Below are 115343 nucleotides of genomic sequence, written 5' to 3'. Positions count from 1 at the left end.
ACAATTTCTTGGAATACCATTATTTCACTATCTAGACTCTTTATTATTTCGACTAAGTTATCTACATCTGTAGAAAAAGGAGAGTTACTATCGAAATTTCTGATATTGTATGTAGAAATACTTATTGCAAAAACAGATTTTGACACAAGTAAAAGAGAAAGAAATTTTAAAGCCTTCATTAGCAACATTTAATTTCCTTTACAGATATTCTAAAGAAGCTTTACAGGGGTTAGCAAGGAAAAATTATAAGTAATCGATAATAATAGTCTTATTCTGCCATTGTTTAATTTCACTCATTTTTAGCTCACAACTAACAATATCAGTGTTTACAAGACACTTTTTACATACACCCTCTCCATTGCAGCTGCTGGCAACAGGTATAGAGTTATTTCTCAAAAAAGTGAGCAGAGTAAGTGAATAATCTAACTTCTGAACTGTAAGTTTTTTTACTGTTGACTGAGAGGCATTACCGAATATTTCAATTATAAACATGACAGTGAGCTCTTGCGCCTACCATCTAAAATTAAGCCACTCTTACCATCTATTTGGTAGCTGACCCAAATATTTCCTAGATTTTGATAGTGATAAATTGGAAACCCGGTGTCTAAGAAACTTTGAATTTGCGAGCTGCTAGACCTACTAGATTCATAAATCATTCTTTTAGGGTTTAACAGAAATAAGTAGCGTGGGAAATTAAGGATTTCAATCAATTCATCTCTATTCTTTGAACTTGAAATTTTATAATCGAGTAAATTAAATAAGTGTTGACCGGAATCTCTACCACTTGAAGATATCATAGTGATCTGTTTATTTCCTCTGGTGACTTTACATATAGCTTTATGTGTCTGAGTTGAAGTTGAATTAAAATTATAGGTGTTCTTATGTAGCTTTTTAGGGTCTGTAAGTTGCGACGTCATCGCCATGAAGGTTTGACCAGCATAGGTTATAGCAAATGGATGAGAGTTTTCTCCATCATTATCTTCAATTAAGTAAATACCTTTTCTATAGATATTAAGATCAAAGTTACACTTGACGTAGGTGTCATTTCCTATTTTTTCTGTAAAAAGAAAGTTATTTGCTTTTCTCTTTTTTAATTTTACATTTTTGAGAAGATTTTCCATTGAGTAACTTCTAAGGGCCTCACCTTCTCGTAAAACTTGATGGCCTTTAAAATAGATACTCTTCGATGAATTGTTTTCAGATATACTTTGACGATTCTTATATAAGAAGTTCGAGAGCTGTTTATCGATTACTTGAAATGGTGAAATCACTTTGTCTACAATTAGTGCAATTTCTTTTAACGATCTCTTAGAATTATACTTCTTAAGAAGTGATTGTAGGGATTCAAAGTAAAGACGGCCATTATACTTCTTTTCATTGAAAGAAAAATAATCAAAATCATCTTTATTGGTATCAATGAACTGAAGTGATGAGCTAGGTGATACTTGATCTGGCCTAAGATAGAGTTGAATTAGGGCCCAACTTGTAAAAACCTCTATAGGTGAAAGTTTATACTTATTAGCATATGAAAGAAGTTGATCTTTAACTTCTTTCATTTCTGAACCAGACTGCGATGCTAATACGAGTGAGTCTTTCTTTTTGCAATACTTTTGATTATTTAAATTGTTGAATACAATTTTTTCTTTTGGTTGATCGAGCTCTATAAAAAGTGAACAACTAGAAAGAAGTAATAAGATAAATCCAAATATAAAATTTTTGCTAAATAAAGTCATTATTATCATTAATTTGATATAGACCCTCTATAACTTCTTTTTCGTAGTCATCTCCAAGCTCAATGTCATCATCAAGATCAAGGGCTGCTGTACTACCTGTTGTAGAGCGGACAATAAAAATTACCCACATACCCGAGTGGGATGTTCCGGAATTATTCTGAGTCTTAAAGTTAAGTATCTCGTAACCATTATTGATGAAATTATAAAATAACTTATCAAACTCTTTCTCTCTGTAACCAACCTTTCTTGGAGGTGGAGATGGTATATAAAACGTGAATGATTGTATTTTATATAAGTTAGGACGAAATACACGTCTAATAGAATGATATATTTTATTGAATGGGCTCATCGTGACACTACTTAGGTATAAAAAATTGTATATATTAAGCATAGGTGTATTTATATTTTTGTCAACTAAACTCTATAAAGTTGCTCTAATTTTTGGAAAGAATTGCCTAGAAAAGATTTTTGTTATTTTTTTGAATTTTCGGGTTATAATTTATTTGTAACTGACAGGAAGTCAATTACGTAGAGGCAGGAAGCCGAAAGAAAGGGGGCAATTTTGCAGGGGCCCCCTTTTTTATTTCTCTTCGTACAAATCTAATTCTTTCAAATCTTCTTTTTCAATACCACTGGCCAATTTAATAATTTCAAACTTATTTCCATTTGGTTTAAAAACACCGTAATCTGTTACAACAATATCAACTACAGCAAGTCCTGTTAAAGGAAGTTCGCATACTTTCTTAAGTTTTGATTCGCCTGATTTATTAAAGTGGCCCATCATGATAATGACACACTTTGAACCGTTCACTAAATCCATCGCGCCACCCATTCCTGTGACTTTCTTACCTGGAATCATCCAATTGGCCAATGAACGCTCGGTATCGACTTCCATACCTCCAAGTACACAGTAATCTATATGACCACCTCGAATCATTCCAAAGCTAAGAGAACTATCAAAGAAGCTAGCTGAATCATTTATAGAGATAGTCTCTTTACCAGCATTTATTAATGTTGCAGACACTTCGCTGTTCTTAGGCCTACCCTTTACTCCCAGTACACCATTTTCAGAGTGAATCATTATATTCATACTTTCAGGAATATGTTCGGCAACAAGAGTAGGAAGACCAATTCCTAGATTCACCGATGAGTCTTTCTTAAAAAGCTCAATTACTTCTTTTGCCATTTCTATTTTTGACCAACTCATATTTAATCCTGTGTTTTAAGAAATTCTATATCGTTTTTATAGTTAGTTCCTTGGAATATTCTTTGAACGAATATTCCAGGTAAGTGTATATCCTCAGCACGAAGTTCTCCTAGGCCAACTAATTGTTCAACTTCTACAATAGTAACTTTCGCGGCCATGGCCATTAGAGGTGAAAAATTTCTCGCAGTTTCTTTAAACCATAAATTGCCATACGGATCTGCTTTTTGCGCCTTTATGATAGCGTAATCAGCATGAAGGGCCTCTTCTAGAATACATGGTCTATCAAATTCCTTAACGTCTTTTCCTTCAGCTATTAAAGTTCCATACCCTGTAGGTGTATAGAATGCCCTTATTCCAAGTCCAGCTGCTCTTATTCTTTCGCTGAATGTACCTTGGGGAATAAGTTCAACCTTAACTGAACCATCCAGCATTTGCTTTTCTAGGTCAGGGTTTCCACCAACATAAGAACAATATGCATTTGAAATTTTATTTTGAACTAAAATTTTAACTAATCCACGACCAGAGTTACCAATATTGTTAGAAATAATAGATAGATTATTGATGTCCATTTTAGAAAGTGCATCGATACAATTTTCAGCAATACCACATAGGCCGAAACCTCCACTCATTATACTAGAACCAGACGATATATCCGCACATGCACTCATAGCGTCTTTATAAACTTTACTTGTCATTTTTACCTTCTATAACTTCTTTAACTGCTGTTAATGCTTTTTTAAGTTGTGAACTTTTCGTTACGTAATTTGGAGCAATAATTAAATTATTTCCAACACTGGCCAATAGAATAGATTTATCCAGGAATGACTTTGTTGGAATGGGAGTCTTTAACTCTATTGCCATCAAAAGTCCTATGTGACGAACTTCTTTAACTTGGTCAAGATTAGAGAAAATTGAAGACCATGTCTCTAATTCATCATGAAGTAAAGAAAATCTTCTATTATGCTCAGGTGATTGAATTTTATCGATGACAATATTCATCGCAGCGAGACCCAGTGGGTGTGCATAACTAGTTAGTCCACAGCTTAGAATCTGTTTATCATAAAACTTCGCAATTTTACTATTTGTCCAAACGGCTCCAAATGGTATGTACCCACCTGTTATTATTTTTGCCATACAGACAATATCTGGTTTGATAGGAAATTGTTGGAATCCAAAAGCAGTACCCAGTCTTCCAAAACCACAGACAACTTCATCAAGAATTATTAGAATTCCATACTCTTTTTTAAATCTTGCTACGGCCTTCCACCAGGTTTTAGGAGCTACTATTACGCCATTGCCTCCGGTCACGGTTTCCAAGCAAATTGCTGCAATATTATGAGCACCTACTTTTTTGATAAGCTTTTCAAATTCAACTGCGTGTGGATCATTCTTAGGTTCAGGTATTCTCTTAGTCCACTTACTTAATGTTAAATGATCTTTAGCTCTCCAATCACCTGTTAAACTTAAGGCGCCAAGGCTAGCTCCATGATAAGAGTTCTTTCTTGCTAGAATGTATTTTTTTCCACTAAATTGTCGTGAAATCTTTATCGCGTTCTCGACAGATTCTGCTCCAGAAACAGTGTAGAAAATTTTCCCTTTTAACTTTAAGAGTTGTAACAGTTTTTGGGTAACTTTTTGCTTTAAATCAAATACCAACTTAGGGGATGCAATTGGAAGGACTTTTAGTTGGTCTGTGATCGCTTTGATTATTTCTTTATCAGAATGACCAAAAGCTGCTTGATAGCTTGTTGAACTTAGGTCTAAAATTTTTTTCCCATTTCTTGTAATATAGTGAGGGCCTTTGGCCGAGGCGATATCTAAAGTTAATGCTCCTGTTTGGTTAGTCCAGGTTACATAAAAAGGAATTTCTTTCACTTTAAACTCTTTTAAAGGACTTAGTCGCTAAGTCAAATTGATATGAATATTCAATATAGTTTTGGTCATACTCTGGACATCCTCTCCAGAATACTACTTTTCCGTCTTTCATGTTTACAATACCACCTCCACATGTTGCTGATGGATCATCGGCACCTGTTTCAAGATGTGTGCATATAGAGACGGGGTATTGTTCATGAGACTGAAGTAGTGACTTCATATCGTCAAAACTCTGAAGCTCTTTTACAGAGTGATCCAAAATTTCATAACGCTTATGCGTAGTCTTACTTACATTATTCTTGTCTTCTTCTAGGTGAACATTCTCTCCTAAACAATGATTGGTATGAAAACTAAATCCTTTTTGGTTCTCATCTAGCTTTGCTACAAGGTCTTTGTTATTGGGGGTGATTTCCCAGTGTTCGCTTCCTTTAGTGGTACTTATTAGATAGTTATGACCTGAGGTGACAGGAGCACTGGTTAATGTGTCACGCATCCCTTCAATAGAATTGTTCATCATTAGCTTTCTAACTAAGTTTGGCCAAATAAGTCCTACTCTTGCATTAAGGGTGTTTATATTATTAACACCAACGAAGCACTGCTCAGAATTGATTGCCATGAGCCCTGTACAACCTACAAGAGAAAGGACTAGAGTTTCTGGATTGCTTTTAGTTTTTGGTACTTCTATTAGACATAGAAATCTCTTTGCTGAGCGATGCATATCCCATGTTTGACCGCTTAAGAGAGATTCATCATTTTGTACTTGTATTGTTGAGCAGCCTTCTTCAGGAAGGTGGATATCTCTAAAGTCAGTATAGTTATTCAAAATAACGATATCTTCTAGAGAGAGTTCAGCGCCATCTGCTATTCCTTCAAGTTCACTCGATAGGTTAATATCGAACTCTTTAGTCACAGTAAACTGTTCCTGTGCAAGTTCTGAGATATGCTCCTCTAAAGACGGATTTCTTTTAAGCATTAACTTTCGTCTAATCGTAACGAGCTCTTTAATTCCCTCACTAAAGGCCTTACCATGCTTAAAACCCCATTGATAATAAGAATCTTTAGGGTCATAGCTTATGATAGGGAAGTTGTAGTCAATCATGAGACGGTCTCAGTTAGAAATTTCTTCATTTGCCCATAGCTAGGACACACAATATATCGCTCTTTGGACTTTTTAAAAAACTTTTGTAAAGATTTTGAAATATTACCTATAAAGTATCCAACGCCATTTTCTAGTTCCATTTCTTCAATATCATATGAAGAAAGAATTTCTGTTAACTTATTTGTAAAATCTATTTTCACTTGTGTGAAATTTTCAAGATCACTATTAATTAAGCCTGTAGCATAATTGAAGTTCGATAGAGAGAATTCATCACCATCCCAAGTACTAATTAGCATTAGAGGCTTATCTATGAAGATATCTTTGTTAGTAAAGCAAAGACCTGCTTGGCCACCTAGAAAACATATTGCTGCATTAGGAGCAAGCTCTTCGATGTTTGAAGTAAAGAAGTTTGAGTTATCATAGCGATAGCATGCAGATGCTGTTTCATTATATATAAGTTTAGTTTTATATTTTTCGCATAATACTTTTAGTTTTTTTAGAAATTCTCTTGGAGTTCTCTTCATTGTCTTTTGTTGAATTGGCTCAATCCAAACACCACCTTTTGCTCCTTGCTTTAGCTTCTCTTCGACTTCGTCAAGAACGTCCTGAATAGTGTCTTCTGTTGGATTTGCTAAATGAGAAACATTAAAGAACTTATCCTTTTGATAGCTCAAAGATCTAGCTAAAAAGCTTCCATTTCCAAAAAAATGATCCGCAAAAGTTATCATATGATTGTCTTTGTTTTCAGCACAATACCAAATTGTTTTGGCCACTTTATCTACACATTCAGACTGACCTGAAGTCGTATATGCATGCTGCATAGTCTTTGGCAGCAAAGATGTAAGTGATCTTAACTGATCTAAAAATCTCTGGGAAACAAAGTTAGATAGACATACTTTGTTAACGAGAAATGATAGCTGCTCCTCAATATATGAATCTGTTAAGTCACTCGAACAAAGAGGTGATTGTATAGCATTACTTAGATTTAGTGGCAGCTCTTTCCATTTCGTAGTAGATGTATAGTAGAAAACATCTCTGTATTCTTCAAAATCAGGGTAATCCTCTTTCATATACATCAGTTCATATGCGCCGAGGGATAAGTTGATATTTAACATACTTGCGGCCATGCGGTCACGGTTTCTTCCATGTATCCTTTGAGTTTCCTTAGTCATCGCGATAGCGGTAAGAGCGTACTTTAAAACTCTTCCAAGGCCTCTACCTTGTAACGCTTCGGTAACAGTTGAGTCGATCATGTAGAGAACATTATCATTATCAATATATGGATCTTTTCTTACACCTCTTTCTAGTGGATTGATTGCTAGGGGCGAGCTAAAGGCAATAGCTAGTAGTTTGTCATCTTCCTTCACACCAATCGCAACTGAGTTCTTATGTTGAGCACTTTTTTCGAAAACACCTATATCAGTCTGTCGAGTTGGCTCGTAGATATCTTTTTGAATCTGTTCTATCTGTGTACGCCAGTCTTCAAAATTTGAGCTATCAATTATAAATAATTCTTTGTCACAAGATTTGCTAAATAGTTTTAGAATAGAGTCTAGATTCTCAGAGCTTTTTAAATCACTCTTCTTTAGTGCATTTAACTTAAGCTTTGTAAGAAGCTTTTGCCACTCATAAATTATTTCAGAATCTCTAGATTTAGTTTCAATATGAGTTACAAATGTCTCTTGTTCATTATTGAAAATACTCTTTGCCATTACTTCAATTCGTTCAAAAAGAAATTTAATATCTTCTTTTGTGAAGCTAGTATTTAATCTGAAACGAAGTGTTTTTTCTCCGGCAGGATAGTATAAAAGGCCATGATCGAATCTTTTAGAAATAAACTCTAGTGAGTCTTGTGCGCTAGGAACTTCAAAAGCAAAAGCCATTCCATTCGCTCTTGGTCTTGTTATTTTTTCTGGAAATTTCTTAACGAGCTTTTCAAGTTCCGTCCTAGCTGTATTTTCTAGTTCAACAATTTTGTCTTGAGATTGATCAAGTGCAATCGCGTGGAGGTATCCTCTCACAACTGAGGCAACTTGAAATTCTTCATACTTATTTCTTCCCCATATATTTTCATGGGAAAGAACTAGTCCTACTTGTGCTTTTTTTGCGCAAACTACGTAGTCTGGCGATAATAACTCTGATTTAGAGTTTTTCATATTTAATTCACGATGCCAGAAGAACTCCTTTCCTAGGTGGAAACCTGTTTGGACTTCATCGTGAACAACTTTCACATGATAGCTATGAGCAAGCGATATTAATGCCTCGTTGAATCTACCGCTTGCATAGCAATCTCCACCTTCACACTGCATAGGCTCAACAATAATTGCAAATATTTTATTAGTTCTAAGTTGTTCTTTTACGCTTAATAGTGAGGCAACTTCCTTTGCTACCTGTGGATCTTGTAACCAATGGACAGGTACTTCAAGTTCATTAGAGCTTGAGTTTTCCCAGAACTCTTGCCATCCATCAGGAGAAGGAACAAGGATTTCATCTGTGTCAAGGCCTGGAAATGGACAGTAAATAGTTTCATGCTCTGGCCACTCAAATGGAATTCTCTTGGTCTTATTCCATGTACTAGAGAGTGTTACCATCATCCTCCCATGAAAACTTCCTTCGAAGGCAAGCACCTTGTTGGCGCCTAAGTTATGTCTTGAACGGTAACAGTAACCAAGTGCTATTTCATTTGCTTCAGCTCCAGAGTTGCAAATAGTTAAATCTAAATTTTTGAATCCTGATTTTCTTTTTAAGAAAGATTCAAACGCAGCACGAATGCTCTTAAATTCTTTACCATCTTTGTTATTTAACCAGGTTTCTAAGTAGTGGGCCGTTCCAAAGAAAACACTAGGAGAAAAACCAAGTCCTAATGTTGCGATTTGTGAAGCGGCGTCCATCATATATTGAGTTGTGCCATTTGAACCTTCTATCGCCAAGAATGGTCCAGTTGAAGATTCTAGGTTAGTTAAGTAGTTTTTCTTTTCAGGTGGTATGAGATTGTTTTTGTAATAGCTTTGAAGAATTTCTTTTGAGTGAGTTTCGCTTGATTTGTTTATGAGTTCTAATTTCATTGTCGCCTCGTCTATGTCGAAGATTGAATTATATTATTTAAGTACGTTTTAAATTTGTGACCATTGTTTTCCATCATTTTTGGAAACATTGAAATCGGAGTCATTCCTGGGAATGTATTGATCTCGTTTATAAATACTTTCCCATCGTCAGTTAAAAAGAAGTCAACTCTAGATAAGTGTTTAAGTTTAAGACCTCTAAATGCTTTTATGGCCATATCTTTCATTTCGTCAGAAATTTTTTGGGGAATATTCTTGGCCACTATATCTGTGTGAGTTTTACTTTCTTTTGAATACTTTTGTTCAAAAGTATAAAACCCATCAGGACATATTATCTCACCAGGTAGTGAAGCATGAATTTGCCCTTCATATTCGTAAACTGAAATTTCTAATTCTCTGGCCTTTTGAGTTTTTTCAATGAGGACAAAATCAGAGAATTTAAACGCTTCTGTTAAGGATTTTTCTAAGTACTCTTCTTTATTGACATGATAGCAGCCTACGGATGAACCTTGACTTGCTGCTTTTATGTAGATGTCTTTATGTTGATCGAAAAAGACTTGTGCTCTATGTTTATTGACTTCGTTGAATTCACCAAGAAAAATATACTCAGTATTTGGAATTTGAAGAGCATCTAGCCATAATTTAGTTGAAACTTTATTGAAGCAAATCTGGCTCGCTTCAGGTCCGACACCAAGATAGGGAAGACCCATTAGTTCAAAAATAGACTGAATGATGCCATTTTCACCAGGTGGTCCATGAATGCATGGAATGGCGAAGTCTAGTTTGTGAATTTCTTCACTGTGTGGATAAAAAATTTCACCGGCCTTTCTAAGTTCACAAAGATAACCGTCTTGATCGATCCTATCTCCATTTCGAAGAATCTCTACTTTGAATACTTTATAATCGTCACAAGTTGCTAACGTATCAAAAATATATTTAGCAGAAAGAAGCGAGATTTCGTGCTCGCTTCCACCACCACCACATAGTAAGAGAATATTCTTCACTATTTTGATCTCAACTTTTCAGGCATGAATTGATTATTCAACTCAACGAAGTGTTCAGTCAATTTTTCAATAGACATAGATTCGGACTTCTTTTCACCATATTTTCTAATATTTACTGAGTTTGACTCCATTTCTCTATCACCAATTACTAACATATAAGGTGCTTTAGATTGTTGAATCTGTCTCGTCTTGTAGCCCATTGACTCATTTCTATCATCGATCTTAATTCTTAGACCTTTGTTGAATAGATCTCTTTGAAGTTGTTGTGCAAACTCTAGATGAGCATCATTGTTAACCGGTACGATTATCGCTTGTTCTGGCGCGAGCCAAAAAGGAAATACTCCGGCAACGTGCTCTAGGTATACTCCGAAGAATCTCTCTAATGAACCGAGTAGGGCACGGTGGATGACAACAGGTTTTTCTTCATTACCTTCAGTATTTGTGTACGTTAGCCCAAATCTCTCTGGAAGTTGGAAATCTAGCTGAATTGTTCCAAGTTGATAATATCTACCAATTGCATCACTTATTTCAACATCAATCTTTGGTCCGTAGAAAGCACCATCACCTTCTTTTATAAAGTATTTATGACCACTTTTTTTAAGGGCTTCTTCTAGAGCTGATTCTGCCTTATCCCAAGTAGCATCATCACCAGATTTCTTCTCAGGTCTTGTTGATAGGTTTACTTTTATTCCAGTAAATCCGAAGTGCTCATAACAAGTAAAGAACATATCCATAAGCATTGAAATTTCGCCTTGAATTCTCTCCATATCTATAAAGATATGTGCATCATCTTGGCAAAAAGTTCTTACTCTAGTTAATCCCGTAACGGCCCCTGCTTTTTCATAGCGATGAAGTCTTCCAAAGTCAGCATATCTCATTGGTAAATCTCTATAAGAATACTTATAGTGTTTGAACATGAGCATGTGACAAGGACAGTTCATAGGTTTAACTGCGTACTCTCTTTCATCGATATTTGAGAAGTACATATTGTCTTTATAATGTTCGTAGTGACCTGAAGTGTGCCATAGTTCGGAGTCTAGAATTTGCGGCGTTATGACTTCTTGATAATCATAAATTCTATAAATTTCGCGCATAAATTCAATTAGCTTATTATAAACAAAGGCTCCCTTTGGCATAAAGAATGGAGAGGCTGGAGCTACTGAGTTAAAGTGAAAAAGCTCTAGCTCTTTACCAAGTTTTCTATGGTCTCTTTTCTTGGCCTCTTCAAGATAAGTTAAATGCTTTTTAAGCTCTTTTCTATCTGCAAAACAAGCTGCATAAACTCTTTGAAGCATTTTATTCTTTTCATCACCACGCCAATAAGCTCCAGCAATACTTAAGAGTTTGAAGTGTTGTGGGATTTGCTTTGTGTTCTCAACGTGTGGCCCTCGGCAAAGGTCGATAAACTCACCTTGCTGATAGCAGCTTATTTCTTCATCTTCTGGTAAGCTAGATATTAGATCTATCTTAAGAGCATCATTTTTGCTTTCGAAGAAATCTAAGGCTTCTTGTCTAGACATAACCTTTCTTTCAATCTCTAGCCCTTCTGAGATGATCTTTGCCATTTCTTTTTCAATTTTCTCTAGATCTTCCTCAACTAGGCGATGATCCATATCTATATCATAGTAGAACCCATGCTCAATAACTGGACCAATACCAAACTGAATATGGGTATTTGGAAAGACTCTCGATATGGCCTGGGCCATTAAATGTGCGCTTGAGTGTCTTATTGTATCGAGTTTGAAATTGGCCATGGAATAAAGCTCCGAAATTACGTTAGTTATCTTATTATAATAATTTCACACTTTATCAACGTAGATTCCATTAATCAATGAGTTAGAATTAGAAAAATTACAATCTCTATATGTTTTTTTGACTTGTGGCGCTATTTTATGATATCAACTTGCAGACCTATTTTATAAGTGCTTGAATAGGTGAGCTATTTAATAGCGGTTTTTCATACTACCTTAGGGGACGAATTATGATGAATGAAAATTTGGAAATGGGTCGAATCGCTGAAGCGGAAACATCTATTGCTTTCTACAATTTTAATGAAGACTTTATTCCAAATGAAGAATCTTTATCTAAAAGAGAAATAGGTCGTTCCTTTTATCAACTTGGTAAGCTTCATTACGATAAATCTGATTTAGAGGCAGCTGAAGAAAACTTCATTAAGTCACTTAATTGCGCTGAAAGACCACGTGATACATTCTCTATTTTTAAAATTTTAGGCTTTTTAATTAGAATATCTTCTGAAAAATTAGAAGATGAAAAGGCCACTAAATATATTTCACTTGCTGAAGAGCTGGTTGATGACTTAACTCAAGTTCTAGGTTCTTTAAATTCTGAATATTTTTATAATGTTGGAATTGTAAAGAACTATGGTGGAAACTTTCAAGAAGCGTTTGATAACTTCCAATTGGCCTATAAAAAATCAAAAGAAGAAAATGAGCCTGATATTCTTGCTAAAACTCTTCTTGCCTTAGCTAATAATTGTTACGTTAGAAAGAATTATGAAGGTGCGCTAGATTATCTAGGGCAACTAAATCAGTTAATGGCCATATTAAAGAAAGACTATCTAAGTGGAGCAATGTTCTTATTCTCTGCTAAGGTTTATCTTGAACTAGAAGACTTTGATAATTCTCTTAAGTTTTTCAAACTTGCGAATCAGACATTGCAAAGTAAGAAGTGTTGGAACCTATTTGGTTACATTCTTCTTGGTAAAGGTAATGTTTATAAGAATATGGGGGACTTTGATAAGGCCCTTGAGTATTTCAATTTAGCTAATGAGTCCATTGATCCGACTGTCTTTAAGAGACTTTCAAACCTTCTTTCTTCTGAGATAGAAGAGGTTAACGACTCGAGTGTTGATCTCTATTTAGATCGTAACAACAGAAAAGTTAAAGAGAGAAACTTAGGAACAATTGATTTTAAACATAGATTTGTATTACTTGAGATCTTGTTCTTATTAGCTAAGAATTCTGGCTCTTACTATGATAAAGAACAACTGGCTAAATCAATTTGGAAAGATGAGTATAATCCACTTATTCACGATAAATTGATCTACACAAGTGTTTCTAGACTTAGAAAACTGATAGAACCTAAGAATGTTAAGGGTGAAAAGAGAAAGTATATCATCAGAGGTAAGGATGGATATACATTTAACCCTCTTACAAAAATTAGATTCCATATGGAGACAAAAAACGTTGATGATAAAACTATCGCTAACGTTGAGTTGAGTTCTCCTGTATAGTTAGATCTATGAAGTATCTACTGATAATTATTTTTATCTTTTTTGAGGCCAGTGTTCTGGCCTCAACTATTTTATCTACAACTGACAAATCAAAAGATATGGCGATATTTAAGATAGAAGAGCAGGTCTACTATCTTAGCGATATAAATGAATCTCTAAAAGATTTATCTGTCTTTAGATGCTTAGACCAAAAAAGTCTTCTCTTAACCAGTTTGAAAATCTCAAAACGTGAATATGAAGAGTTTAACTCTTTCTTGCCGGACTATAGTGCTCTTGGAAGAAGACAGGAGCAATTAGAGAAGTTAATGATACTTCATAAAATGCTTCTCTATTCTGTACCCATATCTATAAATGTCTCGCAAGATAATTTAAACTCTATCGGTTTTAGCAAATGCAATAAGTCGACAAAATTATCTAATACCATGAAGTTAATGATCAAATCAGAGTTTCATTTAAGGGATAGGTTTATAAGAAATAGAGATTCTTTTACTATTGATGAGAATCTTCTCGAGAAATTGCGCATATTTTATTCTGGTATTGACCGAAAGCTGCGTGGACAAGTTTATTTCCAATGATTTTTTTTGATTCCAGCTTACAAGCTATATGTTCTAGTAAATTTAAAAAAATTGTAGCACTTGATCGTGATTACTTTCCTTTTCCATGGACTGAAAGAAAATGGGACGGCCTAACTGATTTCAACTATTTTCATTTATTTTATGATGATGAGGTTGGATGCTTTGCGTTGTTTCAACTCTTTTCTGAAGATCGCTATGCCCATTTATTGAAAATTATTGTTGGTCCTGAGTTAAGACGAGGAGGCGTTGCGTCTCATTTGCTTGGTTATTGTTGTGATCGATTGCTAGCAATGGGTCTAGACCGTTGCGTTCTTGAGGTTGAGGAAGGTAATGAAGCCGCCAGTGCACTTTACATTAAGGATGGATTTAAGCTTATTCATAAGCAAAAGAGCTTCTACTCAAATGGTGCAGCTGCCCATATCATGGAAAAGTCTTTTATTTAAAGTAAAGTTGCCAAATAATTGAAATCCTGATATTAATAGATTGAGATAACAAATGATTACTTCAGGTACTCGTTTGATTATCGAGTTTCAAATTTTTAAAATGAAACTAGGGAAGATTTAATCTTCCCTTTTTTATTATTTAGAGTAGAAAAAATGGTTTTAAAAGAAGAACGAGTTGGGATTGAAAAGAAGTTTTACGAAGTATGTGCTCCGTTATGTACAGAGTTAGGCTATGAAGTCTACGACCTTGAATACATAAAAGGCTCTTTCGTGTTGAGAATTTTTATTCTTAATCCTGAAACAGGTACTGCTCTAATAGAGGACTGTTCGAAAGTTGATAAGGCGATGACTCCGATTGTTGAGCAGGCCGATTGGATGCCAAATGAATTAGTCTTAGAGGTTTCTTCTCCGGGTATGTTTAGACACCTTAATACTGTTGACCATTTTCAGATGTCTCTAGATAAAGAAATTCTTGTTGCGACTAAGAAGCGTTTGACTCTGGAGAATTACCCTGGTCTGCCTAAGAAGCTACAGGGTGAGAGAAAGATTGTTGGTAAGCTATTACTTGCTAGTGAAGTAGGAATTACTATTGAGTCTTTAGATTATAAAATTGAACTTAATTACGAAGATATTAAAAAAGCGAATTTAGAACCTGCTCTTGATTTACAAGAATAGAGCAAAAGGAAGGATGAATATGTTTTCTGAACTTGGAAGAGTTATAGAGACCCTTGGAAAGGAAAGAGGTATCGAAAAAGATATCGTTATTAAAGCTGTTGAGCAGGCATTTTTAGTTACGGCTAGAAAGAAGTTTGGACTACAAGGTGAATATGAAACTCGTTATAACGACGGTGATGATGATATTGAGATTTTTCAATATAAGAATGTTGTTGATGAAGTAAGAGATACAATTGTTGAAATTACTTTAGCTGACGCTCAAGAGTTAGATGAAGATGTTGAAATTGGTGATCAAATTGGTATCAAGATTGAGAATCCAAACTTCTCAAGAGTTGATGTTCAAACTGCAAGACAAATTATTTTTCAAAAAGTAAGAGACGCTGAAAGAGAGATTCTATTTGCTGAATATAAGCATAAAGAAGGCGAATTAATTACTGGTATCGCTAGAAGATATGAAAGAGGAAATATTGTTGTAGATCTTGGAAAGGCGGACGCTGTTCTATCTAGAAGAGAAGTTATTCCTGGGGAAAACTTCAAGCCAGGTGATAGAATTCAAGCTTTCTTGACTGAAGTTGTTATGACTAATAGAGGTCCTGAGATTCGTCTATCTAGAACGACTCCTTTGTTTCTTGTAAAGTTATTTGAAATTGAAGTTCCTGAGATTCAAGATGGAACTATTGAGATTAAATCTGCAGCACGTGAGCCAGGTCAAAGAGCAAAGATCGCTGTTATTTCAGTGGATAAGGATATTGATCCTGTAGGTGCTTGTGTTGGTATGAAAGGATCTAGAGTTCAAAACGTTGTAAATGAACTTCAGGGTGAAAAAATAGATATCGTAAAGTGGTCTGATGATGTTGATACATTTGCGAGAGCGGCTTTAGCGCCATCTGAAATTACTAATATTCAAATTGATCACGAAGATCACACAATGGATGTTGTTGTTGAGGAAGATCAATTATCTCTTGCAATTGGTAGAAGAGGTCAGAACGTTAGATTAGCGGCGATGCTAAGCGGATATAAAATTAATATTATCTCTAAATCTAAGCTTCAAGAGAAAATTCAAAAATCTGTTGAGAATCTTCTACAAGTACCTTCTATTACGGATACGTATGCACAAGTACTTGTTCAAAGTGGATTCATGGCCGTTGGTGATGTTGCGGCAGCTGATGCTGAGCAACTTGTTGATCTTCTAGAAATCACTGAAGAGCAGGCTAATGAGATGATTTCTGCGACTACTGAAGCTATCAGTGGTGGTGAAATTCAGCTTCAGGCTGAAGATGAAGAAGAGCTTGTATCTGCATCTGCAGTTCCTGCTTATCACGGATTAATAAATAAGAATGAATCAGATGATGATTCTCAAGATAAATTCTCTGATGCTGAAAGAAGACTAAGAGAAGAACTTGCAGCTTTTAAGCTGAAGTAGATAAGGATAGGGAGTCCATATAATGCCTATGAAAATCTTTGAATTGGCAAAAGAATTGAACAAAGGTCCTCTTGATTTAGTTGAAGAACTAAAGAATAAGGGTCTTGCCGTTCGTAACCACATGACAGCTTTATCTGATGATGAGGTTGCAAGTATTAGAGCAGACTATGCTGCTACTTCTGAGAAGAAAGATGTTTCTACTAAGAAGAAGGTCGTTAGAAAGAAAGCTTCTACAAAGAAAGCAACGAAGAAAGTTGCTGCTAAATCTGCTGGTGATGAAGCTGGAACTGATGATGCTACTAAGAAAAAGACTGTGGTTAGACGCAAGACTGTTGTTAGAAAGAAAGCAGATGATACGGTTAAAGAAGAGCCAAAAGTTGAAGAGCAAATTGTTGAAGCCGTTGCTGCTCCTGAAGAATCAGTTTCGCAAGTAAAGGATACAGTAGAGGCAAGCGGCTCGAAAGAAGCTGTTGAGACACCTACTTCTGAAGCCGACGAGACAAGCGTTGAAGCGAAGACTGAAAAACCTGCTGAAGATGATTCTTCTTTTGGTTTAAGAGTTGTTTCGAGACCAGCAGCTAAGAAGGCCGAAGAAAAGCCTGCTTCAGCTCCGAGTAAGGCAAAGAAAGATGAGTCTACTGGTGATAAGCCACATCGCTTCACTCCAGTTTATATCCCACCTGCAAAGAAAGAAGAATCTGGTGCGGCAGGGGAGACTGAAGAAGAAAAGAAAGTTTCTAAAGGAAGAATGGGGGCACTCGCTTCTATGATGTCTGGAAAGAAATCGACTATTAATAAAGCACAGGCCCTTGTAAAAGAAAAGGCCGACCTTGAACTTAAGAGCTATGGAGTTGGTGGCGTTGGTCGTCCTCTCTACACTCAAGTTAAGAGAAAGAGAACTTATTCAGGACCTTCTAAAAGTACAGAAATAACTGAAGTAAAAGAAGCGAAGCGTGTTGTTAAGATTCATGGCTTTGCAACCTCTGACACACTGGCAAGAAAGCTTAAAGTTAAATTGAAAGATATGATCGATGGTTGTCTTGAAATGAACTTACTTGTTAAGTCTGGAGACTATATTGGTCTTCAATTAGCTAATGAGATTGCAGCTTTATATGACTATAAAGTTGAGGATGATTCATTTGATGAAGATAAAGTAATTGGAAAAGAAAGCCTATCGGAAGAAGAATTAAGTAAACTTCCTACTCGTAATCCAATTATTACAATAATGGGTCACGTTGATCATGGTAAAACGACTCTTCTTGATTATATTAGAAATGAGAAAGTTGCTGCTGGTGAAGCTGGTGGTATTACTCAACATATTGGAGCTTATTCGGTAGATGTTAAAGATTCGACTTTAACTTTCCTAGATACTCCTGGTCACGCTGCTTTTGCTTCTATGAGACAGCGTGGAGCTGATATTACTGACTTAGTTGTTCTAGTAGTAGCTGCTGATGATGGTGTAATGCCTCAAACTCGTGAATCTGTTAAGTATTGTCAAAATGCTGATAGACCTATGATTGTTGCAGTAAACAAGATGGATAAAGAAGGAATTAATGTAGATAGGATTAAGTCAGAGCTCGCTGAGCTTGGGATTAACCCTGAAGAATGGGGAGGGGAAACTCAATTCGTACCTATTTCTGCATTAAATGGTGACGGTGTTGATAATCTACTTGAGTCGATTGCCCTTCAAACAGAAATGTTGGAGCTAAGAGCAAGTGATGAAGGTGGCGCTGAAGGTGTTTGTATAGAATCTAAGATTGAGCAAGGTCGTGGACCAGTTGCTACAATGCTTATTCAAAAAGGTACTCTTAAAAAAGGTGATTCAATTGTTGTTGGAGAAACTTTTGGTAGAGCTAGAAGTCTAACAGATCATCTTGGTAATCAGCTTAACTCTGCTGGTCCATCGACTCCTGTTCAGGTTCTAGGTCTGGCTAAAGCACCTAGTCCAGGTGATCAGTTAGATGTCGTAAAAAATGAAAGAGAAGCTAAGAAGATATGCGAAAACAGAGCAATTGAGAGAAAGAAGCTTGCTGAAAAGCCTAAAGCAAAAGTTTCTCTTGAGGACTTCTTTGCTACGGCCGCTGTTGAAGGTAGCGAGACTAAGCAATTGAACTTAATTATAAGATCAGATGTTCAAGGATCATTTGAAGCAATTAAGCAGGCCGTACTTGCACTTTCTAATACGGAAGTTGAAGTTAAAGTTATCGCCGGTGGAGTTGGAGCTATTAATGATAATGATGTAATGCTGGCCGATTCTTCAGGGGCTTTCATCTTAGGATTTAATATGAGACCAAATACTACTGCAAGAAGACTTGCTGAAGAGAAGAATCTTGATATTAAAACTTACTCGATCATCTATGAATTAATAAATGATGTTACTCTTGCTATTGAAGGGATGCTTGATCCTGACACAATCGAAGAGTTCATCGGTAGAGCTGAAGTTAAGGATACATTCTCTGTTCCTAAGATTGGTTTAATTGCTGGTTCTTCAGTAATTGACGGTAAGATTAAAGTTGGATGTAATATCCGCTTACTTAGAAACGGTAAGATCATGTTTGATGGGAAAATGTCGTCTCTTAAGAGATTTAAAGATGATGTTAAAGAAGTTAAAAATGGTTTTGAGTGTGGTATCGGACTTGAAGACTTTACTGATGTTAGAGTTAATGATCAATTCGAAGCATATATGCTGGTTGAGAAGAAGAGAACTCTTGAAGATGTAGCTAAAGAAGAGAAGATTGCTGCTGAAGCAAAAGAGCTAGCGGCTCTTGAGGCCCAAGAAGCTATGTCTGAGATGCAGGAGTAGAGCTTGTCTTCTAAGAAAAGTATTCTTCTAGAAAAAATATTAAACGCTTCTAATACTTTTATTAGAAGCGAAGTTTCTGATACGAGATTAACTTTTGTTAGTTTTTCTCGTGTAGAGCTCTCTGATGATAACTCTCATGCGACCCTTTATTGGGATACTTTTGATCCTACTAAAAGAGGGGATATAAAAAAGGCGATGGATGGTTTATCTGGAAAGCTTAGAACTTATTTGTCTAAATTTCTAAAAATGAGACATACCCCAACTGTTACTTTTATTTACGACTCTCAGTTTGAAGATGAAAAGAAGATTGATGATCTTCTAAAGCAAGAAAGTGAAGAAGGTAAGGGGATTTCGTGAGTCGATCTCGAAATAGAAATAAGTATAACGAGGGGCCTTTATTTGGCCCTTTAGTTTTTAATGTCTACAAGCCTGTAGGAATGACAAGCTCTGATGTAGTAAGGCACTTTAAATATCATCTTCCAAAAGGATTTGGGAAAATAGGTCATTTTGGAACCCTTGATCCTTTCGCTGAAGGGGTTCTATTAATAGCCATTGGTCTTGGGCCAAGGTTCAATGATTATGTTCATGCTCACTATCCTAAGACATATATCGCTACTGGTGTTCTTGGTGTTGAATCACCAACAGGGGACTTTACTGGTGATCAAGAACAAGTAGTTCACCACGAAGTTAGGACTTACTCTCAAGAAGAGTTAGGCTCTATTATTAGCTCGTTTAAAGGTAAGTATATGCAAAGCCCTGCTGCTTTTTCAGCAACTAAGCATGAGGGCAAGTCACTATATGAATGGGCCCGTGAAGGGGTCATTATTGAGAAGCCTCCAGTTGAGCGTGAAATTTATAATATTAAATTGCTCAGTGTCGTAGATAATATTGTTCGCTTCGAAGTTACGGCCAGTTCTGGAACATATATTCGAGTACTCTTTGACGATATTGCCCAAAAACTTGGTACTAGAGGAACTCTCAAAGAGCTAGTTCGCTCCTCAATTGGTCCCGCTCGATGTGAAAATGCATTAAATAAAGATAACTGGCCATTAAGGGATACTGAGTTTGAAATATTTGAAAAGTCTACATCCATTGATGATTTTCTAGATTTTGACAAAATATCTCTAGATTTAGATGAAGGGGTCAAATTCACCAATGGAATGGTGCTACGCAAAGAAAAGACCAATGGTCTTTATTGGGTTTACCACAATGACAAGCTACTAGGGCTATGTGAGGTTGAGGACGAACTCTTGAGGGTTAGAGTTGGTCTTTCTGTTAAGCTTGTGTAAAAAAACTCTGCCAAGATTTCTAAAACTGGTTGGCTAACCCTCATAAAGTGTTTATATTATAAGGTAAATACTGATTAATGAAATTGTTCTAATGAACAAGATGTACTGATATAGGGAGATTTTAGTGAATACAACCTTCATTGCTATGGGGATTGCTCTTCTTGCTGGCGTAGGACTAGTAGTAACTATTGGTGTAGTAAGTTTACTTTCTGGTGGTCTACATTTTCTTTTTGCGAGACCGAAGCTTTCAATTTTAAAGACTGCTAATGGTGAGTCAGGATTTGCATTTTCATTTAAGTGGAATAGCTCACGTGAGCCAGCGAAATTCGACAATATCAGAATTAGACTATTTAACCCTTTTGGAAGTCCGACTCAAGTAGACTTAACAAGATCATATGATACTGCGACTTCAACATTCGCAAGAGACCTAGACTTTGGTGAAGATCTCAAGAACTTAATGAATGCTGAGGGAATTGCTAATGCATCTGTTGAAGTTGAGGTTATGTCTTCTAAGGAAGGTATTGCACATCACTTTATGTTTAAAGGTCAAAAGTTCTTAGATCTTTATAAAAGTGCAACTGTTTTAGCTGAGACTTTCAATGAAGAAAATGCATTAAATTATCCAAAACCAGTTTTCACTAACCCTAAGAGAAGCTTTATTGCTGATGCACTTCCTGTTTCAAATAAAGCGTTAAAAATTTCTTCTAATCCGGAGTTTGCTGGAGAGTTTGCTGGAGCTGGTGGTAGTGGTGAAGCTGCTAAAGAGAACTTTGCTGTTTCAAAAGTATGGATTGAAGATGGGTGTATTGTCTGTGATGCTTGTGAAGCTATCTTTCCAGAAGTTTTCGAAGTTACTGACGATACTTGTATTATCAGACCAGGTGCTCCTTTAGATAACGGATTATTGGTTGAAGAAGCAGCTGATGCTTGTCCAGTTGAAGTTATCAAGTTCGCAAAAGCATAATTAAAATTTTACTTTCAAATAGAAAAGGCCTCGCACTAAGCGAGGCCTTTTTTTATACCAGGATAGAGAATCACCTTAGGCAGCTAAAGTGTTCCTATTTCGTTCATAGTCCTCTTGGGCCTCTATTGAAAGTCTAACCCAAGGTATTTTTTGTAGTCTCTTCTCACCAATAGGTTCTCCTGTTTCTTCACAGAGCCCATATTGGCCTTCTTCGAGCTTGTAGAGTGCTTCATCTATCTCATGGAGCCTTTTTAGCTCTCTCTCTCTTAGCTCCATACTCATGCGCTGAGAGGTATAGACCTGGCTCTTATCTACTTCTTCGACCACTTGATCTGGATCTGGACTAATATCTTCAATTTCATGTGTTCTCATATGATTTAGTATGTCACTTTTTAATTTTAGTAGCATAGCTCTTTGGTCATCTAAGAATTCTTCACTAAAGTATTCGTTCTTCATTTATTCCTCCCATTCATGGGCCATGATTAACAAGCATAGTAACGGCTTTAAGATGAACAATATTAACACCAAAAGATGAATAAATTCTGGAGAGTTTATTAAAACAATAATATTAGATGTTTAGAGTTTTCTCGGGAAGAAAACTCTTCCTATAAATGATAAAAATTGACGAGAATTATGGGCACAAAAAAGGCCTCCCGAAGGAGGCCCATTCATTAAAGCGTGTTTAATTATTTGTTTGCATGAAGTATAGCTGCTCTAAGAACTTAGCATTATTTACAAGCTCTTTGTAAGTACTACCAATCGATACGCCAGTATTTAAACTAAGCTTCGAGTTTGGTGTAACGCTTGAGATATGTGCTCTAACGTTCGGATTAGTTACTTCAATTTCTGAATCTGCATTTGCAAAGATCGCCGCATCAATAGGGTTGGCCTTCGCAATTGTTGTTAAGATTCCTTTTACTTTTTCAAAACCATTTACCATTTGTTGAGTAAGTGCTTTTGCTTGAGCTTGTTGAGGATCACATCCTTCAACACATTCTCTTTTAATTACGGCCATAATCTCTGCTCTTAATTGAGCTTCTGTATCACCAATTTGGCTCACTGGTACAAATGGACGCTCTAGCTTATCTGTTGCAATTGCTTTAACAAAGTCAAACAACTGAAGCTTACCATTTACATACTCCATATTAAGAGGAGCATTCACTGGAGGCATTCCTGGCACTGGTGCTGGAACTGGAACAGTTACTTGTGCTAACTCCATTTCAAAGTCAAATAGGGCCTCATGTGTCTTAGTATATGGAGCTACAAACTCTTCTTGCGCTCTTTCTAATCTTTCAGCGATTGTACCTTCACTTGTCATTAAAGCTTTGTTGATAGCAATGATTGTAAATAGGTTGTACTGACCTTTTAATTGCTCAAGAGCTGCTTTGTCATAAGAAACTTCTTCAGTTGTTTCTTCTGTCTCAGCACTTGCCACAACTTCTGTTTCTTCTGAAACTTCTTCTTCAGTTTCAGCAGTCGCTGGTTGCTCAACAACTTCACTCTTTCCTATCATAGCAAGAATCTGTGCTTTAATTTGTGCAATTTGTGCTAGCTGCTCTTCTTTTGCTGTATTGTAGAATCCTGCAAAGTTAGGGTTACCAACGATCACACTGTTAATCTCTTTTACCGTACCAACTTCAGAAGTCGCATAAAGAGTCTCTTTCCCTTTGTTTTGGTTAAGAGAAACAACTTGCTTAATTCCTTCTTCAACACCTGAGTCAATTAAGTGCTTAAGGGCCACTGCATTGACTAAGATCTCTTTTGCAGTATTAGCATCATCAGCAGAAGGGAAGTAAATCTTCTCTCCGGCAATTTCTTGAAGTCCAATTTGACCAACTTGATTTACATCTCTTGTAGAAAGAACTCTAAAGCTTCTTCCTGGGTTCTCAAGGCCAAGATCATCTACATTCATATATAGTGCACTAGTGATTGCAGCATACTGTCTTAAGAAATCAGTTGTTCTTGTTGTAAATGGTGCATCTAACTCAGTTACTTTTCCGTCGATAAGAGCAGCTGGAGTCAATGAATCAGTTAAGATTTCTGACTGTAGCTTTTGAATTCTCTCAGTTAAGCTGTCACTTAATAAGTAGTATGGAAATTCCAGACTATTATAAGAGTGCTTGTATGAGTTAGAACCTTTCTCAGTTAAGAATAGTAGTGCATATACACGCTCAATATCACTTCCTTTAACCTTTCTTCTTGAATCTGTGTACCAAGAAGTCGCAGAGTCATTTGAGATAACTCCTTCATTATCAAAGTTAATACTTTCGATGGCCTTAGTTTCAATCAGCTTTGTAACTTGTACTTTGTTACCAGTAGGAAGACCTTCTGCATTTAATTCATCTTCAAGTCTAACAAATGGTACAAATCTCTGTAGTGAACTTGCATCATTTGTTACTGTAGTAACACCTGGTTGTCTAACTTTAGATTCTAAGTACTCAAATGACTTAAAGATAGCACTGATGAAGCTCTTATCTCTTTCGATAAATGCTCTTGTTTCATCATCAAACTTACTTAGGTCTTCTTCATTTAACATTGCGTAGTCAAAGAACATTGGTTGATTGTGAATTCTTTGGAATAAGAACTCTTCGTTCATTGATCTTAGCTTTCCGAAGTAGTGAGCAGCAGCTCCTCCACGGCTTCTTGAGAAAGTTTTACTATCTCCTGCAATATTAGAAATAGCATATGTTCCTTCCATTGACATGATTACATGGTCAACGATTTCTTCTGGTGAAGTTCCCCAGTCGTGTCTTGCACACATAGGAGTGCTTCCAACAGATGCCTCTAAGTCTGAACAGAATTCATATTTCTTGATTCCAATTTTCTTTACGTCTTTAGTATCAAGATTTTTCCATACATCAAGACCTAGAATTTTCTTGATATCATTGATCTTAACAAATTTCTTTCCATCTACTTCTACTTTTGCAGCAGCAGCAATTGGACTTGTTGGGTTAAGTTCTAGTAAACCAGCATATCCTGCTCTGATTGCGTGTACATCATATGGCCCAAGACCGTCGTAAGTTACATGATCATCAAGCATATAATCCATAACTGATGAGTATCTTCTCTTAGAAGTATCAGCAGCATTGAACTTATGGTTATACTTATCATACGAAGCGATAAAGTTATGTCTAAGACCGATATTATGTCCAATTTCATGAGCAAGAGTTGGTCTCCAAGTATCGATAAGAATCTTGTTAAATCCATTTGCAGACTTTGAGATTTTATCGATATTGTAGTCATCGTGAAGCTTGCTAATTACACTTGATACAATTGATGCATCTCTTGTGTGAAGACAGATATCTTTTTTAACTTTTTTACCGTTAACAGTTTTCCAGCTTAAAGACTCAATCATCTCGTGCTTAGCGTGAGCAATTGGGTTTTCGTGCTTAAGAAGAACCTTGTTGATTTCTTCTGGAGTATTTTTCGCATTCATAATATCTTGCATAAGCATTGCTTGCTTATAAAGATTAATATTGTTTGCAGTTCTTTTTTCTAGAAGAGACTTGTACTTTTCAGATAATTTTACTTCACCAGCTGGAGCAATTCTGTCTTTAAAATCAAGAATTCTTCTGTCTCTTAAGTTAATAGAAGCAGTTCTATTAAGAGTTCTTTCTGTATTAATTCTATTGATTAATCTCTCAGCACTTTCTGAAGCACTAGCGTGTGTCTCTGCTGCAGTACTTGTAGATGGCTCTACATCTGCAATTTCAGCGTTAGCTTCAGCAACATCAGCTTCAGTTGCTTGTTGCGCGATGACTTGTCTAGTCTCTTCAGTCAGCTTTTGCCATTTCTTTAATGCATTGTAAGACTCAATCATCCACTCAATACCGTTTTTCATATTTCCACCATACTGATAAACAGATGCTGAAATAACTTCTCCAGTAAGAGGGTTTTTATGTGCTCCACCAAGTCCCAAGATTGGGTATGAAGTTGCCTTTTGCATATAGTAAACATAGTTCTTATCAAGGTCACCCATGACAGCTCTTTCTACAACAGGTAGAACGATCTTCTCACAACCTGCTTTATTTCCGTTCGTTTCATAGTCTTTACAAACTTTTACTTTGTTTCCAGAAATATTAGCGTCTCTTTCGATTGATAGAGTTAGTACAGGCTTGTTAGAACCATCTGTAGTACAGTTTGCTCTATCAAGTGCCGTTCCTTTTAATGCTTTGTAGAAACCTTCATTTAGATCGTTAATCACTTTATGCGTAGAAGTGATAAGTCTATTTCTTAGGTCTGTTGTACCATTATTCTTACCACCATCCTTTAATGGGATACCAGTTAGTACGTACTCAACTTGCTTACAGTTTTTAATATCAAATCTACTTGGAAGATAAGTATTTGACTTTTCCGAGTCAGTATCTTGAGAGTAACCTTGTCCAGTAACTTTCATTCCTGTGAAGAATCCAAAACCTAATTTCTTTTGAGCGTCAAAAGGAATATTTAGATCTGTTGTTTCTGCACGGTCTTTCTTATACTCCATCATTGAAACTCTTTCTTTGAATTTCAAGTTTGCTTGAGCTCCTGCGTCTGATTCACCACCACATCTGTGAGTATTTACTCCTCTTGAAGTATCAAGAGTGAAGTTGATCATGTGCTTACCAGATCTTTTTCCTGCGAATAGGTCATTGATCTCTGTTTCAGTTGTTCCTACAAAACATGCAGCAAGATCAGAATCTAGAACTGAGTTTAGATCATTGATTTCCATGTTGTTAGAGAAGTCTACAGCAGCGATAGCGCCTTCTTCTGTATGAGTTGCTTCAATATGCTTTGGAGAAACTAGTCTTCTTCCATTTATTTCATTTACAAGTCTATAGTACTTAACTGGGAAAGAAAGTAGTGCTTCTTCATCAACTTCAGTTTCACCATCTTTTCCAAGAATAGATCTTGCTCTTTTGATAGACATTTTGTCTTCTTCAAACGAAATTTTAACTAATGTTACGTCAGTTGCAGTACCAGCAAATGTAACTTCAAAAGTGTTTGGCGCATCGATAAGAACCTTACGATAGAAGTATTCTTTCTTTTCAAGTTCACTTACTTTAAGTAGAGTTTTTCCGTCAAAATTTGTGAATTCTTCTTTAAGGTCTACAAGTGAGTATTCTTTTAACTCATCGTCTTGACTCATCTTAACTAAAAGAACTTTTGCATCTTCAAGAGCATCCTCTAAAGAGATAGTAGCAAGCTTTTCCTTTGTATCTGCTTCCTGGTCTCTTTTTTGAGTCTTTAATGTAAGTGACTTAGATAATACTGCCTTTGTTACACAGTCTTCTAGGTTTCCTTCAAACTTAAGTAACTCTAAGTCCTTTTGAGTACAGGCCTTTAGTACTGTATTATGTAGTCCTTGCTTAAGCTTTCTAAGCTCTTCTTTATCAAGGTCTTTTTTATTGATTGCTGTGTGGAAGAAAATAGTTTCACTATTTAAAAATGATTTTAAAAGAGTCGCATCTGTAAAGCTTTTAAACTTTTCTGAGTTAAAGATATTGTGCTTTGGAGAAATCGCTTTGATATCTTTAACTGTAAAGTATTTTGCTTGAAGAGAGTCTTTTAAGAAAATCTCTTTTTGCTCTTCTTTTGATAGGCCTCTAATACCGGCATATTCTAAGTTTGAATCAAGTGAGTTGATTGAAACGTGAGTGGCCTGTGATCTTATAGTTTCTTTAATAGTAACAGTTCTTGTTTCTTCACCAAGTGAGTTTGTTACTTTTTCAAGAATACCCCAAGAACCAATTGAGTATTGGAATACAGGAGTTCCTTTTTCTTCACCTGCCGAAAGCTCTTGAAGGTGTGGAGAAGTAGAGCTTGCATGTGACTTGTCAACAAAAGCAACTAAGTGACCTTTTGTTAGGTTGAAGTTAATCTTGATTTTTTCTCCAGGAGTTGAAGACTCAAGTTCAACATTTTTGAAAAACCTTTTTAGGAGTTCGTCACCTTCGACATTTACTACCTTTCTATATTTCTTAGCATTCAGCGCCCATACACCTTGAATTTCCTCATCGGCTTCAACGGCTAGAATACCATTTTCTTCTCCCTCAACTGTAACGACTACAGATTGATCGAATAGACTTGCAGGATATACATTATCCTTTACGTGATCAGTTGGATCATCTGGTAGTTCTTTAGCACATGACGCTGATAGCACCGCTGCTAAAGTTAGGTTAAGTAGTAAGTTTTTCTTGTTTTTCATCGATTTCTCCTTTCGATTTTTTCTTTTCTTTTTCTTCTTTATATTTAAATTATTTTTTAAAACGTTAATCCTGCACTCAAGTACCAAGTACTAAGATTTTCATCATAGAACTGGATATTATTACTCTGTCCATTAGGACCAATTGCTGAACCACCGATACTATGTCCTACGGAAGTCCAAAATTTTGAGCTTAGGCTATATGTAACACTTTGATCAAAGGCAAAGCTGTCACTTCTTTGTCCCTTATGAGTCCAAGATCTAATATAAATGCTTGTAAAGTTAGCTGATAATTTGTCAGTAAAGCTATAATCTACAGATAGTGTGTGGTTCGTTTTAAATTGGTTATTTGAAGAACCATAAACATTTGTCTCATGCTCATAGAAGTATGTAGTGAACTTTGGAATATAGGCCAATGAAAGACCTTTTGCTCCAACTTGTGAAGCATCCCAAGAAACTACAGGCTGAATACCAATTAATCCATTAAGCTCAGAATATGCTTTTGTCGATTTCGCAAGTGGGATAATTGTTGAAACTTTCCCTGAAATATTCCAAAACTCATTTGGTCTTGCAAGACCTCTTGAAACAGAAACTGAACCATCACCCCAATCTAATTTTCTTTCACCAGTCAGATTCTTATTGAAGCCAACACCAAAGGCCCATCTATAAGTTTTGTTCGACTTTAGCGATAAACCAAAGTTTGTTGAATTATAGAAGACAGCATCTGGGTCTTTATTAATATCTCTTCTATTACTTACAAGAGTTGAAGATAGGGACAATCTGGGACTAAGCTTAGTGCCATTTGTGTCTACTTTTTCAACACTTGTTGTATTTGATGACGCTTCTTGTTCAGCCGCTGCCATCTGAGATAATAATAAAATCAATAGTGTAGAGGTAATTCTCTTCATTAACACTTCCTTGCTAACTAGTATTTGAGTAATTTAGTGCAATACTAGTGCCAGCAGAAACAGTGTCAAAGTGGCCTTGATAAGAAATCAATCACTTAGCATCAATTCATTAGACATATAAGAATTCAGCTCAATATTATTGTTTTACATTTTGTAGTCGGCTACCTTTATAATGATAATTTTAACCAAAAGGAAAATATGAAAACTTTAGCTTATGCCGCTCCTTCAGCAACCGAAAACCTAGCTCCTCTTGAAATAGACAGAAGAGAATTGCTTGCGAGTGATGTAGCAATAAAGATTGAATACTGTGGAGTTTGTCACAGCGATATCCACTCCGCTAGAAGTGAGTGGGGACCAGCAGTTTATCCCGTCGTTCCTGGCCATGAAATAGTAGGTCGCGTAACAGCGATCGGTAGTGATGTTAAGCAATTTAGTGTTGGTGATCTCGTTGGTGTGGGCTGTATGGTTGATTCTTGTCAAACATGCTCGTCATGCGCAGAAGGGCTTGAACAATATTGTGAAACTGGAGCAACACTAACGTACGGCTCAAAAGATGTCGTTCTTGGAGGACAAACTTATGGAGGTTACTCTCAAAGTATTATCGTAGATAAAGCGTTCGTCTTAAAGGTTTCAGAAAAGTTGGATACTAAAGCTGTGGCACCACTTCTATGTGCTGGGATCACTACTTATTCCCCTTTAAAGCATTGGGGAATTAAGAAAGGTGATAGAGTTGGTGTTATTGGGCTTGGCGGACTTGGACATATGGGAATTAAGTTTGCAGTCGCCATGGGAGCAGAGGTTGTCATGATCACTCGTTCGAAGTCAAAAGGTGATGATGCGAAGAGATTAGGAGCTCATGAAGTTCTATTGTCTACTGATGAAGCTTCCATGAAAGAAAGCTCTAATAGTTTTGATTTCCTTTTAAATACTATACCAGTGAGACATGACGTTAACCCTTATGTTGGCCTTCTTAAAAGAGATGCAACGATGGTTATAGTTGGCGCGATTGAGCCTGTTGATCCAGTAAATGGTGGACCATTAATTTTTGGTAGAAAGAGAATTGCTGGCTCATTAATTGGTGGAATAAAAGAAACCCAAGAGATGCTAGATTTTTGCGCTGAACACGATATTGTTAGTGATGTTGAAATGATTAAGATGGACGAGATTAATACTGCATTTGAAAGAATAATAAAGTCAGATGTTAGATATAGATTTGTTGTTGATATGAGTTCGCTGTAATTAAGATATTTCCCCTCTAGTAAGAGGGGAAAACTTTTTATAGAAGATCTGTTTTAAATAATTCTTTTAAGCCTTCTTCACTCTCTTGCCAGATGGCCTTAAGACCTTTTTCATCACTTAGAACTGGACATTCAAAAGTAATAACAGGACTGTTATATTTCTTAGGGCCTAGATCTCCAAGTGAACCAGGTGTTGGATGTCCTTCGATATCGTCACAAGTTATATAGTTATTGTACTTTGCTATAAATTCTGCAACTTCTTTACAGTCACCATTATAATTAATCATTGGTTTCCATGAATGAAAACTTAAAATTATTCTTGGAGGAAACTTCTCGAATAAACTAATCAGAAAAATATTTTCCGGCTCACTTAAAGGTGCTTTTCCAGGGTAATACTTTGCTTCACGTGCTTCACTAGACCATGTCCCACTATCATAGTTTCTATTTAAGTCTACACCATTAGCGTTAACTCTCGTTGCATTTCTGTATCCATCAGGATTGAGGATCGGGATTACAACCATATCAAGCTCAATATCACTTTGCTCAATTAACCACTTATACAGCTTCTCAACTACGTAAACACCTTCGACTTCATCACCATGAGTTCCGGCCATAAGGTAGACATAGCTCTTGGCCTTTCCTTCAGTCTTAAAGGCCTTGATTTCTTCTCCTTCAACCGAGGAGCCCGACTTTAATTCAATAAAGTTCATTCTTTTATTCCTTATCTCTAAAGAGGCGGTATATTACAGATTGCCCCTTGGATTCTTCAACTTCTACTTCCAAAATATCAAATTGGAAATTAAAAAGCTTTTGTAATTGTATCTCTATTTCTTTAGCAATAAAACCTGCTAATCTCTCAACACTAGAATTTTTTATTGGAATGACTAAAACATCACTTTTTGGAAAACTAAAAAAGCTATTATCTGGAGTTTTTACTTCAATTTGCTTTTCAGTTTCATTAATTTCGAGTAAAGCACATTCACTAGGTAGAATTAATTTATGGTCAATCTCGTCACAGATTTTTTTAACAATTGGTTTTAAGTCTAGAAAGTCTATAACCATATCTCCATTAAGTGAATCGTGATGTCCATTTACGCTTACTCGGTAATTGTGACCATGTAGAGGTTCTCTTGAACCATCTTTGAAAATCATAAAATGGGCACAAGCAAAGTTAAAATATTCTTTAAATACTTTTAATGTATAATTAGATTTCAAGATATCTCCAGTAGAGCGTCTATTTAACATGAAATGAGCAGATTTTGAATCGACTAATTGTGGTATTGCGTTGTGTAATATAATCCAACTAATCTATATTTGCTAGTTGATATCAATAAGGTAGAATTGTCTTTTAATAAATCCAAATTGTTATCTAAGGTTTAAAAGTGAAAAAGAAGACTATTAATTTCTTCAATAAGTTAAAGACGAAATTCCCTGATAATAATCAAGCGCTAGAAGCTATAGATTATTTAAAATCCCAGATTGAAAATTGGGAAGACGAAGATAGTGCTCATAGTTCAAGCAATGATGAATATCCCGTACCAACTGAGCTTAAAAGTGAATTTGATGTGGCCTTATTTAGTGATGGGGCATGTCGAGGAAACCCAGGTCCTGGTTCGTGGGGTTGTGTAGGTCAACTATCTACTGGGGAAATTTTATTTAAGGCCTCTGGTGTAGAGACTCGCACCACAAATAACAGAATGGAGATGAAGGGTGCGGTTGACGCAATGGAGACGCTTATTAGAGAAAGAGCAGATTTTAAAGATTTGAATATCTATCTCTATTCTGATTCAAAATATGTTGTTGATGGAATGAAGAGCTGGATTCATTCTTGGAAATCTAGAGGCTGGAAAAAAGCAGATAAGAAGCCACCTGAAAATGTAGACCTTTGGAAAGATTTAGATGAAGTATCCCAGTCTTTTACCAAGATAGAATATATATGGGTTAAGGGGCACGCAGGTCATCCACAAAATGAACTATGCGACCAATTAGCGAATGAAGCACTCGATGAGAGTGGTTTTTAAGGAGAGTTTATGAAGTTTGTATACATGTTTTTATTAACCATTATCATTACAGGTTGTAGCACCAATTCAAATAATAATCCCGCTCTTTACACCGAACAGGGAACCCTTTGGATTCAAAACGCTGCCGAAGTCAGGGCCTTAACTTACCAAGCTTTTAATAGTGCAAGAAACCACCTTGATGATGTACTAAGAAAGAGAATGTATCGCAAAAAGCCGGCCATTGTTTTTGATATTGATGAAACTCTTTTAGATAATAGTCCATATCAGGCGAAAAATATCATTGATAAGCATACTTACGAGCCTGTTAGCTGGTTTAAGTGGATTGACTTGGCCCAAGCGAAGGCCTTACCAGGCTCTGTGGATTTTTTGAATTATGTTCATAAAAAAGGTGTCAAAATAATCTATATCTCAAATAGAAAAATTAGAGGACTAGAAGCAACTTACAAGAATATGCTAGACGTAGGCTTTCCGGTTAAAAGACAGGATATATTCTTAAGAACGACTACTTCAAATAAAGAAGAAAGAAGGCAAGATGTTTTAAAGAATTACGATATCGTGATGCTAGTAGGAGATACATTAGCTGATTTCTCAGAAGTCTTTCATAAGAAAGGGACTAATGAGAGAAATATTCTTGCAGATAAGCACCGAGGCGACTTTGGTCGTAAATATATAATACTCCCAAACCCTATGTACGGAGATTGGGAAGGAGCATTATACAATTATGAATACTCCAAGAGTGAGTCAGATAAAGAAAAACTTAGAAAGAGGCACCTTTATCCGCATAACTAAGCTTGATTATATCGGTATGGCCGTGTAAAATTATAAAGATTTAAAGTTAAATGGAAGTTTAATATTACAAAGGAAGTAATCATGAAGAAGAGCCTATTAGTAGGTGTTTTTGCTGCGACGGCCCTTATGACAGGGTGTAATAAGCAACAAGATGTTAAAGTAACTGCTGAGAACGATAAAGTATTCTACTCGGTTGGTTATATGTTTGGTCAAAGAATGAAAGATCTTAAGCTTAGCGATGCTGAACTTATGGCAATGACTCAAGGTCTTAAAGACGCTGCAAGAGGAACTAAAGAGCAAGTTGATCTAAAAGTTTATCAGCCAAAAATTCGTGAAGAATTCCAAAAAAGAGTTGAAGCTCATTCTCAAGGTGTAAAAGTTGAAGGTGAGAAGTTCTTAGAAAAATTCGTATCTAGCGAAGGTGCAACTAAGACAGCATCAGGTCTTGCTTATAAGATTATCAAGGCCGGAGACGGTGCTAAGCCAAAGGCAACTGATACGGTTAAAGTTCACTATCACGGAACTCTAATTGATGGGACAGTTTTTGACTCTTCTGTTGATAGAGGAAAAGAAGTAAGCTTCCCACTTAATAGAGTGATTAAAGGTTGGACTGAAGGTCTTCAATTAGTTGGTAAAGGTGGGAAAATTAAATTAGTTATTCCTTCTGGTCTGGCCTATGGTGACCACGGTGCACCTCCAAAAATACCTGGTGGAGCAACTTTAGTATTTGAAGTTGAACTATTTGATATCCAGGCCGGTGAAGCGCACAGTCCAGATGATGGTCATGGGCATGGACACGGTAAGTAGAAAATATTCTTAAAGATATTTCAAGATATAGAAAGGGGCTTTTGGGCCCCTTTTTTTGATAGTAATTATTACACTGTGCGTAATTGTTGTTGACTAGTTGCGTAATGTTTTACATTATCCCTCGCGACACACAATTAGGGGGATTTATGAAATTAGCGACAAGGTTCGCTGCTTTTGCTCTTGTTCTTGGAACAATAGCAGGGCCAGTATCATCAGTAGTTATAACTGATGCAAATGCATCTATTTTTTCATCTAGAAGTGATTGGGGTTGGAAATCTTTACAATTACCTAAGAGCGCTGAAAATAAAGTTATTGGAGTTAGGGTAGAGGATGTTGTTAAGCATCTACCGACGATTGCACCAGGTTTAGATTATATCTATGAAAAACTAGAAAAAGGAAAGAAAGAATACTTCTCAGACAAAGGAAAAGTTGATGAAGTTCTGAATCTCTTTTTCAACGACACTCCAAAATGGAAAAACGGAGTTGTTAGATTAGATATGACTGCTCTAATTAAGTATAGTGAAGATGATATTGCGTTTAAAAATATCATTGTAGAGTACAAGAATGATGATGTTAAAAACTTCACAGTTTCACCAAAGAAATTTACAGAGCTTTCTAGTACAAAGCTGACTTTTGATGTTGCTCTTAAATCTAGAAAAATCATAGTTAAAGATCTTTATAGTAATATCAAAATGATCTTCCCTTTAGGTGTTGGAAGTTTTGATGAAGCCGTATTAAATGACGAGTTCTCATTATTAACACCTAGATTTAAGGATGGTTACTTAGATAAGTCGACTACAATTAAAAATAGAAAAAAGCCTAGATACTTTGCAGGTCTTCCATTTATCAGAATTCTAAAAGGTAAATCAACATCAAATGATTACACTGGTATTGGTTTTCACGCACAACCATTCCCAGATAAGAATGATTTTATAAGAGCATTTGATAGTCATGGTTGTATGAGAATGCAAACTCCAGACTTGTGGTCATTATACTACTTAGTTTCTGCTGGACCAACTCAACAGTTACCGATTACAGTAAATTATAGTTCTGAAGATAAGAGTGAGCATCCATTTCCTAAGAGAAATAAGCCATATAAGAGAGTTGCTAATTACGGAAGTGTATCAGCTCCAGATTTTACTATAGACAGAGATAATTTAGTACTAGTTCATAATAACTGGGAAGACTCAGCACCAGTTGAAAAATTATATGATAGTTCTGATGACAATTATCATGATGTTTTTAACTATAGCACTTCTGAGCATTTAGCTGCCAAAAGAGAGAGAGTAGAAAAAGAATGTAAGGCCATTTCATATGATAATGATTCTTACAAAGTTCTTTGGGAAGATTATGCTCCTGACTATGACGAAGATGACTCTGAGAGACAAAGAGAAAGAAAGCTAAAGAGAGCGAAGAAGAAGTTTGATAAAGCTAAAGAGAAGATGGATGAGAAAGTTGCTGGAATCTACTCTGAATGTATGTCACAACTTCAAAGAGATAGAAGTGTAGGTGATCGTCTTTATAGATGGTGGGTACATTAAAAAAGAATAAAGCAAAAAAAAAGGCCCACATTAAGTGGGCCTTTTTATTATTTTATGACTTTAGCATTCTCAAGAAGAATAGGATATTTGTAGCCGTGACCGAAGTCTTTATCTAAAGCAACTGTCGCTTTCAATTCAACAATTTGTCCTTCTTTTACGACGTCATTTGTTGTGATAACAAGATCGAACTTTCCTTCGTAATCAGTACCATCTTGCACATGAAGCCAGTTTTTCTTCATTATTCCCGGTAGGTACTTAACAACTTTAGCTCTGATAACAACATTTTTCTTATCTAGAGATTTAGCATTTTTAAAGATATCAGAAATAGTGTGTTTAGATTTCTTAACAGAACCTTTTTTTACAGCACTTTTCTCTGAAATCTTTCTATCTAGAACCTTTATATAGCTTGTAAAGTAGATGCTTGGAAATTTTCTATCTAAGGCCTTGCTATGAAAGTCCTTCATCTCTTGACCCTTGAGAAACTCTACCTTGTCACCTTTTAAAACTTTAGTAGGTGAGGTTGCTACCCAAGCAGAAGAGTTCTTATTCTTTACTTGTACATAAGTATAGGTCTTAGTCATCTTAACTTCTTGTACTGTACCGCTAAAAAGGGCCTTAGGGTCGTCCTTAATCTTAGCTACCTGTGTTGCATAGCCTGGAGGAAATCCCAGTGCTGATAATGATAATAGAAATAAGAGAGCTGTAATTGTTCTTTTCATATTTACTCCGTATGTTAGTTCATTTCTTTAATAAATTTGTGCATATCTTTATTGGTCCAGTGATAGCTTCCTATCACTTTACGAATAATATTCATTTGTGAATCTATAATAAATGTCTCAGGTAGTCTTAGTACATTAAATAATTCTGACGAAATCTCTTTATTCGGATCGAATCCAATAAAGACGCGTTCGCTCTCTAGATCAATTGCTTCTGTTTTAAGTTTTTTTATAAACTTTTGAACTTCAATTTTGTTTGCATCGTTAGAAATTGCTACTAGAACTGTGTTGTTATCCTCTTTTAAGATTTCTAGCATCTCTGGAAACTCTTCTTTACAAGGTCCACACCATGTTGCCCAGAAATTTAAAATAATCTTCTTTCCCTGGAATTTTGTAATATCTTGTTGAGTCCCTTCAAGATCATTGAATTTAAACTGTGGAAGAGCAATTTTAGTATTAATTATTTCATCATGCTCTTGTTCTATACTGACTTGAGTCGGAATAGAGGATGAGTCCAAAAAATACCCCAGTCCAAATATAGTAATAGTGACAGTAATTATAATTAGTATCTGCTTCATATTAATTTCCGCTTAATTCCTTTTTTTGAAACTTTAAAACCCCGTAAATCCCACCACAAACTACTAACTCAATAATTGTAAAAAGAGCAATATTTGTTGCGATACTCTCAGTGAATCCATAGGAGTGAAGACCTACGTTTAAGAGATTTACACCAAACCAAGCTAGTACAACTATAATGCTAGTTAGAGCTGTTAAAAATGCATATTCAATATCTTTAAAATACTTTGTCAGGTTCCCATGCACAACCCAAAGAAGCCACATACAAATAAGCATTGCTCCATTTTCTTTTGGATCCCAGCCCCAGAACCTTCCCCATGACTGATCTGCCCAGATACCGCCTAAAATTGTCCCTAAGACTGTAAAGAAAAGAGCAAATAGAACAGAGCCATGCATATTCTTTAATGTGTCTTTAATATCAAAGGACACATCAGATCTTTGATATTTGATGTACTTTTGAAATAGATAGACATGAGCAAGTATGCTTGAAACAAATGCGCAACCGTATCCAATGGTGATTGTTACTACGTGAGTTGCTAACCAAAAGTTAGTGTCTAAAACAGCGGCCAGCATTCCCATACTATCGCCGTCTTTTTCATAACCAAAGCTAACAAATAGTAAAATCGTTCCGAGTGTTGTACCAACAAATGTTCCAAGTCCATCTTTTCTCTTTCTTTCTATTAAAATAGCGCCAAAGATACATATAAAGGCAACAAAGATGATAGATTCATAGAGGGTTGTTACAGGTGGACGATCCATTATGATACATCTTAAAGTTAGATTTAACCCATGAAGAACGCCGCCAAAACTCATTAGTGCGAAAGAAACTTTTTCTAAGATCTTTTTCCAAAATAACCAGCTAAAACAAAGAAGTAGGAAGGCCAGGATGTATAATGTTACTGATTTTGTAAAAAGATCCCATTTGCTGTAGTTAAACTCCCAGTCAAGCTTTTTAGAGTTAACGACTTGCTTGCTAAGCTCTTTTGAGCTCTCATATACTGATAAACTGAACTCTTCAAACGCATCAATATCTTTTGCCATATAGGCCGTGTACATTTTCGCCCACTTCTCGAAGTATTTTGCTGTCAAAGGATTGCCGTGTCCTCCTTGTACTGTTTGCCAAGGAGAATGCCATTCACTATCAATTTTATTTCCCACTTGTGGAGGTACGATTCTAAATATCTTAGTGTAAGTATCAGATGCAACAACTTCTAGGCTACGACCAAGAGCTAAAAGCGCATGTTCTTGTGGTGCGAATCCATTTGTGTTTTCATAAATTTTTCCAGCAAGTTTTTCAAAAATTGCTTTTCTTTTTAAAACTTGTAAGTAAGTCAATGAAGTACCAAAAGGAAGATCAAGCTTCTGAGCATAATCTTTTGAAGGGATTTTAAACTGTGGAATTATTAGTGAAACTGAACGTGAAATTTCAAATATTGTCGAAACTTTATAATAAAGTTCAAAAATTTGTTGTTGTGTAGGGGATCTCAGTTTCTTTTCTATGTTTGAGATTTCTGAGATAAGTTTACTTTCATTATTAATGGCAGTAGAGACTTCAATGAAAGTGTAATTATGAGTTTTATCTGCAGTAAGACTTAGGGCCTTTACAGTATCTGAGTTTCTAATCTTGAATATTCTTCTTTTGTAAGCGACATTTGGATCAAAAATAAGTTCGGCCAACCACTCGATAGCACTAAGCTCTTTTAGCTTAGATTTTTCATAAACCATCAGAAGGTTAGTCCTTGCAAATGTGTCTAGAGGCTTAACTCTTCCTTCATGTAAAATCGGTATTTTTCCAAAGCTCTCCATTGCTAGATTTACTTTTGAAAAACTATTGAAAGATAATAATAGAAGTATAGCTGCTGTTATATATTTCATTCTGTTCTCTTAGTGAAAAGTTTCTTAGAGTTTAAAAGCAGGTGAATGAGCAGTCCTATACAAATAATGATACTTGAAATATACGGAAACATTCTTCCTATATTTTTAACTGTTGCAAGTATAGTTGTTTGTGAACCGTCCTGTTCGATGAATGAGGATTGATAAAAAGTGTAACCTTTATATCTTAGAGGCTCATTCATTTGAATCACTGTTCTTTGTTTTAACTTTCCATCTTTTAATCTGACTACAGACTTATAGCTCTTGGCCATAGAGGTTGCTGCGTACATTTGTTTATCAAAATCAATAAGCTCAATTTCAAAAGGAAGTCTATAGCGTTTATGTCTAAGTTCTATTTTGTAAATCTTATTATTTGCCTTAATTGTTTGAGCGACAGGCATGTACTCTACATTTAAATATTTTCCGTCGTTATCTGAGCCGTCAATTTGTATAAGCATTCCCGCTCTATTGTCACCATCTTCTATTTCTAATTCTTTTTCAGAAAGTTCGAATCTCTTTGCAAAGCCTTGAAAACTCTCGTCAACTTCTTTAGTGATTGGAAGAATGTTACAATTTCTACAGTAATCTAATATAGTTATTTTAAATGGAATTTCATCTATAGAAATACTATTACCTTTTTTTAAATACCCTTGAGAAAAAGCATAGGTGATATCTTCATCTTTTGGGCTTGTATCAATAATCGCAACTTCTAATTTATGATAGTCTTTGAAAAAATTAACAGATTGACCTTCAGGGATTACCATATTTCCTTCAAAACTAAATAGACCAGTTAAAAGTCCTCCAGTTAGTAAAAGAAAAGAACCGAGGTGAGTGATGGCAATTCCTGAATTTTTGATTGTCAGAGGGGTTTTATAGATAAGTTTTGATAATAATCCTACAAAGATTACACCCATTGTAATCGCACCACCTGGCATTGGTAGAAAGCCTCCAAGTAGAATAATAAATGATGAAAAATATCTTTCTTGTGCTTGGTAAAGACCAATATCTTTTTGAGCAATAGTCCCTACGAAGAGAAGAACTATTAGCCATAGTGTCGCCCAGAAAAAAATCCTAGTATCTGATAAAGATTTTAAAAACTTATTTACTTTCATAAATCCCTTTTATGAATTCGAGAAAAAGATCTCTCTGATTATCTAGAACATCTTTATGTCCCGTGGCCTTTACGTAAATAGTTTTTCCCTTATTCATAATAAAAGCTGCAAGAATTGATTTATCTTGATTAGTGATTTGTGTGAATTGAAAAATACCTAATTTTCCTGTGATCTTCTCGAGAGTGCTTTCGATTGTTTTTTTGTCACTTTGTTCAAGTCCAATCTGACCTCTCCATCTATTTAGGTTTGGTGTTATACCACCACCGTCACCTGCGAGAATGATGATAGAAAGCTCCGCTTTTTTATCACCAATGCTCGGGAGGTCATAACTTCCTATTCTTATACTATTCGTTTCTTTTTCTTTCCACTGTTGTGGTGCGCTCCATTTTAGAGAGCTGTCATTTTCTTTTTGAATTCCTTCTGCATTGGCACTCATTTGTGTAGTTGATGATATTTCTTTTTTACTCCTATAGACTTCATAACTTAAATCTTCCTTAAGGCAAGATGAAGTAAAGATAGTAGTAATTATTAAAATGAATATTTTCACAAGAAATCCTATAAAAGTTCTGATTTTTGAACTATGTTTTTTTCGATTTTGACATTATGACCAATATTTTCAGTTAAAGTATGAGCTACATCATGAAATGAAAAACATTTTGAAATTTAGCTGATATATATCATATATTTATATGGCTTCTACATTTCCATGACAATTACTTTTAGACTATTATGGACCGATAAAATAGTAAAATTATAATAGTTTAATAGATATTTAAAAAGGGATGTTTATGAAAAGAATCTTCTATTTCGTAGCAGTGATGCTGCTCACACTACAGGTCCAGGCATCTGGAAAATTAGACAAACTTTCAAACAAATCAAAGAAATGTATGGAATGTCACCAAAAGACATCGCCTGCTATTGTTGAGATGTGGGGTGCTTCAAAGCACTTTAGAGGAAAGGTTGGATGTTATGAATGTCACCAAGCACAAGCGACCGATAAAGATCAGTTTATGCATCATGGTGAACGTATTTCAATCATCGTTTCTCCTAAAGACTGTTCGAAATGTCACTCACATGAAGTTAAGGAGTTCTCTGAGTCACATCACGCACAAGCTGCGAAGATCTTAGGTTCTCTTGATAATGTTCTTGCTGAAGTTGTTGAAGGTAATAGTGGATTTGTAACACCTGCATTCCCTGAAGGTAACTCTGCAGCAGCTGTAAATGGTTGTTGGCAATGTCATGGTTCTGAGGTGAAGGTTCTTAAAGGCGGAAAGCTTGACCCTGCAACTTGGCCAAATACAGGTATTGGACGACTAAACCCAGATGGTTCACGTGGTTCATGTTCAGCTTGTCACTCAAGACATAAGTTCTCTGTTGAGCAGGCCAGAAACCCTGAAAACTGTGGTAAATGTCACATGGGACCAGATCATCCTCAAATGGAAATCTATAAAGAGTCTAAGCACGGTATTGCTTACTACGCTAATAAAGACAAGATGAATATGGACAATGGTAAATGGATTCCTGGGCAAGATTACAATGCCGCACCAACTTGTGCTACTTGTCACATGTCTGCAACTAAAGATATGCCTGTTACTCACGATGTTGGTTTAAGAATTTCATGGAATAATAGACCAGCGGTTTCAATTAGACCTGAAGTTTCAGATAAGAAGCTAGGTCTTCCTGGACAGCATATTAACTGGAAAACTAGAAGAAAGAACATGAAAAATGTTTGTCTCAGTTGTCACAATGGTAGCTATGTAGACAACTTCTACACTCAGTATGATGCCTTAGTTGAACTTTATAATGAAAAATTTGCTAAGCCAGGTTTAAAGCTTATGGCAGCAGCTCAACCACTTCTTAACCCAGTTAAGTTCTCTAATGAGTTAGACTTTATTTGGTTCGAGATCTGGCACCACGAAGGAAGAAGAGCACGTCATGGTGCGGCCATGATGGGGCCTGACTATACTCACTGGCATGGTACTTATGAAGTTGCAAAGCATTTCTATGCAAAGCTAATTCCTAAGCTTAAGAAACTTGCTAAAGAAGCAATGGCAGACTCTGATGCTAAAGTTCAAAAAGATGGTAAGAATCTTAAGAAAGTAATTGATGAAGTTCTTAATCAAGAAAATCACAAGTGGTTCTTAGGTAAAATGTCTGACAAAGAAAGAGCTAAGAGAAAGAAGAATGCTGAAGACTTTAAGAAAAGGTACGAGAAATAATGAGTGAAGAACATCTCGTTTTAGATGAGCAAATTACTATTACTGATATCTCTCAAGCGGTTAAGGATATGCCCGAAAACAAGGGCTTTATCCTCGCCGATGAAGACAAGGGTGTAAAACCTCAATTCGCAAAAGAGATATCAGCAATCTACCTACTTATGCACTGGCCTTTTATCAATATTGATGGGCCAGTGAATATTGATGAGGAACAAGGGCTCACTACTTCAGGTGTTAGCTTATACGCAGCACTTCTTCCACACGGAAAGAAGTTTGTGGCCGAAATCTTTATGGCCAGTGAAGAAACTCAAAAGTATATGGGGTCTGTAAAGGCCTATTCTGTAGAGTTTCCCCAGAACCATTATCAAGAAGATTATGATGAATGGTTAATGGAAGAGCTTGCCAAAAAAGTTTTAGGCGTTAATCGTGAAAAAGTCTTGGGACATAACTTAGGATAATAATGAAAATAATAAAGAGAATCACTATTGCATTTGTACTCTTGTCCAGTGTTGTTATTGCTGATGATCTTGTTGAGATAGAAAGTAGGGGACTGTCTATAAAGAACTTTCCATGTATGAAATGTCATGGAGATTTCACTCATGATAAGATTAATGAATTACCTCTAGCTACTCCACATGAAAGATTAGAATTTAAGCACCATGATAATATTAAGAATTGTTATTCTTGCCATGATAAAGGTGATCGAAATCAATTAGTTCTTCATACTGGGGAGAAAATTGGATTTGATCAAAGTTATCGCCAGTGCTTCCAGTGTCATGGTGAAAAAAAGCGTGATTGGGAACTTGGGATTCATGGGAAAATGGTAGGGAGTTGGAGCGGTAAAAAGTATAAGTCTACTTGTACAAGTTGTCATAACCCACACAAACCAAAATTTAGACTCATGAAGGCTGATCCTGGACCAGTTCATCCGCAGGGAAAGAAGCATAATGGGGGAGGTCACTAATGAGTGATGACAAGAAAAGTGATAATAGAATTGAGCATATTTTTACTAATGCTTTAAATAAAAAGATTAAGAGAAGATCTTTTATAACTACGGCCCTTGGTACCTCTGCAATAACTGTTGCACCTGTTAAGAGTGTCAACGCTTTCTCTTTTGAGAAGTTCTTTCAAAAGCATTATAAAGAACTCACTCCTAAGCAAAAAGAGAAAGCATTTAAAAGAATTGCTAAAGAAACTAAGGCCAAGTATGGAGTTGATGTCAATGTCGGTGATCACTTACCGCTAGATGGTGTTAAGTATGCATACTGTCTAAACCTCTCTACATGTAATGGAAGTAGAAAATGTGTAACAGCTTGTGCTGAAGAAAACAATATTCCAAAAGAGATTGGAAGTTATATACGTGTTTTAGAGATGCCTATTGGAACAATGAACCCTGAAAAAGGTTCTCTATTCTATGAAGGTGAATCTGTTCCAAAAGATGGGAAATACTATTTACCTGTTCAATGTAATCACTGTGATAATTCTCCATGTACTAAAGTTTGTCCAGTTGAAGCAACTTGGAAAGAGAAAGATGGAATTGTTGTTGTTGATTACGATTGGTGTATTGGCTGTAGATACTGTCAGACAGCTTGTCCGTATGAAGCGAGACACTTTAATTTCAAAGAACCTACAATTGATAGAGCTAAGATTAATACAGAGCAATCATATCTAAGTAATAGAATAAGACCAAAAGGTGTTATGGAAAAATGTACTTTCTGTTTACATCGCTCAAGAAGTGGACAATATCCTGCTTGTTTAGAGGCATGTCCAACAGGAGCACGTAAGTTTGGTAATATCTTAGACCCTGAAAGTGAAGTTAATCAAATCTTTAAGAATAAGAGAGTCTTTGTTCTAAAAGAAGAGCTTAATACACTTCCTCAGTTTTTCTACTACTTTGATTAAAGGGAAAGTTATGATTGAGTATTTAAATTTTTGGAAACGAATGTTAATAGCTGCCTTTAGTGGTGGCAAGATTTTTAAAATATGGATTGGTAGTTTATTTGTTACTTGTTTAATAGGTCTATTTTTCTATATTCGACAACTTGAGTATGGACTCGTTGTGACAAATTTATCTGATGAAGTTAGTTGGGGTGCATATATAGCAAACTTTACTTTCTTGGTTGGTGTTGCTGCTGCTGCTGTTCTTCTAGTTGTTCCGGCCTATGTTTTTAAAGTTAAGGCAGTAAAAGAAGTTGTTATAATTGGAGAGCTTCTCGCTCTATCTGCAATTATCATGTGTATGATGTTTATTATGGTTGATATGGGCAGACCTGATCGTTTCTGGCATGTTATTCCATTCATAGGACGACTCAATTTCCCGCAGTCTATTCTGGCATGGGATGTTATAGTTCTTAATGGTTACCTCGTTCTTAATATGCACATACCTGGTTATCTTCTTTATAAATACTATAAGAATCAGAAACCAACTGAGAATTATTACAAGCCCTTTGTTTTTATCTCAATCTTTTGGGCCGTATCTATCCATACAGTAACCGCATTTCTATATAGTGGACTTGGTGGACGAGCATTTTGGAACACAGCGATTTTAGCTCCTCGTTTTTTGATTAGTGCCTTTGCTGGAGGTCCAGCTCTTCTTATTCTCGTCTTCTTTGCGATTAATAAGTACTATGACCATATGAAGGTTAAGGAATCTGTATTTGAATTATTAAAGAATATTGCACGTGTTGCGTATCCGCTAAATTTATTTCTTCTTTTTTGTGAAGTATTTAAAGAATTCTATACTGACAGTGCTCACGTTGCATCTGCTCAGTATCTCTTTACTGGTCTTCACGGACATAATCTATTGGTTCCTTATATCTGGTCGGCGATAGCTTTTGGAGTTTGGACAACTTATGTGTTCCTAAGTCCAAAGCACTCTAATAACTATAAGGTACTTATTCCTACATGTGCTATCGGTTTTGTTGGGATTTGGATTGAAAAAGGAATGGGACTTATTATACCTGGTTTTGTTCCTTCACCACTTGGAACTATTGTTGAATACACTCCATCAGTGGGAGAGTTCTTCGTTTGCCTAGGAATATGGGCCACAGGAGCTTTAGTATTCACACTTATGGCCAAAGCTGCCCTAGATATTTTGTCTGGACAACTTAGAATTAATTCTTAGTTTTATGGATAGGGTTTATTTACTATAGGTATCAACTTGTTATATATCTATAAGATATAAATTATAAAAGGAGTTAATATGTTTGGTTTAGGTACAGGTGAGATGTTTATTATAGGCCTTGCTGTTTTACTCTTATTTGGTGGTAAGAAGATTCCTGAGCTTGCTAAGGGCCTAGGACAAGGAGTGAATAGCTTCAAAAAAGGTCTGAATGATACTGAAAAAAATGACGACAATAAATTAAGCTAGTCTTTATTCATTTGATAAGGTCAAAATGTACTGACCTTATCAAAATTCCTCTTAGGCCTTTTTAAGTAACCCAAATGGCCTAATCGTACTTATTCCTTTAGAGATCCAATCAAGAATTCTAAACATGAACATTGGCTTGCCGTAACACTCTGGTGGAATATCTGCTTTGAGCTTTTCGTGCAGCATAGGTGTTTTAGACCAATGAAGACCGAATTTAATATGGTGGGCAGTGTGATAACCTAAGTTTCCTGTAAGTCTATTATACCAAACAGAATCCACAATATTTCGGCTTGCTTTAACAGGGTCTTGAGTATCTAGACCAGTATGGTGAGAGTAAGTTGCATCGGCCGTTAAAATAAGCGATACAATCATTGGTATCCAAAAAACGAGTAGAGCAGGAATAGGTCTGTAGAAAGTAAGAGCTGTAACTAGAGTAAGTGTAGTTGCTGCCATCCATATGAACTTCTTTAAAATCTTTGGATGCTTCTTACCAACCTTGTAGGCCCTCGCGTAACTTGTAACAGATACTTCTGCCGTATATCTAAGCCTTCCCATTGTTTGGCCTTTTAGATCTTTCCATCTCGACTCATCTTTATGTTGGTCAAGGTAATTTAAGTGATGGCCTAGGTTATGGTGAAGAACCCATGTAAAGCCAAATACACCTGTCTGAAGTCCGTACATAAGTTCTAAAATTCTATTTAAAAGTGGTATCTTAAACGTCTGACAGTGCTGATGATGATGATTCCACGAGCATATATTTCCCTTTGGCCATATACCTAGAAAGAACCAAAATACGAGAAAGCCAATGCTTTGCACATTTAGATAAATGAGAATATCTATTAAAAAGTATGTTGAGATTATTAAAACAGGTAGGCGATCTTCTTTATAATTAAAAACTGTCATATATTTCCATAAATTATTGGGTTGAATAATACTACCTTTAGGATTTCAAAATTCAATGTTTTTTTATATTTAGTAGTTGCTGCTTTAGGACAAAATAATATTAATTTTATGAAAGTTGTAAAATTAATAAAAAAAAGGCCTACATTTCTGTAGGCCTTCTTTGATATTATATATCACACGCGTTTAGCTTCTCGGTGGTTTGAACCAACAAGTTGGTCTTACACCTGAATCATAACCATCAACTCTTGCACAAGTTCCAACTGCGAAGTCAGCATCGCTTACGTCAGTATATGCATCTTTATCACAAATTGCACCACTCCAGTAAGTATCTAGACGACACTGAGGAGCTGGGTGATTGTGGTTTGTAGTTGATACAGTTGAAGTATCAGGTGTATCAAACTTTAATTCAGTAGTTAAATTTCTAAGAGCTCTGAAAAGGTTACCAAGTGAAAGACCTGCCATACCACCTCTTTGACAGATTAGTACTTCAGCTTCACTAGTAAATTTCTCGTTACAAGTCTTAGTTACGATTTCTGGAATGTCCATATTAGCAACGATAGTTGCGTTATCATCATTTTCCATGAACTTTCTTAAACATTTAGATGTTGCGAAATAATCAGACTGACCTTCGTTTGATGCCCATGAAGAACCAAACCATGACTTCTTCTTAGGTTGTCCACCAATGTGGTGACCAATTTCGTGACAGATTACTGTTGCAAATCCATCAACAGTGATTGTTTCGTGTCTTGCTAGACCACCAAACATTGACACTTTCCAAGTATTACCAGTCTGTTGAGCGTAAGCGTTAACAGTTCCGTCTTCCCACTTTCTTTCAACTAGAAGTCTTTTTCCTCTTTCAGCAAAAATTGGTGCATAGATAGCAGATACTTTGTCGATTGTTGAGTTGAACTCTTCTTTCGTCATTCCATTAACATTTTTTGCATCAGCTGGGATATGAAGAGAGTTCTCTTCAACAATTCCACCTTGACCATGTTGATCACAAGCTATTGTTTGTCCACTGAATGCTAGCATAGCAACTAGAGTCGCCAGAATTCCTTTTCTCATTATGTTCCTCCATGAAAACATGATATTTTTTTTCCTGTTCTATTAGTGTTAAGAATTCGTCTAGATTTGTAAAATATTTTTTGCTTATACTTGGCCAATGTAAGAAACTGTTAGGTATTTCACAAGATTACACTTAACTAATTTTTAGTAAGCATTTGTTTTTATTACTATATAAATTAATTTCTTGTGAATTTAGTTCATTGCTAAGTTTCTGTTTTTTTGTTTCCTGGCCTTGTTTTAAAGATAGATCCTGCTGTAAGATATTACTTATTAGGAGCTTTTATGAAGAAAATTATTGTTTTTGTACCGATCGATCATAAAGAAATATTAAAAGAATCTATGTTCAAAGCAGGTGCGGGAAGAATAGGAAATTATGATAGCTGCTGTTTTGAAACTGTGGGTGTAGGCCAGTTTCGTCCCTTAAAAGGGAGCGATGCCTTCATTGGAAGCGTTGGTCTATTAGAGTCAGTCCAGGAAGTTAAGCTTGAAATGGTTTGTCAGGATGAGATTATTAGCTCAGTCATTGGGGCTATGAAACAGTCTCACCCTTATGAAACAATTGCCTATGAAGTCTATTCGATTGAGCAATATTAACTGGTTATGGGTGTGTTTGCGTAAGTTTTGCGTAAGTTGTCCTCTTGTGATATCCTCATTTCATGAAGGATATACCTAGGTTTTACTCTCTTTTGGATTTAGAGACTCCCTTGTTTACAAAGTTGTTTGGAACTCATGTTTCATGTGGATTTCCTAGTCCGGCCGATGATTACTTAGAAGGTAAACTCTCGTTAGACTCTCTGCTTGTTCAAAGACCAAATTCTACATTCTTTGTTAAGGCCGAGGGCCAAAGTATGGAGCCTCTCATTCTTAGTGGCGATCTACTTATTATCGACCGTTCTGTCATGGTTAGAAATGGTGATATTATTCTTGGCATAGTCGATGGAGAGTTTAGTATTAAAAGATTTTTTCGTGACCATGAGAAAGTTATCCTTACTCCTGAAAATGAAAAGTTCAATCCAATTGTAATTAAAGATGAACTACGTTTTGAAGTATGGGGTGTTGTTATTCATATTATTCACTCATTAGTAAGACGTAGCCTGTGAAGAAAGTATTTGCTCTTGTTGATTGTAATAGCTTCTATGTTTCGTGCGAGAGGCTTTTTAATCCCTTGCTTAAAAATCGTCCAGTTGTTGTTCTCTCTAATAACGATGGTTGCGCCGTGGCCCTGTGCCAGAAGGCCAAGGATATTGGAATAAAGAGAGGGGAGCCTTTTTTCAAGTTACAGGACAAGCTCGAAAAGCATAAGGGTGTTGCCTTTTCTTCTAACTATTCTCTATATGGTGATATTTCAAATAGAATTATGAATGTTTTAGGAGGACTTTGTCCTGAGATGGAGATCTATTCAATCGATGAGGCCTTCTTGAATTTATCGGGAATGGAGCACTTGGGTCTAGATGAATATGGTAGAGTATTAAAAACGAAAGTCTTTGAGCAAATCGGCATTCCTGTTAGCGTAGGCATCGCCCATACAAAAGTTCTAGCTAAGGTTGCCAATCATCATGCTAAAAAATCTGCCAAGGCACAGGGAGTGTTGGATCTTACTTGTGAAGAGTATATCGATGAGGCATTAAGGAGAATATCTATTGATGATATTTGGGGCATTGGAAGGCGTTCGGCCGAGAAGTTAAAGCATCTTGGAATCTATACAGGTCTTGATTTTAAAAACTATTCTAATGAAAGAAAGATTCTAAAGCTACTTACCAAAGTTGGTAGACAAGTTCAGGACGAATTACGAGGTATCAATTGCTTTGACTTAGAGTTGTCATTGAAAAAGAAAGAGCAAATTATTTCGTCAAAGTCTTTTGGACACGGAGTAATTTGTAAGCACGAGTTGCGAGAGGCCCTTGCTAATTATATTTCAAGAGCAAGTGAGAAAATGCGAAATCAAAATAGTAGAACGAGGACGCTTACTATATGGCTTACGACAAACCCCTTTTCCGATACTCCTCAGTACTTTAATAAGGCGAGCATGAGTTTTATGGCGCCTACTGGAGATTCAATTTTCTTGATTAGAAAATCCTACGAACTTTTAGATCGAATTTATAAGCCTGGCTTTATCTATAAAAAAGCAGGGGTCTCTCTTAGTTCTCTCGTTGAAAAAGATATGTGCCAGTTAAGCTTTTTTGAGAGAAGTGATAACCTTAAAACAGACGCTCTGATGTCAGTATTAGACCAGATTAATCAAAGAGAAGGTAGAGGAACTATCAAGTCTTTAGCGTGTGGAATCGATCCTCTTTGGACAACTCTATGTAAGAAAAAAAGCTCCCACTACACAACAAGATGGGGCGAGCTTTTAAAGGTTGATTTGGATAAATATAGTAGCTAGAAAGAATTTAGTATCTTCTTTCTTGCATTAGAATCTAGTTTTCCAACTTCTCCTATCCGATTAACGTTTTTTACTTTGATTCCACAAAAACCTAAAATATCTCTTTTAAGTATTTTTGTAGCAGGGTCTCTTTGCAGAAACACTCGATACCAATTAGGAGCATCACTTAGAAGTATTAAATCTGCCGTTTTATTGACTAGAAGTTTTTGTTGTAATGCTTTGCCCTTATGATATTTAAAAGCGAAGTCGGGAAGTAAAACCTTATCAAAGAATCCCTTTAGAAGTGCAGGATAAGTGGACCACCAAATTGGAGAAGTTATAATAATATGATCGGCCCAAAGTATTTTATTTTGAGCATCTTGCAAGTCCTTCTCTAGTGGTGTCTTGTCAGAAAAACCTTTAAAAATTGGATTAAATTCTAGACTCGCTAGATTTATAATCTCGCAGTTCTTTGACGAGCTAAGGTTTGTTTGATGAATTTTATTGGCAATCTGAGAAGTAAAACTTTCTAAGTCTGGATGGCCATTGATGATTAAAGTATTCATATATTCTCCTTTTACTATTTGATTTTAGTGTAAAAAGATATATAAATAAAATGAATATATTTTATATGGAGTATAAAACTTATGAATATAAGAAACTTTGATTTGAACCTACTGGTAGTACTAAATGACTTTAATAAAACTAATAGTATGAGTAAAACAGCAGTGAATCTTGGACTTTCGCAACCTGCTGTAAGCCATGCTTTAAAGAGACTAAGAGAGAGTCTTGGAGATGACTTATTTGTAAGAACAGGAAAGCATTACTCACCGACTGAAAAAGGTAAGGAGTTGTCGGCCTTCGTTGAGTCTCATTTAAGGGATCTAGAGCAAACTCTGTTTAAGAGTTCTGAGTGGAGCCCTCATGAGTCAGATAAGCACTTTACTTTATCAGGAACGTCATATGATTCATTTACTTGGTTTCCAAGTTTAATGCAGTCGCTAAAGCTTGATGCACCAAAAGTAAACATGACTTTTAGAGGTATAGTTATTGAAGAGTTTCTTGAGAGAATGATAAGCTCAGAAGTGGATTTAAGCTTTGCTGGAAATTTGGAAATGATTAATAACTTTACAATCGAAACTCTAGGGGAGAGACACTTTAGTCTCATAGCGAGTAATTCTTCGAGAAGGTATACCAAGAATATTTCATTAAAAACTTACCTCGAAGCTCAGCATGTACTCTATACTCCAACTGAAAAACCCGGAAGTGATGTAGATAAACTATTAAAGAAAATGGGACATAGGCGTAATATAACAATTCGAACAAGCTATTTGAACTCAATTCCAATGTTAGTAAGCCAAAGAGATTTTCTCTCTATTGTACCAACATTCTTTGCAAAGAAAGTTGCAAAGCTCTATGGGTTAAAGGTTTTAAATGTACCTTTTGAGATACCGGCCTTTAGGCATCAAATGATTTGGCACAAGAGTAAAGATAACTCATCATCACATCTGTGGCTTAGAAATTATATCAAAGATAATTATAAAGATTTTATGCAATAGATTTAAAAGAAAGTGAGAAAAGGAATTCCGACACTCAGTCCCCACATTGTTGCACGAGAGTCATTGTGTTTCCAGTTAATATAGTTGAGCTCTAAAAACCATCCCTTTCCCATTCTTATCCATATATTTTCGTAATCAGTCTTACTAGAAGTTGAAAGAAACATTCCATAAGATGCCGTATAGTTTTCTAGGCCAAAAGCATGCCTGTAAACGACTTCGAAACCTTGCGGAAAGATGAATTGATGCTCTAGGTCATTAAACGAGTCATACTTAAAGGAAAGACCTTGGGCCCCTAATAGAGGAATGAGTTCAACTCGAGAGTCAAAGGCAGTGGCCAGTGTATAAGCAAAGTATATACCTGAATTATTGAATAAAGTTTTGTTGTAAACGAGGGCATCAAAAAAGCGTAAGCTAGAGCTTTCATATAAGTCATACTTTCCATAAATCATTAGTGATGGTGCTAAGGTTCCTTTCTTAGCAGAGTGGGTTTTTGAAGCATCAAGTGAGTATGGACCAAATCCTAGAGCGGTTTTAAGTCGAGGGATTTTCTTAGGTAGTTTTGCGCTTAAAGATACCTTTAAGCTTGATCCAGATTTAGAAAGAAGAGGAATCGATACTTTTGAATTGTCTTGGAGAAAAACTTTTATTGGAGAGTCTGATCCATCTGCAAGTAAGTAATTGGTAGTAACTAAACTTACTACAAGTCTTGGTCTTTCATTGCCAAATCGACCTGTCTTTTCGAGACGACAACCAACACTAAAGTATTCTCCATCAAGCCCAGTAATATTTAAATGAAAAGGTACACATGAATAATCTATATTAGAAGTCGACGTTGAATTTGTCGCTTTCTTTTTCTTGGCAAACATACTGATTCTTTCAATAAGTGCTGCTCCATTATAGATCTCAATATCTTTTGGATAGAAAAGATTTACATAGACTTCGCTGTAGAGGTGATCATTTTTAGATACTGGGATAATATTATGACCTTCATATTTGATGAAGATATCTCCTGACTCTTTTAATCTAAGGCCAATTCGTGCACGAGGAGTAAGAAGATTCTCCTTATCTCTGACCCATTGAACTGAGTCTTTTACGAAGTTGGCCCTGACAAGCTTATTGTGCTTCGATTTCTTTAGCTTAAAATCTCTAAGATTAACTGATGAGCGTCCTTGAGCAATTTCAACAGGACCAATAGTGAAGGAGAAGCTATTGGCGTGTCCTATGGCCGGAATAAAAAAAAGAAAAATTAATAAGAAATATTTCATCTGACAATTATAACAATAGGGCCGATATCTACAGAATAAGGAAAAAAACCATAATTGTCGCAATTACACGACTCTTTTACTAAATATCAATGGTAGCAGTGGGTTTAACCAAACATAGTTTTTAGACTCTACCTTAATTTATTCTCTATTTTGAATACAATCCTATTTTGTGTCCATTTTGTAGGTATATTTACTATTTAAATCGTAATTTGAATGATTTGTATCATGTTTAAGTACATGACAATGCATTAATATATCTCACATAAACGTAAGAAATGGAGACTGATATGCCTATATCTGGTGTTGTTTTAGAAGTTGGTGCTGGCACCGAAAGAGAAGTTGCGAACTCATTCATCGATGTTCGAGGAATTGAAGTTCAACAAATTGGAATAAATCACCTCATTCTAACCACAGATACTGCTAGAGCAGAAGAAGATAGGGCCTTAACTGAGGCCTTAGAGAGATGGCCTGGGGTATTAAGTGCCAAAGTTGTTTTTACTAATATGGAAGACTGTATAGATTAATAAGGATAGTTATGACTTTATCAAGAAGAGATTTTTTAAAAGATATAGCAACAAAGTATGCTATTGCAATGGCCGGAATTAGTTTCTTTCCAGGTCTTATAGCCGCAGATACACATGGCGAAGATATTCTAAATGACCCTACAATGAAATGGGAGAAGGCCCCATGTCGTTTTTGTGGAACTGGCTGTGGAACAATGGTTGGTGTTAAAGACGGTAAGGTCGTTGCAGTTGCAGGGGATAAGCAATCTCCAGTAAATAAAGGCTTTCTATGTGTAAAAGGCTATCACTTGCCTGCAGTTCTCTATGCAAAAGATAGACTAACGAAACCACTTATTAAGAAAAATGGAAAGTTTGAAACTGCGAGTTGGGATGAGGCACTAGATCTTATTGCAAAGAAGTTTAAAGCAGCTGGTCCAAAAAAGAGTGCTATGTACGGTTCTGGACAATGGACTTTACAAGATGGTTATGCCGCTATGAAATTTATGAAAGGTGGAATGGGTTCCAATAACCTTGAAGCAAATGCAAGACTTTGTATGGCCTCAGCAGTTGTTGGTTTCATTACTTCATTTGGTAAAGATGAGCCGATGGGTTGCTATGATGATTTCGAAACAAGTGACAATTATGTTATGTGGGGAAATAATATGGCGGAAATGCACCCCGTTTTATTTTCGAGAATCACAGACTATAAAAGAAATAATCCAAAGGTTAAGATTATTGATTTAGGAACTAGAAGAACTAGAACAACTCAGATGTCTGATATGTATCTTGAGTTCAAGCCTCAATCAGATCTTGCAATTGGAAATGCCATTTGTAATGAAATTATAAAGAATGGTTGGGTTAATGAGAATTTTGTAAAAAAACACACTCTCTTCAAAGAGGGGACTACTAACATTGGTCATGGTCTTGAAGGTGTTAAACCTCCTAAGATAACTGGGACAGTTATCAGCTTCGACAAATTTAAAAGTTATATAAGTAAGTATACTCCTGAATACGCATCAAAAATATCTGGTGTTCCAGCATCTCAAATTAGAGAGTTGGCCAAGATTTATGGCGATAAGAAACAAAAAGTTATGAGTCTATGGTGTATGGGTGTGAATCAACACTCAAGAGGAACGTGGATGAATAATATAATTTATAATATTCATTTGCTTACAGGGAAAATTTCACAGCCAGGTAATAGTCCATTCTCTTTGACTGGACAGCCGTCGGCCTGTGGAACTGTTAGAGAAGTTGGTACCCTTACTCATGGTCTTCCTGGTGGAAGGATTGTAAAAAAAGCTAAACACAGAGCATTTGCTGAAAAAATTTGGGGAGTTCCAGCTGGAACAATTCCAGAGAAACCATCAATGCACACTATGGCCATGTTTAGAAAGTTAAAAGATGGAGATGTTACGGCAATGTGGATTCAAGTTACAAATCCAATGCATACAATTCCTGATAGACAGAAATTTTTGGAAGGAATAAAAAAGAATAAACCATTTATTGTTGTTTCTGATATCTATCCTACAGCAACTACTGAAATCGCTGACGTTATACTTCCTTCAGCGATGTGGGTAGAAAGAGAAGGTTGCTTTGGTAATAGTGAAAGAAGAACGCAGCAATGGAACCAGCTTGTAGAAGCTCCAGGTAAAGCGAGACCTGATTCTTGGCAAATTATTGAAGTGGCAAGAAGAATGGGATATGGAAAACTCTTTCCATGGAAATCTGATAAGGAGCAAGCAGAAGGACTTTATTCAGAGTATAGAAAGTTTACAGTTGGTGTAGGTAAAGATCTTGCTGAGTATTCTCATCTTAAAGAAGCTCGTGGATTGCGATGGCCTGTTGTTGATAAGAAAGAGACAAGGTGGCGCTATAGTGAAGGACATGATCCATACGTTAAAGCGGGAGAAGAGTACTCATTCTACGGTAACAAGAAACATGATAACAAAGCAGTTATTTGGTTTAGACCATTCGAGCCTGCCGCAGAGATACCAACTAATAAATTTCCATTTTGGCTATGTACAGGACGTGTCCTTGAGCACTGGCACTCTGGAACAATGACTAGAAGAGTGAAAGAACTTCATCAGGCAATGCCAGAAGCCTATGTTGAGCTGCACCCAGAAGATGCTAGAGAGTTGGGTATTTCAAATGGTAACGACGTCAGAGTAACTTCTAAAAGAGGTAGCATTGTTTTAAAAGCATCGATTAACGAAAGAGCTGTTCCGCAAAGAGGGTCAGTATTCGTTCCTTTCTTTGATGAAAATAAGATGATCAATAACGTGACTCTAGATAATTATTGTCCTTTATCATTTGAGCCAGATTATAAGAAATGTGCTGTAAGTGTAGAGAAGGCCTAAGCATGAAGATTGCATGGTCGTTTCTCTTTATTTTTTTACTACTAAGCTGCCAAAAGAAAGATACTTCTGAGGCAGCTTCTAACTCTGATGGATTGGTTAAGGCCTCTGATATAAGAATTAGTGGTAAGAATAGGAAGCTTAAAGATAGAAAAGAATATCTGAAAAAAAGACAGCTTAATAGGCTCTATGATGGTGCTCCTCCAACAATACCGCATAGACTTGAGGATGGCTTCAATGACAGAACAAGTTGTATGAATTGTCATCAAATTGGTAAGATGCACGGGCCAAATGTGCTGCATGAAGAGCAAATGAACTGTACACAGTGTCACGTAAGAGCTACAGTTGATACCGTGTTTAGGCCAAGTAACTTTAAAAAGTACTTCGCTCACCCTGAGATAGACAGAGCGAACCCTATCGGGCCTCCGTATATTCCGCACAGAATACAAGATCGTAAAAACTGTGCTATTTGTCATATAGATAATGGGGCAAGGGAAGAGTTGGTGCCAAGGCATGGAAATTTGATGAATTGTACACAATGTCATGTGCAACTTCAGCAAAAGCGCAACGATTTTATTTACGATAAAAAGAGAGCTTCAACTCTCGATTAAAATTTAGTTATTTCTTATCTTGAGAAACCTACGGAAACTTCTAAGGACTTAAGACGATACGGCACATTTGGAAACGAATGTGTCTCCCACTTGGAGAGAAATATGATTAGTGTTAAAGCTGCTGACCAAATGGTTAGAGAGCATGCGTTTAAATTATCAACTGAACTGGTTTCCGTTAATGAGCTTCATGGCCGTATTCTGGCCCAAGACCTCTATGCAACAAGAGAACAGCCGCCATTTGATAGGGTCGCAATGGATGGAATTGCGATATCTTTTTCATCTAACTCAAAGCGAAGTTATAAACTAAATGGAATTCAAAAGGCCGGAATGAAGGCCCTTCGTTTAGAGTCTGAAGATGATGCAATAGAAGTTATGACTGGAGCAGTTTTACCTGAAAACTGTAATTGTGTAATTCCATATGAGAATTGTGACTTACAAAATGGTAAAGTCACGATTAAAGATGGAATGAATTTTTCTCTAAATGACAATATTCATGGACGTGGTAGCGATTACCAAAAAGGATCATTACTTCTTACAAGTGGAGTTATCCTTAATAGTCCTAAAATAGCTATAATAGCATCACAGGGACTTAGTGAAGTCGCCGTTAAGAAGTTTCCTAAAGTTGCAATTGTAAGTACAGGAGATGAACTTATTGAACCAGGTCTTACTTGTGAACCTTGGCAAATATGGAAATCAAATCCATATGGAATTGAGAGCTCGCTAAATGAGCAAGGAATTCCTAGTAGTCAAATATCTAAGTTTCATCTCTTAGACGATGAAGTTGAAGTTTTCTCTAAGCTGAAGAGTATTATTGATAATCATGAAATTATTATTCTCTCAGGTGGCGTTTCAATGGGTAAGTTTGATTTTGTTCATACTGTAATGAATGATCTCGCTGCAGAGGTCGTTTTTCATAAAATTAAGCAAAAACCTGGTAAGCCACTTCTATTTGCAAAAGGTAGTGCAGGGCAATGTATTTTCGGATTGCCCGGTAATCCTGTTTCAGCTTTAGTTTGTATGCGAAGGTATGTTGTTCCTTCACTGGAGAGCTCTTTTGGAATAAGTTCTAAGAAATTATACGCTAAGTTAGCAGTTGATATTACTTTTAAAAAAGACTTTGCACTCTTTAGTGCTGTAGATATTGAGATCTCAAATTCTGGACAACTGATTGCTACACCTGTGCGCTCAAATGGATCTGGGGATTTCGCGAGTCTCGCAACAAGTGATGGCTTTTTGGAATTGCCCGAAGATGCTCAAACTTATTTAAATGGTGAGGTCTTTGCCTTTCACCCTTGGACTAGATACTAATGAAACAATCAAGAACTAAGCTTGTAGATCAGCATGGCCGTCATATACATAAACTAAGACTTGCTCTTTTAGATGCTTGCAACTTTAGATGTATTTACTGTATGCCAGATGATCCTAAGTTTATGCATAAGAAAAATCTTCTTAGCTCCCAGGAGCTCATTTCTCTAGCAACTCACTTAGTTGATCTAGGGATTGATGAAATTCGTCTTACTGGTGGAGAGCCGACTCTAAGGTCTGATCTATTAGAAATTATAAGAGGTTTAGATAAATTAAACCTCTCAAAACTCGGGCTAACGACAAATGGTCAACACATGGCCAAGTTACTTCCTGAACTTAAAAATACTACCTGTAAGCACCTTAACTTTAGTTTAGACAGTTTAAATAAAGTGGGCTTTCAAAAGATGACTGGATCTCCCCACCTAGAAAAAGTTTTAGAATCTATTTTTATGGCCAAGGAGCTTGGTTTTAATGTGAAGATTAATGCTGTTTTAATGAAAGGTTTTAATGACAAAGAAATTGAAGACTTTATTGATTTTTCTGGACGCTACGATATTGAAGTTAGATTTTTGGAACTGATGAGAATTGGTGAAGCAAGAGAGAGCTTTGAGAAGAAGTTTGTAAGTGCAGATGAAATAATCGAAAGATTGAAGAAATTCTCAAGTATAACTCCAATATCTCTTCCGATTGACTCTACTTCTTTTAATTTCACTCTAAGTAATGGTGCAAATATCGGAATTATTGCTTCTGAGTCGAAACCTTTCTGTACAGGTTGTTCAAGACTTAGACTTTCTGCTGATGCCATTTTACGACCTTGTTTAATGATGAATGAGGGATATTCTTTAAGAGGTAAAGATAGAAATGAGATCAGTGATCTTCTTCATAAGACTATGTCTTTAAAACCAATAGAGAGAATTTATGATGTCTCTCAACCAATGAATCAAATTGGAGGATAGTGATGTCTCATTTTACTCATATAAATGAAGCAGGGGAACCTTGTATGGTTGATGTTTCAGACAAAACGATAACAAGTAGAACTGCTGTTGCTCGTAGCGAAGTTTGGCTTCCAAAAGTTATTCGTGATCAGTTTTGTGATGGCGATATCATTTCCAAAAAAGGACCAGTATTTCAAACGGCGATCATCGCCGCCACTATGGGACTGAAGAAAACGAGTGAACTCATTCCTTTTTGTCATCAGATTAATATTGAAGGTTCTAAAGTAGATATAGAACTAGTCGGAGAGTGTGCGGTTATTGAGTGTCTTTGTAAAACATCCGGTAAGACTGGAGTTGAAATGGAGGCCCTTATGGGAGCGCAAATTGCTGCACTCACTATATATGATATGTGTAAGGCCTTTGGACATGAGATGAAAATTCAAAATTGTCATTTAGTAAAGAAAACAGGTGGTAAGAGTGACTTTCAAAAATAACTATCTGATTCATCCTTTTGAAATTTGTGTTTGTGGATACTCTGGAAGTGGAAAGACTACACTTATCTCAAAAATGATTACTGAATTATCAAAATCTAGGAGAGTCGGCTATATTAAGCATGATGCTCATCGCTTTGAGATGGATAAAGAGGGAAAAGACACCTACATTGCCAAGAAGTCGGGAGCGTTCCAAGTATCAATTAACTCAGATACAGAATTTGCCTTCATTAGTAACCCTATTGAAGATAGATTCTTTTTGAAAAACCTATATCTTGATTGCGATACAGTTATTATTGAAGGCCATAAGTTGAGCTTACTGAGAAAAGTTTTCATTTACACAGGCAGTGATGAAGATAGAGCTCTTTTACAAGAATATCGCTCAAATGAATCTCTGTCATTGCTTGCAGTTGTAGGATTAAGTAATGATAGACCTATTGAAATAGGTGATCTTCCTTATTTTCACCGGGATGACCTATCTGGAATATTAAATTTCTTATCAAACTTCTTTGCAGAAATTATTGAAAATACACCAGTGTATGGACTTGTTCTTGGGGGAGGAAAATCAACTCGTATGGGTAGCGATAAGGGCAAGTTGGTTTATCATGGAAAATCTCAAGTTGAGTACCTCTATGAGTTACTCGACTCTAAACTTCAAAAAACCTATATTTCATGTCGAGATAGTCAAAGCGAATATGACTTTAATTTTGAGACGATCAAAGATAAGTTTCTTGATTATGGGCCAACTGGCGGTTTACTAAGTGCCTTTGAATTTAATTCGGATGTAGCATGGCTAGTCGTTGCTTGTGATATGCCTTTCATTAATGATCAGACCATTAATGATCTATTAAAGAGAAGAAACCCTTTTAGGCTTGCTAGCTGTTTTCATAACGACGAAAGAAAATGGCCAGAACCTCTTTGCAGTATCTATGAGCCAAAGGCCAAGGTTCGATTAGGAAATTACCTTCTGCAAGGTAAGCCTTGTCCAAGAAAAGTTTTAATGAACTCTCATATTGAATTACTTACCCCTTTAAATAAGAAATCACTTAATAATATAAATACCCCTAAAGAATATCAGGTAGCATTATCTGAACTTGCAGGAGATTCAAATTGAAATTACAGATGAAATACTTTGCGGCCATTAGAGAGGCCTGTGGCAAGAGTGAAGAGCTTCTTGAGACTAACTCTACTAATACTCACGAACTTTTTGAGGAGCTGACGAATCTCTATGGGCTACAGATAGATAAGAAAAATCTTAAAGTCGCAATCAATGAAGAATATTCCTCTTTTGATGCGAAGTTTAATGAACTTGATATAGTCGCCTTAATTCCACCAGTGGCGGGAGGTTAAAATGTTTGAAATGACCAGTAGAAAAATTACTCATGATGAACTTATTTCTAAAGTTGAAGATGATAAGGCCGGAGCAATTGTATTCTTTGATGGACGTGTAAGAAATCATAACGAAGGACATAAGGTCTCTTCTCTTGAGTATCAAAGTTATGAAGCCATGGCGATTAAAGAAGGACAGAAGATTATTGATGAAGCAAAGGAGCTCTTTGATTTTCATCATGCTTACTGTGTTCATAGAGTTGGGCATTTGCAAATTGGTGATGTAGCAGTTTGGGTTGCTGTAAGTACAAGTCACCGAGAGCTAGCATTTAAGGCCTGTCAATTTATTATTGATGAAGTTAAGGCCAGAGTACCTATTTGGAAAAAAGAGCACTATATCGATAAGTCGCCAGAGTGGGTGGCCTGTCACCAATGTGCTAAACATTCACATGGTAGTGAAACTCATTCCCATCATCATATGGAAGCATAATTTATTATGACTGAAGATCAGCTCTATAGTAGGCAGATATATTTAAAAGAAATTGGAAATAAGGGACAAGACCTTTTAAAGAATAGTCGTGTTCTTATTGTAGGGGCCGGAGGGCTTGGACATCCTGTTGGAACTTATCTTGCTGCTGGCGGAGTTGGGCAGATTACAATTTGTGACTTTGATAAGGTTGAATATAGCAATCTTAATAGACAGGTCTGCTTTACTTGTGAAGATGTCGGAAAGTTTAAATCTTCAGTTTTACAAGAAGCCCTTGTAGCTCAAAATCCTTTCATTCGAGTTGATTCTCTTCGAGAGAAGATTACTCCAGACAATGCCAAGGAGATTTTAGCTGAATTCGATATTGTTGTTGATTGTTGTGACAATTTTTCTACTAAATTTCTTTTGCACGACTGTTGTTGGCTATTAAATAAAGCACTGGTTCAAGCTTCTGTTTACCAATATGAAGGACAATTGCAAGTTTTTGACTATAGAAGTTTAAAACAAGCAAGGGCCTGTCTTCGGTGTTTATGGCCTAAGACTCCTGATAATAACTGTGTCTCTAATTGTCAGCAGTCGGGGATCGTTGGTGCTGTGGTAGGGGTTTTTGGCTCTATGCAGGCCATGGAAGTTATTAAGCTTATTACATCTATTGGCGAGTGCTCAACCAATGGATTTACTCATACAATAAATTTACTTAATCTCGACATGCAAAGAGTTAGATGGTCTAAAAATTCTGACTGCCCACTTTGCAGTGACCATGCACATATCACTTCTATTGATTATGAAAACTATCATGAGCTTAGTCAGTTTGAAGTTCTTAGTCTAAATAGTAAAAACTCAAATATTATTGATATTAGAGAATTAGATGAGTGTAAAACCAAAGATTTTGGCCTTAAAAATTACCCACTTTCAGAATTTGACCAATGGGTCAGTGATCTATCTAAGCAGGAAAGTTATACCTTTGTGTGTGCTAAGGGAAAGAGAAGTCTAGAGTTAGTAAAGAAGTTAACTGCTCAGGGTTATACGTGTAAGTCACTTTACGGTGGTCTTGACGAAAATTAAAACTCATTTTATGCTATAATGAACTATGACTGAATTACATAATAAACAGTGTATTCCTTGTAGTGGCACTGTTGCTCCCTTAAATAAAAATGAAAAAGAAAGATTGAAGTCGCTCATTCATGGGAGTTGGTATTTCTCTAATCAATTTACTCATTTAAAAAGGGAAATTGAGACGAAGGATTTTAATTCTAGCATGGAGATTGCAAAAGCAATCGCACAGCTAGCACATGAACAGTGGCATCATCCTGTACTGACCATAGGCTTTGGTAAGCTAGATGTAGAAATATGGACTCATAAGATTTCTGAACTAGTTGAAAGCGATTTTGTTTTCGCCTCTAAGGTAGATAAAATTGTTGAGGGGTTTAATGAAGTATAGCTTTATTTTTCTTGTCATTTTTTTATTCAATAGTAACTTGTTAGCGCAAGATGATCTGCTCTCACCACAAGATATGATTAAAAAATATGAAAGAATGTTTGAGAAGATGCTTGATGATGTTAATGATTTTGACCATGATCAATTTGGAGAGTACGAAAGACTCTTTGAGAAGAATTTCTTTAATCAGTTGAGACAGCTCGACCAGATGCATCTTTCAAGTTCACTCTATGAATGGAAAGAACTAGATGATAGTAGAGAACTTGTTATAAATGGAGTTTTTGCCGATGATGGCAAAACTAATTTCGAAGTTAAAAACAAGCAGTTGATGATCAAGGGGTCCTTAGAGTCTAAGAAGAGTTCACAGTACACTAAACGCTACATTCAGTTGAGTATTCCTACTCCTAGTGATTGTGATGAGACAAAAATAAGTTTTAAGACGCGTGATGGTAAAACGATTCTCTCATTTCCAAAAATTGGAAAAAAGTTAGTTCCTCTCAAAAAATCGCCATCAGTTCCTGTCATTTGATATAAATTTTGACACCTCATGTGCTGAGTACCTGTAACTTCCTTTTTGTTGAACTTTAGTAGTATTTCTCATACTATCAGACTAACCACTTATATCATTAATTGGAGTTTCAATGAAATACTTGTTTTTTATAGCACTTTTAATTATCACAAGCTGTGGTCCAAACGAAATTTTCGCACCGTCGCAACCTGTGGCCGAGGTTTCTAAGACTGCGCCAACTGATACATCTTATAAAGCGCCTTCATCTCTCGTTATTGATTCTCATACAATTACCAATGAATTTGAGCTTAATGAGATTCCTTTTAGTTCATCCCTTATTCAAGATATGTCTAAAGTGCAAGTAGATGAGAATAGTTATTATATGCAAAAAAGAAATACCTTATTTCAATTTAGCTACGTTAAGGACTTTAGAATAAAGATGTCTGGTGGAAAAATAGTACAAGATACTAGCAATAGCACTAATAATCTAGTTCTAGGGAACTCTATCTTTAAAGTTCAGTCAATTGATTTGACAACAGGTAAAGTTACACACTCTCAGATTTTTGATAATCACTTCAATGGGAATAGCTTCTTACCAACTAAAGATGGTGAGTACTGGACAATCATTAGTATGGATCTTGATGAACATATTTCAATCATAGTTTATAAGAAAATGTCTGTGTCAACAAATTGTCCATTTAAGAAAACTACTTGTTCTTCTGAAACTGGTGATTATGCAATTGGTGTTCTCAATGCAAATGTAAGAGACTTGTCTTACTTTGCCAGCTTTAAAGGTTCATTTAATAGGGCCTTTTATAATAGGGCATCAGTTTATTTACATAGTGTTAAAAATAATAGCCTAAATCTTTCAAAGTTTGGTTTAGCGTCTAAGCTTTTGACTAGTCAGAGCGTTCCTCTTCATGCAAATGCAAAAGATCGACTGGGTAAGGTTCTTTTTCATAAAGATAGTTTTTATGTAAGTGGTTTATGGTCTGATAATAAATCTGAAAACCTATTAGAACTTATGAAGTTTGACCTTGATCTTAGCGAAAACCCTTCAATTGCATTTGATAATGCAACTTCTGGCCCTGATGGAAATATTGATGTTGTTGGTGGTGATAAGTATGTAATGTCTATTGCGAGGTTGAGTTCAATGAATGATGATCTTCTTTTTGTAACTAGCGAGTACTCTATGAGCGAAAATAAGAGATTCTATGACACTTATTTAGTTGATAGTAATAGTGGTGAGCTTGCGAGTTACTTTAATGGTAAAAAGCCTCTGCAGCGACCATTTGTTGAAAATGAGCTATTCTTCAACGACGATAATCATATTTACTATCTTAGTAATGATAATAATGGTCTTTCTTTAGAGAGCGTTAATAAGGGCGGAGTTTCATCTCTAGTTAATGGTGCGCAAACGGCTAGAATTAACTTTGATAGAAAGTTTGTAAAACCTAAAATTAAATTTTTTAATATTGTGAATGGAGTTGCAAGTATCATTATTCATGATGAGGGGAAGAATTATCTTAAGAGATTTAATATCCACTAATTTTTCTATCAACTCTTAACCTGCAACAATAATGCTCATATATGTGGAATCCACACTAAGTGGATTCTGATATGAGTGGTGAACATCTCCTGGAAATGCTAGTAGGTCATTCTTCTTTAAATGATACTTCTCTCCATTAAATCTTACGATAACTTCTCCTGAAATAACCGTCATATATTCTCTTGTACCATTTAGGTGAGGGGTACCTTTAAAAGTTTCATTTCTCTTTAAACTAACTCGATCTATATCTAAATCTTTAATAGTATCTGGAAGTATCTTAGTAATAAATGCTGGGCCTTTAATTTCTTTTGGCAGGTCATCTTCTTTTATAAGTACAGTTGAGGGCCTTGGGGCCGAGACAAGTAAATCGATACTGACATTTAGAGAGTTTGCTAGTTTAATTATATTGGACAGGGAAGGATTCCCTTCGCCCGATTCTATATTAGTAAGGGTCGTTCTTGGCAGTCCTGCAAGCTTAGCAAGTTGGGCCTGAGTATAGTTACGCTTTGCACGAAGTGCTTTTACATTTCTTGAAATATACGAGATTGAAGAGTTTAACTCAGGTAATTTCTTCTTCATAAATATCCTTTTGTCGATATATGGGCAATATTGAGAATAAATTTGGCCCTATAATGACCTAATGTCAATATATGGACAATCTAACCAGATTCGCTTGGTCTTGGGCACGTTTAAAGCTATAGTAGTGATACTTATAAAAACTGATAATAAGAAAGGAGTCTACAATGGCACATGAATTACCAAAACTTCCTTGGGCAGATAATGCTCTTGAGCCACACATTACAGCTGAAACAATTAGTTTTCACTATGGAAAGCATCACAATGCTTACGTAACTAAGCTAAACGCTGCAATCCCTGGTACAGAGTATGAATCAATGTCTCTAGAAGATATCATTATGAAGTCTGAGGGTGGACTTTTTAATAATGCAGCTCAAGTTTGGAATCACACTTTTTACTGGAATTGTCTTGCTCCAAATGCAGGTGGTGCAGCGACAGGTGCAATTGCTGATAAGATCAATGCAAAATGGGGATCTTTTGAAAAATTTCAAGAAGACTTCACAAATGCAGCAGCAACAAACTTTGGTTCAGGTTGGACTTGGTTAGTTGAAGATGGTGGAAACCTAGAGATCTTTAACACAGCTAATGCTGATATTCCAATGAAGCACGGTAAGAAAGCACTTCTTACTATTGATGTTTGGGAGCACGCTTACTATGTTGATTATAGAAATGCACGTCCTAACTACATCACAGCATTTTGGAATCTTGTAAACTGGGATTTCGTAAACTCAAATCTTTAAGTTTTATTTTTGATCGGGGCCAAAGCAATTGCTTTGGCCCTTTTTTTTTGAAGGAAGATATGAAATCAACATACTTTAACAGACCTCTTGAATTTGCAATTGATATTGAAGGTGATGAATGGTCACAAGGTGATTCCTTAAAAGGAAGTGTCAAAGTTAAAAATCACTCTGACGAAAACTTTGACCTTTCTAGTTATGGCATTTTCCTATGTAAAGGAAATGCAAAGAAAATAAAGCTTGCAGATCCTAAAGGCCTTGAAGTTGTTAGTCATCTTCTTTTTACAAATTATGAAAATAACCAATTTGATTTTGAGCTTGATCAGAATTGTCTTATTACAGAAAAGTCCACTGGAATGTACTTAGTTTGTGCACCTAAGGATGATTTATTATCAGGACAGCATCTTATCTTACAAGTGCGACCATCCCAGAAGTTTTCTAAAATAGTTGAGATTTTAGAGAACTTTCTTAGATTTCAAACTAAATCTATAAAGTCTAAAAAAGATACACTAGAATACACTTTAAATATCCCCGCTAATAAAGAATATAGCTCTATTTCGTCTTTTAAATTAAGCATGAGCTTATCTGCAAATGATCTTCAACTTAATTATCAATTTAAAATTAAGAAGCTTGTTTATGAAAATTCTATGACTACAACTAAGGATGAAGTAAAGAAGTTTGATTTTACTTTGTTGCCTTCACAGTACTTAATCTATGGAGAGTCAATCGATCAAGATAAGCTCCTAACTCACTTTAACTCTGTTTTAGATGAAGTTAAACTAAGACCAGTAGTCTAATGTTCAAAGTATTTGCTTCTATCTATTCATTTTTGATCCTCTTTTATTTTATGAGTGCGGATTTCTATTCTCATTCCGAAAGGAGAGTATTGCTAGGATTTATGGTTATTGGAGCTGTTGTGGCCCTCTTTATTGGGCCATCTATTTCTAAGAAAAAAAGCAAGCAACAAAAGGTACAAGTTGATATAGAGCCGTGGAAAATAGGTGACGAATTTCATAATGACTTTTCTAAAGTAGGTTCAGCTGAGGACTATAAAGATCTAGAAAGACGAAATATTGTCCCCTTAGATCTTGGAGCAGATCCAATTAAAAGTGCTAACGCACAATTAGACAAAGATCTTCGTGCTATTGGTTTAGATGAACAAAATTCGAAACTCCCTAAGAAAGAGGACTAACTCTCTTAGGGATAAATTAGTTTAGACATGTGCTTCAGCTGCATTTTGAGTGTGGCTTCTAATTTTTCTAAGGGCCACAATCATATCTGAATAAGTCAAAGCAGAAAGAGCGTCATATGTACCAGAGGATACTCTTTTTAAATGATTTGTTCTTATGACTTCCGCTCTAAGTCGTAACTCTTCAGAAGTTCTCTGAATGACGGCCTTATCAACAGTATTAGAAAGGATTTGTTTTGAAACTAAGTCATAGTAAGATTTGACACTATTGAAGAAGTCTTCAAAATCTACCTTTGCATCGTCTTTTAAAATATCTTTAATAGGTGTTCTTTCCGTGTAACTTACAAGTCTATCAATATAATCAGAGATACTCTCAAGCTCATCGGCCTCTTTAAGAACTGATCTTGCTAATTCTGATTCATGCTCACTTAGAGGACTTACCATAAGTTTTACGATAAACACGGTTATCTCTTTTTGCATATTATCAGTTATATCTTCGTAGTGCTTACACTTGATAATATGTTCTGACATATTTTCACTAGTTGAATTTAAGAAAATTTCCTCGGCCAGTTTATACTGTCTTCCTACGACGTCTCTCATTTTCATGATCTCGGCCTGTGCTTGGGCAAGGGCAGTCGCAGGAATCATTGTGCTTGGATCACCTAGCATGACAAGGTGATGCTGTTCTTTTTGTCCATGATCTGGTGTTATCTTGGTTACAACATTTGCTAGAACATTTAATAGAGGAATGAATAAAATTGTAGCAGTCACATTGAAAATTGTATGACCAGTAGCTATATGAACAGCAATATTTACATATTCACCGGCCTCATTTGTTAAGTTACTTGCTCCCGGAACTACCCAGTCAATAAATGTGACGTAAAGAGGGAAGAAGGCAAAGACGACTATTACACCGAACATATTGAAAATAGCATGGGCCCTTGCCGCTCTTTTGGCCGTGATATTTGCCCCAACACTAGCTAATAAGGCGGTAATTGTTGTTCCGATATTTTCACCGAGAACTAGAGCTGCTGCTGTATGAAATTGTATAACGCCAGTACTTGCTAGAGCGATTGTTATTCCCAGCATTGCAGATGATGACTGAATAACCATTGTTAAAATACAACCAACTACAATACAAGCAAAGTATGAACCGTAGTTCTGCTCTGAAAAGTAGGAGATCATATCTAAAAATTCAGGCATTGACCTAAGAGGCTTAAATGAATCAGACATGATTTTTAGTCCAAAGAAGATCATACCTATTGCAAAGAACATGCGGCCAATTTGTCTGGTCTTATTCGTTTTTCCAAATAAGAGCGGAAAGATACCCATTCCGATGAGAAGTAATCCGTACTTTCCAATCTTTATTGAAATGATCCAGCCTGTGATAGTTGTTCCAATATTTGCACCAAAGATCACACCTATGGCCTGGGCAAGATTCATAAGACCTGCGTTAACAAAGCCAACTACCATAACGGTTGTAACTGAAGAGCTTTGCACGAGCATCGTAACGATAATCCCAACTCCTACTGCAGAAATTCTATTTGTCGTTATTTTACTAATAGTATTTTTAACAACATCTCCTGCAACAGACTGTAGTGATTCAGACATATTCTTCATTCCGTAGAAAAATATTCCAAGCCCGCCTAGAACTGAGTAGATAATCTTAAATGCTTCCATGGTTCTTCCTAATCTTAAATTTTTTGTAGCTTAAACATCATTGGTACATTTGTCAGCAATTTGATGAGATTAATTGCACCAATTTTGAGTGTTTTTATATTTTCTGTTCTGTAATTTAAGAAATCATCGGATAGCAACGCACAAATATTTACCTTAAATTATACTTGCTCTATTAAGGTTATTACTCATTGGACGAAAAGCAGTAAATAAAAGTATATAATGGAGTATTTTATGAGAAGAGAGTTTATCTTCGTATCCCTAGTTGTGGCCTTACTTGAGGTGGCAGCTTTTATTTACTTTAGAAGTCTCTTCTATATTTCTATTGTCTTTGTAGCACCCATTTTATTTATTGGTTACGCTGATATACTGCAAAAGAAGCAATCTATAAGAAGAAACTATCCACTATTTGGAAGAATGAGATATTGGATGGAAGAGCTTAGACCCAAGATTTATCAATACTTCATTGAATCAGATATTGATGGAACTCCTATTAATCGTGTAAAACGCTCCGTTGTTTATCAAAGGGCCAAGAATTCATTGGCAACAAAACCGTATGGAACTCAAGACGATGTATATGCTGAAGGGCATGAGTGGATTAATCATAGTATGTACCCACTAGGACTTGATGAGATTTCTCATGAAGATTTAAGAGTTAATATTGGTGGAAAAGATTGTAAAAGGCCCTACTCCCTAAGTTTACTAAATGTTTCGGCCATGAGTTTTGGAGCTTTGAGCAATACGGCCATCGAGGCCCTAAATAAAGGGGCCAAGCTAGGAAACTTTGCCCATAATACAGGAGAGGGTTCAATTAGTCCGTATCATTTGAAGCATGGTGGAGATCTCATATGGCAAATTGGAACTGGATACTTTGGCTGTAGAACTGAAGATGGAAATTTTGACTCTGAAAAATTCAAAATAAGATCTAGTAGAGAAGAAGTAAAAATGATTGAAATCAAACTGTCTCAAGGTGCGAAGCCAGGTCATGGGGGAATACTTCCAGGTGGTAAGAATACTGAAGAAATTGCTGCTATTCGTGACGTTACTCCGTGGACTACTGTCGAATCTCCGGCCTGTCATAAAGCATTTAAAAATAACTTCGAGCTACTTCACTTTATTAAAAAGCTTCGTAGTCTTTCTGGAGGAAAGCCTATTGGAATTAAGCTGTGCTTTGGTTCTAGACTAGAATTTCACGATCTCTGTCAGCAAATGGTGGAGACAGGAATTAAGCCAGACTTTATCACTATTGATGGTTCTGAAGGTGGAACAGGAGCTGCGCCTGTTGAGTTTTCGGACTCAGTTGGTACTCCTCTTAAAGAAGGACTTATCAAAGTTAATAATATTCTCAGGGGATATGATCTAAGAGATGATTTAAAGATTTTAGCTAGTGGTAAAATTCTAACTGGTTTTGATATTATTAAGGCCATAGCACTTGGTGCTGATGCTTGTTATAGTGCTCGTGGCATGATGCTTGCCCTGGGATGCATTCAGGCCCTGCTATGTAATAATAATAAATGTCCAACAGGTGTTGCTACTCAAGACCCTTCATTGGCCAAAGGGCTTGATCCTGACGATAAGGGTGTACGTGTTGCAAATTATCACAAGAGTACAATTGATAGTGTTCATGAATTACTATGTGCTTCAAAGACACCACATCCAAGTAAACTTAATCGCTCTCATCTGTATCGTAGAATTAGCCCTGTGGAAGTAAAAAGTTATAATGAAATATTTCCAGTTAGAAAGGTTGGTAGTCTACTTAAGAATATGAAAAACAAAGAAAGTGCATGAAAAATATAAAACATAGAGAAGATGAAAAAAAATTTGTTCTTGAAGTAGGTGATGGAGAGTGTGAGCTCTTATATGAATTTAGTTTGGATGGAAAGATGGATATTCAAAGAACCTACACTCCTGACAATTTAAGAGGTCAGGGATTGGCGAAAGTTCTGACAGTGTTTGTTCTAGATTTTGCTCTTGAAAATGGTCTCAAGGTTATTCCAACTTGTTGGTATACGGCCAAGGTTATAGATGAAACACCAAAATACGGGGCACTTCTCTAATGCATAAGTATTTGAATATAGGCATAGGCCACTTAAATTAAAGTATTTAACCTTTTTAGTCGATAATAAACTAAACGAGGGTCGTATTTTGAACAAAATTTTACTAATTGCTCTTATATTTTCGATTAATGTTTTTTCTATTGAAGATACCTATCTTCAAGGGGAAAAATATCAAAATCCTGTAAGACAGCAGTCAATCATTGTCTCTGACTCTGGATATTATCCAAACGTTATTCACGCTTTTAGTGGCGAAAAGATAAAGCTCTTTATTACATCCACTACCACTAAGCCTAGCTGTTTTACTATGCCAGATAAGAATATATTTTTGCCTGTTAATCAAGGTGAAATTTCTGAAAGTGTTGTGTTCTTTACTAAGCCAGGGGTTCACGAGTTTAACTGTCCTGCCGGTGGAGTGAAGGGAAGAATCGTTGTTCGGGAACATCCTGTAGAGCGACGTGAAAGAATAAAAAGAGAGATCGCTTCAGAGAAGCGTATAAAAATATGGCGTCCTAGAGACGAGTAATTTAAAAGGGTAACAATGTCTTCATCAGTATTTAATGATGCTATTTCTTCTTTTCTTGCTCCGATTGCTGATTTGCTTTCGGATGAGTCTGTTTCTGAGGTTATGATCAATGGGCCACAAGAAATCTTTGTGGAACAAAAAGGGCTTGTTTTCAAAGTTCCAAATACTTTTCACAATGAAGATGCACTTATTTCAGCAATGAGAGCAATTGCTCAATCTGTTGGAAGAGTATTTGATGACGACAATCCGAGACTGGATGCGAGACTTCCAGACGGTTCTAGGATTCATGCAGTTCTACCTCCAATGTCAAAGAATGGTACAACTGTGGCCATTAGAAAATTTTCTCAAGAAAAGTTAACGATTACTGATCTTGTTAAATTTGGTTCTCTTTCAAAAGATGCAGCTAGATTTCTAGATATTTGTATCTATCTTGGTAAGAACTTAATTGTTTCCGGGGGGACAGGTTCTGGTAAAACAACAATGCTTAATGTTCTAGGATCAAGAATTCCAAAAACACAGAGACTTATTATTATTGAAGATGCGGCAGAGCTACAAGTTAAGGCCGAACATGTTGTTAACTTCGAAACAAGAAAAGCAGATCCAACTAAAGGGACAACTGAAGTAACGATTAGAGATCTTGTCATTAGTTCAATGAGACTTAGACCAGATAGAATAATTGTTGGTGAAGTTAGGGGTGAAGAGGCCCTAGATCTTATTCAGGTTATGAATACTGGTCACGATGGAAGTATGGGAACTGTTCATGCTAATAATCCAGAAGATGCTTGTACTAGACTTGAGACACTATGTTTGATGGGAGATACAAAAATACCTCCAGACGCTGTTAGAAAAATGGTTGGTTCAGCAATGCAGATAGTTGTTCAATGTAGTAGATATCATGATGGTGGACGTAGAACCTCCCATATCTCTGAGATAATTGGGCTTGATAATAATGGTAATTATATAAGTAAAGATATTTTCCGTTGGGTACAAACAGGAAAAGATCCTGAAACAGGAAAGTATATTGGTGAGATGGTTCCTTGTAACTACGTTCCAACTTTCTTTGAAGATATAGTTGTTAATAAACTACCATTTCCAAAGAGTAATTTCTTAGCACCTGATTGGCTTAAAGAGTTAAAAAAGGCAGCGGCCTAGAATCAAAGTAAAACAGGGATATATTATCCCTGTTTATTCTAATCTTAAAATTTGTATTGGGTTCTATATATCTACTTCGATTCCATCTTCGTTAATTTCAAAGGTGAAGAAGTCTTTTTCTAACTCAATTGTTTTTTCAACAATTTCTCGCATGTCATTATTATCTAATTCAGGATCGAGATCATAGTCATTTGAGAAACAAGTTACAATTGTAACTGCCATCTTGTAGTCTTCCGGCTTTTGAAAGTCTTCTACTTTGTACTTCAAAAGATAGGACATGCTGAATTTATCTATATCAATATCTACTAACATAAAATTATTATACTCAACTTTTTAAAGAAGAAAATACTTATTTTAAATTTTTATAAAGAATCAACTAATTCTTTACCAAGTAAGAACTCTTGGGCATCTCTACCTGTTAAGTAAGTTTCAGCGTCAAGTCTAATTGTTAGGTAATCAATTTTCCAAAGTAGATTCTCTTTTACGAAATCTCTGTACTCTTTTTGCATCCATTCGTACTTTAAAAAGCTTCTTACCTTACGATGTAGATTTATATCTTTGTACTCATTTAAGTGAACTCTTACAGGATGTACGGTTGTAAGTGTATATTTCTTAACTTGAAATTTTATAGAGAAAATAAGAAGTTCCGCATAAGCTCTTTCTAAATCATCAAGTGAGCTATATTCGATACTACTAAGAAGTCTTGTTTCTAACTCTTTTTCAAGAGTTGAATCTGAATCTGATTTTAGTAAGTCTTGTTTAAATGCTCTTGTTGTTGTCAGTAAATTCTCTAATAATGTGTCATGAAGATTAGTGTTTAACTCATTATTTGAAATTTTTGAAGCCAGCTTAAATAGTAAACTTAACATGTAGCTGGTATGATCATTCTTGTTTTGAATGAATTTAGCTAAGTAGTCTTTTGATTTCTTCTCTAGAATAGATAGATCTTGGTATTTCTTTTTTAGCTGAAGCGCTTTAGCACTATAGCTTCTAATATCGTCTTCTTTAGAAAGGGCAAAGTCAATCGCCTCAATTGCACTATTAGTTAGCAACTTATCTTGCGAAAGCTCTTTTACAGTAGAATGACTTAATTGAGAGTTAGTTACACTTTTGATTAGTATCGACCACTTTTTGTTGTTTGACATTAGTTTATATAACTGAGCATTATCTAGTTTCTTTGTGGCCAAATTCTGTTCTATATCTTCTTTTACTTCATTATAGAAATCGTGAACTGCAACAGGGGACTCAAAGTAGTATCTCTCATTCTTTAATGAAACGTATGCTTCATAATTTTTGACTTCTCTTAAGTAGAACTCAGTCTTGATTCGACTTTTTTGATCTTCATACCAGCGCCAATACACTTCAGAGGCACTTTCTGATGATTTGTGAGGGTAGTTCTGTGATATTAGAAATTGACCATACTTTTGTCTTGCTTTTACAATACCAATTCTCGTATCTAAGAGCTCTTTTAAAACCTTATCTTCAGTTTGCTCTACTTTGTCGTAGAATTCACGCTCACTTGTTTTAAATGCAACTCTCTTCTTTGAATGATTTGCATTATGTTGCCTCTCCATTAGCTTCGCATAGATTAATTGAGAGGCGCCTTTTTTAAAATATTTTTGAATGACTTGAGACTTAAGGTCTGAATACTTTTGAAAATCACCTTCGGCCTGTTTGTATAGTGCCGCTTTCATGGCATCACTTATTTGAGTCTGTTCAACGTATTTTTCAACATCAAAGTTAGTGATGGCTTCTCTTCCAAAGCTCGCGACTGTCCAGGCGACAAGTCTTTTTTGGGACGCCACTGCCGTGGCGCTACAAAAGCTAAGAAGGACTATAAGGATTGTGGCGATTTTCTTCATACTCTTCTCCTCAATGGCCCAGCCTGAAGCTGGGCAAGGTTTAATTATTCTTCACTACCAAAGAGGTAATTTTCATTTTCACTATATCCTGTGTTACCAAACTTATAAGTGAAAACGATTCCAAAAAGGACATCGTTATCTCTGTCTGTTACATAATCTCTATAACGAACTTCTGCTCCAACTGATAGGTTTCTTGTTAGTTCAGTTTTAACTCCTGCTCCAATTTCATGCATCTCATCTTGTATGTAGTTATACTCAACAACCACTGCCGTTGACTCTGATACTTGATATTGTCCACCAACAGTTATTGCAAATTTTGAATTTGGATACTCTGGGTTATTTGAAAAAAGGATTCCTTCAACCCATCCGACAAGACTTCCATCTTCCGTCTCACCAATTAGACCAACACTTGTTCTTCTTTCTTCACCACTATTTAAGTGATTATTTCCTAGTTCGGCATGTGAAAGAGTTAAGAGCCACTGCTCAGTTAACATCTTACTCATTCTGATAGACATCCCATCAATTCTACCAATTTCAAGATCACCGGCCCTTGTCTCAAAAGTCGAGAGCTCTACTTGATCAAATAATCCTAATAGACCTTCTGTAAGATCTACTGTTAGACCAAAGACTTCATCAATTTCTTGTAGATTCGCAAGAGGATTGCTCGCAAACATAGGCATGGCCTGAACATTTTGACCAAATGGGATTGGTTGCTTACCAACAATTATTGCGATTGGAGTTCCACCAACTTCTCTGATTTCGATATAGGCCTCTTCAACAAATTTTTCAACATCGAAATCATCATTGAATTCTACTTTATTATTTTGAAAAAGTTCTTCTAGTTTTCCGGTAAGAACCATTCTTATTTTTTCTTTCCATTCAACTGAAAGAGAAACGTATGATCCATTTAGATTTACACCCGAAGAATCATGCTTTGAATCAACAACATTGGTGTTTATTTCAGCATCATATTCAATTTTAAAATCCTCTCCTAATAGGCCAGCATCATCTTCTTGAGCAAAACTCTGTGCACTTAATGTTAATCCACCTAGCAATAATGGAATGAGTAATTTCTTCTTCACGATGTTCTCCAATCTATAAATTCTAATAAAAATTGTTTGACTGATTTTATCTAAATTAGTGACGCGATGCATTCCGATTGTATTATTTACATACTCTGTTAGCTATAAAGTAATACCTAAGTGTCTAATAATACGTATTAGTGAACTTTTTTACTCAATTAAAATCCTCGGATACCGATAGGTTGAAATAGGTAGAGAGGTCAAAATTGAAATTTTTAAAGTTAATCTTAGTTTTAATACTATGTCAGTCCGTCGCAGCTGAAGATATCGTTTTCAGTGTTAGGTCTCAGCAGTTGAAGGTTGCACCTATTGATGGTCGTGGACACAATGTCTATCTAAACGACAAATTAGTTCACTTCATTCCAGTAACGAGTAGATCTGATATTCGTAGCGCCGCTATGGCCATTTCGGACTATGGCCTAGATGATAAACAAAAGACTAAGTTATTTAATTACCTTAATTCTGATTTTGATAACTCACTAAAAGGGGCTTCAGAAGAAGACCTTCTTAAGGCCTCACTTGAAATAGGTAGAACAGCTCAGAAAATTATTAGCGAAGAGATTAAAGAAGATTGCTTAAAGAATTCTAAAGATATTTCTCAAAAGAAAAAAGCAGCTCCTGCAAAAAAGACCCAAGAAATTTACTGCGAATGTGAGCTTCCTAATAATATGAAGCTTTCAGATGAGGATATATTTAAACTTACTCCAAGTAATGAAGATAAGTATTGGAATGACTTTAGTCTCTTAGGAGAGATTGAAGAGATTTCTTTTGGATTAGATACAACTAATGACAATCACTTACATGGTCTTTGGAGAAATATAGCTTCGCCTGAATTAGATGGAAACGATCGTGGTAGAACTTTTGGAATTAATCTAGACTTTAAGGCAGTAGGCTCTAAAGGTGAGTTGCAAATTTCTTACGAGTCTGAAATTTTCACTCAGATGAGAGAAACTAGTCCAGGTTCGGGTTATTTCTATATTGATGGCGACAATAAGTTCTTGCAAGACCAATTAGAGAGAAATCGTCTAGATTTAAAGTTACTAAGAAATATTGAAGGTACTAATACATACGTTATCTCTGGATTTGAGCTTCAGCAATTAACTGATGATGGTTCTGTAGCAGGTCCTCTTCAAGATGCTTGGCACGGATTATATGAAAATAATAATGTTATTCAATACACTAACCAAGATTTCATGAAAAATGATGTCGATTTAACTCTATATGGTGGAGTGGGTAAGGAATGGTTAAGTGATCTTGGTAATTGGAAGTGTCGTACCAGAGCTGAATTTACTGCGGGAGTTAACGTATTAGACATGGAAGATTCCTTTGTTAAGGCAAGAGGTGAGATTGACTTAAATAGCAATAAGCTCTTTGACGGTGATGAAGACAACCCTTGGTTTATTGTATCAATGTGGGCAGAGGCCTCAGTTGAAAATCAAGGAACTAATCAGCATGGAACGGGAGTAAATGTTAAATTTCCTATAGAGGTTAGTTCTTGGAGAATTGAGCCTTCAATTGGTATGTCTTTAGAGTATGAAAAAGAAGATGCGTACTTTACTCAAAGCCAGTCTCGTAAAATTGAACCTCAAAGTCATATTGGACTCACGATTACGAAAAAATTCTAAACTCTGACTTCTTTATAAGTTCGCTTATGACTTGCAGTAACTCATCGAGAAGTATGTGTCTATTATTTCGAAATTCACCAATATATGATGCTTCTTTCGATGAACCTCTTTGCTTATTCTTATCATCGTAAATATGTATATTGAGAAGTCCACTATCTTTAAAGATATAGTTATAATCTAAGTTATATGATTGAAAACGTATAGAGAACTCACTGCTATTAATCATTCCAATAAATACTGACCCTTCAACTATAAGATTATCTTCTTTACTGGCCTTTAAGTAGGACTCTTTAAGAACTTTACTAGTGACCTTTATCCACTCTTCTCCTTTTAGCTCTCCTTCTTGAGGTGTTGTAATATTTGGAAAGCGGTGAATTTGCTCCTTAGAGCTTTCAAACTGATAGAGCAGGGATTGTTGAATGAGTAGTAGGACCTTTTGCTTAAACTCATCAATTGGAGTTGTAAAAGTATTTCTATCACCCTGTGTGAATGTTATTTTGTTCTCTTTAATTTCTAGAGCTAACTTAGTGTCCGGGAAGTCCCACATTGCACTCATTGTATTAGAAATATTTAAAGCAAAGCATTTGAGATCTTTTAATTGGATGTCGTTTACAAATTGATTAAATTTATCTTCTTTGGATTTAAAGAACTTAAACATTTCTACTTCCTAAATATGTCGAAAAACTCTCACTCATACTTGCTATTTTCCTTGTTTGATAATCGAAAAAGAGCAGGCCTGTTTTAACTCTGGCAACTTCTTGGTTATCAGAAATTCTTGTCAATTGGCAGTATAGATCCATTGCTTTTGAGTTAAAATCTCCAAGATATAAATCCATTCTAATTTCATCTGCTAGATGGGCTTCTGATTTATATATAACCATAGCATCTGTTTGAATTAGACCAATACCATCAACATCAAGCTCACTATGACCAAGGGAGTTTAGCCAGTTCACCCTAAGCTCTTGGGCCAGGCTAAGAACACTATCATTACCTAGATGATTCCCATAGTTCATATGCATTACCATCAATTTAATTGATGTCGTGTATAGATGGGTTTGGGGTAATTTGAACTTAACTCTTTCCATTAATAGAAACCTTGTTGAAATAATCCACCATATTAGGCTATATTAATTCAATGGGCCAAAAAAAAGAACAACGTATAGGTATTTTTGATTCGGGAATAGGAGGATTTTCTATTCTCAAAGAAATTCATAAAAGTGCTCCTCATCTAAAGGCCTACTATATTGCTGACGACGCTTTTGCACCATATGGTAGCAAATCAGCTGATGAGATTATCCAAAGAAGTAAGTATATTGTTGAAGAACTCTTGAAGTTTGACGTAGAGCTCATCGTTGTTGCTTGTAACACTGCTACAGCTTTTGCAATCGATTACTTACGAGATCACTATAGTGTTAGCTTTGTAGGAGTTGAGCCGTTTTTAAATGCTATTGATAAATTTAATTGGACTAGAGAGGATAAATCTTGCGTTATTACTACTGAGTTAATGTCAAAAAGCGTTAGGTTTAATGATTTAAAGCTCAGGTATGATAAATTTAATCAACTGGATTACTTTGTTACTAAGAACCTAGCAACAATAATAGAAAAGTATTTTTCACAGCTTGATAAGCAAGAGCTTATGGCCTCACTCGAAGATGAGTTTTCAATTTTTGATAAATCGGCCTATAAGTATATTATTTTGGGATGTACTCATTATCCACTCATCGGGCGTGAAATCGAGGCCATAACAGGCCTTGCGGTAATCTCTCCATGTCCATATGTGGCCCGTAGGGTCGTTTCCCTCATTGGATTGGACGGCAATGAGACTGCTGAGAGTTCAAGCTTCGAGTTTACTACTACTAAAGCTTCATCTCCTCTGCGCTTTGTGTCCAAAGATTTCTCAAGTTTACCCTAGCAATACTGCTAGGGACTCGTTAAAATTCCTTAAATTTTCTTTAAATTTGGGGGCAATATGTCAAAGATTACAAATATTCATGCAAGACAAATTCTTGATTCAAGAGGAAACCCTACTGTTGAGGTAGACGTATTTACTGAAAAAGGAAATATGGGAAGAGCAGCTGTTCCAAGTGGAGCTTCAACTGGCTCTAGAGAGGCCTTAGAGCTTCGAGATGGAGATAAGAGCTACTTTGTCGGTAAGTCTGTTAGAAATGCCGTTAAAAATGTTAATGAACTCATTAAAACAGTAATTGTTGGAAAAGAGGTTACAGACCAAAGAGGATTAGACCTCGCTATGCTAGAGCTCGATGGAACTGAGAATAAGGCCAAGCTTGGGGCCAATGCAATTTTAGCTGTTTCAATGGCGGCCTGTAGAGCAGCAGCATTAGATGAAGGAAAAGAGTTATACTTATACTTAAGAGAAAACCTCACTATTCCAAATCCTATAAATAAGATGAGTCTTCCAACTCCACTGATGAATATTATCAATGGAGGAGAGCACGCTTCAAATAATTTAGATATTCAAGAGTTCATGATCGTTCCACACTTAAAAAGTAGTTTTGCAGAAAACTTTAGAGCGGGCGTAGAAACATTCCATGCTCTAAAATCAGTACTTAGCTCTAAGAACTACTCTACAAATGTTGGTGATGAAGGTGGATTTGCACCTAACTTAAAAAGTCATGAAGAGGCCATTGATTGCATTCTTACTGCCATAAAAAATGCTGGATATAAGCCTGGTGAAGAGATCTCAATTTCATTAGATGCTGCAGCTAGTGAGTTCTATAAGGATGGAACTTATAAGATGCAAAATAAGGAATATTCTAGCGAAGAAATGGTTAATTACTACTCAGATTTATGTCAAAAGTATCCGATATATTCTATAGAAGATGGTTTAGATGAATCCGACTATAATGGTTGGATACTGATGAATAAAGCTTTAGGTGATAAAATCGCTATTATTGGAGATGACTTATTTGTAACGAATAAAGTGATCTTAAAAGAAGGTATAGAAAAGTCTTGGGCCAACGCAATTTTAGTTAAAGTAAACCAAATTGGATCTTTAACTGAAACTTTTGAGGCAATTGGACTAGCTTTCGAAAATAATTACAAAGCGGTTATTTCTCATCGCTCAGGTGAAACTGGAGATGCATTCATTGCTGATCTCGCTGTAGCTTGTGGGTGTGGACATATAAAGACTGGTTCAGCTTCTAGATCAGATCGTATGGAAAAATACAATCAACTTCTAAGAATTGAAGAGGCCCTTGGCGATAAAGCCATTTATGACTGCGTAAAGTAATCACAAATTAAAGGCCTCAATATAGAGGCCTTTTTTTTAATGAATTACTTTAGAAGAGACTTACAAAGAACATTTAAATTAATTGATCTGTACTTAGTGCAGTCTTTCTTTGTCAGTCTTGCTCTTTGGATTGGACTTCACTATCGTGGTCTCGATCAGGGCATAGAATTCTTTTCAAGCTGTCTTCTTGCTGTTCATTACTTATTTTTCACCAATGCCGCTGGCCAACTTGAAAAAGTAGCATGGAGTTGGCATTTACCAATCCTATTTGTATTTCAAATTGCTTCCTTTATGGGACTGGCCCATAATTTAGGTCTTAACGGACCACTCTTTGTGTCAGTTATGCCTTGTGTGGCAGGAATGTATTACTTCCTTTATCAAGATGGGAGAACCCCGGAAAGAGGTGAGAGAAAGTCTTGGGCCCTGATGGCCATTGGAATGAGCCTCTTTATTATCTCTCAAACTGTTAGCAGTTCTCATTCTTTGAGCATTCAAGAAGGAATGTTCCTGGCCATATTTACAATCTGGTCATTGACCACGGTTTTCTTTGGAAATGAATTCTTTCTTACAGAGAGAAAGAATCTATTTAAAAGAATTAAGTCTGGTCATCAAGAATTTCAAGAAAGTTTTGCTAATAAGGAGAGATACTTCTTTCATGATATTATTAACCAAACTCATGGGATAAATCTCTTTCTCTCATCAAAAATCTCAGATGGAGTTGGTATTAGTGCTCTAGACACAACTCGAATTCATAGTGAAGTTAAGCTGCTACAAAGCTTGATCAAAGATCACTTTGGTTATGGTCATAAAGATCTGCAAGATAGTTATGAATATGTAAAATTTGATTTTGCAAAGATGGGTCTTTTCAATCTAGTTGAAAATTTCTTAGATGCGGATGATATTGTTTGTCACTTTGTTTTCAAAGGAGATATCGCTAGTGATATCTCATTTGAAAGTAGAAATAGAGCTCTCGTTCATTACCCAACTTTTTATCGAGTATTAAATAACCTCATAAAGAATATTTCTGAGCAAAATTCTAAACTCATTGAATTCACTTTCTCCTATGAAGAAGATGGTCTCCATGTAAATATAAAAAATAAGATACTCTCTCTAAAAGATAATCGTGATGAAGTTGAAAAAGATCTTAGTAAGATCATTTTAGAATCAAATGTTTTAGAATTTAAAGAAAGAGGCTCAGGAGTTGGGCTAGAGAGTATTTCAAGTCTTATCCAGCACATAGATGGAGAGTTCAGGTTCTCAATTGAAGGTGAGTTCTGGGTTTCTGAAATCTATTTTCCTAGACCTAATGGGGAAAGCAAATCCATTGCTATATAATCTTGTTTAAAATGGACTAAGAAGTTATCCTATTAGCAAACTAACTTGTGAGCTAATTAATGAAATGGATTTCATCTACAATTATCATACTCGTGTCTGGGCAAAGTTTTGCTAATGACCTAATCTCAAAATCTAATGCAGAAGTTCTAAATAAGAAGAGTTATCAAATTGAACTAGAGGCAGGTTCATGGGCATCTTCGTCGACGGTAGATGTAGATGGTAATGCCGTTGAGTTCTCAGATAATGAAGGTTTTTCAAAGCTAGAGGGAGACTTAAATTTTCGGTATGGTTATTCAAAAAAGCTGGAGCTTAATTTAGGAGCACTTTTTAGACAAGTTAAGTCAACGTCATTAGAAGCAAGCAAGTCAGGTGGTGAGAGTTTTAGATTGGGAGCAAAGTATCAATTCGATTCTCGCACTAGATGGAAGTATTCAGTTGACGTTGGTTACAAATCTACACTTTATACAAATACAGATTACACAACAACTTCTGAGATTCCTGATGGGGAAATGGTTCTGGGTGACTCAGGAAGTGGATATCATGCTAGAGGAACGCTTTCTTATAAGTCATTGTCTGGTAATCACATTAATGGCTCTCTTGCCTATGTTGGAATGCCGAATAATCTTAGTAGTGAGCTAGTCTACGATATAAATGGGCATTTAGTATGGGAGAGTTTTGCTCTCTATGCAGGCGTTGAGGGCGTGAACTCCATGGGGACTGATCCATATACATCTGAGCCCACAACAAAGCCTCCTCAAGGTAGAGGTGAAACAGCTTTATACAATTCAATTAATAGATCTTATATGAAACCGTATATTGGTCTGTATAAAACATTTGGTAAAACACGTTGGGGATTAAAGTATGCTCAGGTTATGAGTGGTGTTTCTACGGATCTTGGTTCGGAGATTTTAGTTAATCTTGCTTGGAATTCACGTGGCGAAACTGTAGTAGATAGAAAACTTTCTAAATTTAAAGAATATGACATTGAAGCTTCTGTTATAAAGGTTTCTCCAAGAGGGAAATTTCTAAAGATAGATAAAGGCCTATCTCAGGATGTCGAAAAAGGTCAAAGATTCGATATCTATCAGACAGATTATTTTGGCGGTAACACATTGGTGGCACAAGGATTCGTTCAGGAATTGGCCGCAGATTGGGCGATAGTTAAGTTATCAAAAAAATTCAAGAAAATTGCAATAAAGTCTGGTTTTACCGCCAGAGGGCTTGAGAAATAACGAAGGGAATTATTTTCTTTTTTGTAATTTCAGCTAGCTAGGTTAAAATATATATAGTTTAACTATATTTCTTAATAAGGACGACGCACATGATTTTTCTGAAAAAATCAGTACAATTGCTCATGCTATTTGCTCTAAGTACAAACCTGTCATGGGGTAAAGCATTTTCAAATCAGTACTCTCAATTTGAACTACCTCCTGGATGGGATTGTTACTTAGAAGGAACTGAGTGGGTATGTCAGTCTTCTAATAAAGATAGAAAACGTGAAGCGATTATCATTCTTGCTGCAAAGATTAGAGGCAATCAAGATTCTCTAGAACAATATCAGGCCTATTTAAAGAAAACTAAAACATTTACTCTACCAGGTGGAAAGACTCAGGTTTCAGAATCTGTGTACGCTAAGAAGAAAAATGTTAATAATCAACAATGGATTGAGGCCTTACATATGGCCTCAGAAGTTCCTGGATTCTATACAAGATATATGGCAACTGTTAAGGCCGACTTAGGTATTGCCGTTACTTTCTCGGTTGCTAAAGATCACTACGCATCTTATAAGCCAGTCTTTGATAAAATTATCGAGACTCTTAAAGTGTTTAGACAGAAGAAAGATTCTGGTACTTGGAAGCAAGCTTCTAAGGGTGGTTCTGCTCTAGATAATGCAAGTGCACTTATTGAGGGACCTGACTCAGACTTCGATATATCAGCGAATAAGAGACAAGGAAGAAAAGGTGCTGGTGGTGGAGCTGCTGATTATCTGATCTACATAGTCGTTGCAGGAGCTGTTGGCTTTGGATTATATAAGCTTAAGGCCGGTAAGAAAAAGAAAAAGAAAAAGAAGAAAACTAAGAAATCATAATAGTAAAAAGGCCTCTTAAGAGGCCTTTTTTTTATATTAATTTGTAAATCAATATTTAAATCTTCTTAGATAATATTAAGCTTATTTTTAAGATCTTGAATATACTCTTCTTTTTGCGCTGCTGTTTCTGTATCGACCTTCTTTAAGTCCGCTTCTCTTGAGATACTAACTTTCTTCCACTCTTTTTCTCTTTCTGTACCGAAAATTTGTGTTGGATTATGTGAAGGGCGATCAGTAGGATAGGGAGAATTATTTTCGGCAGTCTGTGCCCTTCGCTTATCTCTATTGTATTGGTTAAGTTCTGCCAACTCGCTAGACACTTGAGATAACTCACTCACAACATCTTTTTGAATAGAGCTTCCTTTGGCGACATTTTGTGATGAATTTATAGAAGGTATTTTCATAATTCAACTCATCGGTTGACGAAGTATATTTCTTGAGGAAAATACTCCGCCAGTCGTCTAAGTTGTTGATATTATAATGAAGATTTTGAGTCTGTCTTATTAATAATATGCATTTCTCTTTGAGGGAAAGGAATTGATATTCCTTTTTCATCGAAGGCCAGCTTAACCTTTTCTTGCATATCAAAGTAAACATCCCAATAATGAACTGATTTAACGTAAGGGCGAACATTAAAATTAACTGAGCTATCAGCAAGGGCCCCAACATTTACTGATAATGCTGGACTCTCTAGAACTCGCTCATCACTTTTCAGTAGAGCAATAAGAACTTCTTTGGCAAGTTTGATGTCGTCGCCATATCCAATACCAAAGACCATATCTACTCTTCTAATTGGTTCTTTAGAATAATTCACAATACTATTTGAAGACAATGGACTATTTGGAAGAATAATTGTCTTCAAGTCGGGAGTTAAAAGAACTGTGCAGAATATTTGAATTTCTTTAACTGTTCCAATATGACCTTGGGCCTCGATAACATCTCCAACTTTAAAAGGTCTAAATAGAAGGATCATCACACCACCTGCAAGATTCCCTAAGGCACCTTGTAAGCTCATACCAATGGCAAGGCCAGCAGCACCTAAGATTGCTACAAAGCTTGTTGTCTTAACTCCTACCATTTCTATGACAGAGACAAAGAGCGCCGCCTTAAGAGCTATTCTTAGAAGTGAGCCAAGAAATGATCGCAAAGAGTTATCAAGATCACTCTTAGTTAGTAGTCGATCGACAAGCTTAGCAATCATGCTAATTACTTTCAAACCAATAATCAGAACAATGATTGCCTTGAGTGCAAGGATTCCATATTCCGTAGATACTTCTTTAATTTGTTCTATAAGTTTAGTGTAGTCTTGCATTTGTAAGTCCTAGAAGTTTGCCAATAGGCCAGTTGTATATTTGTAATCTGTTTTTGAATTTCCAGTTGGTGGAGCGTTGTTGTAATTCCATTGGTAGGCAAGTTTAAGTGAAAATACCTTTGTCATACTTACAGCTAATGAAGGCTCAATATTTGCTAAGTACTTCTCGGACTCGCTAAAGTTTGGAATATATTCAATCCACAGTTTGCCACTTACAGAATCATTGAACTTCTGCTTAGTTTCTACATAAACTCGTCCTTTAAAGTCCTTAGTGTCTGCAATACTGTCATTAACATCTTCTTCGATAGAGTATCTTAGACCTAATTCAGAGAAAGTTTCGTTCTTAGTTGTTTTTAAATAAGTATACTTAACACCAAGGTCACTATTATATCTTCTAGAGAAACCAGAGAAACGATTTGATTCAACTCCTTGGCCAAGGAACCCTTCAATTGTTTCTGTCAAGGCCCTGTCAAAGCGTAATGTAAGATCCCAGTTCTCAGCGTTAGTTACAGTTTCTGACTCACTGAAAGTATAGTGACCTTTCATTCTAAATGAGTTCTTGTCTAAGATATATTTATTATCTGATTGAATATCATAGGTCTTAACGTCGGTATTTCCACCAGTTGTGAGTAATGAAACTTCATCTTCTGAAGTAAATTGTGCAAAAGAGTTCGCTGATAATAGTAATGAGACTAATAAAAATAGATTTTTCATTGGTTGATCCCTTAGTAAAGTTTTTGGGAACACTACAACGAAAATTTGAGTTTGTCTTGCTATTGAAACTTACTTTTTATAGGAAATTGTTGAACTTAGAAAAATTTTTAGAGCATTTGAGAATTGTTCAGTTCTTTGCAGATGGGTATTGTGGGAAGCATCAGTGATTGGAGTGAAAGCAAAGCCAAACTTTGTTTCTAACTCTTTGGATTGAGCGTAGTACTTATGATCATGAACTCCTGTGATAGTGAGTCGTGGCATAGATAAATTCTTCATCTTATCCCTAAAATCAGCTTGGTTCCCGACGCTGAACACATTCAAAGCATCTTGCCAGTATTTAGGGTTATGCTTGAGCTTATTCTTTAGCATTGAAATAAAATCTGGATGAGACTTTATTGTGCCAAAAATAGGATTAGAATACCAATAATCTAAGAAGTCATAGAGTTGCTCTTTGGTTTTAATATTCTTAAACATCGATTGATCACTCGCTAGGCGCTTTTTTCTCTCATCTTCGTCGACTATTCCGATACTACCGCTTTCTAAAACAAGTGAAGATAAATTAAGTCCTTTTAAAGCACAACTTAGAGCGAGCCTAGCTCCTTGAGAGTATCCTACCAGATGTATGGGTCTTTTCAGTTCACGAATAAAATTGCAAAAATTTGAGATAAAATCTTGAATATAGTCTTGATCGTCCTGCAAGTAGTCACCATGACCTGGGCAATCTAGTGCAATAAGAAAGAAATCATCTTTTAAAAATTCAAACGTCCCTAACCAATCTTCTTTTTGACCCATAAAACCATGAAGAAAAATTATCCAATCTTTTTCAGGGTCTCCAGCTGTTATAAAGGGAATACTCTTTGCTTTTTGTTTTATAAGTATGAGTGCCTGGGCCATTTTATGAAGGTTGGACTTCTTGACTTTAATTCCCTGTGTACACCTTTCTAGCTTGAAGAAGTGTCTTGGTACTTTATGAGGGTGAAGTGTCTTTTTACAAAGAGAAATAATTTCTGATTCGCTAAAGGAATCATCGTAGAATAGAACGCTTACATGTTGAAATTTTTCATCTTCAACACCTATGATATAAGCTTCTTTAACTCCATTGTTAAAAAGAGTTTCTTCTATTTCATGAGGATTTATATTTTCTCCTCCACTGATAAATACATCATCGGCCCTACCTTGAATATGATAGTTTCCATGTTCATCGATGCGTACTAGGTCTTTGGTCTGAATTTTGCCATTAGGAAAGAGTGATGAAATACATTTTCCAGAAAGTACTAGAGTCCCATTTTTAGATATTGAACAAGTTGTTTCTCTTAAAGGTTTTCCGACAGACTCAAGAACTTCTGGAGAGCTTGTTACTTCAGTTGCAAAACACATTGCACTTGTTTCAGTCATTCCATACGTACTCGATGCTAAGAAGTTATTCTTTTGAATTTCTTCTAAGATTTTCATCTTAGTTTTGGCACCACCAAGAATAAAGATAGTATCTTTAAAAAAAAACTTTTCAGTTGAATTTAATATTCGATCTAATTGTAGGGGAACCACTGATAGAAAGCTTGGTCTTCGAGAAAATTCGGCCTCTTTCATATTCGAAGCTTGGCACAGATCCAAAGATGCTTTGGCCCTAACTACTCTCATGGCTATCATAAGGCCACCAATATGATAAAGGGGCAAAGTAATTGGAAGATAATGTCCATGTTCTACATGGTAGAAATCATTAAATTGATCAGCACTTGAAAAAAGGTTTTCAAAGCTTAGAGGTATGGCAACAGGTCTAGAAGTAGAACCTGAAGTAAAAATATAACAGGCCGTATCTAATAGTGAATTCGTTGATTCAAGTGTATTATTAAAATGGTTTCCATTTTTTTCAATAGGAGTAGCACCAAGTTCTTTATTATACTTTAATAGTGAACTTTGAGGCTCTTGTGCCGAGTAGAGTATAATCTCTTTACCAATAATCCATAGTGAAAATATGTCTATAAGTGATTGTAAGTCATTTGTAACTTGTATCGAAACTAACTTACTCCTATTAGAAATTGTATGGGCATTTTCTAGGCACAATTTGTAGAAATCTCGATAGGAGAGTTTTTCTTTTTCTATAAATAGGTGATCGCTATCAAGTAAATCTTTTATCATTATATTAGTTTTAGCTGCATATCATGTTGTGGGACAATATTATCAAGTCTTAAGCCTACACCAAGTAACCTGACCGGTCTATTGCCTCTTTGATATGCAATTTTTGTGAGCTCTTCAAGGTGCACTGAGAATTCTGTTCCCATCTCATGATGATTCCAGATATCCTCATAGAACTCTATCTCTCTTTTCTTTTCAACTGTAACAGTTTGAAAATCGTGAAATTTCATTTTAATAAATGCTTTGCAGATACGTTTGTCATTTCCATACTTTTGTTGATAGCGAGCAAGTCTCGTTATAAGTTCGGTAGAAATTCGTGGGATTTGATCAATACATGTCTGTATTTCCAAAAGGTCGCTGGAGAAAGTATGTTCAACAGATATTGATTTCCTATCGTGATCAATATTAACTGGTCTTTCATCAATGCCACGGCTTTTTTGGTACAAAGATCTTCCAAGTTTCCCAAAACACATCTCTAGCTTCTCGAAGCTCCATTGTCTCGCGTCTGCACATGTATGTATTCCATGATCGTAGAGCTTTTGAGCACTTACTTTTCCAATCCCAGGAATTTTCTTAACATCTAGTTGAAGAACAAATTGTTCTACTTCATTAGGAGTGACAACAAATTGTCCATTTGGCTTTTTCCAATCACTGGCAACTTTAGCGATAAATTTATTTGGAGCAATTCCGGCTGAAGCTGTAAGTTGTGTTCTTTGAAAAATCTTTTCTCGAATTTCTTTGGCGATTAAAGTGGCGCTGCCATAGCACTTCTTGCAGTCCGTTACATCAAGATAGGCTTCGTCTAAGCTAAGAGGCTCAATCAGCTCAGTATATTCTCTAAAAATATTTTGAACTATCTCAGATGCTTCTTTATATTTCTTCATGTTGGGATGGATAATAGTAAGATCAGGACATAGTTTGATTGCAAGAGCTGCTGGCATTGCTGAACGAACACCGAACTTACGGGCAAGGTAGTTACTTGTGCAAAGAACACTGCGCTCACCAGGCTTTCCACCCACAGCAATAGGCTTGTTTTTAAGCTGAGGGTTATCTCTCATCTCTACAGCAGCATAGAAACAATCCATATCTATGTGAATTATTTTTCTACTGCTCATTTGTTACTCGTAAGATCTCATTAGGCCAACAAGTACGCCTGCTATTGAAAACTGCGAAAGACGTGGGTCTACTACAATTGGAGACATGCTACTGTTAGCAGGGATGAGTTCAATTTTTCCATCTCTTGGTTGGTAGCGTTTTACTGTTGCCTCTCCGTCAACAAGGGCGATAATTGTTTGACCTCTATTGGCCGTAGTTTGATGCTTGCAGATGATGATATCTCTTTCAAAAATCCCATCTTCAATCATCGAGTCACCTTTAACATTTAAAGCGTAGAATTTATGATTTCCATGAATCATATGACTCGGCACTTGGATAGTATTGTCTGGGTTCTCAATGGCCTCAATAGGAATTCCTGCCGCCACATCACCAAGAAGAGGAATTTCAATACCTGCTTCAGTCTGTAGGGCCTTTTCATTTTCATCTACAGGCTTTAAACCTCGTCTAGCATTCCAGTCATTTTCGATATGACCACTATCTTTCAAATATTTTAAATATCTTTGAACAGATCCATAGGACTTCAGTTGAAAGGCCTCTTTGATTTCTTTTTGGGTAGGAGCGACTTCATGCTCTTTCCAGTAATTAGTGATAAAATCTAGTACTTCTTTTTGTTTCTTAGTTATTCCCATATATCTATATTAGCGTAAGTTTTGCGTAAGTCAACAATAGCGGAAAATGTTTTCTCTTTTTAATTATTCTATAGTGTTAGAGAATGGATCATGGACTTAAGAAACTTACTTTTTGACGATTTAACATTAAATAAACTCACTTTGAGCATCTTTTTTATAGTTTGCATTTTTGTTTTGCGAGCAGTTTTGTCGTCAATTCTAAATAACTCTAAAAGTATGAGTGTAGATAGAAAGCGTAAGTATTTCGTTAATGTAAACTCAGCAACAACTTTTCTGATTGTCTTTACGGCCTTATTCATTTGGAATGAAGAAATTCGTTCCTTGGCATTTTCTTTGGCAGCAATTCTTGTTGCGATTGTCCTTGCTTGTAAGGAGCTTATCTTAAACTTTATGGGTGGGATCTTTAAACTTACTCAGAATTCTTTTCATGTTGGAGATCGAATTGAGGTGGCCGGAATAAGAGGGGATGTCATCGATAGGACTTTATTTTCTACAACTTTATTAGAAGTAGGTCCTGGAATGGAAACACATCAATTGACTGGTAGGTCTGTTATTGTTCCAAATAGTATCTTTCTTACTAATACACTAATTAATGAGTCTTATTCCAAAAACTATGTTCTTCACACGTTTAAAATTCCTTTGCAGATGAAAGCTGATTGGGCCAGAAGTGAAAAGAAATTATTAGAGCTTTGTGAGATACACTGTAGTGACTATTTCGAACAAGCTCAAGAGCACTTCAATGCACTTCATAGGAGATCTCATCTTGAATTGCCTATTTTGAAGCCAAGAGTTCACATCAATATTATAACTCCAAAGAGGATTGATCTCATTGTAAGAATTACAGCTCCTGCAGCTATGAAGGGAAGAGTTGAGCAAAGAATTCTCAAAGACTTTCTTACATCTGACGCCTATATAACACAAATTTCAAATGGTTAAATGATTAGTTATTAGCCATTCTAATACAATCTATTAGGTGTAAGTATTTTTTAAGTTGACTTTGTTAGACAGCCTTTGTATCTATCACCTATAAAAATTACCTAACTTTATGGAGCGGTTATGAAAAATTTACTATTAGTATCTTTGTTCACTTTTATTACTCTTTCAGTTCAAGGAGCAACAAGAGAGCTTTCTTTCTCTCAAACTGTTCTTGAAAATGTTGACGATTCAAAAAGTTATGATGAAGACTATTTCACAATTTCGAAAATTACAGTAACTGAAATTGAAATCAATGATGAACTTGTTTGGGCCCCACAATACTTAGGTTTTGATAAAAACCTTGGAGAAGTGATTATGGTTGTAGATAAGCTCATTGCTCTTGGTAAGAAGATTTGGACAATTGTTGAGGCCGGAAAGCCAGTAGTAAATGTAAATATGGGAGCACCAATCAGTGTCCTTCCAAAAACTGAAGACGGTGATGCTGTTGCTTTCTACGATATGGACTCTTGGAATATGCCAATGGCAAAGACTTATAAAGTTGAGTATAAGAATGGTTTTGGAATGAATGTTATTTCCTTTGATTACACTGTTAATTTTCAATACGGTGGAAAGTACAATGATAAAGGTGCTTACATCACTGGTCTAAATGTTCAAGCTAGCAATACTTCTGTAAGCTGGGGATTTAACTTTGATGCTAAGTCTCAATTAATGTCCATTGTAAACCATGGAACTAAAGATAGCCCAGTGGCCGGTGCAATGGTTAGAATTGAATATACTGCTAAGAGTGTGTTGAGACAGATTTCAACTTCTGAGTCATTTCATGTAAATGGTCTCGGAAGAATTCAAGCAATGCAATAAGATATTGTTTCTATAGTAAGGCCACTGATAGTGGCCTTTTTTTTTGTATAAAATCACAACTTTTTCCTTGTATATCGCTTCTTCTATCGAGACAATGACGCCAATTTTTATTCAAGGACCATCATGAAATATATATTTATTTTCTTACTTTGTTTTAATATTTATTCAATGGGTGAGGGATTCGAATCTCCTTATATAGAATCTAAACCAGCAATAAATGATCTTCTTGAAAAGACGGATCTACCAAAGCAATCAGATGTGCTGAGTGTAATAGACTTGCAGACATCAGTGAAGTCTCAGAAATCTCGTGGAACATGTACAATGTTTACGACTATTGGTTTATTAGAACACTACTTAGTTAAATATAGAGGCCTTTCAAAAGAAATTGATCTATCAGAGGAGTGGATGGAGTATGTCATAATGACTAAGAAAACTTCTGAAGGATCTTCTACGTCAAAAAACTTCAAGGCCTTAATAGAGAATGCTTATGTTAGCGAAGCCGAGTGGCCATATCTTGGTAAAAAATGGACTTCTATAGAAGAGTCTCCTTTAGCAGCATCTAGGTGTTCTCATCTAAGGGGGAATCAATTACAAAGCTGTTTTTTAGGGCATAGAGATCCTCGTTTATTAACTGCTAGTGAAGAGCTTGTTAATGATGTAGACCCAGAGTTTCTACCTATCTTGAAAGCTGCGAAGGATAATCGTCCTCAAATTAGAGATCTTCTTGTTAAGAAGAGCTCTTATCGCCTAAAAACACTTTCAAAGGTAAAGGAGCTTCTTGTTAAGGGCTCTCCAGTCATTATGGGAGCAAAGCTCTATTACGGATCGTGGAATCATAGTAAAACTGATAAGCTTGATATTCAACCTAGAGATAAGTCTAAATGGTATGAAGGTATCGTGACTTATCCTGAGCGAGGATCAAGAGATAGAAGAATATCTTCTGAGCTTGGTGGAGGACATTCTCTTATTATCGTTGGTTATGATGACGAAAAAGAAGTGACAAGTAGAATGTTGATGGAAGATGGTACTTGGAAAGACTTTACTTATAAAGGCGTCTATTACTTTAAAAACTCATGGGGTGTTAGAGGTTCTGGTAAGAGATTTGAATTAGATGGTGTTAGTTATCCTGGATATGGAATGATTACGCAGAAGTATGCTCATGATTTTGGGACGTTCTTTCATATTCCAGTGAAGCTTTAGAACTTCTCTCGCCGAAGCTTCTTAGTCAGTCCCTTCATCTTCTTTGTTTTTATGCGACGATTTACAGAATTCTTTGTAGGTTTTGTTGCACGTCTTTGCTTAGGTGCAAATCTTGTACTCTCAAGCATTTGTTTTAGCTTCTTAATACAATCTTCTCGATTTAGTGTTTGAGTTCGAAACTCTTGAGAGAAAATTTGAAATTCTCCATTAGCATTTATGAAGTTTGAATACTTTTCGATAAATCTCTTCTTATGATTTGGATAGATACATTGCGTATTAGTAATATCCCAAGAAAGGTAGGCCTTCGTATTTGTCTTGTTCACATTTTGACCACCTTTTCCAGATGATCTTGCGTAATTAAAATTTAATTCTGATAAGTCTAATGTGCTCATAAATATCCTATAGAGACATTTTATCACATCTTAGTTATCGAGGGATAATTTTAAATTATTTCTAAAGCTTCTAAGCACTTCTTTGTGATAAGTAACTTCTCCGTGACCACTGTCGCTTAGCCCTTTTATGAGTTCATTAGAATCGGCCCCATGTATTGGACTTCCATAGATTCCGAATTTAAGAGCGTCGCCTCCAATTTTCAAACCTAAGTTATCACTTTGTTGATAGAAGTTTATTAATTTTAATACATTTGAAGATTTATATAACTTAGTTGGATACGACCTAGACCAAACTCTTGAATAGGGATAATTTGGATTCTTTCCTAAAAGTCTATCAAGTTTGTATTGCGCCCATCTTGCAGGTTCTCCTAGCTTTTGAGGGAGAACTTCCTTAAGTGTTTCATGGGCCTCAATAACGGGGTCAATCGTAAAGGCCAGCTCTACTTTGAAATTGAGCTGCTTCATCTTCTGCGAAAATTTAACAAGGGATCTCGCCCCTGAGCTATGAGATGTCAGAATTATTTTAGGAGTTATGTTTAACTGTTTGGCCTTGTGAAAATAATTTATTAAACAGATCGTAGCATTACTAATTCCCTTAGGATTTCCATTTACTGAGTTTTGCACATCTTCAATGAGCTGTTCTAAATTGTAATTCTTTAATAACTTAATATCTGCTAAGGCCTCTGACTCTTCTGAAGGAAAACTATACCAGTCTACATCTTTAAAACTTTCATGTTTAAAAAGCTCTAATTGTACTCCTGTATTAAGACCTGACCAAAGTAGGTCTTCTTTAGATTCATTCTTTGCAACAACTTCTTTGGTTATATTATAAATTGAATTAATGAGAGAAGGGTGAACTTTTGAGGCCAAGCACTTTATAGCTATGGCCTGTGTCGTCGCGACTTTTGGTTCAAATGCTCCAGTTCCTTCAAATGCAATCATGAGTGCCTTTGAGTTCTTGTTTGGGGTGCAAGAATTGAGTGATCTGCTCAAAGAGTGACGATCATTACTTTGATACTTTGAAAGCTCGAGTGAAATTTGGTCTAATAGATCGTAAAGCCTTTCTTTAGTTTTAACTTCTGTAATCGAGTCACACTTAAGTCGCTCTATAATCTCATTTGTTGAGACTTTTACTTCATCTGCATGAGCAAATGAATAAAGGCCGCTAAGCAGTATAGATATGGTCAATAGATACTTTACTTTCATAGAGTAAAGTATAGTTTTTAACTGTAAACTAAACAGAAAAAGTGTAATATTTTCTCATGGTGTTTCGAACCTATACAGAGACAAATCCGTATAAATTCAGATGATTATGAGTATTAGTGACCTTTTTTATAATCAGATGTACTGAAGAATTCAACGTCTTCATTCTTTTCCATGACTAGCTTTAAGTCCCACTCAGATCTAACTGCAAAGCAAGTTCTATCTTTATTATCATAGACAATATTATTACCATTCTTTTGTATAAAGAGCTCTCTTTGATGATCATTTTTAAACTTAAGCCATCTTACTCCAACAAAACCATAGCCTTCATATTCCCCTCGAACGCCGTATTCCGTCTCAAGTCTGTGCTTAACAACTTCAAATTGAAGAACTCCAACAGCTCCAAGAATTTTCTCAGGAGTAGTGTGACGCTTAAATAATTGAACTGTTCCTTCTTCAGATAATTGCTGAAGTCCCTTATCAAGCTGCTTTGCCTTCATAGGATCTTTTAGAATCACTTTTCTAAAGATTTCTGGCGCAAAGTTAGGAATACCTGTGAATTCGATTTTCTCTCCATCTGAGAATGTATCTCCAATTTGAAACTTACCTGTGTCGTGAAGACCGATAATATCTCCAGCATAGGCAGTTTCAGTTATCTCTCTATCTTGAGCTTGGAAAATAAGTGGAGAAGGTATTTTAATATCTTTTCCAGTTCTAACATGATGTATCTTTGTATTTCTTGTAAAGACTCCTGAACAAACTCTCATGAAAGCAACTCTATCTCTGTGCTTCTTGTCCATATTTGCTTGAATTTTAAAAATAAAACCTGAGAACGTTTTCTCTTTTGGATCAAGAGTTCTTACTTTTGCATTTTCATCAAAAGGAGAAAGTTTAACTTCTCTTGGCCCTGGTCCAGGTGATTTCGTTGAGATCATATCTAATGTTTCTTTTACACCAAAGTTATGAAGGGCAGTACCAAAGAAAACTGGAGTCATGATTCCTGCAAGAAACTCTTCTTCATCAAATGTTGGCATCATGGCCGCAATCATCTCTAGGTCTTCTTCAAGTTGATCGATGAGAGCATTTCCTACATAGTCGACAACTTCGGCTGATCTTAGATCACTTGCATCGATAACCCTTGCCTTGTCTGGATCATTTCCTTCTGAGAAACTTCTAATGGTCTTAGATTTAATATCGTAAACACCCTTGAAGTCCACACCACTTCCAACTGGCCATGTCATTGGCACGCATTGAATAGAACAAATTTCTTCAACATTATCGATCAATTCAAATGGGTTAATAGCATCACGGTCGAACTTATTCATAAACGTCACAATAGGGGTATCACGTAGGCGACAAACTTCCATAAGCTTCTTAGTTTGCTCTTCCACACCCTTTGCAGAATCGATCATCATAAGAACGGACTCTACTGCAGTTAAAGTCCTGTAGGTATCTTCAGAGAAGTCTTTATGTCCTGGCGTATCTAGTAAGTGCATGGCACGATCATTATAAGGAAAAGACATAACGGAAGAAGTAATTGAAATCCCTCTTTCTTTTTCCATTTCCATCCAATCTGACTTTGCGTAGTTTCCATGCTTTGATTTAACCATACCTGCATCTCTAACAACGCGTCCGAACCACAGAAGTTTCTCCGTCATTGTTGTTTTACCTGCATCGGGGTGAGAAATGATGGCGAAGGTACATCGTGGCTGTATTTGATTCATCTATATATCCAGTATAATTGTTTTATTTTAAGTATTTATAACTTAAAACTCATTGAGCGTAAATGAAGGATTTATACTAATTCAATAATTTATGTCGTGTTATTCCTTAGAGCAGTACGAGAAATCAATATCTTTTAATTGAATATAGGCATTTGGGTTAAAAAAGCTATCCCACATCTCAAAACCAATCATTCTATTAATTGCACTCTCAACGAGATCAAGATTTCTATGGTAAGTAGGGCTATTGGCTATTGCTCCAAAGAGACTCGCTGTATTTCCCTTCGCTTTATAGCAATCCATCTCATCTTTCATATAATCATAGAGTTTACCAATTTTTTCAGCACCCATTGATTCTTTAGAGTAGTAAACTAATCTTCCATTTTGAATCTCAGAAAACATAGAGAGGTAATTATCTATTGTTTCTTGAGAAAGATGATCACACATTCGTTTTTTTTCACTTTTTATGTCACTTTTTTGGATCTCTTGAATGATTTCATTAGACGCTTTGACAAAACATTCAACGAACTCTTTTGAATTTACTGACGCATTTGAAGAGAATGTTAGTAACATAAATAGTATTGAAATAGTGGATTTCATAATTTACTCCTAAATTTAATAATACGAAGATAGTAATTGTATTTGAGGATTAACGAGTGTCAGCTGAATATTCTATATAGGCCGTATAGAATATAGACAGGTTGTAAGTTGTTGAAATTTTCATAAATCAACTTAATACGTTATTTAAAAAAGTACCTCGTTGTTCTAATAACGAAGGCTTGAGTTATTAAGGTCCATAGTTTTGAAGTGGTATAGCGAGTAACTTAATAAGTAGTAAACTTTTTTCATTATACACCTAAATATATTGAAAAATGATCCACAAAAGGTATTGTTTCGCTAAATATTATTTTATAAGGAATATTGATGAGATACGTTCTAACCCTGGCACTATTAATCACCACTACTACATCTTTTGCAAAATGGGACTTCACAGACCTAGACGAGGCCTTTGACGTTTTCTACAGAGCGCTTGGCGACAGTCGATTTGATGCTGACCCAGAGTTTCTAGAAAAGTATCTAACATACTCTAATCGTTCGGAAGGGCGTGTCGGAGGATTGAACCCAGACTTTAATTATGGAGACGAGGAGAGAATGACTCTCTTAGGAGAGGCCCTCAAAGCTCCAATCACTAAGAAGAGATCTCAGGTTATAGATCTACTCATTAAGTATGGCGCTGATCTCGATTGGCTACTTGAGGGAAAGGTTTCTCAAAAAGGTAAGAAATGGGCCTTTACAAGTGATTTTGAGTTCTGTCAGCAATTGATTTACCGTATAGATGGTTATAATAATAAAGAGTACCGCTCAATTGAATTAATTAAAAAGATCACTTCTTACTCTTCAAGAAAATTAGGCATCAAAGGGGGATTGCATCCTCAGTATAGTTGCCTGGGCGGAGAGTTTGATGAGTACAATAGCACCTTCTTGCATTGGATGGCAGGGGGTTATGAAAATGACTATGAAGCGACAAAGGTCTTAATTAGAAATTTTGGAATTAAGACTGATCACGTCAATAATTTTGGCTACACTCCTCTCTATATGCAAGTCTCTAAGAATAATTTTGGAGCTGTTAGGGCCCTTGTTGAAGGTGGAGCTGACGTAAATTTTGTTCAAAAAGTGCCAAATAAAGTTGTGACTCCCATATTAGAGGTGACTAGTCTGACTGATCAGAATAAATTAGATATTTTTCTTTACTTGGTAAAAAATGGAGCAAAACTACATATGGATTGGAGTAGCGCTTATGGAAAGTGTACTCTATTCTATCGCCTGATTCACACTGTCTACCATAGCCCAGAGGAGGAAGATCGCGTGATTTCAATAGCTTTTAGAGCAATGAAAGAAAGAAATTATAAATTCAAGATGTGCGATGATGAATCAGATTACGACTATTCTCGCTACTATAGAGATCTCTAGAGTATAAATTAAAAGAGTAAATTTTATTGAATTATCTACCTAAGAAGATTGGAGAGTTCTTCACCGTTTAAATTATTTTAACATGAATTTGATTTATATTTTTAAAAAGAGAGTTGTCTGTAGGGGAGATTGATACTTTAGATTTCTTGAATAAGTTGCTTAATTTGTCCTATCCTTTTTCCACTTTCAATGATCATCTTTTTAACCATAGGATCGTACTTCCCATACGCCATAGGGTCCTCCTTCTTTGTTAATTTTAATGGTCTTATACTGACGAAAATTCGTCACTCGGCTTCCGAATTCTCGGTTTTTCCACGATTAATTGATATGTTTTAGTGTTTTTTTGGTTTTTTGGGGTTCTTTCGGGTTCAGCACTTGATAATGAGGTAGGCCTTAAAAGACTTATCACTTTTTACTAATTCATTGGCGAGTGGTTAATAGCTATAGCTCATGTAAGAGTAAATACTATAATTTAAATTAGCTACATTTTGGCTATCACCAACTTTATACACGTTAGAAAAAAGATATCCTTTTAGACCAACATTTAAACCATCGCCTTGAGTACCTAAGTTTACTTTCAGGCTCCAGTGACTTAGTGCTGCTTTTTTCACTTCTCTGTTATTAATCATTTCATCAAGACGATTCTCTTGATAACCGACACCTAAGTTTCCAGATAATCCTAAATAAAAGGTACTGAAAGGATAGAGAAAGGCATACCCAAGTCCTACCCCAAATTGTTGAGCTTCAATTGTTTGTAAGGTGCTAAAAAATGTAAACTTATTTTGCGAGTCTTCTTGGATTAGACCACCTGAATCGTGGACTCTAAATCTGTCGTAAAAACCTAAAAACAACCATGAAGATGAAGGTTTAACACCTCTTGATCCATCAGAGTTAAGTGCTCTCATATCAAAGTCTGAATTTAAAGCGTACGTGAGATTTATACTACTTTCTCTACTTGTCAGTCTTTCTCTTTCTAAGCAGTATTCACAAGAAGACTCATCTCTTTCATCACTACTAAAACCTATCCACTCTTGATAATAAAGCCTTATAAAAAAATTCTTTATTGGCAGCCCAATCCTAAAACTCTTATATGAGTTGTTGCCTACGTCACTATTTCCATAGTTTGTATCTTTAATTTTCCCTCCGTACTCAAAATAAAAGTAGTCAGTAGAATACTTTACTCCCCAATGAAGACTGGCGTTAGGCCTAAACTCTAATACGTTTTTATTAGATCGTAATAAAATCGAATGATTTGGTTTTTTTATCTGAAGAGTCACCGTTGATAGTGCAAGGACACTACTAGAGTTTAAGAAGATTATTAATAGTAAAAATATTTTCATAAACCAAACTGTGCCATTGCCTTATTTGATAAATGAGATGTCCCACTAGAGTCTATAAGAACTCCAAAAATATTTTGTTCATTGAGCGACTTCAAACTATCTGCTATTCCTTGGGCCATAGAAATTGTTGCCCAAACATCTGTATCCATACAAGTATCAGCAACAACTGTAACACTTACTGGAATTGTTTCGTCATATTGTTTTGCTACGATATGGTGATCTCTTAAATTATCATTTTTATTCTGAATATATGAACCTGACGTAGAAACGCTCCCATTAGCAATTTGAACTATACCTGCGGACTTACTGCTATCCATTGAAAAAGGGTTTCTAATTCCAACTTTCCACTTTCTTGGTGCGTTTTCAGATGAGTGAACCCTCATATCTCCAGATCCGTTAACTGAGAAGTTTCTAAACCCATTTTCTTTTAAAAAATTAAATGCTCTATCAACAGCATATCCTTTACCAATACCACCTAATCCAATTTTTTGATCTTTAAAAGGCAGATAAATAGTTTTGTCATCCAAATTAATTTGAACTCTAGAAAAATCAACGAGAGCTTTAAGTCTGTGCTTCTCTAATAATCCAAGTTTTTCTTTTTGTCGCCATACACTCAAGTAACTAGCGTAAGTTGGATCAAATAGACCTTTAGACTTCTTAAAGTAATCTCCACTTTTTTCAAGAAGGTAGATGAGTTCATCATCAATTGAAACTTTATCACATCCAGCCGAGTCATTTATCTTTGTAATCAAAGAAGGAGCAAACTCAGTAAACTTTTTTTCAATTCTTAAAACTTCATTGTGAGCATCTTTAAAAAGAGCTATCGCCTTTTCTTTTGACATACTACTTTCAAGATAGCCTTTATAAGTAAAAGTCCCGCCCATAGCCTTAAAAGAGAGTTCACATAAATTATTCATAGTGACTCTGGAGGGATATTCTCATGAAAAAAAATGTTGCCGTTTTCATCAACAACAATTGTCTGAGGAAGGCTTAAAATCCCCATCTCTTTTGAGACCTTCTTAGATTTATCCATCAAAACGGTGTAAGAGAACCCTGTTTTTTTAAGAAATTTTTTAATCTTCTTCTGACTATCTCCTGCATTAATCGCGATAAAAGTGACATTTGGATTCTTTCTTTTAAGCTCTTCTAAAATAGGTATCTCTTGGATGCAACTTGTACACCAACTGGCCCAAAAATTAATAAGGGTCTTTTTTCCTGCTTTGTACGTAAAAGATTTTTCTTGTTTATAAACTGGTAATGAAAAGCTTTGAAGAGTTTTTGCACTGAGTTCAAGACTGAATACTAAAACTAATAAAACTATTAAAAGTACTTTATTCATGATTATTCCTAAAAACTGTAATTTAATCCCATTTGATAGTAACCATAGCGCATACCGTTTGTACGATAACCACCAACAATACTATGCGAGATGTTTACATCTTCAAGATCAAAACCAAATACTTTTCGATCTTCAAGTGATGATTCGTAAAAGATCCCCGTTTCATAACTTGTAAATTCTTGTAGGTCTGAGTCACTTGTCATATTAGTTTGAGCCTGACTAAAATTATCGGCATAGAATTCAACAGAGCTCTGATCGTGAACACGCCCAAAGATTTCTATATAAGACTCATCCTCTTCGATATCAAATAAGTAAGCACCTCTAAATGTATGAGACGTTAAATCCCACTGATCCCAATAGTAGCGATAACTTAAATTAATAGAACTTGTTTGGCTTAGTCCATGCACCCACTTAGAGGAAAGTGCATAACGACTTCTTGTATCTGGTAAGCTCTCAACTGCTCTAACTCCTGAGATATCAACAGTACTTGCTGTAGACTCAAGAACTCCCGAAGCTCGCGCAAAAGTAACTCCAAATTGAACAATATCTCTTATCGTTAGGATTTGACTTGCAGTTAGGCTTGTAGCAAATATCTTACGCTCAAGCCCTGTCGATATCACAGCGTTTTGTGGGTTTGATAAATCTTGAAATAGGTCCACTTCGTCTAAGAAATATTGAACACTAACTCCGAGAGTAAAATTATCTTTGGCAAACGACCTTGAAATATTCAAACTTCCATTTAATGATCGATAATCATACTCACTAGAAAATCCAAGATTAGCACCATAAGTCCATCTATTTGCTAAAACCTTTTTCTCACTTTGAACACCTACGTTAGCTGCGACTCTCGTTTGGCCCATAATTGGTGTTCCACTTGCACCAGTATAGTTATCAAGTTTCGTATCACTTGCAGCAGTCCAGGCATCAAAGACAACTCTTCCATTAATTGCAGTATCTTCTGTAATTTGATGTTCGATAAAGACCATAGGTTCAATTACATTAGCTTCTTCACGACCTGTACCATCTATGACCTGTCTTCCATCATTACTATTTTGGTGATAAAGATTGAAAACCTTCTTAACTCTTGTTTTCCCCTTCTCCATCATTTCAGCAAAAGCGTTCTGTAGTGTTAAAAAAGCTAGAAATATTTCTTTCCAGTTATTTTTTAAAAACTTAATTACAACCACAACCACCACCAACGGCTTCACTTCCACCAATTGCACCTTCTCTAAAACTTCTCACTTCATTCCTGAAAACAGACTCTTCAGGGTGGGGGTCAAGTTGCATAATTTTTTTCGACAATAGACCTCTATCAATTTGTTCTACATTCGCACATGACGACACTGAGATAAACAAGATGCAAAATATCAACTTCATAAACAACCTCTTTATTATATTTTGTAATAAAATTATAAACCTAGGCTGTTATTTACACAAAACAAATAAAACATTTGTTATAATTAGGTAATCTTAAAAAACCGAGTTATTCAGTTTTAAAAACCTTTTATAATGGCGAAGTATAAGGATAGGACAAATTAAACACCTTCTTCAAGAAATCTAAAGCTTCAATCTCCACTACAGACAACTCTCTTTTTAAGAATATAAATCAAATTCATGCCATATTTATAGGTTATCTTTATAAAATTACGACTAAAAGAGAGAGGAAGGATGATATTGTAATCAATCCTAATCATGATAAAGAACCAGAAGTGAACACAGTGGATGATACTAGTCACTTTAAAGATAAGAAAGATTTTGAACAGTCAAATTCAGTTATTGAACGCTTTTTTAAACTTTTTGGGCTGCTGTCTTTTCTAGGCTTCCTTTAAAATTTTTCTTCATGACTATAAGTTCTTCGTCTGTTTTAGAAATTAAAATTTGGCTAATCAATTGATTGTTATTTAGTTCGTTGGAGAGCTTGTTATATAAACTGCTGTGGTACTGTAGATTAGGATTAACATATTTGTAGTCTAAGCTAGCTAATTCCATATCAATTATATATAACTCACTCTTGGCGAGTATTCTTAGGTCATTAGATATTTCTGAGTTCTCTTTTATTTTACATAGTTCCAGATAGTTTTTGTACCCTTCTGTTGACCTCGACTTTGATGAATAGCTCTTTATTTTAGAGAAAATCTTATTAAAACTCAGTGTATATTTAATGTTTCTCTTTCCTTCTTCCTTTAGGTCTACAATTTCTTGTTGTAACCCAAGTCGTTGTGTATAAATTCTTTGTGAAATTTCTTTGGAAACCTCGTCTACTTTTATATCAATTTTATGTTCAACTTTTGTCTTAACGTATTTATCAAGTGCATCTTGTATTTTTTTTTAATATTTTTTTCATTTAAGCTTTTAGATATAATCTGCTTTGATCTTTCTTCTATATGTTTAATCGCAAAGTTATAAGTGTAAAGTAAGGTTGTGATAATGGTGATGATTCCACCGGCCATAAAATAATATACCCCGTTTCTTATTCTTTTATCTTCTGAATAGATACTTGCTTACCTAAGAAGATTGGAGAGTTCTTCACCGTTTAAATTATTTTAACATGAATTTGATTTATATGCTTAAAAAGAGAGTTCTCTGTAGGGGAGATTGATACTGTAAATTTCTTGAATAAGGTGCTTAATTTGTCCTATCCTTTTTACGATTTATTGTTCATTGTATAAGACGTTACACTTCTTCTTTGACCTTTTCGTATCTAAACTATTCTAAATCTTTAATATATTTATAGATCAAAGTCACTTCATCCTTCGTTAGGGGTGGACCACCGAAGGGCATCGTTCCATCATTCGTTCTTCTATATAACATTGAACTCTCTGGCTCACCTGCGACAACTCGACTTAATATCTTTGAATCGTCACTTATCCAGCCATGGCAACTGATACACTTTGGCATAAGTATCTTTTCTTTTATAAAAGAAAGCTCTATTTTCTCAATCTCTTCCAGATTAATTCTGACAAACTGAGCAGCTTCATTTGTCCCTTGTTCAGAACATGATATAAATAAAGAGCTTAAAATTATGAAAATATTCTTTTTCATTTTATCCCCATATGTTTAAAAATAGTTGCGCTATTGAAATATTTTCCTCGACACTATTTCGTTCAATTTTCTTCAGATCATATTGAAAAGAAATCCATTTCCAGATCTTTAATCTCGTTCCAAATCCAACTCTTGTTTCTTCTAGCTCAAAGTTTTTGTTACGATTTGCAAATTCATAATTTATAAATATTAACGTACTCATATAAGGAAAAAAACTTAGTCTTATTAAACTTGAGTTCTGATCTAAACTGCTTCCTTTTTTAAACTCTCGTCTGCTATAAACACCTTCATAAAATAGTGCCCATTTCGAAATAGTTGCTTTGAAGTTAAGGCCTATGCTACCTCTGTCAATTGTCTCTCCTAAGCTGTAGTAAGAGAAGCCACCTACGTTAAGATTCTTAGATATATACTTTCTGTAATCAACTGCGATACCAGTCTCCTTATTAATCCGGTTTTCTTGAAAACTTGGTCCAAAGAGAAATACTTTTTTACTAGAGTCTTTAGTCACTTTCAATAAGCCTATAGTTGATGCAAGATCACTAACATTCATTCTATTTAGTGATTTATTTAGAGTTGTGTGATCGACAAGGTTTAATCCAAGATTAAATCTCTGTCTCCCTATGAAGAAGTTTTTATAATGATATATTGCTTTTCTAAAGAACCATAAATCTGATTGTTTAGGCTCCTCTATACCAGATGCAATAGCTTGAGACTCTGGTGCTCTCGCAATATCAATAAAGACTTCACCAGCTTCTTTGAAGTTTATATTTGTTAAAATATCAGATTGCATTGGAAAACTTCTCTTTGAACCATTTGCATCAATCTTTGCATATCTAAACTGAAGTGCGTAATTGAAACGAGATTGATCAGTTTTAAAGTTTTTTGAACTAATATAAGAGCTGGTATTTGAAATATACTTACCATATTCCGTAAGAAGCCCGCCTCCTTCAGCTGACTTATGACAAGCAATGCAACTTGAGTACCCTTTTACTATCATGTTTTCATATCCATGAGCTGATAGTGTTAAAAGAAGTACTAATAATGATTTCATTTCACTGTACCTTCTATTGTGACATTTACCTCGTCATTAACGCTAACTCCTGCAAAGCTTGGTTTCTTTAGAAATAAGTCACTAAGCTTAATTATGATTGAGCATAAAAGAGTTTCTCCTTCTCTAGTAATTAAGAATTTAGATTTGATTTTTTTATATGCAATACTAAAAGTTCCTTCCATCTCGCACTTTGAATCCTCAAATAGACATTCAGAAGTATTTATAAATTCCAATTTTGATTTTTTTAACATCTTGTGCAGATGTTCATCTCTTAATTGCATTCCAGTTGTTAATGAAGTTGACTCAAATGAAACATTAACTTTATTAATCTTTTTATCAGTTAATTCAATATTCCCGCTTATTTCTTGTAGGGCCTCTCCGCTGATATTCATACCAGGTACATTAGTAGAAGCATTGAAATTGATTTTCATATTCATAGTTGCTGCATAAGTTGTATTAATCATTAAAACTAAAATAAAAAACAATTTCATTACTTTCTCCTAACTTTAATAAATTTAAAAATTGATAATGTGCCAAACTTGCCCAATATTATCACCGTTAATATCTCCGATCTTTTTATCTCCTATAAAGAAGTACAGAGGCTCGCCATTTAAAGTTACTTGCAACTCCCCATTGTCTCTTAGATGAACACCAAATGGTGTAGGAAGAGTTTCGTGCTCTGTTGTAAAAGCAGGCCAAGTTACAAGACAAGCTCCATGGCAATTTGATTGATTTTCAGAATTTACGTCGAAAGTATAAAGCGTCATTCCATTAGAATCTGTAAGAATACTTATCAGGGCCTCTTCTTGCTCTACAAGGTTTACTTGAATGAAGCTTGCTAGACTCACTTGAGATATTAAGAGCGCAAAAATTGTAACTAGTTGTTTTTTCATAAACTTATCCTTCTTTGATGGTTTCGTCTCTTATTAGACTTTCTGTGTTTTAGCGTAATAATTACTATAGTTGCTAGTCCTGTAGAGGATTAACTGATATTCTTTGTTGGAATATGAAGAATAGAAAAGAGTTTACAGATTTTCTTGTCGTTGCTGAGTATGAAAACTTCTCTAAGGCCGCGGACTATCTGGGCTGCAAGCAATCTGGACTATCTAAATCGATTAAAAGACTTGAGCAAGAAGTCGGAGCAACTCTATTTATTAGAGGAGCTAGGAAACTTGTTTTAACTGATGCTGGCAAGGTATTTCTAAAACATCTAAATGATATTACGCATCTCTCTTCAAAGTGTTTAACTGAAATTAATTCTTTAGATACGATCGCGAGTGGTTCTTTCCACTTCGCCTGTCATAATATTTTTGCAACATACCTTCTTCCTACAGTATTGAAGAAGCTTACGAAGTACCCTGCCATAAGTATTTCAACAGAGTTCTGTAGTTCTAAAGCTAGTGTTGAACTTGTTAACGACCTAAGTGCAGATCTTTGTATTGCTATTAATCCTACAAAATATCTAGACCTTGTTATTACTCCTCTTTGGAAAGAGTTTATTGGATTGTATTCTATTGATGGCAAAGAGAAGGAACATATTCTATACAACGAAGAAATGATTACAGCATTTAGTACTCTCGCTGAATTCGAAAATACTAGTAAAACAAATATTAATGACTACAAAGTTATTAACTCAATTTTAAAAAGAAATAATGATTTCATGGGTCTTCTACCAAGTCCAATTGCTGAAAATAGCAAGAAGCTAAAACTAGTGAAGAAAATAAGTAAAGATATGAATGTTTCTTTGGTTTATCGATCTGATCGCCCAAGGTCCCGCGGATTCTCTTATTTAGTTGACGTCATTAAATCTTTCAAGAGATAAGTCATTACATTTTGTACTTTTTTATGCTCAAACAACTTTAATACTCTTCTATTTTATTTCTCAAAGAAGAAGACCTCTTCCAGAAGTCCTAGGCTGATGCATAAATATAAGTGCGAAGCACTCCGTGGGGTTAGTATTACCGACGGAGTTTTTTACGTAGTTTTCTGTAAAGAAATCTTAAAAAAGTAAAATACCCAAGAACTAGCATTGCAATACTGAATAAGCCTGTAATGGATTTTGGGTTGAGATGAAACTGACTCTCTAAGTTGTTGTACTGACTTAATGTTAATGTAATGCATTCATTAGGCTCATTTCTACAGTGTAGATCTATATTCATTTTTCTTACTTTACTCATTACGCCCGCCCTTTTCCTTCTTTACTTTATATTCTCAGGCTAATTATATATTAAATAAAAGAAATATGTATCCGTTTACTTTCTGCGACCATATGTTCCTTCAAAGGACTTTCGGTGCATCTCTTTTCGTTTAACTCCATAGCTAACACAGGTTTATTGAGATATCTTACTATTACTTATTTAATTTCATCAGAGGATCTCTACTATAAAGCATTTTAAGCTTTTTTGGATTAGAAATATATATTTGTCCTATCCTTCAAGTAAGGTCGAAGGCCTGATCTTTAGTATTGATATTTATTCTTCAAAGGTGAAATTTTCTACACTATCTGAGTTGTTTGTAGATGAATTATTAAAAATCTGACCAGAGTAACCAAGGTTACGTAAATGAAGGAGCAGCATTTCAGCAAAAGAGAAGTCATCTTTTATATTCTTTGGGCTAATTTTTTTACGAAGTAAAACTACTGGAGCTCTTACTAGGTCCATAGGGAGGTGAGCAACAATGCTAGTAGACGAAGAAAACGTTAAATCTATTTCATATCTGTTATATTTTTTATCTACAATACTTAGGTATGAATTTCTTATCGTTTGAGTACTTATTTCTGTATCATTAAATACTATTGAAACCTCAGTTATATTCTTTTTGTCTAATTTAATTCGTTTTCCCACTCCGAAGAATTTAGAGTATTTTTGAAAATAGATAGAATCTCGATTTATAACTAAATACCTATAGCTTTTAGTGTTGTTTAAAATATGCGCAAAAAATAAAATTATCAAAATAAATGCTAGTGAACCAAGTAAGCTATAGATTAATTCGCTAAAGCTGTTGAGGAATCCTGACAATTTCATTTGTATCATGATAAAAATTTCTATAAAGATGATTACGTAGAGTGCATATCTTTGATAAATAGCTATATCTGCATAAAACAATAGAGAATCATCATCAACTACAAATGAATGTATCTTTTTAGGTATCTTATTATTCACTTCAAATCTCTCTAAAATGTATTTTAACTATATTGCCTGTAGGCGTTTATGATATCAGGATTTTTGGTTTAGAAGAAGATATAAAAGATGGGAGAGTATAGAGCTAGTCCAATTGTGTACTATTTTTCATGAGTTTGAAATAATTCTTAAAAATGTAGTTGTATGTATTAGTATGAAAAATATTTCTCTGGTGTTCAGGAAGTCTATTGCAAGCTGTTTTTAGATACTGAGTCTACATGTTTTTCCAAAGGATTCTAAAGGCAGTACTAAGTTCTTTTTCAAAGTCATAAATTAAATCGCTAAGATCATTCTGCGATAGTACTCTTTTAACATTTTCCGGTGGATTGCAGTGCTGCCAAGAGCCTAGAAAAAAATTATAGGAGACTAGAAATGTAGAACTAACTTTCTTGATATCCTTAGTTTCTAAGATCTCTGCAATTTTTGTTACAATTTTCATCGTAATATCTTTCACTTTACTTTTGAACTTAAGGATATATTCATCAGAAAGACCATTTTCTAAAATTAATGGAGCGATACTTGATAGGTAGACTGCTTTCGGAGTATTTGTTGCTAGATCCATATAGGCCTTCAGAATTTTTTCAATAATATTATCTTTTTCACTCGAATCTAATAGTGCCAACATATTTACTTCAAATTGAACAAAGTATTGCTCAAGTAGGCTTAAGTAAATCTCTTCTTTACTTTCAAAATAAAGATAAACAGTCCCCTTCGCAACAGAGGCCTTTTTAATTATTTGATTAACTGATGGAAGCGGGAAGTTACCTTTTTCAAGTAACTCCTCCGCTGCAGCTATTATCGTATCTCTCTTTATATCTTTTTCTTCTTGTGAATATGCTCTTGAGATAAAGACTCCTTAGGGGATATTATTTAGTTTTATCCAGTTTAGTGTATCAATAAGTGTTTCATTAATCGGTCTTGCCTGCCAGCCAAGATCACTTTTTATTTTTTTCTTATTAAAATTTTGTACCGTGCCATTAAGGTAATCGTCAATAACTCCTTTAGTCATTGTTCTCATATTTCCCGTTAATTTATTTTCAATAGCATCTAAGCATGGAAGGAGAGGGATGAGAAACTTCGGAGCTTGTTTCGTTGGTAGTTTTAGGCTTGGGTCGTGATCTCTAAATATTCCCATAACGTCTTTCATTGAGATTAAATCACCGCAAGCTATGTATCTACCTGCAGAGTGTTTGGTCTCATAGGCCTTTATGTGAGCACTAACAACATCTCTTACATCTACATACGAAAACGAAACTGGGAGCATCATCGGTATTTTTCCATTTAGTAGCTTTTTAAAGAAGTACGTTGAAGGAGTATGTTGATAGAAGTTAGGGCCAATAATCATACCTGGTAGTATCGTTACGACATCTAAGTTTAACTCTTTAGCTTTCTTCCAAAGTAGCTTTTCAGCTTCATTTTTACATTGGGCATAGAACTCACTTGCATTGTCATTCCAGTGAGATTCATCTTTTTGTTCATTAACTTTTGAAGATCCAATCGCTGCAACTGATGAGGTATAGACAATTTTCTTTATCATTGCTTCTTTTGCGGCCTCTAATGCATTTATTGTTCCATCTATAGCTGGCTTTCTTACATCTAGGTCTAGATCTTTTGTGTGCATCTTAAAACCCGCTGCAATTTGAAATAGACCTTCACAACCTGTGAATGCTTTTACTAGTGACTCTTTGTCTAAAAGGTCTGCTTGAACAATTTCTACTCCTAGTTCCTTTAGAACTTTTGTTTTCTTTGGGTCATTAATATTTCTAACAGTGGCCCTAACATCATAGCCTTGCTTTACAAGTTCTCTTACAAGATTATTTCCAACATGCCCATTTGCGCCTGTAACTACAACTTTGCTTTTTTTTTGCATAAAATCTCCATTGATTAGATTAAGTGACCGTCGGTCAGTTGTTGGTATGTTACTGACCGTTGGTCATTTGTGCAATAAAATAAAGTCTTCTTTCTAGATTAATGCTCATATTTCTCGTTTTTTCAGTTACTTATCACTATGGGGTAGTTTAGCTCTAGGTGTTCATTACGCCTGCTAAAAGATAGAAGTAGAAGAAATTATCTTACAATATGTGTGAGTGATCGAATTAGTCCTAAACCTATCGCCATATATTTCTTATGTGTCGGCCCGTAGTGCCACGCTTGTATAATTAATACAGATAGAGCAATACATAACTAAAATTTAGTGATATAAAACTGGAAATCAATTTTGGAGATTCTTATGTTTGGTAAAATTATGTTCACTTTGCTTTTTTCACTTTCGTTTACGACTTATTCGTCTGAACTTAATGAGTTATTAAAGAGAAAGCAACTGCTTGAAGCGAAAATAGAGGTCATACGAGAATCTGAGCTTTCTGCACAATTTGAATATAGTTTCCGCAAAAGCATTTTTTCTCATTCTGATCATCAGCTACGTTTCTTTGATGAGAAACTGAATCAAATGAATAAAGAGTTTTTGGACTTTGCTCAGTCGAAGCTTGCAGATAATCAAGCCGGGTATACTAGTACCACTGAAGATTTAGCTGATAATGTAAAAGAAAAACAAATCGTCTCTAGCTTTCTTGAATCAATTGTAAAAAAAGTTGATGCCAATTACGCTGAGCTAGTTTTAATCGAAAAACAAAAAGATGTCCATCATATAGAAATCTCGAATTTTCTTAGTAGTCATTCTCAGCACCGTATCGAAAGAGAGCTTCTGATTAAGAATATTCGCCTGTATAATGCTTCTCAGTTAGATCTAATAAGTAAGATTCCTAGACATGAGGAGGAACTTTTAAGATGGACTTATTCTCTAGCGAACCTGGATGCTCTAAGTGATGTTTTACGACAACGTGTTGTTACGCTTGAAAATATTTTATTTTTTCGAGGAAAGGATAAAGAGTTTTTTCTAAATTATGGAATTCTTTTAGAAAGCTTTAAAAAAGATCTGACTGAGTTCCGCTCTAGTCAACATCTGTCGTCTCATTCAAGGCAGTTTGCAAATGCATTAATTGACTTGTGTTTAAATGAGCAAGAATTTTCAAATATTTCTAGTGAAGCAAAGGAAGGACTCCATATTGTCGCAACAAATGACTATAATCAAACAAGGATGGATCGTTCTTCTATAGTTAAGGAAATGGATACAATAATCGCTAAAGTAGAATCAGATAAGAGAAAAGTTAACAATTTCTATAGACGACTAATTACATGGGAAAAAGTTAAAATGAATTTGAAGAGTGATCTTTCATCGCTAGATAAGAAGCTCTCAAAAACCTATCCTGGATATTCACAGCTAGTAGCTCCTTTAGGACCACTCTTAGAAAGAGAAGAATCTATTGTTGGAGAGTTATCTATACTTAAAGTTGAAAGATCGCGAGCAAAGCAACAATTAAAAGATCTTGGTCTTAGTTTTGTAAAGCTTAAGCGCTATCAGGATAATCATTTATTTCTTACAAGAACACTTAGTCCTTTAGTTGATATGATTGTAAAAGATGAGGCTGAACTTGATCGTATTTATAATTATCACAGTGATGAGTTGCCAAAATTTGAAAAACTAAAAGAAGACTCTCATCGTGAGTTTGTAGATCTTTCTGAGACAAGATTTTCTTATGAAAGAGAGTTGGCCGAAGTGAATAGGTTGATTGATATTATAAGAGGTCTTAATTAGTAGGTAGTTTTACTTACTTGAAATGTAAGGGCCATAGTTTTAAAAATTATAGAAAAGCTTCTTTGCATAACAAATGCTCTGTATGAAATCATTTTAGAAAAGAGATACTTTATTAAGTTTTTTAATTATCTTTGTTAATCACATTTGACTTTTTGAAGAAGTCAGATGGAATAATGCATCCAAGTATTTGAATAGCGATGAGGGAACCAGGTATTAAGAAAGTTATTACAAGTACACAAATTATGACATATTCATTTTTGCAAGATTTTCTAATGTCTCTAATTCTTTTTATCGCATTCATGTAGATAATTACAACGAATGCAAAGAAATACAACATTAGAGGGAGGGTTGATAAGAAAGCTAAACCCTTATCATGACTTGTTGTTAGGTGTAAGATGGCTATAAGTAGTACTGTTGATAAGTAAGCCTTTAATAAGAAAATAAAAAATTCTTTTCTGTTCAGTATTCCGGCCTTTTCAAAATAGCTGGTGCTGGTTTTTAGAGATGTTTCTGTTGTTTCTACTTCTATTTTTGTTTCTTCTTGTATGTATTTCATTGAATTGCTCTCTTTGTTGTCGTTAATACTTTGTTTTATATTATTTTAAAGGGAAACTATTCAATCTTACTGCTTAAGATGTTACAATGTTATGCCTAGTTATGTAGTTCAGTTATTTTAGTGGGTTGTGCTTCTTATAATTTGTAACTATGTAACTTTAACAAGTCCCTTAGAGAATTTAAGTAGTTATTGTAATGATTTAGTAGTGGAGTCCACAATGTTTTCGCTCTATAAATTGGTGCATCTACTAATTCAATCAATTGAACATCTGGAGACAATGTTTTGAAAAGTTCAGTCATATTTCTTTGATTGTTAAGTTGGTACGGATAGCGAGTTTCTATCTTTTTAATAATTTCTTTAATTGGAATATTCTTGTCTATTAAACTTTTTGATAAGTTTGACATTTCTTCTGCTTCTGAAATTCTCTTTATAAGCTTCTCAACTTCAAGTTCTATTTTTCTTGTTTGTCTCTCTATCAAATTATGAGGGTTTAATAGATGCTTTATTTCTATTGAATAACTTGTAGGAATGGTTGTTTTTTGTCCAACTATTAAGGCATTCATTTTATCTCTATATAAAGACACAAAATGATATAGAAAATAAAAATTTTGAAGATCATGAGTAGAGTCGTCACTTACAATTCTTGTTATTATTTCGAGTAGGCCAATACTTGTAAATTGATATGTTGGTCTGTTCTTTATAAGGTTTTTCTTAAGTAAACCCTCTTCTTTCAAGGACTCTAATATTCTTTGAATTTGCGTATTTTGAACTTCTAGACAATGACCTTTTAAAGTTGTTTCCATCCAGTTTGATAGTAGCTCAATAAAGAATTTTAAATCCTTTTGTCGAAAGATAGAATTTTGCGTGTTCGCGTGGCAAGCAATTAGCGCCGAATTAATGAATAGAGAATGTTTGTCATAGAATGCATCAGTTCTTGGCATAACTTTGTAACCTTTGTGTAGTCTTGTAAGTATAAGTAATTACAGCTTAATATTCTTATCGGTAACAATGTAACTTTTTTAAGTGAATAGGAATAAATATCAATGGTTTAATTATTTATAAATAAATATTGATCCAACTTCCTGATAATCCGATATGAATAAAAAGGACTATTTATGAATTACGTAAAACATTTAATGAAAGATAAAAGGTTTTTGCCTGCTTTTTGGACTCAGTTTTGGGGTGCTTTTAATGATAATGTTTTTAAGAATGCACTCATAATTCTTATAACATATAAATCTTTTTCTATAAGTAGTTTTTCCTCTGAGCAGATGGTTGCACTTTGTGGAGGTATATTCATAGTTCCATTTTTTGTATTTTCAGCTTTCGCTGGACAAATTGCTGATAAGTTTTCAAAGAACAAGTTAATGTTTTGGATTAAATGTTTGGAAGTTGTTGTTATGATTTTTGGCAGCATTGGCTTTTTATCTGAAAATATTTACTTACTTATGATGTCACTTTTTCTAATGGGTCTTCAGTCGACATTTTTTGGACCTGTTAAATTTAGTATTCTTCCTGAGCTGATTAATGACGATGAACTTATACAAGGAAACGCCTTAATTGAAATGGGAACATTTCTATCTATTTTGATAGGTACTATTGTAGGTGGACTGATAATATCGATTCCAGATACTGGGAAAATGTACGTTTCAATTACGGTTATCATACTTGCTCTAGTGGGGACTTTTTTTTCTAAGAAAGTTCAAAATCTATCTCCAGTTAATCCAGAGTTAAAGTTAGAGATAGGATTTTTTAGACCTACTTTTAATATTTTAAAAATTGGGAAGAAAGAAAAATCTGTTTGGTTGTCAATATTAGGTATATCTTGGTTCTGGTTTCTCGGAGCCGTTTTGTTATCTATTTTTCCTGTCTATGTTAAAGATGTTTTAAGTGGTACTCAAGAAGTTGTTACGCTGTTACTCGCTCTATTTAGTATTGGTGTTGCAATTGGCAGCATGTTGTGTGAAAAACTAAGTAAAGAAAGATTGGAGCTTGGTCTAGTGCCTGTTGGTTCAATCGGTATGAGTATTTTTATAATAGATTTGTTTTTTGTTGGTATGCTTGACTCTTCTGGTTTGAATGAGGTTATTACTGTTTCGAAGTTTATTTCATATGCAATTTCTTATCGAATAATGTTTGATATATTGATGTTCTCTATCTTTAGTGGTTTGTTTATAGTTCCACTCTATACACTCATTCAACAAAGATCAGATGATAGTGTTAGATCGCGAATTATCGCGTGTAATAACATTATGAATGCATTATTTATGGTCATAGGGAGTCTTGTTTTAACTTACTTTTATTCACTTGATTATGCTATTCCTACCTTATTTCTTATTTTCGGAGGAATAAATGCAATTGTTTCTCTTTATATCTATAGAATCTTACCCGAATTCTTATTGCGTTTTTGCGCTATGGTTTTGACTAGAATCATTTATAGAGTTCAGGCAAAACGGTTAGTTAATATTCCTGAAGAAGGAGCAGCAATCTTGGTGTGTAATCATGTGAGTTTTGTTGATTGGTTAGTAATTGCGGCAACAATTAAAAGACCTGTTCGTTTTGTAATGCACTATAGTTTTATGAAGATTCCTCTTGTGAGACTTCTATTCATAGGTGCTAAAGTAATACCCATTGCTGGATATAGAGAATGTAATGATACTCTTAATAAAGCATATGATCAGATTAGTAAGGCCCTTGAGGATGGTGAGCTTGTATGTATATTCCCAGAAGGAAAAATTACAAAAGATGGCAGTTTAAATGAATATAAAAAAGGGATTGAAAATATTCTTGATAGAAATCCAGTACCAGTAGTACCAATGGTCTTAAAAGGATTATGGGGAAGTTTCTTTTCTCGAAAGTATGGTAAGGCCGCAAGTAGGCCATTAATAATTTTAAAAACTATTAAATCTAGAGTTTGTTTAGATATTGGTGAGGTCTTAGACCCAAACGGGCTAAAGGCTTCCGATCTTTATACAATCTCATGTAATATGTTAGATCAGAGTGTAGCAAGCAAAGATTATGATTAAAAAAATATTTAAATTTTTTGCAATATTCTTTCTTAGTTGTTTGGGAGGTATATACTTAAGTTTTGTTGGATTCTACAAATGGGAAGAGTTACAAATTGAAAATAATGAAGCTATTCATAAATCAATTTCAAGTCACTCTACTATGTCTCACCGAATTATCCCGCTGAATGAAGGACCATTGTCTTTAGCTAAGCGGTTAGAGATTATTGAAAGCGCTAAGAATTCAATTGAATTAGAATTTTTCATCTATGACTTAGATTTTGCAAGTCAATTAATAACCAAGGCGTTGATTAAAAAAGCACAAGAAGGAGTAAGGGTAAGGATGTTAATAGATTTTTCCTTACCAGTTTTTAAGCTAAAACCTATTTATGCAAGCTTTTTAAAAGAGAGGGGAGTTGAAGTAAAGTATTACAATACTAGTGAGCTTTATAAAATATTCTCTGTTCAGCATAGAAGTCATAGGAAACTGTTAATTGTGGATGATATTAAAGTCATTACTGGTGGACGAAATATCTCGAATGACTATTTCAATTTATCTCAAAATTATAATTTTCTAGATTCGGATATTTATTTAGAGGGTGAGATTTCTAAAAGTATTAGAGAGAGTTTCGATGTTTATTGGAATTCTAAGCTTGCTGAAGATAGCGGCCTTACTTCGAAGGTCACAAATGAAGAACTACAAAAGGCAAAAGCTTTTATCAATATATCTGAAACTGATAAAGCTTTAGATGAAAATGTTAATATTTTAAAGAAAGATATATTAAAAAATGAAGAATCTTTTGCATGTAATGATATTACTTTTGTAACAGACCTTCCTGGCGTTAGTTTGGAAAATAGAAGAGTTTATAAAACTTTAGAAGTGTTGTTACAAAAAACTGAGGCAAGAGTTTTTGCTGAGAGTCCATATTTTGTATTACGAAAGGATGGTCTTGATCTTCTTCAAAAAATGGACTCTAGAAATATTAATCTAACTGTTTTAACAAACGGTCTGTACTCAACAGATGCTTATTATACAATTTCAGCTTTATATAATGTACTAGATGATTTAGAGAATACGAAAATTAACCTATTTTCTTATAATGGAAAAAGACCTGCAATTAAATATGAACTACCGGTCGAAAACTCTACTAGATGGGGAACTCATTCTAAAAGAGCAATCATTGATAGTGATACTTTTGTTATAGGTACCTATAATATAGACCCTAGATCAGCTAATCTAAACTCTGAACTTATAATTGTCTGTAAAGGAAATGTAGAGTTGGTTGAACATACAATGAGTGATATGTCAGCACGAGTGAAAAACTCATTGCCTATCGTACAGAATGAAGAATTATTTTTGGATAATTTACTTGTCGGATCTACATTTAAGCAAAGAGTCAAATTCTATACTGCTATTC

At 35.4% G+C, this 115343-nt stretch carries 115 protein-coding genes, 1 pseudogene and 1 riboswitch (2 of these 117 running past the window's edge); of the genes and pseudogenes, 58 read left to right on the top strand and 58 right to left on the bottom strand.

The window, feature by feature from the left end:
- From DPQ89_RS08160 to thrS, 11 genes are all read right to left on the bottom strand, one after another.
- Positions 1-188 carry the 5' portion of an endonuclease/exonuclease/phosphatase family protein gene (locus DPQ89_RS08160; protein WP_127716434.1) on the bottom strand. Its footprint begins 685 nt before the window's first position, so 188 of the gene's 873 nt are visible here — the first part of the coding sequence; its start codon is at positions 186-188; the stop codon falls past the left edge of the window.
- 55 nt (positions 189-243) lie between these two features.
- Positions 244-492, bottom strand: a complete 249-nt coding sequence (locus tag DPQ89_RS08155) for a 2Fe-2S iron-sulfur cluster-binding protein (RefSeq protein ID WP_127716433.1) — start codon at positions 490-492, stop codon at positions 244-246.
- Complete coding sequence (locus tag DPQ89_RS08150) at positions 483-1733, bottom strand: hypothetical protein (protein WP_164848312.1); 1251 nt, start codon at positions 1731-1733, stop codon at positions 483-485. The genes DPQ89_RS08155 and DPQ89_RS08150 overlap by 10 nt, the downstream gene beginning before the upstream one ends.
- A complete protein-coding gene (locus tag DPQ89_RS08145) occupies positions 1720-2082 on the bottom strand; it encodes a hypothetical protein (protein ID WP_127716431.1) in 363 nt (120 codons plus the stop codon). The genes DPQ89_RS08150 and DPQ89_RS08145 overlap by 14 nt, the downstream gene beginning before the upstream one ends.
- 231 nt (positions 2083-2313) lie before the next feature.
- On the bottom strand, positions 2314-2940 hold the full coding sequence (locus DPQ89_RS08140; protein WP_127716430.1) for a 3-oxoacid CoA-transferase subunit B: 627 nt from the start codon (positions 2938-2940) through the stop codon (positions 2314-2316).
- 2 nt (positions 2941-2942) lie between these two features.
- Positions 2943-3635, bottom strand: a complete 693-nt coding sequence (locus DPQ89_RS08135) for a CoA transferase subunit A (RefSeq protein WP_127716429.1) — start codon at positions 3633-3635, stop codon at positions 2943-2945.
- Positions 3625-4815: an aspartate aminotransferase family protein gene (locus DPQ89_RS08130; protein WP_127716428.1), complete on the bottom strand. Its 1191-nt coding sequence runs from the start codon at positions 4813-4815 to the stop codon at positions 3625-3627. The genes DPQ89_RS08135 and DPQ89_RS08130 overlap by 11 nt, the downstream gene beginning before the upstream one ends.
- Position 4816: 1 nt before the next feature.
- Positions 4817-5914, bottom strand: a complete 1098-nt coding sequence (locus tag DPQ89_RS08125) for a C45 family peptidase (RefSeq protein WP_127716427.1) — start codon at positions 5912-5914, stop codon at positions 4817-4819.
- Positions 5911-8979, bottom strand: coding sequence for an aminotransferase class III-fold pyridoxal phosphate-dependent enzyme (locus DPQ89_RS08120; protein ID WP_127716426.1), 3069 nt, complete (start codon positions 8977-8979; stop codon positions 5911-5913). The genes DPQ89_RS08125 and DPQ89_RS08120 overlap by 4 nt, the downstream gene beginning before the upstream one ends.
- An 11-nt stretch (positions 8980-8990) precedes the next feature.
- Complete coding sequence (locus DPQ89_RS08115; protein WP_206611148.1) at positions 8991-9980, bottom strand: D-alanine--D-alanine ligase; 990 nt, start codon at positions 9978-9980, stop codon at positions 8991-8993.
- Positions 9980-11734, bottom strand: coding sequence for a threonine--tRNA ligase (gene thrS, locus DPQ89_RS08110; RefSeq protein WP_127716424.1), 1755 nt, complete (start codon positions 11732-11734; stop codon positions 9980-9982). Before thrS ends, DPQ89_RS08115 begins: the two co-directional genes overlap by 1 nt.
- A gap of 227 nt (positions 11735-11961) precedes the next feature.
- Between thrS and DPQ89_RS08105 the strand changes: the two genes are divergently transcribed.
- The 9 genes from DPQ89_RS08105 (at position 11962) to DPQ89_RS18610 (ending at position 21405) form a co-directional block, all read left to right on the top strand.
- On the top strand, positions 11962-13233 hold the full coding sequence (locus tag DPQ89_RS08105) for a winged helix-turn-helix domain-containing protein (protein WP_127716423.1): 1272 nt from the start codon (positions 11962-11964) through the stop codon (positions 13231-13233).
- A gap of 8 nt (positions 13234-13241) precedes the next feature.
- Positions 13242-13808: a hypothetical protein gene (locus DPQ89_RS08100; RefSeq protein ID WP_127716422.1), complete on the top strand. Its 567-nt coding sequence runs from the start codon at positions 13242-13244 to the stop codon at positions 13806-13808.
- Positions 13805-14251, top strand: coding sequence for an N-acetyltransferase (locus DPQ89_RS08095; protein ID WP_127716421.1), 447 nt, complete (start codon positions 13805-13807; stop codon positions 14249-14251). Before DPQ89_RS08100 ends, DPQ89_RS08095 begins: the two co-directional genes overlap by 4 nt.
- A gap of 153 nt (positions 14252-14404) precedes the next feature.
- Positions 14405-14926 carry a ribosome maturation factor RimP gene (gene rimP, locus DPQ89_RS08090; protein ID WP_127716420.1) on the top strand — a complete coding sequence of 174 codons (522 nt, stop codon included), beginning with the start codon at positions 14405-14407 and terminating at the stop codon, positions 14924-14926.
- A 19-nt stretch (positions 14927-14945) separates the two neighbouring features.
- Positions 14946-16349 (top strand): transcription termination factor NusA, encoded by a 1404-nt coding sequence (nusA, locus tag DPQ89_RS08085; protein WP_127716419.1) that lies wholly within the window; start codon positions 14946-14948, stop codon positions 16347-16349.
- Positions 16350-16377: 28 nt separating this feature from the next.
- Positions 16378-19152 (top strand): translation initiation factor IF-2, encoded by a 2775-nt coding sequence (gene infB, locus DPQ89_RS08080; RefSeq protein WP_164848311.1) that lies wholly within the window; start codon positions 16378-16380, stop codon positions 19150-19152.
- A gap of 3 nt (positions 19153-19155) precedes the next feature.
- A complete protein-coding gene (gene rbfA / locus DPQ89_RS08075; RefSeq protein ID WP_127716417.1) occupies positions 19156-19509 on the top strand; it encodes a 30S ribosome-binding factor RbfA in 354 nt (117 codons plus the stop codon).
- Entirely contained in the window at positions 19506-20441 is a 936-nt protein-coding gene (locus tag DPQ89_RS08070) for a tRNA pseudouridine(55) synthase TruB (protein WP_127716416.1), read from the top strand. The genes rbfA and DPQ89_RS08070 overlap by 4 nt, the downstream gene beginning before the upstream one ends.
- Before the next feature lie 124 nt (positions 20442-20565).
- Complete coding sequence (locus tag DPQ89_RS18610) at positions 20566-21405, top strand: ferredoxin (protein WP_206611147.1); 840 nt, start codon at positions 20566-20568, stop codon at positions 21403-21405.
- A gap of 75 nt (positions 21406-21480) precedes the next feature.
- Here DPQ89_RS18610 and DPQ89_RS08060 read toward each other — a convergent pair whose 3' ends face one another.
- The 3 genes from DPQ89_RS08060 to DPQ89_RS08050 all read right to left on the bottom strand — a co-directional run bounded on the left by DPQ89_RS08060 (position 21481) and on the right by DPQ89_RS08050 (position 28497).
- On the bottom strand, positions 21481-21861 hold the full coding sequence (locus DPQ89_RS08060; protein WP_127716415.1) for a TraR/DksA family transcriptional regulator: 381 nt from the start codon (positions 21859-21861) through the stop codon (positions 21481-21483).
- Between the two features lie 226 nt (positions 21862-22087).
- Positions 22088-27592: a zinc-dependent metalloprotease gene (locus DPQ89_RS08055; protein WP_127716414.1), complete on the bottom strand. Its 5505-nt coding sequence runs from the start codon at positions 27590-27592 to the stop codon at positions 22088-22090.
- Positions 27593-27648: 56 nt separating this feature from the next.
- Positions 27649-28497 carry a hypothetical protein gene (locus DPQ89_RS08050; protein ID WP_127716413.1) on the bottom strand — a complete coding sequence of 283 codons (849 nt, stop codon included), beginning with the start codon at positions 28495-28497 and terminating at the stop codon, positions 27649-27651.
- Between the two features lie 198 nt (positions 28498-28695).
- Between DPQ89_RS08050 and DPQ89_RS08045 the strand changes: the two genes are divergently transcribed.
- Positions 28696-29736, top strand: a complete 1041-nt coding sequence (locus tag DPQ89_RS08045; protein WP_127716412.1) for an NAD(P)-dependent alcohol dehydrogenase — start codon at positions 28696-28698, stop codon at positions 29734-29736.
- A 37-nt stretch (positions 29737-29773) separates the two neighbouring features.
- Here the strand turns inward: DPQ89_RS08045 and DPQ89_RS08040 are convergent, their stop codons facing one another.
- Both DPQ89_RS08040 and DPQ89_RS08035 read right to left on the bottom strand, forming a co-directional pair.
- The gene (locus DPQ89_RS08040; protein ID WP_127716411.1) at positions 29774-30445 is read right to left on the bottom strand and encodes a DUF2817 domain-containing protein; all 672 of its coding nucleotides are present in this window, start codon (positions 30443-30445) and stop codon (positions 29774-29776) included.
- 4 nt (positions 30446-30449) lie between these two features.
- A complete protein-coding gene (locus DPQ89_RS08035) occupies positions 30450-30950 on the bottom strand; it encodes a 6-carboxytetrahydropterin synthase (RefSeq protein ID WP_164848310.1) in 501 nt (166 codons plus the stop codon).
- Between the two features lie 350 nt (positions 30951-31300).
- Here DPQ89_RS08035 and rnhA point away from each other — a divergent pair, with 350 nt between their 5' ends.
- The 4 genes from rnhA to DPQ89_RS08015 all read left to right on the top strand — a co-directional run bounded on the left by rnhA (position 31301) and on the right by DPQ89_RS08015 (position 34893).
- Positions 31301-31756, top strand: a complete 456-nt coding sequence (gene rnhA / locus DPQ89_RS08030) for a ribonuclease HI (RefSeq protein WP_127716466.1) — start codon at positions 31301-31303, stop codon at positions 31754-31756.
- A gap of 9 nt (positions 31757-31765) precedes the next feature.
- A complete protein-coding gene (locus tag DPQ89_RS08025; protein ID WP_127716409.1) occupies positions 31766-32545 on the top strand; it encodes a 5'-nucleotidase, lipoprotein e(P4) family in 780 nt (259 codons plus the stop codon).
- Positions 32546-32626: 81 nt separating this feature from the next.
- Positions 32627-33352 (top strand): FKBP-type peptidyl-prolyl cis-trans isomerase, encoded by a 726-nt coding sequence (locus tag DPQ89_RS08020; RefSeq protein ID WP_206611145.1) that lies wholly within the window; start codon positions 32627-32629, stop codon positions 33350-33352.
- Between the two features lie 146 nt (positions 33353-33498).
- Positions 33499-34893, top strand: coding sequence for a L,D-transpeptidase family protein (locus DPQ89_RS08015; protein WP_164848309.1), 1395 nt, complete (start codon positions 33499-33501; stop codon positions 34891-34893).
- A gap of 47 nt (positions 34894-34940) precedes the next feature.
- On the opposite strand, the gene DPQ89_RS08010 is transcribed toward DPQ89_RS08015, so the two are convergent.
- Genes DPQ89_RS08010 through DPQ89_RS07990 form a run of 5 tightly spaced genes read right to left on the bottom strand, consistent with a single transcriptional unit; the run spans position 34941 to position 39716 of the window.
- Complete coding sequence (locus DPQ89_RS08010) at positions 34941-35612, bottom strand: hypothetical protein (protein WP_127716407.1); 672 nt, start codon at positions 35610-35612, stop codon at positions 34941-34943.
- A 14-nt stretch (positions 35613-35626) separates the two neighbouring features.
- Positions 35627-36187, bottom strand: a complete 561-nt coding sequence (locus DPQ89_RS08005) for a TlpA disulfide reductase family protein (protein ID WP_127716406.1) — start codon at positions 36185-36187, stop codon at positions 35627-35629.
- 1 nt (position 36188) lies between these two features.
- Positions 36189-38060 carry a cytochrome c biogenesis protein gene (locus DPQ89_RS08000; protein WP_127716405.1) on the bottom strand — a complete coding sequence of 624 codons (1872 nt, stop codon included), beginning with the start codon at positions 38058-38060 and terminating at the stop codon, positions 36189-36191.
- Positions 38057-39169 (bottom strand): cytochrome c biogenesis protein ResB, encoded by a 1113-nt coding sequence (locus DPQ89_RS07995; RefSeq protein WP_127716404.1) that lies wholly within the window; start codon positions 39167-39169, stop codon positions 38057-38059. Before DPQ89_RS07995 ends, DPQ89_RS08000 begins: the two co-directional genes overlap by 4 nt.
- Positions 39156-39716 carry a hypothetical protein gene (locus DPQ89_RS07990; protein WP_127716403.1) on the bottom strand — a complete coding sequence of 187 codons (561 nt, stop codon included), beginning with the start codon at positions 39714-39716 and terminating at the stop codon, positions 39156-39158. Before DPQ89_RS07990 ends, DPQ89_RS07995 begins: the two co-directional genes overlap by 14 nt.
- Positions 39717-39957: 241 nt before the next feature.
- On the opposite strand from DPQ89_RS07990, the gene DPQ89_RS07985 reads away from it, so the two are divergent.
- The 6 genes from DPQ89_RS07985 to DPQ89_RS07960 all read left to right on the top strand — a co-directional run bounded on the left by DPQ89_RS07985 (position 39958) and on the right by DPQ89_RS07960 (position 44755).
- A complete protein-coding gene (locus DPQ89_RS07985) occupies positions 39958-41388 on the top strand; it encodes a multiheme c-type cytochrome (protein ID WP_206611144.1) in 1431 nt (476 codons plus the stop codon).
- Positions 41388-41843, top strand: a complete 456-nt coding sequence (locus tag DPQ89_RS07980; RefSeq protein WP_127716402.1) for a hypothetical protein — start codon at positions 41388-41390, stop codon at positions 41841-41843. Before DPQ89_RS07985 ends, DPQ89_RS07980 begins: the two co-directional genes overlap by 1 nt.
- A gap of 2 nt (positions 41844-41845) precedes the next feature.
- Positions 41846-42349 (top strand): hypothetical protein, encoded by a 504-nt coding sequence (locus tag DPQ89_RS07975; protein ID WP_127716401.1) that lies wholly within the window; start codon positions 41846-41848, stop codon positions 42347-42349.
- The gene (locus DPQ89_RS07970) at positions 42349-43287 is read left to right on the top strand and encodes a 4Fe-4S dicluster domain-containing protein (protein ID WP_127716400.1); all 939 of its coding nucleotides are present in this window, start codon (positions 42349-42351) and stop codon (positions 43285-43287) included. Before DPQ89_RS07975 ends, DPQ89_RS07970 begins: the two co-directional genes overlap by 1 nt.
- 10 nt (positions 43288-43297) lie before the next feature.
- On the top strand, positions 43298-44509 hold the full coding sequence (gene dsrP, locus DPQ89_RS07965) for a sulfate reduction electron transfer complex DsrMKJOP subunit DsrP (RefSeq protein ID WP_206611143.1): 1212 nt from the start codon (positions 43298-43300) through the stop codon (positions 44507-44509).
- 78 nt (positions 44510-44587) lie between these two features.
- Entirely contained in the window at positions 44588-44755 is a 168-nt protein-coding gene (locus DPQ89_RS07960; RefSeq protein ID WP_127716399.1) for a twin-arginine translocase TatA/TatE family subunit, read from the top strand.
- Positions 44756-44806: 51 nt separating this feature from the next.
- On the opposite strand, the gene DPQ89_RS07955 is transcribed toward DPQ89_RS07960, so the two are convergent.
- Entirely contained in the window at positions 44807-45658 is an 852-nt protein-coding gene (locus tag DPQ89_RS07955) for a fatty acid desaturase (protein WP_127716398.1), read from the bottom strand.
- A 183-nt stretch (positions 45659-45841) separates the two neighbouring features.
- The gene (locus DPQ89_RS07950) at positions 45842-46723 is read right to left on the bottom strand and encodes a M48 family metalloprotease (protein WP_164848308.1); all 882 of its coding nucleotides are present in this window, start codon (positions 46721-46723) and stop codon (positions 45842-45844) included.
- Positions 46724-47005: 282 nt separating this feature from the next.
- Between DPQ89_RS07950 and DPQ89_RS07945 the strand changes: the two genes are divergently transcribed.
- The 3 genes from DPQ89_RS07945 (at position 47006) to DPQ89_RS07935 (ending at position 49106) form a co-directional block, all read left to right on the top strand.
- Positions 47006-47317, top strand: a complete 312-nt coding sequence (locus tag DPQ89_RS07945) for an NGG1p interacting factor NIF3 (RefSeq protein WP_127716396.1) — start codon at positions 47006-47008, stop codon at positions 47315-47317.
- A gap of 62 nt (positions 47318-47379) precedes the next feature.
- Positions 47380-47823: a LexA family transcriptional regulator gene (locus tag DPQ89_RS07940; RefSeq protein WP_127716395.1), complete on the top strand. Its 444-nt coding sequence runs from the start codon at positions 47380-47382 to the stop codon at positions 47821-47823.
- Positions 47820-49106, top strand: a complete 1287-nt coding sequence (locus tag DPQ89_RS07935; protein WP_127716394.1) for a Y-family DNA polymerase — start codon at positions 47820-47822, stop codon at positions 49104-49106. Before DPQ89_RS07940 ends, DPQ89_RS07935 begins: the two co-directional genes overlap by 4 nt.
- Here the strand turns inward: DPQ89_RS07935 and DPQ89_RS07930 are convergent.
- Positions 49103-49651 carry an NAD(P)H-dependent oxidoreductase gene (locus tag DPQ89_RS07930; protein ID WP_127716393.1) on the bottom strand — a complete coding sequence of 183 codons (549 nt, stop codon included), beginning with the start codon at positions 49649-49651 and terminating at the stop codon, positions 49103-49105. The genes DPQ89_RS07935 and DPQ89_RS07930 overlap by 4 nt on opposite strands.
- Before the next feature lie 81 nt (positions 49652-49732).
- Between DPQ89_RS07930 and DPQ89_RS07925 the strand changes: the two genes are divergently transcribed.
- On the top strand, positions 49733-50644 hold the full coding sequence (locus DPQ89_RS07925) for a LysR family transcriptional regulator (RefSeq protein ID WP_127716392.1): 912 nt from the start codon (positions 49733-49735) through the stop codon (positions 50642-50644).
- A 2-nt stretch (positions 50645-50646) separates the two neighbouring features.
- Here DPQ89_RS07925 and DPQ89_RS07920 read toward each other — a convergent pair whose 3' ends face one another.
- Positions 50647-51909, bottom strand: a complete 1263-nt coding sequence (locus DPQ89_RS07920; protein ID WP_127716391.1) for a hypothetical protein — start codon at positions 51907-51909, stop codon at positions 50647-50649.
- Positions 51910-52196: 287 nt separating this feature from the next.
- Here DPQ89_RS07920 and DPQ89_RS07915 point away from each other — a divergent pair, with 287 nt between their 5' ends.
- The 13 genes from DPQ89_RS07915 to DPQ89_RS07855 all read left to right on the top strand — a co-directional run bounded on the left by DPQ89_RS07915 (position 52197) and on the right by DPQ89_RS07855 (position 63419).
- On the top strand, positions 52197-52433 hold the full coding sequence (locus tag DPQ89_RS07915) for a chaperone NapD (protein ID WP_164848307.1): 237 nt from the start codon (positions 52197-52199) through the stop codon (positions 52431-52433).
- 11 nt (positions 52434-52444) lie between these two features.
- Positions 52445-54769, top strand: coding sequence for a molybdopterin-dependent oxidoreductase (locus DPQ89_RS07910; RefSeq protein ID WP_127716389.1), 2325 nt, complete (start codon positions 52445-52447; stop codon positions 54767-54769).
- Between the two features lie 2 nt (positions 54770-54771).
- The gene (locus tag DPQ89_RS07905; protein ID WP_164848306.1) at positions 54772-55377 is read left to right on the top strand and encodes a nitrate reductase cytochrome c-type subunit; all 606 of its coding nucleotides are present in this window, start codon (positions 54772-54774) and stop codon (positions 55375-55377) included.
- Positions 55377-55493: riboswitch (molybdenum cofactor riboswitch) on the top strand. (Overlaps the previous gene by 1 nt.)
- Positions 55480-56685, top strand: a complete 1206-nt coding sequence (locus DPQ89_RS07900) for a molybdopterin molybdotransferase MoeA (protein ID WP_127716387.1) — start codon at positions 55480-55482, stop codon at positions 56683-56685. It overlaps the preceding riboswitch by 14 nt.
- A complete protein-coding gene (gene moaA, locus DPQ89_RS07895; protein ID WP_127716386.1) occupies positions 56685-57638 on the top strand; it encodes a GTP 3',8-cyclase MoaA in 954 nt (317 codons plus the stop codon). Before DPQ89_RS07900 ends, moaA begins: the two co-directional genes overlap by 1 nt.
- A 2-nt stretch (positions 57639-57640) precedes the next feature.
- Entirely contained in the window at positions 57641-58111 is a 471-nt protein-coding gene (gene moaC / locus DPQ89_RS07890; protein WP_127716385.1) for a cyclic pyranopterin monophosphate synthase MoaC, read from the top strand.
- Positions 58095-59222: a molybdopterin-guanine dinucleotide biosynthesis protein B gene (gene mobB, locus DPQ89_RS07885; RefSeq protein WP_164848305.1), complete on the top strand. Its 1128-nt coding sequence runs from the start codon at positions 58095-58097 to the stop codon at positions 59220-59222. Before moaC ends, mobB begins: the two co-directional genes overlap by 17 nt.
- Positions 59219-59458 carry a MoaD/ThiS family protein gene (locus DPQ89_RS07880; protein ID WP_127716383.1) on the top strand — a complete coding sequence of 80 codons (240 nt, stop codon included), beginning with the start codon at positions 59219-59221 and terminating at the stop codon, positions 59456-59458. Before mobB ends, DPQ89_RS07880 begins: the two co-directional genes overlap by 4 nt.
- A gap of 1 nt (position 59459) precedes the next feature.
- A complete protein-coding gene (locus DPQ89_RS07875) occupies positions 59460-59927 on the top strand; it encodes a molybdenum cofactor biosynthesis protein MoaE (protein WP_127716382.1) in 468 nt (155 codons plus the stop codon).
- 6 nt (positions 59928-59933) lie between these two features.
- Positions 59934-60989: a HesA/MoeB/ThiF family protein gene (locus tag DPQ89_RS07870; protein ID WP_127716381.1), complete on the top strand. Its 1056-nt coding sequence runs from the start codon at positions 59934-59936 to the stop codon at positions 60987-60989.
- A gap of 25 nt (positions 60990-61014) precedes the next feature.
- Positions 61015-61365: a 4a-hydroxytetrahydrobiopterin dehydratase gene (locus DPQ89_RS07865; RefSeq protein ID WP_127716380.1), complete on the top strand. Its 351-nt coding sequence runs from the start codon at positions 61015-61017 to the stop codon at positions 61363-61365.
- Positions 61355-61891 (top strand): Hsp20/alpha crystallin family protein, encoded by a 537-nt coding sequence (locus DPQ89_RS07860; RefSeq protein WP_127716379.1) that lies wholly within the window; start codon positions 61355-61357, stop codon positions 61889-61891. The genes DPQ89_RS07865 and DPQ89_RS07860 overlap by 11 nt, the downstream gene beginning before the upstream one ends.
- Before the next feature lie 112 nt (positions 61892-62003).
- Complete coding sequence (locus DPQ89_RS07855) at positions 62004-63419, top strand: hypothetical protein (RefSeq protein WP_127716378.1); 1416 nt, start codon at positions 62004-62006, stop codon at positions 63417-63419.
- A 15-nt stretch (positions 63420-63434) separates the two neighbouring features.
- Here DPQ89_RS07855 and DPQ89_RS07850 read toward each other — a convergent pair whose 3' ends face one another.
- Positions 63435-63998, bottom strand: coding sequence for a helix-turn-helix domain-containing protein (locus DPQ89_RS07850; RefSeq protein ID WP_127716377.1), 564 nt, complete (start codon positions 63996-63998; stop codon positions 63435-63437).
- A gap of 164 nt (positions 63999-64162) precedes the next feature.
- On the opposite strand from DPQ89_RS07850, the gene DPQ89_RS07845 reads away from it, so the two are divergent.
- The 3 genes from DPQ89_RS07845 to DPQ89_RS07835 all read left to right on the top strand — a co-directional run bounded on the left by DPQ89_RS07845 (position 64163) and on the right by DPQ89_RS07835 (position 65924).
- Positions 64163-64735, top strand: coding sequence for a superoxide dismutase (locus DPQ89_RS07845; protein ID WP_127716376.1), 573 nt, complete (start codon positions 64163-64165; stop codon positions 64733-64735).
- Between the two features lie 59 nt (positions 64736-64794).
- Positions 64795-65529, top strand: coding sequence for a hypothetical protein (locus DPQ89_RS07840; RefSeq protein WP_127716375.1), 735 nt, complete (start codon positions 64795-64797; stop codon positions 65527-65529).
- An 89-nt stretch (positions 65530-65618) separates the two neighbouring features.
- Entirely contained in the window at positions 65619-65924 is a 306-nt protein-coding gene (locus tag DPQ89_RS07835) for a hypothetical protein (protein ID WP_127716374.1), read from the top strand.
- 21 nt (positions 65925-65945) lie between these two features.
- On the opposite strand, the gene DPQ89_RS07830 is transcribed toward DPQ89_RS07835, so the two are convergent.
- Positions 65946-67601 carry a Na/Pi cotransporter family protein gene (locus DPQ89_RS07830; protein ID WP_127716373.1) on the bottom strand — a complete coding sequence of 552 codons (1656 nt, stop codon included), beginning with the start codon at positions 67599-67601 and terminating at the stop codon, positions 65946-65948.
- A 231-nt stretch (positions 67602-67832) separates the two neighbouring features.
- On the opposite strand from DPQ89_RS07830, the gene DPQ89_RS07825 reads away from it, so the two are divergent.
- The 4 genes from DPQ89_RS07825 (at position 67833) to DPQ89_RS07810 (ending at position 71330) form a co-directional block, all read left to right on the top strand.
- On the top strand, positions 67833-69386 hold the full coding sequence (locus DPQ89_RS07825; RefSeq protein ID WP_127716372.1) for an FMN-binding glutamate synthase family protein: 1554 nt from the start codon (positions 67833-67835) through the stop codon (positions 69384-69386).
- Entirely contained in the window at positions 69383-69655 is a 273-nt protein-coding gene (locus DPQ89_RS07820) for a GNAT family N-acetyltransferase (protein WP_127716371.1), read from the top strand. Before DPQ89_RS07825 ends, DPQ89_RS07820 begins: the two co-directional genes overlap by 4 nt.
- Positions 69656-69743: 88 nt before the next feature.
- Positions 69744-70178, top strand: coding sequence for a cupredoxin domain-containing protein (locus DPQ89_RS07815; RefSeq protein ID WP_164848304.1), 435 nt, complete (start codon positions 69744-69746; stop codon positions 70176-70178).
- Positions 70179-70193: 15 nt separating this feature from the next.
- Positions 70194-71330, top strand: a complete 1137-nt coding sequence (locus tag DPQ89_RS07810) for a CpaF family protein (protein ID WP_127716369.1) — start codon at positions 70194-70196, stop codon at positions 71328-71330.
- A 63-nt stretch (positions 71331-71393) separates the two neighbouring features.
- On the opposite strand, the gene DPQ89_RS07805 is transcribed toward DPQ89_RS07810, so the two are convergent.
- From DPQ89_RS07805 to DPQ89_RS07795, 3 genes are read right to left on the bottom strand one after another with little or no spacing between them, the layout of a single operon-like run.
- Positions 71394-71642, bottom strand: coding sequence for a hypothetical protein (locus DPQ89_RS07805; RefSeq protein WP_127716368.1), 249 nt, complete (start codon positions 71640-71642; stop codon positions 71394-71396).
- Between the two features lie 50 nt (positions 71643-71692).
- A complete protein-coding gene (locus DPQ89_RS07800; RefSeq protein WP_127716367.1) occupies positions 71693-73192 on the bottom strand; it encodes a hypothetical protein in 1500 nt (499 codons plus the stop codon).
- A gap of 44 nt (positions 73193-73236) precedes the next feature.
- Positions 73237-74274 carry a DUF5777 family beta-barrel protein gene (locus DPQ89_RS07795; protein ID WP_127716366.1) on the bottom strand — a complete coding sequence of 346 codons (1038 nt, stop codon included), beginning with the start codon at positions 74272-74274 and terminating at the stop codon, positions 73237-73239.
- 206 nt (positions 74275-74480) lie between these two features.
- Here DPQ89_RS07795 and DPQ89_RS07790 point away from each other — a divergent pair, with 206 nt between their 5' ends.
- Positions 74481-75899, top strand: a complete 1419-nt coding sequence (locus DPQ89_RS07790; protein ID WP_127716365.1) for a hypothetical protein — start codon at positions 74481-74483, stop codon at positions 75897-75899.
- On the opposite strand, the gene DPQ89_RS07785 is transcribed toward DPQ89_RS07790, so the two are convergent.
- Complete coding sequence (locus tag DPQ89_RS07785) at positions 75883-76557, bottom strand: hypothetical protein (protein WP_127716364.1); 675 nt, start codon at positions 76555-76557, stop codon at positions 75883-75885. The two genes, DPQ89_RS07790 and DPQ89_RS07785, sit on opposite strands and share 17 nt — an antisense overlap.
- The gene (locus DPQ89_RS07780; protein WP_127716363.1) at positions 76550-76984 is read right to left on the bottom strand and encodes a thioesterase family protein; all 435 of its coding nucleotides are present in this window, start codon (positions 76982-76984) and stop codon (positions 76550-76552) included. Before DPQ89_RS07780 ends, DPQ89_RS07785 begins: the two co-directional genes overlap by 8 nt.
- A 50-nt stretch (positions 76985-77034) precedes the next feature.
- On the opposite strand from DPQ89_RS07780, the gene DPQ89_RS07775 reads away from it, so the two are divergent.
- From DPQ89_RS07775 to DPQ89_RS07755, 5 genes are all read left to right on the top strand, one after another.
- Complete coding sequence (locus DPQ89_RS07775; RefSeq protein ID WP_127716362.1) at positions 77035-77811, top strand: glutamate racemase; 777 nt, start codon at positions 77035-77037, stop codon at positions 77809-77811.
- 57 nt (positions 77812-77868) lie between these two features.
- The gene (gene eno / locus DPQ89_RS07770; RefSeq protein WP_127716361.1) at positions 77869-79149 is read left to right on the top strand and encodes a phosphopyruvate hydratase; all 1281 of its coding nucleotides are present in this window, start codon (positions 77869-77871) and stop codon (positions 79147-79149) included.
- 39 nt (positions 79150-79188) lie between these two features.
- Positions 79189-80484, top strand: a complete 1296-nt coding sequence (locus DPQ89_RS07765) for a GHKL domain-containing protein (protein WP_127716360.1) — start codon at positions 79189-79191, stop codon at positions 80482-80484.
- A 59-nt stretch (positions 80485-80543) separates the two neighbouring features.
- Positions 80544-81716: a hypothetical protein gene (locus DPQ89_RS07760; RefSeq protein ID WP_127716359.1), complete on the top strand. Its 1173-nt coding sequence runs from the start codon at positions 80544-80546 to the stop codon at positions 81714-81716.
- An 89-nt stretch (positions 81717-81805) separates the two neighbouring features.
- Entirely contained in the window at positions 81806-82573 is a 768-nt protein-coding gene (locus DPQ89_RS07755; protein WP_127716358.1) for a hypothetical protein, read from the top strand.
- Positions 82574-82638: 65 nt separating this feature from the next.
- Here DPQ89_RS07755 and DPQ89_RS07750 read toward each other — a convergent pair whose 3' ends face one another.
- The 6 genes from DPQ89_RS07750 to lexA form a co-directional block, all read right to left on the bottom strand.
- Positions 82639-82977, bottom strand: a complete 339-nt coding sequence (locus DPQ89_RS07750) for a hypothetical protein (RefSeq protein WP_127716357.1) — start codon at positions 82975-82977, stop codon at positions 82639-82641.
- A 71-nt stretch (positions 82978-83048) separates the two neighbouring features.
- Positions 83049-83885 carry a mechanosensitive ion channel family protein gene (locus DPQ89_RS07745; protein WP_127716356.1) on the bottom strand — a complete coding sequence of 279 codons (837 nt, stop codon included), beginning with the start codon at positions 83883-83885 and terminating at the stop codon, positions 83049-83051.
- 9 nt (positions 83886-83894) lie between these two features.
- Positions 83895-84599: a DUF481 domain-containing protein gene (locus DPQ89_RS07740; RefSeq protein WP_127716355.1), complete on the bottom strand. Its 705-nt coding sequence runs from the start codon at positions 84597-84599 to the stop codon at positions 83895-83897.
- A gap of 69 nt (positions 84600-84668) precedes the next feature.
- The gene (locus DPQ89_RS07735) at positions 84669-86735 is read right to left on the bottom strand and encodes an alpha/beta fold hydrolase (RefSeq protein ID WP_127716354.1); all 2067 of its coding nucleotides are present in this window, start codon (positions 86733-86735) and stop codon (positions 84669-84671) included.
- On the bottom strand, positions 86735-87847 hold the full coding sequence (gene dinB / locus DPQ89_RS07730) for a DNA polymerase IV (RefSeq protein WP_127716353.1): 1113 nt from the start codon (positions 87845-87847) through the stop codon (positions 86735-86737). The genes DPQ89_RS07735 and dinB overlap by 1 nt, the downstream gene beginning before the upstream one ends.
- A gap of 3 nt (positions 87848-87850) precedes the next feature.
- On the bottom strand, positions 87851-88477 hold the full coding sequence (lexA, locus tag DPQ89_RS07725; protein WP_127716352.1) for a transcriptional repressor LexA: 627 nt from the start codon (positions 88475-88477) through the stop codon (positions 87851-87853).
- 186 nt (positions 88478-88663) lie between these two features.
- On the opposite strand from lexA, the gene DPQ89_RS07720 reads away from it, so the two are divergent.
- From DPQ89_RS07720 to DPQ89_RS07710, 3 genes are all read left to right on the top strand, one after another.
- Complete coding sequence (locus DPQ89_RS07720) at positions 88664-89413, top strand: mechanosensitive ion channel family protein (RefSeq protein ID WP_164848303.1); 750 nt, start codon at positions 88664-88666, stop codon at positions 89411-89413.
- Between the two features lie 120 nt (positions 89414-89533).
- The gene (locus DPQ89_RS07715; protein WP_127716350.1) at positions 89534-90271 is read left to right on the top strand and encodes a hypothetical protein; all 738 of its coding nucleotides are present in this window, start codon (positions 89534-89536) and stop codon (positions 90269-90271) included.
- Between the two features lie 123 nt (positions 90272-90394).
- On the top strand, positions 90395-91471 hold the full coding sequence (locus DPQ89_RS07710; protein ID WP_127716349.1) for a C1 family peptidase: 1077 nt from the start codon (positions 90395-90397) through the stop codon (positions 91469-91471).
- On the opposite strand, the gene arfB is transcribed toward DPQ89_RS07710, so the two are convergent.
- The 4 genes from arfB to DPQ89_RS07690 form a co-directional block, all read right to left on the bottom strand.
- Positions 91468-91863 carry an alternative ribosome rescue aminoacyl-tRNA hydrolase ArfB gene (gene arfB / locus DPQ89_RS07705; protein WP_127716348.1) on the bottom strand — a complete coding sequence of 132 codons (396 nt, stop codon included), beginning with the start codon at positions 91861-91863 and terminating at the stop codon, positions 91468-91470. The two genes, DPQ89_RS07710 and arfB, sit on opposite strands and share 4 nt — an antisense overlap.
- Positions 91864-91893: 30 nt before the next feature.
- Entirely contained in the window at positions 91894-93069 is a 1176-nt protein-coding gene (locus DPQ89_RS07700; RefSeq protein WP_127716347.1) for a hypothetical protein, read from the bottom strand.
- 113 nt (positions 93070-93182) lie between these two features.
- Positions 93183-94790, bottom strand: a complete 1608-nt coding sequence (locus DPQ89_RS07695; RefSeq protein WP_127716346.1) for a peptide chain release factor 3 — start codon at positions 94788-94790, stop codon at positions 93183-93185.
- A gap of 99 nt (positions 94791-94889) precedes the next feature.
- Positions 94890-95387 (bottom strand): hypothetical protein, encoded by a 498-nt coding sequence (locus DPQ89_RS07690; protein WP_127716345.1) that lies wholly within the window; start codon positions 95385-95387, stop codon positions 94890-94892.
- A 324-nt stretch (positions 95388-95711) separates the two neighbouring features.
- Here DPQ89_RS07690 and DPQ89_RS07685 point away from each other — a divergent pair, with 324 nt between their 5' ends.
- On the top strand, positions 95712-96758 hold the full coding sequence (locus DPQ89_RS07685) for an ankyrin repeat domain-containing protein (RefSeq protein ID WP_127716344.1): 1047 nt from the start codon (positions 95712-95714) through the stop codon (positions 96756-96758).
- A gap of 434 nt (positions 96759-97192) precedes the next feature.
- Here DPQ89_RS07685 and DPQ89_RS07680 read toward each other — a convergent pair whose 3' ends face one another.
- The 10 genes from DPQ89_RS07680 to DPQ89_RS07635 all read right to left on the bottom strand — a co-directional run bounded on the left by DPQ89_RS07680 (position 97193) and on the right by DPQ89_RS07635 (position 104423).
- Positions 97193-98098, bottom strand: coding sequence for a hypothetical protein (locus DPQ89_RS07680; protein ID WP_127716343.1), 906 nt, complete (start codon positions 98096-98098; stop codon positions 97193-97195).
- Positions 98095-99015, bottom strand: coding sequence for an FAD:protein FMN transferase (locus tag DPQ89_RS07675; RefSeq protein ID WP_127716342.1), 921 nt, complete (start codon positions 99013-99015; stop codon positions 98095-98097). Before DPQ89_RS07675 ends, DPQ89_RS07680 begins: the two co-directional genes overlap by 4 nt.
- Complete coding sequence (locus DPQ89_RS07670; RefSeq protein WP_127716341.1) at positions 99012-99437, bottom strand: TlpA disulfide reductase family protein; 426 nt, start codon at positions 99435-99437, stop codon at positions 99012-99014. Before DPQ89_RS07670 ends, DPQ89_RS07675 begins: the two co-directional genes overlap by 4 nt.
- 8 nt (positions 99438-99445) lie before the next feature.
- Positions 99446-100624 carry a DUF3570 domain-containing protein gene (locus DPQ89_RS07665; protein ID WP_127716340.1) on the bottom strand — a complete coding sequence of 393 codons (1179 nt, stop codon included), beginning with the start codon at positions 100622-100624 and terminating at the stop codon, positions 99446-99448.
- A complete protein-coding gene (locus tag DPQ89_RS07660) occupies positions 100611-100814 on the bottom strand; it encodes a DUF4266 domain-containing protein (protein ID WP_127716339.1) in 204 nt (67 codons plus the stop codon). The genes DPQ89_RS07665 and DPQ89_RS07660 overlap by 14 nt, the downstream gene beginning before the upstream one ends.
- A 411-nt stretch (positions 100815-101225) precedes the next feature.
- Positions 101226-101426 carry a hypothetical protein gene (locus tag DPQ89_RS07655; protein ID WP_127716338.1) on the bottom strand — a complete coding sequence of 67 codons (201 nt, stop codon included), beginning with the start codon at positions 101424-101426 and terminating at the stop codon, positions 101226-101228.
- A gap of 717 nt (positions 101427-102143) precedes the next feature.
- Entirely contained in the window at positions 102144-102479 is a 336-nt protein-coding gene (locus DPQ89_RS07650) for a hypothetical protein (protein WP_127716337.1), read from the bottom strand.
- Position 102480: 1 nt separating this feature from the next.
- Complete coding sequence (locus tag DPQ89_RS07645) at positions 102481-103530, bottom strand: hypothetical protein (protein ID WP_127716336.1); 1050 nt, start codon at positions 103528-103530, stop codon at positions 102481-102483.
- A complete protein-coding gene (locus DPQ89_RS07640; RefSeq protein WP_127716335.1) occupies positions 103527-104021 on the bottom strand; it encodes a YceI family protein in 495 nt (164 codons plus the stop codon). The genes DPQ89_RS07645 and DPQ89_RS07640 overlap by 4 nt, the downstream gene beginning before the upstream one ends.
- Before the next feature lie 24 nt (positions 104022-104045).
- Positions 104046-104423 (bottom strand): hypothetical protein, encoded by a 378-nt coding sequence (locus tag DPQ89_RS07635; RefSeq protein WP_127716334.1) that lies wholly within the window; start codon positions 104421-104423, stop codon positions 104046-104048.
- Positions 104424-104536: 113 nt separating this feature from the next.
- Here DPQ89_RS07635 and DPQ89_RS07630 point away from each other — a divergent pair, with 113 nt between their 5' ends.
- Complete coding sequence (locus DPQ89_RS07630) at positions 104537-105352, top strand: LysR family transcriptional regulator (protein ID WP_127716333.1); 816 nt, start codon at positions 104537-104539, stop codon at positions 105350-105352.
- 649 nt (positions 105353-106001) lie between these two features.
- On the opposite strand, the gene DPQ89_RS07625 is transcribed toward DPQ89_RS07630, so the two are convergent.
- From DPQ89_RS07625 to DPQ89_RS07615, 4 genes and pseudogenes are all read right to left on the bottom strand, one after another.
- Positions 106002-106691, bottom strand: a complete 690-nt coding sequence (locus tag DPQ89_RS07625; RefSeq protein ID WP_127716332.1) for a hypothetical protein — start codon at positions 106689-106691, stop codon at positions 106002-106004.
- A gap of 232 nt (positions 106692-106923) precedes the next feature.
- On the bottom strand, positions 106924-107334 hold the full coding sequence (locus DPQ89_RS18490; protein ID WP_164848302.1) for a hypothetical protein: 411 nt from the start codon (positions 107332-107334) through the stop codon (positions 106924-106926).
- Positions 107335-107382: 48 nt separating this feature from the next.
- Positions 107383-107505 (bottom strand): annotated as a pseudogene (locus DPQ89_RS18820) (TetR/AcrR family transcriptional regulator); the annotation flags it as partial.
- A gap of 60 nt (positions 107506-107565) precedes the next feature.
- On the bottom strand, positions 107566-108579 hold the full coding sequence (locus DPQ89_RS07615; protein ID WP_127716331.1) for an NAD-dependent epimerase/dehydratase family protein: 1014 nt from the start codon (positions 108577-108579) through the stop codon (positions 107566-107568).
- 360 nt (positions 108580-108939) lie between these two features.
- On the opposite strand from DPQ89_RS07615, the gene DPQ89_RS07610 reads away from it, so the two are divergent.
- Entirely contained in the window at positions 108940-110364 is a 1425-nt protein-coding gene (locus DPQ89_RS07610; protein WP_127716330.1) for a hypothetical protein, read from the top strand.
- A 121-nt stretch (positions 110365-110485) separates the two neighbouring features.
- On the opposite strand, the gene DPQ89_RS07605 is transcribed toward DPQ89_RS07610, so the two are convergent.
- Together DPQ89_RS07605 and DPQ89_RS07600 are read right to left on the bottom strand one after the other, a co-directional pair.
- The gene (locus tag DPQ89_RS07605; protein WP_127716329.1) at positions 110486-110920 is read right to left on the bottom strand and encodes a DUF805 domain-containing protein; all 435 of its coding nucleotides are present in this window, start codon (positions 110918-110920) and stop codon (positions 110486-110488) included.
- 134 nt (positions 110921-111054) lie between these two features.
- Positions 111055-111861, bottom strand: coding sequence for a hypothetical protein (locus DPQ89_RS07600; protein WP_127716328.1), 807 nt, complete (start codon positions 111859-111861; stop codon positions 111055-111057).
- Positions 111862-112035: 174 nt separating this feature from the next.
- Here DPQ89_RS07600 and DPQ89_RS07595 point away from each other — a divergent pair, with 174 nt between their 5' ends.
- Together DPQ89_RS07595 and DPQ89_RS07590 are read left to right on the top strand one after the other, a co-directional pair.
- A complete protein-coding gene (locus DPQ89_RS07595; RefSeq protein ID WP_127716327.1) occupies positions 112036-113946 on the top strand; it encodes an MFS transporter in 1911 nt (636 codons plus the stop codon).
- Positions 113939-115343: the 5' portion of a phosphatidylserine/phosphatidylglycerophosphate/cardiolipin synthase family protein gene (locus DPQ89_RS07590; protein ID WP_127716326.1), read on the top strand. It continues 32 nt past the right edge of the window; only the first 1405 of its 1437 coding nucleotides appear in the window; the start codon lies at positions 113939-113941; its stop codon lies beyond the right edge, outside the window. The genes DPQ89_RS07595 and DPQ89_RS07590 overlap by 8 nt, the downstream gene beginning before the upstream one ends.

Origin of the sequence: Halobacteriovorax sp. HLS, from assembly GCF_004006665.1 — a bacterium.
Lineage (GTDB): Bacteria > Bdellovibrionota > Bacteriovoracia > Bacteriovoracales > Bacteriovoracaceae > Halobacteriovorax.
This window is presented reverse-complemented; position numbering and strand designations above follow the sequence as displayed.

Coding starts and splice junctions, on each gene's coding strand:
- DPQ89_RS08155 (WP_127716433.1), bottom strand. CDS start 492: ATGTTTATAATTGAAATATTCGGTAATGCCTCTCAGTCAACAGTAAAA.
- DPQ89_RS08150 (WP_164848312.1), bottom strand. CDS start 1,733: ATGACTTTATTTAGCAAAAATTTTATATTTGGATTTATCTTATTACTT.
- DPQ89_RS08145 (WP_127716431.1), bottom strand. CDS start 2,082: ATGAGCCCATTCAATAAAATATATCATTCTATTAGACGTGTATTTCGT.
- DPQ89_RS08140 (WP_127716430.1), bottom strand. CDS start 2,940: ATGAGTTGGTCAAAAATAGAAATGGCAAAAGAAGTAATTGAGCTTTTT.
- DPQ89_RS08135 (WP_127716429.1), bottom strand. CDS start 3,635: ATGACAAGTAAAGTTTATAAAGACGCTATGAGTGCATGTGCGGATATA.
- DPQ89_RS08125 (WP_127716427.1), bottom strand. CDS start 5,914: ATGATTGACTACAACTTCCCTATCATAAGCTATGACCCTAAAGATTCT.
- DPQ89_RS08120 (WP_127716426.1), bottom strand. CDS start 8,979: ATGAAATTAGAACTCATAAACAAATCAAGCGAAACTCACTCAAAAGAA.
- thrS (WP_127716424.1), bottom strand. CDS start 11,734: ATGGCCAATTTCAAACTCGATACAATAAGACACTCAAGCGCACATTTA.
- DPQ89_RS08105 (WP_127716423.1), top strand. CDS start 11,962: ATGATGAATGAAAATTTGGAAATGGGTCGAATCGCTGAAGCGGAAACA.
- DPQ89_RS08100 (WP_127716422.1), top strand. CDS start 13,242: ATGAAGTATCTACTGATAATTATTTTTATCTTTTTTGAGGCCAGTGTT.
- DPQ89_RS08095 (WP_127716421.1), top strand. CDS start 13,805: ATGATTTTTTTTGATTCCAGCTTACAAGCTATATGTTCTAGTAAATTT.
- rimP (WP_127716420.1), top strand. CDS start 14,405: ATGGTTTTAAAAGAAGAACGAGTTGGGATTGAAAAGAAGTTTTACGAA.
- nusA (WP_127716419.1), top strand. CDS start 14,946: ATGTTTTCTGAACTTGGAAGAGTTATAGAGACCCTTGGAAAGGAAAGA.
- infB (WP_164848311.1), top strand. CDS start 16,378: ATGAAAATCTTTGAATTGGCAAAAGAATTGAACAAAGGTCCTCTTGAT.
- DPQ89_RS08060 (WP_127716415.1), bottom strand. CDS start 21,861: ATGAAGAACGAATACTTTAGTGAAGAATTCTTAGATGACCAAAGAGCT.
- DPQ89_RS08055 (WP_127716414.1), bottom strand. CDS start 27,592: ATGAAAAACAAGAAAAACTTACTACTTAACCTAACTTTAGCAGCGGTG.
- DPQ89_RS08050 (WP_127716413.1), bottom strand. CDS start 28,497: ATGAAGAGAATTACCTCTACACTATTGATTTTATTATTATCTCAGATG.
- DPQ89_RS08045 (WP_127716412.1), top strand. CDS start 28,696: ATGAAAACTTTAGCTTATGCCGCTCCTTCAGCAACCGAAAACCTAGCT.
- DPQ89_RS08040 (WP_127716411.1), bottom strand. CDS start 30,445: ATGAACTTTATTGAATTAAAGTCGGGCTCCTCGGTTGAAGGAGAAGAA.
- DPQ89_RS08025 (WP_127716409.1), top strand. CDS start 31,766: ATGAAGTTTGTATACATGTTTTTATTAACCATTATCATTACAGGTTGT.
- DPQ89_RS08020 (WP_206611145.1), top strand. CDS start 32,627: ATGAAGAAGAGCCTATTAGTAGGTGTTTTTGCTGCGACGGCCCTTATG.
- DPQ89_RS08015 (WP_164848309.1), top strand. CDS start 33,499: ATGAAATTAGCGACAAGGTTCGCTGCTTTTGCTCTTGTTCTTGGAACA.
- DPQ89_RS08010 (WP_127716407.1), bottom strand. CDS start 35,612: ATGAAAAGAACAATTACAGCTCTCTTATTTCTATTATCATTATCAGCA.
- DPQ89_RS08005 (WP_127716406.1), bottom strand. CDS start 36,187: ATGAAGCAGATACTAATTATAATTACTGTCACTATTACTATATTTGGA.
- DPQ89_RS08000 (WP_127716405.1), bottom strand. CDS start 38,060: ATGAAATATATAACAGCAGCTATACTTCTATTATTATCTTTCAATAGT.
- DPQ89_RS07995 (WP_127716404.1), bottom strand. CDS start 39,169: ATGAAAGTAAATAAGTTTTTAAAATCTTTATCAGATACTAGGATTTTT.
- DPQ89_RS07985 (WP_206611144.1), top strand. CDS start 39,958: ATGAAAAGAATCTTCTATTTCGTAGCAGTGATGCTGCTCACACTACAG.
- DPQ89_RS07980 (WP_127716402.1), top strand. CDS start 41,388: ATGAGTGAAGAACATCTCGTTTTAGATGAGCAAATTACTATTACTGAT.
- DPQ89_RS07975 (WP_127716401.1), top strand. CDS start 41,846: ATGAAAATAATAAAGAGAATCACTATTGCATTTGTACTCTTGTCCAGT.
- DPQ89_RS07970 (WP_127716400.1), top strand. CDS start 42,349: ATGAGTGATGACAAGAAAAGTGATAATAGAATTGAGCATATTTTTACT.
- dsrP (WP_206611143.1), top strand. CDS start 43,298: ATGATTGAGTATTTAAATTTTTGGAAACGAATGTTAATAGCTGCCTTT.
- DPQ89_RS07960 (WP_127716399.1), top strand. CDS start 44,588: ATGTTTGGTTTAGGTACAGGTGAGATGTTTATTATAGGCCTTGCTGTT.
- DPQ89_RS07955 (WP_127716398.1), bottom strand. CDS start 45,658: ATGACAGTTTTTAATTATAAAGAAGATCGCCTACCTGTTTTAATAATC.
- DPQ89_RS07950 (WP_164848308.1), bottom strand. CDS start 46,723: ATGAGAAAAGGAATTCTGGCGACTCTAGTTGCTATGCTAGCATTCAGT.
- DPQ89_RS07945 (WP_127716396.1), top strand. CDS start 47,006: ATGAAGAAAATTATTGTTTTTGTACCGATCGATCATAAAGAAATATTA.
- DPQ89_RS07940 (WP_127716395.1), top strand. CDS start 47,380: ATGAAGGATATACCTAGGTTTTACTCTCTTTTGGATTTAGAGACTCCC.
- DPQ89_RS07930 (WP_127716393.1), bottom strand. CDS start 49,651: ATGAATACTTTAATCATCAATGGCCATCCAGACTTAGAAAGTTTTACT.
- DPQ89_RS07925 (WP_127716392.1), top strand. CDS start 49,733: ATGAATATAAGAAACTTTGATTTGAACCTACTGGTAGTACTAAATGAC.
- DPQ89_RS07920 (WP_127716391.1), bottom strand. CDS start 51,909: ATGAAATATTTCTTATTAATTTTTCTTTTTTTTATTCCGGCCATAGGA.
- DPQ89_RS07915 (WP_164848307.1), top strand. CDS start 52,197: ATGCCTATATCTGGTGTTGTTTTAGAAGTTGGTGCTGGCACCGAAAGA.
- DPQ89_RS07910 (WP_127716389.1), top strand. CDS start 52,445: ATGACTTTATCAAGAAGAGATTTTTTAAAAGATATAGCAACAAAGTAT.
- DPQ89_RS07905 (WP_164848306.1), top strand. CDS start 54,772: ATGAAGATTGCATGGTCGTTTCTCTTTATTTTTTTACTACTAAGCTGC.
- DPQ89_RS07900 (WP_127716387.1), top strand. CDS start 55,480: ATGATTAGTGTTAAAGCTGCTGACCAAATGGTTAGAGAGCATGCGTTT.
- moaA (WP_127716386.1), top strand. CDS start 56,685: ATGAAACAATCAAGAACTAAGCTTGTAGATCAGCATGGCCGTCATATA.
- moaC (WP_127716385.1), top strand. CDS start 57,641: ATGTCTCATTTTACTCATATAAATGAAGCAGGGGAACCTTGTATGGTT.
- DPQ89_RS07875 (WP_127716382.1), top strand. CDS start 59,460: ATGTTTGAAATGACCAGTAGAAAAATTACTCATGATGAACTTATTTCT.
- DPQ89_RS07870 (WP_127716381.1), top strand. CDS start 59,934: ATGACTGAAGATCAGCTCTATAGTAGGCAGATATATTTAAAAGAAATT.
- DPQ89_RS07865 (WP_127716380.1), top strand. CDS start 61,015: ATGACTGAATTACATAATAAACAGTGTATTCCTTGTAGTGGCACTGTT.
- DPQ89_RS07860 (WP_127716379.1), top strand. CDS start 61,355: ATGAAGTATAGCTTTATTTTTCTTGTCATTTTTTTATTCAATAGTAAC.
- DPQ89_RS07855 (WP_127716378.1), top strand. CDS start 62,004: ATGAAATACTTGTTTTTTATAGCACTTTTAATTATCACAAGCTGTGGT.
- DPQ89_RS07850 (WP_127716377.1), bottom strand. CDS start 63,998: ATGAAGAAGAAATTACCTGAGTTAAACTCTTCAATCTCGTATATTTCA.
- DPQ89_RS07845 (WP_127716376.1), top strand. CDS start 64,163: ATGGCACATGAATTACCAAAACTTCCTTGGGCAGATAATGCTCTTGAG.
- DPQ89_RS07840 (WP_127716375.1), top strand. CDS start 64,795: ATGAAATCAACATACTTTAACAGACCTCTTGAATTTGCAATTGATATT.
- DPQ89_RS07830 (WP_127716373.1), bottom strand. CDS start 67,601: ATGGAAGCATTTAAGATTATCTACTCAGTTCTAGGCGGGCTTGGAATA.
- DPQ89_RS07825 (WP_127716372.1), top strand. CDS start 67,833: ATGAGAAGAGAGTTTATCTTCGTATCCCTAGTTGTGGCCTTACTTGAG.
- DPQ89_RS07820 (WP_127716371.1), top strand. CDS start 69,383: ATGAAAAATATAAAACATAGAGAAGATGAAAAAAAATTTGTTCTTGAA.
- DPQ89_RS07810 (WP_127716369.1), top strand. CDS start 70,194: ATGTCTTCATCAGTATTTAATGATGCTATTTCTTCTTTTCTTGCTCCG.
- DPQ89_RS07805 (WP_127716368.1), bottom strand. CDS start 71,642: ATGTTAGTAGATATTGATATAGATAAATTCAGCATGTCCTATCTTTTG.
- DPQ89_RS07800 (WP_127716367.1), bottom strand. CDS start 73,192: ATGAAGAAAATCGCCACAATCCTTATAGTCCTTCTTAGCTTTTGTAGC.
- DPQ89_RS07785 (WP_127716364.1), bottom strand. CDS start 76,557: ATGTTTAAGTTCTTTAAATCCAAAGAAGATAAATTTAATCAATTTGTA.
- DPQ89_RS07780 (WP_127716363.1), bottom strand. CDS start 76,984: ATGGAAAGAGTTAAGTTCAAATTACCCCAAACCCATCTATACACGACA.
- DPQ89_RS07775 (WP_127716362.1), top strand. CDS start 77,035: ATGGGCCAAAAAAAAGAACAACGTATAGGTATTTTTGATTCGGGAATA.
- eno (WP_127716361.1), top strand. CDS start 77,869: ATGTCAAAGATTACAAATATTCATGCAAGACAAATTCTTGATTCAAGA.
- DPQ89_RS07765 (WP_127716360.1), top strand. CDS start 79,189: ATGAATTACTTTAGAAGAGACTTACAAAGAACATTTAAATTAATTGAT.
- DPQ89_RS07760 (WP_127716359.1), top strand. CDS start 80,544: ATGAAATGGATTTCATCTACAATTATCATACTCGTGTCTGGGCAAAGT.
- DPQ89_RS07755 (WP_127716358.1), top strand. CDS start 81,806: ATGATTTTTCTGAAAAAATCAGTACAATTGCTCATGCTATTTGCTCTA.
- DPQ89_RS07750 (WP_127716357.1), bottom strand. CDS start 82,977: ATGAAAATACCTTCTATAAATTCATCACAAAATGTCGCCAAAGGAAGC.
- DPQ89_RS07745 (WP_127716356.1), bottom strand. CDS start 83,885: ATGCAAGACTACACTAAACTTATAGAACAAATTAAAGAAGTATCTACG.
- DPQ89_RS07740 (WP_127716355.1), bottom strand. CDS start 84,599: ATGAAAAATCTATTTTTATTAGTCTCATTACTATTATCAGCGAACTCT.
- DPQ89_RS07735 (WP_127716354.1), bottom strand. CDS start 86,735: ATGATAAAAGATTTACTTGATAGCGATCACCTATTTATAGAAAAAGAA.
- dinB (WP_127716353.1), bottom strand. CDS start 87,847: ATGAGCAGTAGAAAAATAATTCACATAGATATGGATTGTTTCTATGCT.
- lexA (WP_127716352.1), bottom strand. CDS start 88,477: ATGGGAATAACTAAGAAACAAAAAGAAGTACTAGATTTTATCACTAAT.
- DPQ89_RS07715 (WP_127716350.1), top strand. CDS start 89,534: ATGAAAAATTTACTATTAGTATCTTTGTTCACTTTTATTACTCTTTCA.
- DPQ89_RS07710 (WP_127716349.1), top strand. CDS start 90,395: ATGAAATATATATTTATTTTCTTACTTTGTTTTAATATTTATTCAATG.
- arfB (WP_127716348.1), bottom strand. CDS start 91,863: ATGAGCACATTAGACTTATCAGAATTAAATTTTAATTACGCAAGATCA.
- DPQ89_RS07700 (WP_127716347.1), bottom strand. CDS start 93,069: ATGAAAGTAAAGTATCTATTGACCATATCTATACTGCTTAGCGGCCTT.
- DPQ89_RS07695 (WP_127716346.1), bottom strand. CDS start 94,790: ATGAATCAAATACAGCCACGATGTACCTTCGCCATCATTTCTCACCCC.
- DPQ89_RS07690 (WP_127716345.1), bottom strand. CDS start 95,387: ATGAAATCCACTATTTCAATACTATTTATGTTACTAACATTCTCTTCA.
- DPQ89_RS07685 (WP_127716344.1), top strand. CDS start 95,712: ATGAGATACGTTCTAACCCTGGCACTATTAATCACCACTACTACATCT.
- DPQ89_RS07680 (WP_127716343.1), bottom strand. CDS start 98,098: ATGAAAATATTTTTACTATTAATAATCTTCTTAAACTCTAGTAGTGTC.
- DPQ89_RS07675 (WP_127716342.1), bottom strand. CDS start 99,015: ATGAATAATTTATGTGAACTCTCTTTTAAGGCTATGGGCGGGACTTTT.
- DPQ89_RS07670 (WP_127716341.1), bottom strand. CDS start 99,437: ATGAATAAAGTACTTTTAATAGTTTTATTAGTTTTAGTATTCAGTCTT.
- DPQ89_RS07660 (WP_127716339.1), bottom strand. CDS start 100,814: ATGAAGTTGATATTTTGCATCTTGTTTATCTCAGTGTCGTCATGTGCG.
- DPQ89_RS07655 (WP_127716338.1), bottom strand. CDS start 101,426: ATGGAATTAGCTAGCTTAGACTACAAATATGTTAATCCTAATCTACAG.
- DPQ89_RS07650 (WP_127716337.1), bottom strand. CDS start 102,479: ATGAAAAAGAATATTTTCATAATTTTAAGCTCTTTATTTATATCATGT.
- DPQ89_RS07645 (WP_127716336.1), bottom strand. CDS start 103,530: ATGAAATCATTATTAGTACTTCTTTTAACACTATCAGCTCATGGATAT.
- DPQ89_RS07640 (WP_127716335.1), bottom strand. CDS start 104,021: ATGAAATTGTTTTTTATTTTAGTTTTAATGATTAATACAACTTATGCA.
- DPQ89_RS07635 (WP_127716334.1), bottom strand. CDS start 104,423: ATGAAAAAACAACTAGTTACAATTTTTGCGCTCTTAATATCTCAAGTG.
- DPQ89_RS07630 (WP_127716333.1), top strand. CDS start 104,537: ATGAAGAATAGAAAAGAGTTTACAGATTTTCTTGTCGTTGCTGAGTAT.
- DPQ89_RS18490 (WP_164848302.1), bottom strand. CDS start 107,334: ATGTTGGCACTATTAGATTCGAGTGAAAAAGATAATATTATTGAAAAA.
- DPQ89_RS07615 (WP_127716331.1), bottom strand. CDS start 108,579: ATGCAAAAAAAAAGCAAAGTTGTAGTTACAGGCGCAAATGGGCATGTT.
- DPQ89_RS07610 (WP_127716330.1), top strand. CDS start 108,940: ATGTTTGGTAAAATTATGTTCACTTTGCTTTTTTCACTTTCGTTTACG.
- DPQ89_RS07605 (WP_127716329.1), bottom strand. CDS start 110,920: ATGAAATACATACAAGAAGAAACAAAAATAGAAGTAGAAACAACAGAA.
- DPQ89_RS07600 (WP_127716328.1), bottom strand. CDS start 111,861: ATGCCAAGAACTGATGCATTCTATGACAAACATTCTCTATTCATTAAT.
- DPQ89_RS07595 (WP_127716327.1), top strand. CDS start 112,036: ATGAATTACGTAAAACATTTAATGAAAGATAAAAGGTTTTTGCCTGCT.